This window comes from Tenacibaculum sp. 190524A02b (genome assembly GCF_964036645.1).
GTDB lineage: Bacteria > Bacteroidota > Bacteroidia > Flavobacteriales > Flavobacteriaceae > Polaribacter > Polaribacter vairaonense.
In genome coordinates this window covers 2,343,874-2,459,216 of the sequence record NZ_OZ038525.1, presented here as the reverse complement: position 1 = coordinate 2,459,216, position 115,343 = coordinate 2,343,874, and the positions used below count along the sequence as shown (strand labels likewise).

The window sequence follows — 115,343 nt, the reverse complement described above, 5'->3', positions numbered from 1 at the left end:
TGTGCTTTAAATGAGACTCTTGTTTAGTTAATTTACCTTTGGTTCCAGAAATAACCTCATTTTTCTGAGCTATTTTTGCTTTATACTCTTTAATTCTTTTCTCAGATAATTGAATTTCTAATTCTTGATATTCAATTTCTTTTGATAAAGAATCAAACTCACGGTTATTACGAACGTTTTTTTGTTGTTCAGTATATTTAGTTATTAAAGCTTTTGATTCAGTAATAGCTTGTTTTTTATTAGAAATATCTGTTTCTAAGTTACTAACATCAGAGGCTAGGTTAGAAAGTCTGGTGTTTAATCCGGCAACTTCATCTTCTAAATCGTTAACTTCTAGAGGTAATTCACCACGAACGTTTCTAATTTCATCAATTCGAGAATCGATTAACTGTAAGTCATACAGTGCTCTTAATTTCTCTTCTACCGTTACGTCTTTTTTTGCCATCTTTTAAATATAGTGTATTGGATTCGTACTTTCTTCGCTTAAAATAATTGCAAAAGTACTAAATTTTTTGCTAAGATAATCAACCAAAAGGTTTTTTGTAAATTGTTCACTCTCATAATGTCCAACATCAGCTAAAAGTATTTTACCTTCAGCTTTAAAAAACTCATGATACTTGAAATCAGCACTAATATAAGCGTCTGCATTAGATTTTATGGCATTATTAATAGCAAAACTTCCTGAGCCTCCTAGTACAGCTACTTTTTTTATAGGTTTATTTATAAATTCAGAATGCCTTACACAATCTGTTTTAAATATTTTCTTTACTAGTTTTAAAAAGCTTATTTCATCTAAAGAACTTTCTAATTCACCAATCATTCCCATTCCTACATTTTGATTAGCATTGTTTAGTGTTACTATTTCATAGGCAACTTCTTCATAAGGGTGTTCTTTTAATAAAGTAGCTACTATTTTACTTTCTAGGTAACCATCGAAAGTTATAGAAATACAAGTTTCTTCTTCAAACATTAAATCTCCTTTTTTCCCAATAGTTGGATTAGAATTCTCATTTCCTCTATAACTACCTTTTCCAACTATATTGAAAGAACAATTATCGTAATTACCAATATTTCCAGCACCAGCATCAAAAAGAACATTTCTCAATGTGTTAGCTTTTGACGTGGGAACATAAGTAGTTAGTTTTTTTATGATTCCTTTTTTAGGGATTAATGTCTTTAAGTTTTGCAGCCCTAAAATTTCACTCATTTTGGCTGAAACACCATTTTTTACATTATCTAAAGCAGTATGTGTAGCATAAATAGCAATATTGTTTTGAATAGCTTTCAAAACTACTCTTTCTACATAATTATTCCCATTAAGCTTTTTTAAACCGCTAAAAATAATTGGATGAAAGCTAATTATTAGATTGCAATTTTTTTCAATAGCTTCATATATCGTTTTTTCTAAGGTATCTAACGTTACTAAAACTCCAGTTACTTCGGTTGTATATTCACCTATTAACAAGCCTACATTATCAAAATCTTCAGCATAAGGAAGAGGAGCAAGCTTTTCTATGTAGTTTGTAATTTCTCGTATTTTCATGGTATACTTTATAAGAGTAAAATGAAGTATCAAAGTTAAGATTTTTAATTACTTTCGTTCTAATGAAATTTATTCGATTTTTACTATTCCCAATTGCCTTGGTGTATGACTTAGTAACAACAATTCGTAATTTGTTATATGATTACAATATTTTCAAGGAAAATAAATTTGAGATACCAATTATAGCTGTAGGAAACTTGAGTGTTGGAGGAACAGGTAAGTCTCCCCAAATTGAATATTTAATTCGTTTGTTAAAAAATGATTACAGAGTTGCTACACTAAGTAGAGGTTATAAACGAAAAACAGAAGGATTCTTACTAGTTAATAATAAACATTCTGTTGAAGATGTAGGAGACGAGCCTTTACAGTTTTATAAAAAATATGGTAAAGAAATTAAAGTAGCCGTTGATGCAAATAGAACAAATGGGATAAATAAGTTGTTAAGATTACCAGAAAAGCCTGAAGTAATTTTATTAGATGATGCATTTCAACATAGGAAAGTAAAAGCAGGTTTTTATATACTATTAACTAAGTTTGATGATTTATTTGTAGATGATTTTATATTACCAACAGGTAATTTAAGAGAAGGTAGGAGAGGTGCTAAAAGGGCAAATATGATAATTATAACAAAATGTCCTAATAATTTATCAGAAGATTTAAAACAAACTATAATAAAAAAAATAAAGCCACTAAAACACCAACAAGTATATTTTACAGGTATATTATATGAAGAAAACATAAATGGAAAAAAAGAAATACTAGTTGATAAATTAAAAAATAAAGAGTTACTATTAATAACAGGAATAGCCAATCCCAAACCATTATTGGATTTTTTAACTTTAAAAGAAATTAAGTTTAAACATTTGCCATTTCCAGACCATTATAATTTTACACAAGCTGACATTGAAAAAATTATAAAGAAATATGATGCTATTAAAGGAAATGAAAAAATCCTTTTAACTACAGAAAAAGATTTTGTTAGACTAGAAAATAAAATAGATAATTTATATTACCTAAGTATAGAAAGTGTTTTTTTAGAAAAACAAAATGAATTTAATAGTTTAATAAACAGTTATGTTAATAGATAAAGTTGTAAATTTGGTATTGTTTTTGATAACTATAAATAGTTGAAAATAGTCTGAAATGAAGAAAGTAATTCTAACTCTTGTTCTATTAATTAGTACTTCATTGGTAACTTCACAAGAAGTTGAAAATAGTTTAATTAATATAAATTGGGAATCAACTTACACTAATGCTTTAGCTAAAGCTGCAAAAGAAAATAAACCACTATTGATATACTTTACAGGTTCAGATTGGTGTGGGCCTTGTATTAGGTTAGATAAAGAGTTATTTCATACCTTAAAATTTAAGGAGTATGCAGATAAAAATTTAATTTTATATATGGCGAATTTTCCTAGAAATAAAGATTTGGTAACTAATGCAGCTAGAATAGAAAATGAAAAACTAAAAAATAAATATAAAAACTCTTTTCCTATGGTTTTAGTAATTGATAAAAATGAAAAAACATTAGGAGAGAAGAGAGGAACTTATTTGACTGATTATTATTATCCCTTTTTTGAAACAGTAGTGAATAAATATTATAAAAAAAATCCGAAGTATTAGCTTCGGATTTTTTATACAATATCATCTCCAAAAATAGCTTTAGCTTCTTGGGAAATTTGTTTTATATCTTGTTCATCTTTTTTAGGGCATATTAACAAAACATCCTCTTTTTCTACAATGATAAAATCGCTTAAACCTTGAATAATTACCTTTTTACCATTTTGGGTTCTAACCATATTCCCATTAGCATCTTTAAATATAGTTTGAGCTCCTACAATAGCATTTTGCTGCTCATTTTTATCAAGCTTATTATATAATGATCCCCAAGTGCCTAAATCATTCCACCCAAAATTAACGGGTAAAACATGTACATTGTTAGCACGCTCCATAATTCCAAAATCAATTGAAATGTTTTCACAAGCTTCATAATTCTTTAAAATAAAGTCATGTTCATTATCGGTATTATATTCTGTGCTATTCATTATAGTAAACATTTCAGGTAAGTGTTCTTTAAAAGCGTTTAAAACACTTTTAACAGACCAAATGAATATTCCAGCATTCCAAAGATAGTCACCGCTAGCTAAAAAAGTTTTAGCCTTTTCTAAATTAGGTTTTTCAGTAAAGTTTTTTACTTTTTTAATAGTTCCTTCTTCTTTATCAAATTGTATATATCCATAACCAGTATTAGGAAAATCGGGTTGAATACCTAATGTCATAAGAATGTCTTCCTTTTCACAAGCTTTGAAAGAAGTTTCAATACTATTTAAAAAATTAGTTTCATTTTCTATCCAATGATCAGATGGTGCTACTAACATGATTCCATCAGGATTTTGATTATAAATCTTTAAGGCAGCATACAAAATACATGGAGCGGTATTACGCATAGCTGGCTCTAATAGCAGCTGGTTTTTATTTAGTTTAGGTAACTGTTCTAAAACTAAGTTTTCGTAAAGTTCATTGGTAGCAATTAAAACATTACTTAAGGGAATAAGTTGATTAATTCTTTGAAAGGTTTTCTGAATTAATGACTCACCAGTTCCTAGCATATCATGGAATTGTTTTGGAAACTGCTTTGTGCTTACAGGCCAAAACCGAGACCCAACACCACCAGCCATAATTACAGCGTAATAATTAGTATTCATATTTTATGTTTTTAAGCTACTCAATAAGTAGTACTTCTGCATTTTGATTGAAAAGATACACGCGTTTGTTGTTTAGATTTAAGCATTCATAACGTGTTCTTCGTTTACTTCCTCTTTTATATAACGTATTTTTAAACTGAAAAATACTTCCGTTTGGGACTTCAAAGATAAAATTCTTTCCTGACTCAGCCATACCGCCTCGCAAAGCTAATGATAATTTTACATCAGTATCAGTACTAGCTTTAGGGTTTTTTAAATAATTAGCTAGAAAAGGTAATATTTCTAAAGGGTATATTTCGGGTTTTAAAAAAGGAAGCATTAAATGTTGAAAAACTGTTTTCCATTCTTTTCCATGGGGTTGAACTCTTCCAAATTTTTGATACGTAACATGGTGTGCTATTTCATGAACTAAAGTTAATAAAAACTGATATGGATTTAAATTGTTATTAACAGTAATAAGCATTTTTCCATTAGGTAATCTACGAAAATCACCATGTTTGGTTTGACGTTGTCCAACTACTTTTAAATTTATTTGATGTTGTTGAATTAAATATTCAGCAAGAGGGACAGCTTTTTCAGGAATGTATTTTTTTAATGACAAATTATTTTTTAGTTATGGGGTTGTGCTAGATACTTGTAAAACTTTTCCATTATAAAACTTATTACCTGTTAAAGAAAAGTTGAAAATATAATCAGCCATTTCTTTAGCTGAAGTAGGAGCAATATAACCAGGGAAAGCTTCTTCTAGCATTTCTGTTTGAACAGCACCAAGAGCTAAAACATTAAAAGAAATTCCAGCTTCTTTATATTCTTCAGCAAGTAATTCAGAAAGTGTAATAACAGCTCCTTTAGCAGAACTATAAGCTGCCAAACCAGGAAACTTTATACTTCCTTGGATACCTCCCATACTACTTATGGTTACAACATGGCTTCCTTTGGTCATAAAAGGAAGTATATTTTTAGTTAATTCCGCTACGGCAAAAACATTTACTTTATAGACCTCTTCAAAATCAGATTTAGTTAAACCTGAAAAAGGTTTGTTTATTAATTTACCAGCATTGTTGATTAGAATATCAACCTTAGGCCAATTGTTTTTGACAAAGGTAGAAGCTTTTTCTATGTCAGAATCAGAGGCTAAATCTACTGAAATAGCTGTAATATTAGGATGATTAATAGTAAGTAAAGATTCTGTATTTCTAGATAAAGCTAAAACTTGATGTCCTTCTTTTGCAAATTGTTGAGCCAATTCAAAACCAATACCTCTACTTGTTCCAGTTATTATAATATGTTTAGTCATTTTGTTCTGTAATATCTTCTTTGTGGATGTATTGATATAGTTCAATCCACATTTGTTTTAAACGTTTATTTTCTATTTTATGATTTTGTTGTTCGGCTATTTTTGTAGAATATTCAATTCTGTCTTTAAGTTCTGGATGACTACTAAAGTAAGTAGGAGTGTCAAAATTACTATGCTCTTTTAATAACTGAAATAGTTGAGGCATTCCATTAAGGTCTAAATGGTTATTCCGAATAGTTTCTATGCCGTATATATCAGCTTCTTTTTCCAATTCTCTAGAATATGACAGTTGAGAAAATAAATGAGCATTATCAGCAAGAATAGCAGTAACACTATTAACATCTCCAAAAAGGGTAGAAATAAATACAGTGCTTGCAATAGTTCTTGACAGGTTTTTTAAAGCATGCCTGTTTTCTATATGGGAAACTTCATGACCAATTAAAGCAGCTAATTGATGTTCAGTTTTTATTTTGTCTAATAATCCTGAATGAACTATAATTTTTCCACCGGAAATAGCATAAGCATTTAATTCTTCATTGTTTGATACATAGATTTTTATAGGAAAATTACTTTTTATTTCCAACTGATCAACAAAGTCTTGTAGCTTTTTTGTTTTTTTATCATTTATATCTAGGTCATTTGAGAGTAGATTAAAAACGTATTCACCAAAGCTGACAACATTTTGTTTACTCAAATTGGTTGTGAAGTTAACCGCAACAGCTGGTATAATATACATATGCATAGCTAAAGCAAATGAAAAAATAATAACAAGTATTACGGCTATAGATTTATGAATTGATTTATGTAAAAAAGTATCTAGTTTGCCATTTAAATTTGAACCTTCATTATTCCTAATATATTCTATAAAATTGAGGTCTTTACTTTCTACTTTTTGAAAAGGAAATGTTTTACCATATGTAAATGTGACAATATCTCCAGTATAAACTTCAGATCTCTTTATTTTTGAGATTTGCCACACAATTTGATTATAGTTTCCTAGTTCATCACTATAGCCAATTTCCCAAGTGTTTAATCTTATTGAGAGTGAAGCTTTATTAGATTTAGAGCTTTTGCCATCAAAAAAAACAACATTGTAGGACATTAAAGAAGGTCTAAGTCTAAAAAGTCTAAATAATCATCACCACTTGCGTCATCATAATCATCATAAGAAGCTTGTTGAATTGTATCAGTATCTAACCCTTCTTCAATTTCTAAAAAACTAAAAACAAACTTAAAGGTTCTAACGGCTACCCATGGTGTGGCAATACCAAAAGTAAAAATAATTAAAAGAAAATTAACTACCATTAACTCAAACACATCTCCAGGTTTCATGTTTAATTTAAAATTAACTTTCTTCCCATCTTGAGTTACCTCAGTATTATCAGCATAAAACTTCCATAGGTTTTTAATGTACCAAAAAGAATAAATCCCTAATGTAATGTATACCAATAAAACAAACTTTAAATTTATCCAAAAAAGAGTTTCACCTTTACCTTTAAAATCAAATGAAAGATTTCCAAATCGTAAATGACTAAGAATATATTTTCTAATTTCAACTTGAAACCAAGCTCCATAGATACCTAAAGTTAGTATAGTTAAAAGTGTACCGGTTATACATTTCCAGAATAATTCCATTCTATCTCCTAAATATTTAAAATGAATTCCTTTCCAAGAACTCCTTGAAGAACGGTAACGTGCAGCTCCATGTATAGCAAATGGGATTAAAATAATAAAAATTAAGTAGAAGAGTCCTAATACAGAAAACACAATTGTTTGATTATGCGATTGAACACCATATAATAGAAATGCATAAAGAATAAAAAAAATAGCGTAAACTTTGATAAAACCTTTAAAAACTTCCTTTCCTGTTCCATGAAAAGTGAATCTAGAGTCACCTAATTCAGTGGATTGATAGTGGTATTTTAGTAATTCTACTTTAGCCCAAGGATAGTATAGTCCTAAGGTAATTATTGTTAGAAAAATATTTTTAAAATAAATAAGAGCGAATTCTGATCCCTTACCCCAATATTTAAACTTTTTCTTTTCTGTATTAAGTCCTGATATTATTTCCATGCAAAAATTAAAGTTAATTTAGGCAGCAAAATTACTGATTTTATTTTAGAAGAAGTGAGTGGTTAAAGTAGTAAGAAATAAAGTTTTGTATATTACGTAAGTTTATGTTGTTTTTTTTGACTAACCATTAAACCATAGAAAGTTATGAGATATTTGTTTTTACTAGTTTTGATGATAAATCTTTCGTGTTCGAATGAAAAAGAAAGTGGGATTATCAATGATTTTAATAACGAAAATAATCAATGGTTAGTTGATGAGAGCTTGGTGAAAGAGGGAGCTCCATTTGAACTTATAGATTCACCTAAATTTAAGAAGCCTTCCGAATTTGATACTGTATCTGATAATGAATTGGTTTTAATGTTTAGTAATAAAGGAAAGATAAGAGTATTCCCTTATATATATTTAAATTATTCAGAAGTTGTTAATGATGAAATAGAAGGACTTAAATATGTTGCTAGTTATTGTCCGCAAACTAAAAGTGGCATTTGTTTTCAAAAAAACATTAATGGTAAGGAGTTTAATATGTTTGCCTCTGGTTATTTGTACAAAGATAATTTGGTGTTGACAAGTAAAGAAGATGATAAAACTTTTTGGTCGCAAATGTTGGTGTCAGGAATAAAGGGTAATGACTTAAGTTTAGGTATTAAGGATGTTTTTTCTATTGAAACTACATGGAAGACTGTAAAAAAATATTTTCCTGAAGCTGACGTTTATTATCATAATTTATTAAAAAAAGAAGCAAAACTTTATTCATATGAAAGTGTTTCTAATGCTGGTTCAAAAAAATATTTAGGTATTATTAGTGAAGGAATTGAAAGAAAAGTTGAGTTGTTTTCTTTTACTGATTTTAATAAAACTAAAATTAAAAAGACTAATGTAAATGGAAGAGAGGTTGTTGTTTATGGAGATATTGATAAGGAGGTCTTTTCTGTATTTTATATACCATCAGGTAGTAATTTGAAAGTGGTAAACAATTTCCCAATTATTTTGAGTGATGAAAGAGGTAATGAATGGAATATTTTTGGAGAAGCTATTACAGGATCTAACATAGGTAGTCGTTTAACTTCTCCAAGTTTTTATACTGCCGATTTATGGGCATGGAATTGTTTTTTTAAAGATGAAGTTACTCAGAATCCATAGGGAATAAAGAGTTAAAGTAATCAATCATTTTTAAAAAATCACTTTCCTTGCCGTAAGACAATTTATTCTTTTGGATATAAGAAAGTATGAGTTCTTTTTTGTCTGAAAACAAATTGTTTATACTAGATTTTTTGAGTTTAATTTTTTTTAAAGATTGTATATCATCTTTATATATATATAATTTAGTGACTTTTATATATTCAGCAGGTTTTACTTGTTGGTTAGTCATCTTATTGATAACTGCTTTTTTTAATTTTCCTGAATAATTTTTTAACAGGTTAATTTTTCCATGACAAACCTCTTCGTAAAATTTATCATTTATATCAATGAAAGATTTTTTACCTATAATTACTTTTTTTAAATTTTGATATATATATACACTATCATTTGATATTTTTGATAAAAATTTTTCTTCATCTAAATCAAAATTTAGGTTTTTAATGATATATCTTTTATCTGAATGTGATATTATTGTTGATGTATTATTCCAGTGGTCATAGAGATAAAAAGAACCTTTAACACCTTTAAAAACATCCATTTTATTATATGTTCTAACATTGGTGTTTTGGAGACTACCTCCAATCATTTGTGGATTAAAGAACATTGGCCTTTGGATTTCAGCTTTAGGGCTTTGACTAGCAAGTGTTAGTTTACCTCCTTGTGACTTAGCAGTAAGAGTGTAAATAAAAAATGTTAAATAAATTAGCTTTTTCATAATTAGAAGTTGTTAAGTTAATGTTTATAATTGTTTTTATTTTAGTTTATTATACTGCTTGAAAATTTTAACGATATCACTTTCCTTTTTAAAAGATAATCGATTTTCTTTAGTGTATTTTTTTATTGTATTCTTATGTGTTGACATTAATTTTAAGATAGAAGCTTTTTTAAGTTTCAGTTCTTTTAACTGATCGTTTTTATATAAATAAAAATATTCCTCAGTTTTAACAAATTCAGCAGCTTTAATTTGTTGATTTGTCATTTTGTTAAAAATAGGTTTTTTTAATTTTCCAGAGTGTTTTTTATAAAGGTTTAATTTTTTACCATTAACTAATTGTTCATAAAAACCGCTTTCTAGCTTGACAAAAAGAAAGTTATTCATTTTTACACTTTTTATGTTTTGAAAAACATAAACACTGTCTTTGGATAATTTAGCTATAAAAGTACCATCATTTAAGTTGTAGTTAAGGTTGGCAATTGTGAATTTTTTATTTGTTTCAGAAGTAATTGTAGATTTGTTATACCAATTTTTAAAGAGATATATAGAGCCTTTAATATTTTCATAGCCATTTAGGGAATTTGAATTAATTGTATTGTTTTGATAAGTGCCACCAATCATTTGGGGATTAAAATTCATATTCTCAACTTGTGCAAAAGTTGGTGCAGAAATTATGAGTGTTAATAGACATATAATAGTTAAAGCTTTCATTTGTGTAGTATTGTTTTGATAAATATAAAAAAAAACTACCTTTTATTGTAAAAGGTAGTTTAATATTATAAAATTGCTTACAATGTAGATTATTTATCCCACCATAATTTAGTAAATAAACCATCAGCTCCTTGTGTAGCAACTGCAGCATCATAATTAGCCTTATTTTGACTTGGTTCTGTAGAAGGGTAACCATGTCTTGTAGGTATTTGATTTGTACCATTCAAAGCATCAACAGCTGGAGTTAATACTGGGTAATCTAATCTTCTCCACTCAGCCCAAGCTTCATATGGTTGATAGAAAAGAGCTAACCATTTTTGTTCAGCTATTTGGTTCATTGCATTACCAGCATTATAAACTACATCAGTTTCAGCTAAATATGCAGTAGCATCAGCAGTTGTAACTCCCCATTGTTCCATAGATGCTTTAATACCATCTTCATAAAAAGTTTTAGCATCGCCAGAGATCCAACCAAGAGTAACAGCTTCTGCTTTGTTAAAAGCTATCTGAGCATATGTAAACATAGGTAGATTGGTTTCAGATTCTTTGATTAATGTATTATTCATAAAAGAAACCGCTGTATTAGGAACAGTACCAGCTCCAGCCCATCCATAACGTAAACCTACAAATGTACCAGTATCAGCAGCAGGCTGCCCGAATTTTGGTAAACGAGGATCATTTAAAGCTTGCATTCTGTTAACTAAAACATCACTTAAACATTCGTCCTCTCTACCTGCATCTACGTAATCATCTTGATATGGATTATCGAATTGATCATCTGCGATACAAGGAAACATAATGTTTTCACTTACAGAAGCAATAGCACCAGACATAGCTTCGTTAAATTTAGTTGCAGCATAATCACCTGAGTTAGGATATACTTTAGCTAAGCGAATAGCCATATTCATTTTAAAAGTATTAGCAAACTTCTTCCATTTGGCCATATCTCCTCCAAAGAAAATATCACCAGAAGGTCCTGCGCCTCCATCCATTTGAGCTAATGCTGCATCTACTTCTTTAAATAAATCTTTATAGATAAATTCTTGAGTGTCATACTTAGGATTAGGATTATCAATACCTCCTAAAGCTTCAGTATAAGGTAACATACCCCATCTATCGGTCATCCACTGATAATAATAAGCTTTTAAAATTCTAGCTACAGCTATTTGATTGGCATTAGAACCAAAAGAAATCATTTCTGCAGGTGTATCGGTGTTTGCATCAATAATTGTTTGTAGCCCTAAAATAGACTTGTTATATACATTTACATTACCTTGTTGCAAGGTACCACTTCCAACAATATTCCAACCAAAATTAATAGTCTGGTATCTAGATTCCTCAGTATATTGAGTTTGAGACAAGTGCTGTACATATAAGGAAGGGGTAGCTGTACCTGATAAACTTAATGCTCCAACTAATTTTGATTGAGCAGAAGTAAGTAACGAAGAAGGTACAGTAGTTGATGGGTTATTTAAGTTATCATCAGTGTTACCAAAATCATATGTATCACAACTATAGCCTAATGCTAATATAGAAGCAAGAGCTAAAGTTTTTATTACGTTTTTTTTCATTTTTTTCTAAATTTTGAATTAAAATTTAACTTTAATATTCATACCAAAAGTTCTGCTACTTGGTAACTGACCACCTTCAACCCATCTGTATCCTTCTCCAACTCCAGATCCTCCATTTGAATCTTCTATTTCAGAAGGGTCTATGCCATCTATTTCAGAATAAATTAACCATAAGTTATTTGCAAAGAAATTAACAGTAAGACTTTCTATAGGTGTGTTTTGGAATACTTTTTCTCCAAAAGTATAACCTAGTGATAATTGTCTTAATTTAACATAAGAAGCATCATGAATCCATCTTTCATGTAATGCAAATAAACTATTCCAGTATGTTTTTGCATTTACATAGTAAGAAACTGGGCTTCCAGAAGTAGAATCTACTCCTTCTACAAGTACACCTCCTGTATTGTTAGAAGTATTAGAAGTAGGTAAGTTAGTATAAGGATCGCCACTGCCATCAACAATAGTACCATCTGCAGCAACTAAAGCATCTCTTACAGGGTTTCCTATAGCATTGTCTCCTACAGTTCCAGCGCCTAAACCAGCGTAATGGTTGAACATATCGGTAACAGAGAAAAATTTCCCACCTTTTTGGAAGTCAATACTAAATGATAAGTTAATTCCTTTGTAGTTAAAAGAGTTTGTAAAACCACCAGTAAAATCGGGTAATAAGTTCCCTAAATATTGATTTTGATCGAATTGAATTTGACCAGAAGTGTTTAATAACATATTTCCGTTAGCATCTCTCTTAATTTTTCTACCATAGAAGGCTCCCCATTCATCACCAACTCTGGCTTCTAAAGATAAACCTCTCCATGAAGTAACTAATACATCTGTCTCAATTGCTTCGCCTGTTTTTGGGTTAACATATAATTCATCAACTGTTCTCTTTAGTGTAGAAAAGTTAATTCCTGTATCCCATCTAAAGTTCTCGTTTTTCACAGGTGTACCAGTTAAAGCTACTTCTATACCATTAGAAGAGAATTTACCAGAGTTAACAGTAGAGGAACCAAAGCCTGTAGCAGCTGATAAAGGAACATCTATAGGTAATCCTTCATCTTTTCTATCAAAGTAAGTGAAGTCAATCCCTAATCTATTTCCGAAAAACTTTAATTCAGTACCTATTTCAAGTTCTTTTCTTGTACCTCCTTTAATTAAAGGATTAGCTTGGTTAAGTGATGGCGATAAAGATACGGTTCCATTAAATGACCCCCCCTGTTGGAATACATTTTTAGTAGCATTAATCTCAGGGAAGTCTGGAGCTTCAGCATAACCTACACGTAATTTACCAAAACTTAAAGCATCCCATTCAATTACTTTATCAAATATGAAACTTAATGATCCTCCATAAGTTAATACTCTGTTATCTTCTGGGTTAGCAGAAGAGTTCCAGTCAGATCTAAGAGTTCCATCTAAAAATAACATATCATCATATCCAAATGAAGCAGTAGCAAATAAACCTCTGTTCTTTTGATTTTCTTCGAATCTAGTATAAACAGGTCTGTCTTTTGAGGTAGCAACACTGTAGATGCCAGGAATTGTTAATCCTCCACTCGATTCTCCGTCAAGATACCTTTCTTGGTCAGTTCTTAGTTCTGTACCAATAGAGGCAGTTACATCAAATTTATCTGTAATATCCTTATTGTAAGTTGCCATTGCAAAGAATTCTGTAGAAGAACGTGTCGTTTCTCTTTCTTCAAATTTAGTTTGATTTAAACCTCCAAAGGCAACTCTTTCATTTCTTTTGTAAACGTTAACAGTTCTTCTTGCTTCTGCATTTATGGTAATATTATCAGTTATTTTGTAGTTTAAACCGATATTTCCAAAAGTTGCATTCTTAAACTGTAAATTTAAGTTTTGATTAGTTACAAAATATGGAGAGTCCCAATATTGAGGAGTTAAATCTGAAGTACTTTTTATGTTCCAAGTGTAAAACTTCCCGTTTTGGAAATAATTATCTCTTAATCGGTTCATGTCTACTTGTCTCTGGAACCATTGGTTAAAGTTTGAAGCAACACCATTGTATCTACCTACAGGGTCATTAGTAGTTTCTCTATATTGGTAGTTAATATTAGTATAAATTTGTATCTTATCTGATAAGTCAAAGCTAGCACTTGTACTTATTTGAGTTAAATCTCTTTCTGAGTTAGGTACAATACCTTCAATGTTAACATTTCTTAAGATAGTTTTAATATTGTATCCATCACCTCCTTTGGTAAAGGTTAAACTCGTGTTAGTAGTGAAACCAGTTTCAAAAAAGTTTCTTACATTATCTGGATTGGCAGACCAAGGTCTTAATTCTCCATATTCAGCAGATCCTGGAATCCAACTGTCCCAATGTCTAACTAGTCTTCCATCTAACTTAGGTCCCCAAGATTCGTCAGCAGCATAATTGGGAATTAATTGACCATTTTCAGTTCTAAATGTTTGTGAATACCCTCCTCCATACTCATTTTGGTACTCTGGTAAGATATAAACATTGGACATTTGTAAAGATTGGTCTAAAATAAATTGAGCTTTACCTCCTTTAGCTCTTTTGGTTGTAATTACTACAACACCATTTTTACCAATAGGTCCATATAAAGCTGTAGCACCACTACCTTTTAAAACGTTTAATGTTTCGATGTCATCAACATTAATATCTCCTGAGTTGTCAATTTTAACACCGTCTACAACATATAATAAGTCACTTTCACCTCTTAAACGAATTAAAGCATTTCCAAAACCAGAACTAGGGGCACCCAATAATTGAACACCAGCTACTTTACCTGCAATAGAATTGTTTACATCAACTTCTCTTGTTTGAGCTAATTGCTCTCCTTTAACCTGTTGTTGAGCAAAACCTAAACTTTTAGCTTCTCTCTTAATACCTAAAGCGGTAACAACAACTTCATCTAAAACGTTATCGCCTTCCATCGTAACACTTATTGTGTTCGAAGTACCTACATTTCTCTCGGTAGTTTTCATTCCTACAAAACTAAAAACAAGCACGTCACCTGTTTTAGCTTTAATAGAATATTTTCCGTCAAAATCAGTTTCTGTTCCCTGTGAAGTCCCTTTCTTTAACACAGTCACTCCAGGTAAAGGCCCAGACTCGTCGGAAACAGTACCTGAAATTGTTTTTTCTTGCGCAAAAGTTATTTGCACAACAAACGCTAATAAAAGCGTTAAAATTCCATTAAACTTTGTTTTCATTGTGTAATTGTTTGAATTAATTGCTTCAAAAGTCTTAAATAAAACTTAAAAAAACAACTAATTTGTTAACTAATTATTAAATAATTGTATTAAGCCTTAGAGGTTTTTAACAAAATTTTTAATAGAAGTATCTGTATGTTAAAGTTTTAAAAATAGTTAAGTATTCTAATAGATAAAAAAGAGTTGTTAAAATTAAAATTTGTTAATTTTCTCTTTCCAATTGAATACTCTATGTTGATTAATGTGTTTTTAATCAATTGCTTGTATCCTAGTCCTATAGAGGTTTGTTGGTCGTTGTTGGAGATTCCATAGTCAATAAATCCATAGATAATGTTTGTAGGGGTTATTGAGTATAGGTAATCGATGTTTGCAAATGAATATTTTGAAGTAAATATACTTTGGTCTCTAAAGCCTCTAATAGAATTAGTTCCTCCAATTCTAAATAACTCGTTAATGAGCAGGTTTTTTGAGTTTAAATATGCAGATTCGTTTTTTAGATGTATATGATTTTTTTGTGAAAATGTTAATAAATAACTAATGTTTATGCTTGTTTTTAATTGGTTTGTAGTTAGTTTGTTAGAGGTGCGTTGGCCAAACTGTGAATGTGTTTTAAAGAAAAAAACATCAGGAGAGACAATTGGGGTTTGATTGTTAGGGGTTGAATATTCATAACCTAAACCAACAAAATAACTATTATAGGAATAAAGGTTGATATTTGTTTGGTTAGTTAAGGTGTTGTTTGATTCATTTTGAGTGTATGTTAAACAGATGTTTGAGTTTGTATTTAAGTTGTATTTAAATTGATTTTTAAATTTTGTGTTTAGAAAACTAGAGTCTTGTTTGAAGATTTCAAATGAAGTTTTTAGACTGATTGGGGAATTGAAAATATACGGTATATTGGTTGTTAAGGAAAAAGAGGTGTTTTGGTTTTGGGTTGAGTTCCAGTTTAACTTTAAGGTTTCGCCAGTGTTTAAAAGGTTTTGTAATTGTAGATTAATATAGCCATTAAACTGGATTTTTTTACTGTTTTCTTCAGAATTGAAATTTATGATACCATCAAAAAAATTCTTGTTCTTTTTTTTAAGGTACAAATATAATAGTGTAGAATCTTTACTGAATAAGATTTCTGGCTTTTTTAAAGAAGTGACAAAGTCCAGTTTATCTATTTTGTTTTTAAGTATACTGAGTTTGGGTTTAGATACTAAGGTGTTGTTGTCTAGTTTTAGATAGTGTTTTGTGTAAGATTTAGGGAAGTTTTTGTACCCTTTAATTATAATTCTATCTATAAAACGTTTTTTAGAGTCTGTGATTTTTAAATAAGCAAATAAACTATCTTTTTTTAGATTAATATTTTGGAGCTTTAATTCAGAAAAAGAATTTCCACTAGCGTCTAGTTTTTCGGTTTCAGATTTTAAAAAAGAGTTAAGTTGGTTAATTGGAAAGGTTGTTTTTTTATTATTGAGTGTATATATTGTTACGTGTTTTATTCTTTGATTAAGTTTAAAAGAGTAGGAGAAAACAGAATCTGTTTTTGTTAACTTATAGTCAGGGTAAAAAAAACCATTATGATTAAGTTGTTTTAAAACTATTTCTAATTCATTTTTTAGATTGTTTTCCGATGAATGCCTTTTTTTAAAGTTGATTTTTTTTAGAAAAATGTTTTCAATACTATCTTTAGATGTAATTCTTAGATTAAGATTCTGAGATAATGCGGTTTTTGAGATGATTGTAAAGTAAAAAAAGAAAAGTAATATTTTAATAAGTTCTCTCAAGGTGCGTGTTTTAGGGCTAAAGTACACTAATTATTAGTTTAGTGTAATGAAAATATTATGTTCTTTAAAAATAACTAGTTGATATTTGAATAATTAGAAAAATGTCGTACATTTGCGCACTCTTAAATAATTAAGAGTTTATTATAGTACAAACGAAAAATAGTAATTAATTAGTATGCCAACTATTCAACAATTAGTTCGTAAAGGAAGAGCCAAAATAACTAAGAAGAGTAAATCGGCTGCTTTAACGGGATGTCCTCAGAGACGTGGAGTTTGTACGCGTGTATACACAACAACACCAAAGAAACCTAATTCAGCAATGCGTAAAGTAGCGCGTGTTAGGTTAACAAATGGTAATGAGATTAACGCGTATATTCCAGGTGAGGGGCACAACCTACAAGAGCACTCGATAGTATTAGTTAGAGGTGGAAGGGTAAAAGATTTACCAGGTGTTAAATATCACATTGTTCGTGGTGCTTTAGATACTGCAGGTGTTGAGGGAAGAACTCAACGTAGATCTAAATACGGAGCAAAACGCCCAAAAGACAAAAAGTAAAAAATAATTAGTAACCTTTTTTAATGTAAAGACATGAGGAAAAGAAGAGCTAAAAAAAGAGTTTTGTTACCGGATCCAAGATTTAATGATCAATTAGTAACTCGTTTTGTGAATAACTTAATGTGGGACGGTAAAAAATCTGTAGCATTCAAAGTATTTTACGATGCAATTGATATCGTAAACGAAAAAAAGACTGACGAAGAAAAGTCGGCTTTAGAAATATGGAAAGACGGATTGTCAAATGTAATGCCGCACGTAGAAGTACGTTCTCGTCGTGTTGGTGGAGCAACTTTCCAAATCCCAATGCAAATTCGCCCAGACCGTAAGGTTTCTATGGCAATTAAGTGGATGATTTCGTATGCGCGTAAGCGTAACGAAAAAACAATGGCACAACGTTTAGCTTCTGAAATTTTAGCAGCTGCTAAAGAAGAAGGTGCTGCTGTTAAAAAGAGAGTAGATACTCACAAAATGGCTGAAGCAAACAAAGCATTCTCACACTTTAGATTTTAATAACCATGGGTAGAGATTTAAAATTTACAAGAAATATTGGTATTGCAGCGCATATTGATGCGGGTAAAACTACAACAACTGAGCGTATATTATACTATACAGGTGTAAGTCATAAAATTGGTGAGGTACATGATGGTGCCGCTACAATGGACTGGATGGAGCAAGAGCAAGAAAGAGGTATTACAATTACTTCTGCAGCTACCACTTGTGAGTGGAAGTTCCCAACAGAAAATGGACAGCCAACTAATGAAACTAAAGGATATCATTTTAATATTATTGATACTCCAGGTCACGTTGATTTTACTGTGGAGGTAAACCGTTCTTTAAGAGTTCTTGATGGTTTAGTATTCTTATTTAGTGCAGTTGATGGTGTTGAACCTCAATCTGAAACTAACTGGAGATTAGCTGATAACTATAAAGTACCTCGTATTGGTTTTGTAAATAAAATGGATCGTCAAGGGTCTAATTTTATGGCTGTATGTCAACAAGTAAAAGATATGTTAGGGTCTAATGCAGTACCAATTGTAATGAATATTGGTGATGAGGCAGATTTTAAAGGTATCGTTGATTTAGTGAAGAACCGTGCTATTGTATGGCATGATGAAACACAAGGGTCTACTTTTGATATTATCGATATCCCAGAAGATTTAAAAGAAGAAGCTGCTGAATTACGTGGTAAACTTATTGAAGAAGTTGCTGCTTATGATGAGAATCTTTTAGAGAAATTTATGGAAGATGAGAATTCTATTACAGAAGAAGAAGTACACGCTGCTCTTCGTGCTGCTGTAATGGATATGTCTATCATTCCTATGATTTGTGGTTCAGCTTTCAAAAATAAAGGAGTTCAGTTTTTATTAGATGCAGTATGTCGTTATTTACCTTCACCGGTTGATAAAGATGCTATTGTTGGTACTGACCCTAATACAGGAGACGAGGTTTCTCGTAAACCAGATGCAAAAGAGCCTTTCTCTGCATTAGCATTTAAAATTGCTACAGATCCTTTCGTAGGACGTTTAGCATTTTTCCGTGCGTATTCAGGACGTTTAGATGCAGGTTCTTATGTGTTAAATAATCGTTCAGGTAAAAAAGAGCGTATTTCACGTATCTATCAAATGCATTCTAATAAACAAAATGCTATAGAGTATATCGAAGCAGGTGATATTGGAGCGGCTGTAGGATTTAAATCTATCAAAACAGGTGATACTTTATCTGATGAGAAAAATCCAATTGTTTTAGAATCTATGGACTTCCCAGATCCAGTAATTGGTATTGCAGTGGAGCCAAAAACTAAAGCAGATGTAGATAAATTAGGTATTGCTTTAGGTAAGTTAGCTGAAGAGGATCCTACATTTACTGTAAGAACTGATGAAGCTTCAGGTCAAACAATTATTTCTGGAATGGGTGAGTTACACCTTGATATTATTGTAGATCGTTTAAAGCGTGAGTTCAAGGTTGAAGTAAATGAAGGTCAACCACAAGTAGAATACAAAGAAGCTATTACAGCTGCTGCAGAGCACAGAGAAGTTTACAAGAAGCAATCTGGTGGTCGTGGTAAGTTTGCTGATATTGTATTTACAATGGAGCCAGCGGACGAAGGTGTTCAAGGTTTACAATTTGAATCTGTGATTAAAGGAGGTAACGTACCTAAAGAATTTGTACCTTCTGTAGAAAAAGGATTCAAAGAAGCAATGAAAAATGGTCCTTTAGCTGGATACGAAATGGATTCAATGAAGATTACCTTAAGAGATGGATCTTTCCACCCGGTAGATTCTGATCAATTATCTTTCGAGTTAGCTGCAAAAATGGGTTATAAAGCTGCTGCAAAAGCTGCAAAAGCTAAAATAATGGAACCATTAATGAAGTTAGAAGTGTTAACTCCTGAGGAGAACATGGGAGATATTGTTGGGGATTTAAATAGAAGACGTGGTCAAGTTTCAGACATGAGTGATCGTGCAGGTTCTAAAGTTGTAAAAGCATTAGTGCCATTATCTGAAATGTTTGGTTATGTTACAGCTTTAAGAACAATGTCTTCTGGTAGAGCAACATCTACAATGGAGTTTTCTCACTATGCAGAAACACCATCAAATGTTTCAGAAGAAGTAATCGCTAACGCTAAAGGTTAATTAAGATGAGTCAAAAAATTAGAATAAAATTAAAATCTTACGATTACAATTTAGTAGACAAATCTGCTGAAAAAATCGTAAAGACAGTAAAAAGTACTGGAGCGGTTGTTAACGGACCAATTCCATTACCAACTCATAAAAAGATTTTTACAGTATTACGTTCACCACACGTAAACAAAAAATCAAGAGAGCAATTTCAATTATCAGCTTACAAGCGTTTATTAGACATTTATAGTTCTTCTTCAAAGACTATTGATGCTTTAATGAAACTTGAATTACCAAGCGGTGTTGAAGTAGAGATTAAAGTGTAAGTATTATCAAACACTATATAATTTAAAAGGCTTTTTTACTAATGTAAAAAAGCCTTTTTTATGTGTTTAATTTTTAATGAAAGTATAAGAATTTGATAGTATTTGTAGGTATAACACTAAGGAGGTGATTTTGCTTTTTTAACTAATAAAATAGATAAAGTGTAATAAATCAGATAAATAATCGATGTTGTTTTGGTTAAGTCTAATTTTTTTTATACTTTCGCAGTCCGAAAATCAAAGTAGTAAGTAATTATTTTACATTGATATAAGGAAAACATGTCCGGAGGGTTTCGCAAAGGAAAAACGGTAAAACACTAATAGTTAGGAGCTAAAACCGTGTTTTACGCTCTTTTTTTTGTAAGGTCTACAAGGAGAAAAACGAAACATTTGTTTCAAATAAATAATTATTAATTGACGCGCTGAGTTAAAAAACTTAATCGTCAGAAAACTAACAAATATGTCTGGGTTAATAGGAAGAAAAGTAGGAATGACCAGCTTATTCGATGAAAATGGAAAGAATATTCCATGTACAGTTATCGAAGCAGGTCCTTGCGTAGTTACCCAAGTCAGAACCGAAGAGGTTGATGGCTATAACGCTTTACAACTTGGTTTCGATGACAAAAAAGAAAAAAGCTCTAATAAAGCTTTAGATGGTCACTTTAAAAAAGCTGGTACATCTGCAAAGAAAAGAGTTGTTGAATTTCAAGGTTTTGATGAAGAGTATAAATTAGGAGATGCTCTTACTGTTGAAATTTTTACTGAAGGAGAATTCGTAGATGTTTCTGGGACTTCTAAAGGTAAAGGTTTTCAAGGGGTTGTTAAACGTCATGGATTTGCTGGAGTTGGACAAGCAACTCACGGTCAGCATAACCGTTTAAGAGCGCCAGGGTCTATTGGTGCAGCTTCTTATCCTGCAAGAGTATTCAAAGGAATGCGTATGGCAGGACGTATGGGAGGTGACAAAGTTAAAGTTCAAAATTTAAGAGTGTTAAAAGTAGTTCCAGAAAAGAATCTTTTAGTTGTTAAAGGAGCAGTTCCAGGGCATAAAAACTCTTATGTAACTATCGAGAAATAATGAAAGTAGCAGTATTAGATATTACAGGAAAAGATACTGGTAGAAAAGTTGAACTTTCTAGCGAAGTATTCGGTATTGAGCCAAATGATCATGCAATCTATTTAGATGTAAAGCAATATTTGGCTAATCAAAGACAAGGAACTCACAAAGCTAAAGAAAGAGCTGAAATAACTGGTAGTACAAGAAAGATTAAAAAGCAAAAAGGTACAGGTACTGCACGTGCTGGAAGTATCAAGTCTCCAGTTTTTAGAGGTGGTGGACGTATCTTCGGTCCAAGACCAAGAAGTTATTCTTTCAAATTAAACAAAAACTTAAAGCGCTTAGCTCGTAAGTCAGCTTTGAGTATTCAAGCAAAAGATAATAATTTAGTAGTTGTTGAAGATTTCAATTTTGAAGCTCCAAAAACTAAAGAATTTATTAATGTATTAAAAGCTTTAGAATTAGATACAAAGAAGTCATTATTTGTTTTAGGTAATGAAAGTAAAAATGTTTACTTATCTTCTCGTAACTTAAAAAAATCTAAAGTAGTAGGTGCTTCAGGAATAAACACATACAATGTGTTAAATGCAAATAAAATTGTAATAGCTGAAAGCTCTTTAGAAGGAATTGAATCTAATTTAAGTAAATAGGCTAGGAAATGAGTATTTTAATTAAACCTATTATTACGGAAAAAGCTACAAACGATAGCGAAGTATTTAATCGTTATGCATTTGTTGTAAATAAAAGAGCTAACAAATTAGAAATCAAAGGTGCTGTTGAAGCAGCTTATGGTGTAGCAGTTGACTCTGTAAGAACTATGAATCATCCAGCAGAAAGAAAAACTAAATACACTAAAAAAGGTTTAGTTTCTGGATTAACTAGTGGTTACAAGAAAGCAATTGTACAGTTAGCAGAAGGTGAAACAATTGATTTTTATAACAATCTTTAAGAAAAGACAGAATGTCAGTTAGAAAATTAAAACCAATAACACCAGGTCAGCGTTTTAGAGTTGTAAATGGGTTCGACACCATTACTACTGATAAGCCGGAGAAATCATTATTAGCTCCGAAAAAACGATCTGGAGGTCGAAACAATCAGGGAAGAATGACTACTCGTAACATAGGAGGAGGTCATAAGCAAAAATACCGTATTATTGATTTCAAAAGAAATAAAGAAGGTATCCCTGCAACAGTAAAAACTATTGAGTATGATCCAAATCGTACTGCATTTATTGCATTAGTAGTTTATGCTGATGGAGAAAAACGTTATGTAATTGCACAAAACGGATTAAAAGTAGGACAAAAAATCGTTTCAGGTAAAGAAGCTACTCCAGATGTTGGAAATGCTATGTACTTAAGCGATATTCCTTTAGGAACTACTATATCATGTATCGAATTACACCCAGGTCAAGGAGCAGTTATGGCTCGTTCAGCTGGATCTTTTGCGCAATTAATGGCAAGAGATGGTAAGTACGCTACTGTAAAATTACCTTCAGGTGAAACAAGGTTAATCTTATTAACTTGTAAAGCTACTGTAGGAGTTGTATCTAACTCAGATCACCAGTTATTAGTTTCAGGTAAAGCAGGTAGAAGTAGATGGTTAGGTAGAAGACCAAGAACTAACGCTGTAAGAATGAACCCAGTTGATCACCCAATGGGTGGTGGTGAAGGACGTTCTTCAGGAGGTCACCCAAGATCTAGAAACGGTATTCCAGCTAAAGGATTTAAGACTAGATCTAAAACAAAAGCTAGTAACAAGTATATTATAGAACGTAGAAAGAAATAATAAATCATGGCAAGATCATTAAAAAAAGGACCTTACGTTCACTATAAGTTAGAGAAAAAAGTGTTAGCTAACGTTGAATCTGGTAGTAAATCAGTTATCAAAACTTGGTCTAGAGCAAGTATGATTACTCCTGATTTCGTAGGTCAAACAATTGCTGTTCATAATGGACGTCAGTTTGTACCAGTTTACGTTACTGAAAACATGGTAGGTCATAAATTAGGAGAATTTTCACCAACACGTTCATTCCGTGGACACGCAGGTGCAAAAAATAAAGGTAAAAAATAGTAGGAAATTATGGGAAGTCGTAAACATAAAATGGCAACGCAGTTAAAGGAAGCTAGAAAGCAAAGAGCTTTCGCAAAGCTTACTAACTGTCCTACATCACCAAGAAAAATGCGCTTGGTAGCAGACTTAGTAAGAGGAGTAGAGGTTGAAAAAGCTTTACAAATCTTAAAATTCAGCCCAAAAGAAGCATCTCGTAACTTAGAAAAGTTATTATTATCAGCTATTGCTAACTGGCAAGCTAAAAACGAAGATGCAAGTATTGAAGACGCTGGGTTATTTGTAAAATCAATCTGTGTAGATAGCGCAGGGATGTTAAAAAGATTAAGACCAGCTCCACAAGGGCGTGCGCATAGAATTAGAAAACGTTCTAATCACGTAACTTTAGAGTTAGGAGCTAAAAATAACAGTAATTAATCAAAGTAGAAATGGGACAAAAAACAAATCCAATAGGAAATCGTTTAGGAATCATCAGAGGATGGGAATCTAACTGGTATGGTGGAAATGACTACGGAGATAAGATTGCTGAAGACGATAAGATAAGAAAGTATTTATATGCTAGATTATCTAAAGCAAGTGTTTCTCGTGTAATTATCGAGCGTACTTTAAAACTTGTAACCGTTACTATCACTACAGCACGTCCAGGTATCATTATTGGTAAAGGAGGTCAAGAGGTAGACAAGTTAAAAGAAGAGCTTAAAAAAATTACAGGTAAAGAAGTTCAAATTAATATTTTCGAAATTAAGCGTCCTGAATTAGATGCTAAATTAGTAGCTGCAAGTATTGCACGTCAAATCGAAAACAGAATTTCTTACAAGCGTGCTACTAAAATGGCTATTGCTGCTGCAATGAGAATGAATGCTGAAGGAATTAAGGTGCAATTATCTGGACGTTTAAACGGAGCAGAGATGGCGCGTTCTGAGCATTATAAAGAAGGTAGAATTCCTCTATCTACTTTTAGAGCAGACATCGATTATGCACTTGTTGAATCACATACTACATACGGTAGAATCGGTGTTAAAGTATGGATTATGAAAGGTGAGGTTTATGGTAAGCGTGAACTATCTCCATTAGTAGGATTATCTAAGCAAAAAGGTAATTCAAATAATAAAGGAGGAGGAAAACGTCAACCTCGCAGAAGAAAATAATTTTTAAAAGAAATTAGACATGTTACAGCCAAAAAGAGTAAAATTCCGTAGAGTTCAGAAGGGCAAGGGTAATATGAGTGGTAACTCTGGAAGAGGAACTCAGCTTTCAAACGGAATGTTTGGAATCAAATCTTTAGACCAGAACTTACTAACATCTCGCCAAATTGAAGCAGCTCGTATTGCGGCAACTCGTTATATGAAAAGAGAGGGGCAACTTTGGATTAAAATTTTCCCAGACAAGCCAATTACTAAAAAGCCTTTAGAGGTACGTATGGGTAAAGGTAAAGGAGCACCAGATCATTTCGTAGCAGTAGTAAAACCAGGTAGAATTTTGTTTGAAGTTGGTGGAGTGCCAATGGAAGTAGCAAAAGAAGCCTTACGTTTAGCAGCTCAAAAACTTCCAGTAAAAACGAAGTTTATAATAGCTAGAGATTTTGATTATAACGCTTAATTCTAATTAGATATGAAACAATCAGAAATTAAAGAATTATCAACAGCTGACTTACAGGAAAAGCTAGGGGCGTTGAAGAAAAATTATACGGATCTTAAGATGGCTCACGCCATAACTCCTTTGGAAAACCCATTAGAGTTACGTAGCTTAAGAAGAACTGTAGCTAGATTAGCTACAGAATTAACCAAAAGAGAATTACAATAATTCTAGTCAGTTTTAAAGATGGAAAAAAGAAATCTTAGAAAAGAGAGAATAGGTGTTGTATCTAGTAACAAGATGGAGAAATCTATTGTTGTTAGCGAGGTAAAGAAAGTAAAGCACCCAATGTACGGAAAATTCGTTGTAAAAACGAAAAAGTACGTTGCACATGACGAGAATAACGACTGCAACGAAGGCGATACTGTTAGAATAATGGAAACACGTCCATTAAGTAAGTCAAAGCGTTGGAGATTAGTAGAAATCCTAGAAAGAGCTAAATAATATGTTACAAACAGAATCAAGATTAAAAGTAGCAGACAACACTGGAGCTAAAGAGGTTTTAGTGATTAGAGTTTTAGGAGGAACAAAAAAGCGTTACGCTAGCGTTGGAGATAAAATCGTAGTAACGGTTAAGTCTGCAACTCCAAACGGAACTGTAAAGAAAGGTCAAGTATCTCGTGCAGTTGTTGTTCGTACTAAGAAAGAAGTTAGACGTAAAGACGGTTCATATATCAGATTTGATGACAATGCTTGTGTATTATTAAATCCATCAGAAGAGATGAGAGGTACACGTGTATTTGGTCCTGTGGCTCGTGAATTACGTGAGAAACAATTTATGAAAATAGTATCATTAGCACCTGAGGTGTTATAAAATCAGGTTTTAAAATGAAGAAATTTAAAATTAAATCGGGAGATACTGTTAAAGTAATAGCAGGAGATCACAAAGGATCTGAGGGTAAAGTTTTAAAAATCCTTAAAGATAAAGATAGAGTTCTAGTTGAAGGTGTTAATAAGGTAAAGAAACATACTAAGCCTTCAGCAACTAATCCACAAGGTGGAATCGTAGAGAAAGAGGCTCCATTACACATATCAAACGTAGCTTTAGTAGAAAATGGTGAAGCAGTAAGAGTTGGTTATAAAGTAGAAGGAGATAAGAAAGTTAGATTTTCAAAAAAATCAGATAAAGCAATATAACCATGAGTTACGTACCAAGATTAAAAGAAGAGTACAAGAGCAGAGTAATTAAAGCTCTTACTGAAGAATTCGGTTATGCAAACGTAATGCAAGTGCCTAAATTACAAAAAATAGTTGTAAGTAAAGGTGTAGGTGCTGCTATTGCTGATAAGAAGTTAATTGAATACGCTGTTGATGAGTTAACAACTATTACTGGTCAAAAAGCAATATCAACAATATCTAAAAAAGACGTTGCAAACTTCAAATTACGTAAAGGAATGCCAATTGGTGCTAAAGTTACGTTAAGAGGTGATAAGATGTATGAATTTTTAGATAGATTGATTACAGCTTCATTGCCACGTGTAAGAGATTTTAACGGAATTAAAGCGAATGGTTTTGATGGTAGAGGTAACTACAATTTAGGTATTACTGAACAAATCATCTACCCAGAAATTAATATTGACCAAGTGAAGAAAATTAGTGGTATGGATATTACTTTTGTAACATCTGCGAACACTGATAAAGAAGCTAAGTCATTATTAGGAGAATTAGGTTTACCATTTAAAAAGAATTAATAAGATGGCTAAAGAATCAATGAAAGCGCGTGAGCGCAAAAGAGCTAAAATGGTGGCGAAGTATGCAGAAAAGAGAAAAGCTTTAAAAGAAGCTGGAGACTATGAAGCATTACAAAAGTTACCTAAGAATGCTTCTCCAATCAGAATGCATAACCGTTGTAAATTAACAGGACGTCCTAAAGGATATATGCGTCAGTTTGGTATTTCACGTGTTACATTCCGTGAAATGGCTAACCAAGGATTAATCCCTGGTGTTAAGAAAGCAAGCTGGTAGTCAAATATTCCAGAATATAAAAAGTCCATACTTTTAAAAGTGTGGACTTTTTTATTGTTAAAAAATAAAATAAAGACTCACAAATTTTCTATAATAGCACATTTTTTAGAACTGATAATTTATGAATATGAAAAGGTATTTAAACAGTGAGTATCCATTTTACTACAAGCCTAAAATAGCATTTTTAATAGGGGGAATAATTCTCTTATTATCGACTTTGTTTAGTGTTTTATTTGAGCCGTTTGAAGTTAATTTTAAGGAGTTAAAGTTTAGTTATTTTACCATTTCTTTTATACACGCTTTATTGTCTTTCGTAATATTTATAACTGCAGCATTTATTTTAAATAGTTTTAGAAAAGAAAATCAGGTGTGGAAAGTAAAAAATGAATTTATTTTCCTCATAATGGTGTTAATTATAATAGGTGTATTTCAGTTTTTAATTAGGGATTTTATTTATGCCAAAAATGATAATTGGTCTTTTAGGTATTTATATGAAGAAATTAGAAATACTGTATTAGTAGGTAGCTTATTAATTTTTGTTATAACATCAATAAATATCCAAAGATTAATCAACTTTTATGAAAGTAGAGGTAAAAGAATAAAAACTATATCAGGAAGAAATAATGTTGATAAATATAGTTCTAGAATACATATAAAGACACAAGTTAAGTCCGATGATTTTAGTTTAGATATAAAGAACTTCATATTTGCTAAGTCAGATAAAAACTACATTGAATTTTATTTTAAAGATGAAACAATTCTTTTAAAAAGAATAACTATTAAAAGCTTAGAAAATCAATTAAGAGATTATAATTTTATTATTAAAACGCATAGGTCTTATTTAATAAACCTTAAATATATAACTACGATAAAAGGAAATGCGCAAGGTTATAAATTAATTGTAGAAAATTCCGATGTTATAGTACCTGTATCAAGAACAATGATTGAAAATTTTGAGAATAGATTGAGAGGTTTGTCATAATGTTTGTTATTGATAACATATTGAATGTCATTTGTCACAAATAGCTCTAAATCTTATTATAAGATAATCCAAGTTTTAGTTTTGTTGAAAATTTTAAATAGGAATTTAATAATGAAAACAAGACGTTACGATTTAGATTGGTTAAGGGTTATATCAGTTTTAGCTGTTTTTTTACATCATGTATTTATGCCATTTAATGGAGATGATTTTCATATAATGAATGATGAACATAGTAAACTGTTAGATGATATTATGGTGTATTTTGAACAGTTTAGATTACCAATATTATTTTTAATTTCTGGAGTTGGGACAGTTTTTGCTTTTTCTAAAAGAAGTTGGAAAAGTTTTATAAAAGAAAGGTGCAAAAGACTTTTAATCCCTCTTGTTTTTGGAGTAATCTTTATAGTGCCTTTTCAAGTTTATTATGAGAATATAGAGGACTTTCAATCATTCATTGAGTCTTATCCTTATCTAGTTTCTAAGTTAAAAGTAAACCATTTATGGTTTATAGAAAATTTGTTTTACACTTCTTTAACTTTTATACCATTCATACTTTTTCTTAGATCTTCTAAAAGTAAAGTCGTAAAAAAATATATAGAAAGATTTTCAAAACAAACAGGAGTTATATCTTGGTGTATTGTATTGGTTCTTATTCGAGTTATTAGTAAGGACTACTTTCCTAGCAATTCAAAAAGTTTTTTAAACCTTTCATCTACATTGTATTATAGTTTCTTTTTTACAGGAGGCATTATTATAGCAACAAACAATGTTTTATGGAAGTTGATAAAGATTAATAGAAAACGAAATTTGATGATAACATTATTTTTTAGTCTATTATTTTATTTTTATTACCTAATACCAGAAGAAAATATTGAACCATATTTAAACTTAAAAAATAGATGGCGACTATGGTATCTAGTTTGTGCATTGGTTAGTTGGTCAGTTATCACTACTGTTTTGGGGTATGCTCAACAATATTTAAATAAACCTAGTTATGTATTAGGAAAACTAAATGAAAGTGCATATCCATTTTATATACTACATCAAACAGTAATAATTGCTATAGGATACTATGTAATACAAATTAATTCAAGCATCTTTATAAAAGTAAATTTACTACTATTTAGTTCATTATTGGTTATCTTTTTAATTTATTATTTTATTATTTCTCGCTTGAACTTTTTTAGGTTTTTATTTGGAATGAGAACTAAGAGCTTCTAAATTAATGATATAATATAGTAGTTTATAGATGTTCATTTAAGTACACTAAAAAGTATGAAATGGTAAAACATTATAAGAGTTAAAAAAGACAATAAATTAAGACTCAAAATGATAATTACTAAAAACATTTGATTTTCGAAAAGTTTATGTATATTTGCACTCTGTTTTTTATAGGCTATTTTATATCTAAATTAAGAAATCAAGGCAGGAATTATGTTTTTGCTCTTGGTTTTTGGAGTATAATAGAACCGCAAAAAGCAAAAAGTGAATATTAACTGGTTTCAGGTTTAGTAATTATAATATAATTAATACTGAATTACTAAAAACCAAAACCGCAAATTAATTAATTATGTACACAGATCCAATCGCGGATTTTCTAACTCGAGTGAGAAATGCTATCGGTGCAGGTCACAGAGTAGTGGAAGTTCCAGCTTCAAAGCTGAAGAAGGAGATGACTAAAATTTTGTTCGATCAAGGGTACATTTTAAGTTATCAATTTAATGATGATTCTGTACAAGGAAGTATCAAGATAGCTTTAAAGTACGATAGAGAGACGAGAGAGTCAGTTATCAGAAAAATTCAAAGAGTTTCAACTCCAGGTTTACGTAAGTATGTGGGAGCTAAAGAAATGCCAAGAGTATTAAACGGTCTTGGAATTGCTATTGTTTCTACATCAAAAGGTGTGATGACTAACAAGAAAGCACGTCAAGAAAACGTAGGAGGCGAAGTATTATGTTACGTTTATTAAAAACAGTTTGTAGAAATGAGTAGAATAGGAAAAAATCCAATCGCATTGCCACAAGGTGTTGAAGTAAAAGTAAACGATAACGTGGTTACAGTTAAAGGAAAGTTAGGAGAGTTAACTCAAAAGTTAACTTCTGGAATTTCTTTGAAAATTGAGGATGGTACTTTAACATTAGAAAGACCATCAGATAGTAAAGAACACAGAGCTGCACATGGTTTATACCGTGCTTTAATCAATAATATGGTTGAAGGAGTAAGTAAAGGTTATACTAAAGAACTAGAATTAGTAGGTGTAGGTTATAGAGCATCTAACCAAGGTCAAAAATTAGATTTAGCTTTAGGTTTTTCTCATAACATTGTTTTAAATTTAGCTCCGGAAGTTAAGGTTGAGACTATATCTGAAAAAGGTAAAAATCCAATCGTTAAATTAACTTCACATGACAAGCAATTAGTTGGTCAAGTAGCAGCGAAGATTCGTTCATTCCGTAAGCCAGAGCCTTATAAAGGAAAAGGAATCAAGTTTGTAGGAGAAGTATTAAGAAGAAAAGCAGGTAAATCTGCATAATAGATAAGAAAATATTATTATGGCATTATCAAAGCTTGAAAGAAGACAACGTATTAAGTATAGAATTAGAAAGATTGTTACAGGAACATCTGAAAAACCTAGATTATCAGTTTTTAGAAGTAACAAAGAAATCTATGCTCAAATTATAGATGATGTTGCTGGAGTAACACTTGCATCAGCTTCATCAAGAGATAAAAATATTACATCTGGTTCTAAAGCAGAAGCTGCTACGGCTGTAGGAAAGGCTATCGCAGAAAAAGCTTCTAAGGCTGGCGTAGAAACTGTTGCTTTTGATCGTAATGGATATTTATATCACGGTAGAGTAAAAGTATTGGCAGATGCTGCAAGAGAAGCTGGTTTAAAATTTTAAGAAATTATATTATGTTAGGATATAAAAACGTAGAAAGAGTAAAACCAAGCGGATTAGAGCTTGTAGATAAATTAGTAGGAGTTCAACGTGTTACTAAAGTAACAAAAGGAGGTAGAGCATTTGGTTTCTCTGCAATTGTTGTTGTTGGTGATGGTAACGGTGTTGTTGGACACGGTTTAGGAAAATCTAAGGATGTTTCTTCTGCAATAGCAAAAGCAGTGGAAGATGCTAAGAAAAACTTAGTTCGTATTCCTATATTAGACGGAACATTACCTCATGAGCAAAAAGGTAAGTTTGGTGGTGCAAAAGTATTCATCAAACCAGCATCTCATGGTACAGGAGTTATAGCAGGTGGTGCAGTTCGTTCTGTATTAGAATCTGTAGGTATAAAAGACGTATTATCAAAGTCTCAAGGATCATCAAACCCTCACAATGTTGTAAAAGCTACTTTTGACGCTTTATTACAATTACGTAGTGCTGAAACAATAGCTAAGCAAAGAGGTATTTCTTTAGAGAAAGTATTTAACGGATAAATTTTAAGACGATGAGTAAAATTAGAGTTACACAAGTAAAAAGCCAAATAGGTCGACTTAAAAATCAAAAATTGACGTTAGAGGCTTTAGGATTACGTAAAGTGAATCAAACTGTAGAGCATAACGCTACTCCTGCAGTTTTAGGAATGGTTAATAAAGTTCAACACTTAGTTTCTGTAGAAGAAATTAAATAAGAAGATATATAAAATGAGTTTACATAACTTAAAACCAGCAGCAGGATCTACAAAAAGCGGTAAAAGAGTCGCTCGTGGAGAAGGTTCTGGTCATGGAGGTACCTCTACAAGAGGACACAAAGGAGCTAAATCTCGTTCAGGATATTCTCGTAAAATTGGTTTTGAAGGTGGACAAATGCCTCTTCAAAGACGTGTGCCTAAATTTGGTTTCACAAATATCAATAGAAAAGAATATGTTGGTGTAAATTTAGATAAATTACAAAGTTTAGTAGATAATGGTAGAATTACTGATACTGTGAATTTAGATGTATTAGTTGAAAACCGTTTAGCTCGTAAAAACGATTTAGTGAAAATATTAGGTCGTGGTGAGTTAAAAGCTAAATTAAATATTACTGTACATAAATTTACTGCTACAGCAAAAGCTGCTATTGAAGCTGCTGGAGGCGAGGCGGTAACCTTATAAGAAAACTGTAAATGATGAATTTTATAAATACTTTAAGAGACATTTTCAAAATTGAAGAGTTAAAAGAAAAAATACTTTTAACTATTGGTTTAATTGCTGTGTATCGTTTTATGGCAGCTGTTCCCTTACCAGGAATAGATCCTACACAATTAGCGGCATTAAAAGATCAAGCAGGAGGTGGTCTTTTAGGTTTATTAAACGCATTTACAGGAGGTGCATTTGCTAGAGCGTCAGTAATGGCACTTGGTATTATGCCTTACATTTCAGCATCTATTGTAGTTCAATTAATGGGAATAGCAGTTCCTTACTTACAAAAACTTCAAAAAGATGGTGAAAGTGGAAGAAAAAAGATTACACAAATTACAAGATGGTTAACCATCTTAATAACTTTAGTTCAAGGACCAACATATATCACAGCAATTAAAACTCAGTTCGGGTTACCTGATTCTGCGTTTTTAGTACCTGGTTTAACGTTTTGGGTATCATCAATGATATTATTAACAGCAGGAACAATTTTTGCTATGTGGTTAGGTGAAAGAATTACCGATAAAGGAGTTGGTAATGGAATTTCATTATTAATTACTGTTGGTATTATCGCAAACTTTCCAGTAGCATTTTTACAAGAAGTAGTTTCTAAAACTGAAAATGCTGGAGGTGGTGGAATCATGATGATTTTAATAGAATTAATAGTTTGGTTTGTAGTAATTTTATTAACAGTATTATTAGTTACAGCTGTTCGAAAAGTGGCCGTACAGTATGCAAGACGTACTGCAGTTACTAACATTAAAGATGTTGATGGAGCTAGACAGTATATCCCGCTTAAATTAAATGCAGCAGGAGTTATGCCTATTATATTTGCACAAGCAATTATGTTTTTACCAGTGGCATTAGGTCAAAAGTTTCCAGCTTTAAACAGTTTAGCTGATAATTTCGGTTTATGGTACAATGTTATATTTGCTATCTTAATTATTGTCTTCAGTTACTTTTATACGGCAATTACTATTCCTACAAATAAAATGGCAGAAGATTTAAAGAGAAGTAATGGTTTTGTTCCAGGTTATAAACCAGGTGAAGAAACTGCTGATTACTTAGATTCTGTGTTATCAAGAATAACTTTTCCAGGATCTTTATTCTTAGCAGCTTTATCGGTTTTACCAGCAATCATTGTGAAATTTGGAGTTACTCAAAATTGGGCAATGTTTTACGGAGGAACATCTTTAATCATTATGGTAGGAGTTGCAATTGATACAATTCAACAGATAAACTCATACTTATTAAATAGCCGTTATGACGGTTTAATGAAAACAGGTAATAGTAATAGAAAATCATTAAAGTAATATGGCTAAGCAACCAGCAATTCAACAAGATGGAACAATAACAGAAGCATTATCAAATGCAATGTTTCGTGTAGAGTTAGAAAATGGGCATATTGTTACGGCTCACATTTCAGGGAAAATGCGTATGCACTATATAAAATTATTACCTGGTGATAAGGTAAAGCTTGAAATGAGTCCTTATGATTTATCGAAGGCAAGAATTACTTACAGATATTAAAAAACAAAACTGATGAAAGTAAGAGCATCATTAAAGAAAAGAAGTGCCGACTGCAAAATTGTACGCAGAAAGGGCAGATTATATGTAATAAATAAAAAGAATCCTAGATTTAAACAAAGACAAGGGTAGTTATGGCTAGAATCGCAGGTATTGATATTCCAAAGAATAAAAGAGGAGTTATTGCTTTAACTTACATCTTTGGTATAGGAAGAAGCAGAGCTAAAGAAATCTTAGCAGAAGCAAAAATAGATGAGAGTATCAAAGTTCAAGATTGGACTGATGATCAAATTGCAGCAATTCGTGAGCAAGTTGGAACTTACACAATAGAGGGTGAGTTACGTTCTGAAGTTCAATTAAACATTAAGCGTTTAATGGACATCGGATGTCAAAGAGGTATTCGTCACAGACTTGGATTACCATTAAGAGGTCAAAGAACTAAGAATAACTCTCGTACAAGAAAAGGTAAGAGAAAAACTGTAGCTAACAAGAAAAAATAATCGTTAGATTATTTTTACTAATAGTAAAGAATCATGGCAAAGTCTAAAGTAACAAAGAAACGTAAAGTTGTAATTGAGTCAGTAGGTGAAGCACACGTTACTGCATCATTCAACAATATAATTATATCTTTAACAAACAAAAAAGGAGATGTTATCTCTTGGTCTTCAGCTGGTAAAATGGGCTTTAGAGGATCTAAGAAAAATACTCCTTATGCAGCTCAGTTAGCAGCAGAAGATTGTGCTTCTGTAGCAAAAGAAGCTGGATTACGTAAAGTTAAAGTATATGTAAAAGGACCAGGTAACGGTAGAGAATCTGCAATAAGATCTATTCATAATTCAGGTATAGAAGTAACAGAAATTATTGATGTTACTCCAATTCCTCATAATGGATGTCGTCCACCTAAAAGAAGAAGAGTATAAGCTGAACTAGTTTCAGTTTATACTTTTGTTTATCTATTATATAGGTAAACTTTAAAGTATAAATTTTAACCTAAGTAGGAAATAAGATTATCGAAGGAGTAAGCCTTAATTCATAATCCCTACTCAATTAATTAGAAATGGCAAGATATACAGGACCAAAAACTAAGATTGCTCGTAAGTTTGGTGAAGCAATCTTCGGAGATGATAAAAACTTCGAAAAAAGAAATTACCCTCCAGGACAACATGGAGTAGGTAAAAGAAGAGGAAAAAAATCTGAATATGCAATCCAGTTAATGGAAAAGCAAAAAGCTAAGTATACTTATGGTATTCTTGAGCGTCAATTCAGTAACTTATTTAAAAAGGCATCATCTTCTAAGGGAATTACTGGTGAGGTTTTATTACAATTATGTGAGTCTCGTTTAGATAATGTAGTTTACCGTTTAGGTGTTGCTAACTCTAGAAGAGCTGCGCGTCAATTAGTTTCTCACCGTCACATTACTGTTAATGGTGATATCGTTAATATCCCATCATACAGATTAAGAGCTGGAGATGTGGTTGCTGTAAGAGAAAAATCTAAATCTTTAGAAGCAATTGAAAATGCTTTAGCAGCTAATAGTAATGTATATGAGTGGTTAAGCTGGAATGCTGATCAAAAAGCTGGAACATTTGTAAAAGTACCAGAAAGATTACAAATACCAGAAAACATCAAAGAACAGTTAATCGTAGAATTATATTCTAAGTAATAAATTAACAACATATTGGTATGCAGCCAAAGGGTTTATTCGTATTTCTTCAAACCTATAGACCGCGCAACTGGATAACAATTAAAACGAAGAAAAATATATGGCAATTTTAAATTTTCAAAAACCAGATAAAGTAATAATGGTTGAATCTACTGATTTTACAGGTAGATTTGAGTTCAGACCTTTAGAGCCAGGTTTCGGTTTAACGGTAGGGAATGCTTTAAGAAGAGTATTATTATCTTCTTTAGAAGGTTTTGCAATTACATCATTAAGAGTAGATGGTGTAGATCATGAGTTTTCAACTATTGAAGGTGTTGTTGAAGATGTTACAGAAATCATTTTAAACTTAAAACAAGTTCGTTTTAAAAAGCAGATTGAAGAGTCTGATAGAGAAACAGTTTCTATAGCTGTATCTGGACAAGAGCAATTAACTGCAGGTGATTTACAAAAATTTATTTCAGGGTTTCAGGTTTTAAACCCAGATTTAGTTTTATGTAACATGGATAAGTCAGTTAGCTTCAATGCTGAAATCACAATAGAAAAAGGGAGAGGATTTGTCCCTGCTGAAGAAAATAAAAGAGCCGGAGCTCCATTAGGAACTATTTTTACTGATTCTATTTACACTCCTATTAAGAATGTAAAGTATGCAATAGAAAATTTCCGTGTAGAGCAAAAGACAGATTACGAAAAATTAGTTTTCGATATTGATACTGATGGATCAATAAATCCTAAGGACGCTTTAACAGAAGCTGCTAAAATATTAATTCACCATTTCATGTTATTCTCTGATGAGCGTATTACATTAGAAGCGGATGAGATTGCACAAACTGAAACATATGATGAAGAATCATTACATATGCGTCAGTTATTAAAGACTAAGTTAGTAGATATGGATTTATCTGTACGTGCATTAAACTGTTTAAAAGCAGCCGAAGTTGATACTTTAGGAGATTTAGTATCGTTTAACAAAAGTGATTTAATGAAGTTCAGAAACTTTGGTAAAAAATCATTAACAGAATTAGAAGAGTTAGTGATTAACAAAGGTTTAAATTTCGGAATGGATTTAAGCAAATACAAATTAGATAGAGATTAACCTTTCATATTTTGCTCCTCAATTAATGAGTTGAAGCAAGATGAAAGCTAAACCCAAATGTCATGAGACACGGAAAGAAATTTAATCATTTAGGAAGAAAGACTGCGCATAGAAAAGCAATGTTATCAAACATGGCTTGTTCATTAATTGAACATAAGCGCATTAATACTACAGAAGCTAAAGCTAAAGCTTTACGTAAGTTTGTTGAACCTTTAATTACAAAATCTAAGGATGATACAACTCACAATCGTCGTGTAGTATTCAGTTACTTACGTAACAAATTTGCTGTTACAGAATTATTTAAAGAAATTTCTGTAAAAGTAGGAGATAGACCAGGAGGTTATGTTCGTATAATAAAATTAGGAAATCGTCAAGGAGATAACGCTCCAATGGCTATGGTTGAATTAGTTGATTACAACGAGTTATACAATCCTAAAGGCAACAAAGCTAAGAAAACTACACGCCGTAGTCGTCGTGGAGGTAAGAAAGCGGCTGTTGCTGCTCCAGTTGAAACTCCAACTTCACAAGAAGAAGAATAAAAATGAAAATTTTTATCAATCATATAAAAGGGATGGGCATTTAATGTTTATCCCTTTTTTTATATATTTTTGCAACCGAAATACACAACACACACTAAATGAAATATCAGGCACGTAAAAAAGCATTAGTCTTATTAGCAGATGGAACTGTATTCTATGGTAAATCTATTGGAATAGAAGGTACTTCAACAGGTGAGATTTGTTTTAATACAGGAATGACAGGTTACCAAGAAGTTTTCACTGATCCATCTTATTTTGGACAGTTAATGGTAACAACTAATGCTCATATTGGAAACTATGGGGTTTCTGATGAAGAGGTTGAGTCAGATGGAATTAAAATCTCTGGATTAATATGTAGAAATTTTAGTTTTACACATTCAAGAGCTGGTTCTGATGGTAACCTAAAGGATTGGTTTGTAAAACATAATTTAGTAGCTATTTCTGATGTTGATACTAGAGCATTAGTATCATATATTAGGGATAATGGAGCTATGAATGCAATTATATCCACTGAAGTAGATAAAGTTGATGAATTAAAAAATAAGTTAGCTAATATTCCTAATATGAAAGGACTGGAATTAGCTTCTAAAGTATCAACAAAAGAGCCTTATTTTGTTGGAGATAAAAATGCTCCAATCAAAATTTCTGCATTAGATATTGGGATAAAGAAAAATATTTTGAGAAATTTAGCTAAAAGAGGAGCCTATATAAAGGTGTATCCTTATAATAGTAGTTTCAAAGAAATGAATGATTTCAATCCTGATGGTTACTTTATTTCTAATGGACCTGGTGATCCAGAACCTTTAGTTGATGCTCAAAATACCGCAAAAGAAATTATAGAGAAGAATTTACCATTATTTGGTATATGTTTAGGTCATCAGGTAATTGCATTGGCTAATGGAATTTCGACATATAAAATGCATAATGGACACCGTGGAATAAATCACCCTGTTAAAAACTTAATTACAGGAAAAGGAGAAATAACATCTCAAAATCATGGTTTTGCTATTAATAGAGAAGAAACTGAAGCACATCCAGATATAGAAATAACACATGTACATTTGAATGACAATACTGTAGCAGGTATTCGAATGAAAAATAAAAATGTTTTTTCTGTACAGTATCATCCAGAGGCAAGTCCTGGGCCTAATGATGCGGAATATTTATTCGATCAATTTATAGAAAATATTAGAAAACAGAAATAATAACTAAATTCCCGCTTTGCGGGAATTTATGTTTGATAACGTTTTCGCAAAATCACAATAAAATAAAAGAATAAAAGGGTAGTAATTTGTAAATTGGCTACCATAAAATACTAACAAATAAAACAACTATGAGTATTATAATCAACATTCACGCACGTCAAATTTTTGATTCTAGAGGTAACCCAACTGTAGAGGTAGATGTAACTACAGAGAATGGTTTTGTAGGTAGAGCAGCAGTACCTTCAGGAGCTTCAACAGGTGAGCATGAGGCTGTAGAGTTGCGTGATGGTGGAAATAAGTATATGGGGAAAGGTGTACTAAAAGCAGTTGAAAATGTGAATACACTTATTGCTCAAGAATTATTAGGAGTTTCAGTTTTTGAACAAAATATGATTGATAAAATCATGATTGATTTAGATGGAACACCTAATAAATCAAAGTTAGGAGCTAATGCAATTTTAGGAGTATCATTAGCAGCAGCAAAGGCAGCAGCTAACGAATTAGCTCTACCTTTATATCGTTATGTAGGAGGTGTTTCTGCTAATACTTTACCAGTTCCTATGATGAATATTATTAATGGAGGGTCACACTCAGATGCACCAATTGCATTTCAAGAGTTTATGGTAATGCCAGTAAAGGCAAATAGCTTTACAGAAGCTATGCAAATAGGTTCAGAGATTTTTCATAATCTAAAGAAAGTACTTCATGATAGAAACTTATCTACTGCTGTAGGGGATGAAGGTGGTTTTGCACCAACTTTAGAAGGGACCGAGGATGCTATTGAGACAATTGCTTTAGCTACTAAAAATGCAGGATATAAGTTTGGAGATGAAGTAATGATTGCTTTAGATTGTGCTTCAGCTGAGTTTTATGTTGATGGAAAATATGATTATACAAAGTTTGAAGGTGCTAAAGGTGAGGTTAGAACAAGTAAAGAACAAGCTGATTATTTAGCTGAGCTTTGTGAAAAATATCCAATTATATCTATTGAAGATGGGATGGATGAGAATGACTGGGATGGATGGAAGTATTTAACAGAAAAGGTTGGAGATAAAGTACAGTTAGTAGGTGATGATTTATTTGTAACTAATGTTGAACGTTTATCTAGAGGAATTGAAAATAATACTGCGAATTCAATTTTGATAAAAGTAAATCAAATAGGTACTTTAACAGAAACTATTGCGGCTGTAAATATGGCTCATAATGCAGGTTATACTTCTGTAATGAGTCACCGTTCTGGAGAAACAGAAGACAATACAATTGCAGATTTAGCAGTTGCTTTAAATACAGGGCAAATTAAAACAGGTTCGGCTTCAAGATCGGATCGTATGGCTAAATATAATCAATTATTACGTATTGAAGAAGAACTAGCTGATGTAGCTTTTTATCCAAAAGAAAAAGCTTTTAAAGTTAAGTAAATCAAAAGTATATGTGTAAATAATAAGCCTTGTGATATAAAGTTACAAGGCTTTTATTTTGAAGTATTAATAAATAAATAAAACTTATTTTTTTATATTCAAAATCGATGTATACCAACTTTTAAAATGTTATAAAAAATGGTATCTTCGCAACTAATTTCAATCATAAAAATTTTAAAATAAAAAATGTCAGATATAGCAAAATTACAAATTGGCGAAAACACTTATGAGTTCCCGTTAATTAAAGGGACAGAAAATGAAACTGCAATTGATATTAAAACCCTAAGAGGAGCTAGTGGTGGTATTATAACTGTTGATCCAGGGTATAAGAATACAGGTTCTTGCCAAAGTGCTATTACATTTTTAAATGGAGAGGAAGGAGTATTAAGATATAGAGGATATTCGATTGAAGAATTAGCAGAAAAAGCAGATTTTTTAGAAGTTGCTTATTTATTAATTTTTGGTGAATTACCAAATAAGGAACAACTGGATAAGTTTTACAGAGATATTTTAGATAACGCTATAGTTGACGATGATATTAAAAAGATTTTAGATGCATTTCCAAGAAATGCACACCCAATGGGAGTTTTATCATCTTTAACATCTGCATTGACTGCGTTTAATCCATCTTCTGTAAATGTAGATTCAGAAGAGGATATGTATAATGCCATAGTTAAAATTATGGGTAAATTTCCTGTGTTGGTGGCTTGGACTATGCGTAAAAAGCAAGGGCTACCTTTAAATTACGGATCTAAAAAATTAGGATGTGTTGAGAATGTTATGAAAATGATGTTTGAAAAACCTAATGAAGAATATGAAATCAATCCAATAGTATTAAATGCTTTAGATAAGTTATTAATCTTACATGCTGATCATGAGCAAAACTGTTCTACCTCTACAGTAAGAATTGTAGGGTCTTCTCATGCAGGTTTATTTGCATCTTTATCAGCAGGTATTTCAGCTTTATGGGGACCTTTACATGGTGGTGCTAATCAAGCAGTATTGGAAATGTTAGAAGCAATTAAAGCTGATGGAGGAGACACTAAGAAATACATGGCTAAAGCTAAGGATAAGAATGACCCTTTCCGTTTAATGGGATTCGGACACAGAGTTTATAAAAACTTTGATCCAAGAGCAAGGATCATTAAAAAGGCGGCTGATGAAGTATTAAATGATTTAGGGGTTAAAGATCCAATATTAGATATTGCTAAAGGACTAGAGCAAGAAGCACTTAATGATGAATACTTTGTGAAAAGAAAATTATATCCAAATGTAGATTTTTATTCAGGGATAATATACAGAGCTTTAGGAATTCCTGTTGAAATGTTTACAGTGATGTTTGCTTTAGGTCGTTTACCAGGTTGGATAGCACAGTGGAGAGAAATGAGATTACGTAAGGAACCTATTGGGCGTCCAAGACAAGTATATACTGGAGAAAACTACAGACCTTTTGTAGAGTTAGATAAAAGATAAAAACTAAAAAATGTCATTTAATTTATTAAATGACATTTTTTGTTGTACTTATATTTTTTAATATGAAAGAAATAAAGATTATAAAAAATAGATCAGATATTGGAGCAGGTACTAGAGGTTCTGATATGGGGATAGATGCTATAGAAATAGCAGCAATTAATAAGAAAAGTAGTTATTTCGAAGAGCATGAATTTGAAGATGTAATAACAGAAAACGAGTCTATTTACAATAAAGTAAATAATTCTTTTGCTAAAAGAATTGGTAATGTTTTTAATCAGTGTAAAAGATTATCAAATCATGTGAAAGTTAATTTACAAGAAGGTAAGTTTCCTATTGTTTTATCTGGAGATCACTCTTCTGCTTTGGGAACTATTAGTGGTGTTAAAGCAGCAAATTCAACCAAGAGAGTAGGAGTAATCTGGATAGATGCTCATGGTGACCTGCATTCACCTTATACTTCTCCTTCAGGTAATATTCATGGAATGCCTTTAGCTGCAGTAATAGCTGATGATAACCTAGATTGTCAGATTAACGATGTTGATAGAGAGACGGCAGAGTATTGGGATAGAATGAAAAATATTGGTGTTTTTGGACAAAAAGTTAATCCAGAGGATGTCGTGTTTTTTGGGGTAAGAGATACAGAAGAACCAGAAAACAAACAAATGGAAAAGCATGGTATTAAGAATTACCAAGTAGCAGAAGTTCGTTTTAGAGGTTTAGAAACTTGTATTGATGAAGCTCTTGATAAGCTTAGTGAGTGTGATGTGCTTTATGTTTCTTTTGATGTTGATGCTATGGATTGTGATATGATTTCGTATGGTACAGGTACTCCAGTTCCAAGAGGTTTTGATGACCAAGAAATTAAAGATATGATTAATAGATTACTAAGAAGTAAGAAAGTAGCTTGTGTTGAGTTTGTTGAAGTAAATCCTTTATTAGATTTTAAAGGAAATAAAATGGCTGAAACTGCTTTTGAAATTTTAGAAGATATTACAGAGACAATTAAAGAATTATCATAGTATTATTGTGTTGAAATACAAAAAATCTCGAAGCTAATATAGCCTCGAGATTTTTTCTTTTAAAGGGTAAGTGTTTCACCTTCTTTTGGAATTATGATTCGGTGTTTTATTTCGCTGTGTTGTGTGTTGATGTAAGATTGTAATTCTTTTTTTGTTAATCCACAGTGATTAATAGCGTCCATATGTATTGGGATTATTTTAGTTTTAGGGATTATTTTTGAAATATTTATAAGTTCTTCTTTAGTAAATGTCATATGCATTCCAGGAGTTAACACTGGATTTGGTTTTGAAAAAGTACAAGCTCCTGTGTTAGCTATTATATAGTGAGGAGTTGTATTTTCCAATATATTCTCTAATTTTTTATCTAAAATACTATCTCCGCTTATAAAAATTTTTTGTTTTTTAAATTCGATTAAGAAAGCCGATGATTCACCAAAAGGAGGTAGCCCTGTAGCCCCTTCATGATGTTGTACTTTGAAACGTTGCATTTTAATTCCTTGCCACTGTAAAGAGTTTTGGATAGAAGAAATATTTGTAAATCCTTTTTGTTGTAGTTTTTCTTTATCGTAGGGTTGGCAAAATATTTTCATATTTTTAGGAATTGTGTTTTCAGCTACACTATCAAAATGATCAGGGTGATAATGTGTTAAAAGAATAGCATCAGTATTTTTAAGTATTTTTTCTTTTGAGATAGGTAAATTATTAAGAGGGTTTCTTTTATTGTTAGAAAATGGAATAGGAGCTAGAACTCCTTTTTGGGCAAAAACAGGGTCAATTATTATCTTTTTTGTGCTAATTTCGAGTATTGATGTGGCTTGCCTAATATAATGTAGTTTTGTCTTTTGTTCATAGTTGTTATTTTTGAATTGCAGCAATGATGTATTGCATGATAAATTGAAAAATACTATGCATAGTAATAGAGTGGATGTTTTTTTCATTTTATAAATGTGTTTTCTAATATTATAAAGCGAATTTATTATGTGATTTCTTAAAAAACAATACGTTACGTTTTGGTGCGTAACGAACTATTAGGTTAGTTTTTTGTTTATAACTATTTTAAAGAGGAAAAAAAATGAAAAAAATAGTAGCATATTGCCCTTTGAGTAATGCCGTAAAAGTTTTTAGTGGAAAATGGAAGCTTTTTATTATTGTAAGACTCATTGATGGTCCATTAAGGTATGGACAGATTAAAGTAGATTGCGAAAATATTTCAGAAAAAATGTTAACTAATCAATTGAAAGAATTAGAGGAGGATGGTATTGTTAATAGAAAGGTTTATGCAGAAGTACCTCCCAAAGTAGTATATTCATTAACACCATTAGGGAAGGAACTATTAGAAGCTTTAGTTCCTTTGTATGATTGGGGAATTAAGAATTTAGATAATAAAGAGGTTCCTTTTATTTTGAATAATTAATTTTAATATAGTCTAGTGTAAGCCGTTTTTTAGATTGAGTAATTTAAAATCATCGGATTGGGTTTCTAAAAAGTGAATGGCTTGTAGACTCCTGATTCCTGATTTGCAGTAAACCACGATTGGTTTTTGTGTGTTTATTTCATTATAACGAGCTGGGAGTTCTCCTAATGGAATGTGTAAGCCACCAATATGTTGTTCTTCTCGTTCCCAATTTTCTCTTACGTCTAATAGTTGGTATTTGTCAATATTGTTTTGGAGTTCTTCTTGTGTAATTTCATTAGAAGTGGTTTTTATGCCACAAAAGAAATCGTAATCGTTATCTAATTCTGTAATATTTGCTTGTGCCGTTTTTTCAAATTTTAATAGCATTTGACGCATACTTAACGTATCGTACATTAATAGTTTATTTGCTAAAACTTCTCCAATTCCGCATATTATTTTAATGGTTTCATTGGCTTGTAAGCTTCCAATAATACCAGGTAATACGCCTAAAACACCAATTTCTGAACAGTTTGGTGATTCATCGGGCTTGGGAGGAGTAGGGTATAGGCATCTGTAGGTAGCACTGCCTTGGTAATTAAAAACACTTACTTGTCCTTCAAACTTAAATATAGCTCCGTAAACTAAAGGTTTGTTGGTAATAACTGCTGCATCATTGGTTAGGTATCTGGTAGCAAAGTTATCACTTCCGTCTACAATGATGTCATATAGATTGAATAAGGAAATAGCATTTTGATTGGTTAGTTTTTCTTTATAGACGTTAAAATGAACAAATGGATTTAACTTAGCTAGTCTATTGGCTGCTATTTTTGCTTTAGATTTACCAATGTCATCTATGGTGTATAAAATTTGTCTTTGTAAGTTACTTTGATCAATAACATCGTCATCAATAATTCCAATAGTGCCTACACCTGCTGCTGTTAAGTATTGTAAGATTGGGCAGCCTAATCCACCAGCTCCTATTACTAATACTTTTGCTTGTTTTAATTTCAATTGTCCTTCTTTTCCTATGGTGTCTAGGATAATATGACGGTTGTATTGTTTTTGTTCTTCTAGTGTTAGCATTATAGAAGTAATTAAATTTTATGTTGTTAATTTATTATTGTCTTTTTCAAACTATGTAACTAAACTTCAAAAGTTAGTATCTTTATTAACTTTTCTGTTCATTTTCTTTGCATGCCCAAAGAAAACGAACCAAAAGAAAGGGCACTTTTTCAATGTATTTTTTAGCATTTGCTAAAAACCGAATTTAACTCCTAAAATCTTTCCAAGGTTTCAAGATTTTTTAACGGAATTAAATTCTATACTGCGAAAAAGACTTGAAAAGCGCTGCTTTTAATCGCTTTTACTTACCTTATTTTATAAATGGTTATAATCTTTCTATGATTGTTGAACATGTTTTAACCATTGCTTACCGTCCTTTTTGTGTTGCTTAAGGTGCTTTTGTCATTGCTTACCGTCCTTTTTGTGTTGCTTAAGATGCTTTTGCTATTGCTTACCGTCCTTTTTGTGTTGCTTAAGGTGCTTTTGCTATTGCTTACCGTCCTTTTTGTGTTGCTTAAGGTGTTTTTGTCATTGCTTACCGTCTTTTTTGTGTTGCTTAAGGTGTTTTAGCAATTGCTTATCATCCTTTTTACGTTGCTTATGGTCTTTTTATTAATTAAAATGTTCCCAATCTTTCCAAACGACTTCTAAGCCTTGTTTTTTTAACATGGCTACAATTTCTTCTGTACTTCTTTCGTCTGAAATTTCAAATTGTTCTAATGATTGTGGTTCTACAGTGTAGCCTCCAGGGTTTGTTTTAGATTCTGCACTCATAGAAGTGGCTCCCAAATTAACAATATTATTTCTAAATACTTCACTTTCTCTGGTAGACATGGATAGTTCTACATCTTCATCTAATAGTCTGAATGCACAGATTAATTGCACAAGGTCAGCATCTGTCATTTCTACTTTAGGTTCTAATCCGCCAGAGTGTGGACGAAGTCTTGGAAAAGAAATGGAATATTTGGTTTTCCAATAGGTTTTTTGAAGATATCTTAGGTGTAAAGCGGTAAAAAAACTATCGGCTCTCCAGTCTTCTAAACCAAATAAAGCGCCTAGACCTATTTTGTGAATGCCTGCTCTACCAAGTCTGTCTGGTGTTTCCAATCGGTAATCAAAATTTGATTTCTTTCCTTTAGGATGGTGTTTTTTATATTCTTGTCTGTGGTAGGTTTCTTGATATACTAATACTGCATATAGTCCTTCTTCAATCAAGAGTTCGTATTCGTCTTGGTCTAATGGTTGTACTTCAATAGTAATGTTTGATACCTCAGATTTTATTAATTGAATGGCATTTTTTATATAATCGACTCCTACTGTTCGGTTGGCTTCTCCAGTGACTAATAGTATATGGTCGTATCCTTTTTGTTTTAGAAAGTTTACTTCTTTTAAGATTTCATCATCTGTAAGCGTTCTTCTTGGTATTTTGTTAGTTAGGCTAAAGCCACAGTATGTACATATGTTTTGGCACTCATTACTAAGGTACATTGGGGCGTACATTTGAATGGTGTTTCCAAATCGTTTTTTGGTTAACATACGACTCATTTGTGCCATTTGCTCTAAATAGGATTTTGCTGCTGGTGAAATGAGTGCTTTAAAATCTTCTAAGTTGCGTTTTTCCTTTGCTAAAGCTTGTTCTACGTCTGTACTGGTTTTGGTGAAAATACTGTGTAGGGTTTCATCCCAGTTGTAGGTGTTGAAGACTTGGGTGAAGGCTTTTGGCTTTTGGTTGTTAGCTGTTAGCCTTTGGCTTTTTGCCTTTGATTCTTGGCTTTTGGTTTCTTCTTTATTAGCTAACATAATTAATTCTTTAATTTTTTATATAATACATATAGCATTTTTCGAATAGCTATTATTTCTTTGTTTAATGTTATATGTTGTTGTTCTGATAAATAGTTATTAGCTTTTGAAAACTCTAATAAATACTCAACTTCTGCTGATGATCCGGATGCTATGTTTATAAATTGGGCAAATTCTTTTTCAGAATTTCTACTTGTTCCTTCTACAATGTTGGTAGGGATTGAAAGTGATGCTCTTCTTAACTGTGAAGTTATTCCGTACATTTCTTCTTTAGGAAAACTTTTTGTTTGGTTGTAAATTTCCAAAGCTAATTCATGTGATTTTTTCCAAACATCATATTTTTTATAGTCTCTCATTGCTATATTCTATATTAAAAATATGCTAATAGCTAAAGGCTAAAAGCCAACCTAATTATGATAAGAATGAGGTTAGTGGGCTACTGGCTTCGGCTTGTGTTTTAACTGGAGCAAGTTTTGCTTCATATGCCATTCTTCCTGCTTCTACTGCCATTTTAAATGCTTTTGCCATGGCTACTGGATTTTGTGAGACTGCGATTGCGGTGTTTACTAATACGGCATCTGCTCCTATTTCCATAGCGTGTGCTGCGTGTGATGGGGCTCCGATTCCTGCATCTACTATTACGGGAACATTGGATTGTTCTATAATGATTTCTAAAAATTCTAATGTTTTTAATCCTTTGTTACTGCCTATTGGGGCACCTAAAGGCATTACGCATTGTGTACCTACTTCTTCTAGTCGTTTGCATAATACTGGATCCGCATGGATATAAGGCATTACTATAAATCCTTTTTTTACCAGTTCTTCAGCAGCTTTTAAGGTTTCTATAGGATCGGGTAGTAGGTATCTTGGGTCTGGGTGAATTTCTAATTTTACCCAATTGGTTTCTAAAGCTTCTCTTGAGAGTTCAGCGGCAAAAACAGCTTCTTTAGCATTTCTAACTCCAGAGGTATTAGGTAATAGGTTAATTCTACTATGGTTTAAATGCGTAAGGATATCGTCTTCTTCATTCTGAACATCTACGCGTTTCAGTGCTACGGTTATCAATTCACTTTCGGAAGCTAATAGAGCTTCTTTCATTAGTGGTGAGGAACTGAATTTTCCTGTTCCTGTGAATAAACGTGAATTGAATGTTTTATCTGCTATGTTTAGTGGTGTGTGCATTGTTGTTGTGTTATTGGCATTGCCAAAGGGTATAATACCAATACCTTGAGCTTTGCCTTGTTGTTAAACTTATTTCCCTAGTTTGTATACTTGTTCATTAGTACTAGGTGCTTTTAAGAGTTGATGAAATGCTGTAATTACATTGAAGTTTTTGGTGATTTCTCCTGAAACAGCAATTCCATGAACTCCTGTTTGAATTATACTAGGAACATCTTTTAAGGTGATGCCTCCAATTGCTACAATAGGAATTTGTTGTTTTAATTCTTCAATGATTAATTTATATCCGTTTGTGCCTAATACAGGGCTTAAGTTTTTTTTCGTTTCAGTAAATTGGTAGGGACCTAAACCTATGTAATCTACTTTTTTATTGATTAGTATATTGCAGTCTTCCAAAGTGTTGGCTGTTCCTCCAATGGTGAATAGCTTACCAAGGTGTTTTCTAGCTTTTAAAGGACAGGTATCCGTTTTTCCTAAGTGTACTCCGTCTGCATTTATCTCTTTAGCAACTTGATAGTGGTCGTTTATAATTAATCGAGTTTGATAATGAGCTGTTATTTCTCTAGCTTCTTTAGCGGTTTCTAATAGTACTTTAGGAGCTACATCTTTTAATCTAAGTTGTACCCATTCTGCGCCAGCTGAACATGCTTTTTGTATGTTTTCTATATGGATACCTGGGGTTTCTCCTTGTGTTATGTAGTGTAGTTTACTTATCATTTTTTTATTTTAGTAGTTAAGGAGTTAGTAGGAGTTAAAATAGTTAAGTATTTAGTGTTTTTACTAGGAGTTAAGTAGTTAAGATTGTTCATGATGTTTTTATTAGTGATTATTTAGTTGTGTTATTAAGGATACTTCTGACATATGCGTTGAGCATTTTACTTACTTCCTCTATTAGTTTTTTCTCCTGAGTGATGTTGTCTACATAATTTAAGTCTTTTGATAGTATTAGAAAATAACGGCATTCTTCTAGTGATGCTTGTGATATGTTATAAAAGCGTAACTTTTCTTTATTGTTAATTCGCTTATAGCCTTCTGCTATGTTTGCTGTAATAGATATGGCTGCTCTTCTGAATTGTGAGGTTAGTCCATAAACTTCTTCTGTGGGGAAGTTTTTAGTGAGTTGGTATATTTTTAATACAAAAAGATGTCCTTTTTGCCAAACTAATAAGTCTTCAAATGTTGCTGTTTTTCCCATTTCTTTTATTTCATGACTTTATTGTTTGCATAGCTGTGTTCACCTAATAACGAATCGTTAGAGTTTAGAAATTGTTCTGTATAGCTTTTTACGTTTTTAAAAATATCTTCAAAACTAATTTCTTTGGCTATGTTGGCTGCTAATGCTGATGATAGTACACAACCGCTTCCGTGTTTTTCATGTACAGTACTGGCTATAGGTGGAATGTTTATTTTTACAATTTTGTTATGATAAACTTCATCCCAGCCTTTTTTATCTGTTCTATGTCCTCCTTTTAAATAAATATTGGTTCTCTCAGCAATAAAGTCTATTGTTTCCTCAATTGATTTTTTAGGAAAGAGGGCTTTTATTTCATCATAATTTGGGGTTAGGAAATAACAATTGTGCATTACTTTTTCAAAAACTTCTAAGTTATCTTTGGTATGAAAGTTAAAACCAGCACTTGCTTTTAAAATTGGGTCTATTATTATTTTAATAGTTGGATTTAGTGTTTTTAGTAATTGAGTAATTTCTAATAAGACTTCCCAAGATTGTATAATTCCTATTTTTACTACTGTTATTTCAAAGCGTTCAAAAAGTGTTTGGATTTGATGTAAGATAACTTTTGGATCTATCCATGTGCATTGTTTAAAATCAATGTCGTTTTGAACCGTAACAGCCGTACAAACTGCTAAACCATACAAACCATGTGCTTCAAATGTTTTAATATCTGAAGTCAACCCTGCTCCACTTGATGGGTCTATACCTGCTATGGTTAGTATGTGTTTCATTGTGTTTGTAATTTGTTACTAATTAATATACTTTTCAAATTGCTTTTTAATTTCCTTAAAACTTTCTATAGGATTTTCAGCATTCCAAATGCCTCCTAATACACCAATTCCGCTATAACCTAAAGCGAATACTTTAGGAATGCTTGTTGTGTTAACACCTCCCATACCGATTATTTTTTTATTGATTGTATTTACATCGAAGCCTTTTCCTTCATATCCCTTTTTAGAAATGGAAGAAAAAACAGGGCTTAATATATGATAATCAAAATCGGTTGTACAATTATTTAAAATTTCAGGATCATGAAAGGAACTGCTTACTGTATGGCTTTTGGCTTTTAGCTCTTGGCTTTTATTTTGAAAACTGTTTACGTACTCTTGTAGTTTACTACCTAAGTTTATTCTGGGCTGCTCTTGTAAATGAATGCCTTTCAAACCAAATTCTAAACATAATTCATGATGCTCATGAATCATGATGTTTTGATAGTACTTGGGATTTATTTTTTTTAACAGGTTTCTGTATCCTTCTATATCAAAAGTAGGTTTTCTTAAATGCAATATTTCTAAACCATTTTTAAATAGTTGATTTAAAAGTATAGCTTCATTTTTTATTTCTTGTTCTGATGTTAGTACGATTAACATGTATTCAGTTATCAGTAGTTCAGTTGACGGTTTGTCTCTTGTTTGTCACTAAATAGTGTTGACTGTTTTAATTATGAATTACGAATTTGTGTTATTCATAATGTAACTCGTTGCACATTCAAGAACTTTACAATAAAGAACACGTTAGTTCGAGTGCTTTTTGGGAAGAAAAAGTGTATCGAGAACTATTTACTTCTCGATACATTTTTAATTCCGTTATCACTTCATAAAAACATTCGAAGTGACAGCATTGTAGCTTAAGTACACAACGGGTTAAATTACTATAAATATACTTCTGAACCTTTGTCTTTAAATTCTTTTGATTTTTCTTCCATTCCTTTAGCAAACACTTCGTTTCCTTCAATTTTATTGGCTGCTGCAAAATCACGTACTTCTTGTGATATTTTCATTGAACAGAATTTTGGCCCACACATAGAGCAGAAGTGTGCAATTTTAGCCCCTTCAGCAGGTAAAGTTTCATCATGATATTCACGAGCTAATTCCGGGTCTAAACCTAAATTAAACTGATCTTCCCAACGGAATTCAAAACGAGCTTTACTTAAGGCGTCATCTCTATGTTGTGCTCCCGGATGTCCTTTTGCTAAATCAGCGGCATGTGCTGCTAATTTATAGGTAACTACTCCTGTACGTACATCGTCTTTATTAGGTAATCCTAAATGTTCTTTTGGAGTTACATAGCATAACATAGCACAACCAAACCAACCAATCATTGCCGCTCCAATTCCTGAAGTAATGTGGTCATAACCTGGTGCAATGTCTGTGGTTAAAGGTCCTAATGTATAGAAAGGAGCTTCGCCACAAGCCTCTAATTGTTTGTCCATATTGGCTTTAATCATATGCATTGGGACGTGTCCTGGACCTTCTATGAAACATTGTACTTCGTGTTTCCAAGCTATTTTAGTTAATTCTCCTAAAGTTTCTAGTTCTGCAAATTGTGCTTCATCATTAGCATCAGCAATAGAACCCGGACGTAAACCATCTCCTAAAGAGAAAGCAACATCATAGGCTTTCATAATTTCACAGATTTCTTCAAAGTGTGTGTATAAGAAGCTTTCTTTATGATGTGCTAAACACCATTTAGCCATGATAGATCCACCACGAGATACAATTCCTGTAATACGTTTTGCTGTCATAGGTACATAGGCTAAACGTACTCCTGCATGAATGGTAAAGTAATCTACACCTTGTTCTGCTTGTTCAATTAAGGTGTCTCTAAAAATTTCCCAAGTTAAATCTTCTGCAACGCCGTTTACTTTTTCTAAAGCTTGGTAAATAGGTACGGTTCCTACGGGTACTGGTGAGTTACGGACAATCCACTCACGTGTTTCATGAATGTTTTTACCTGTAGATAAATCCATGATATTATCTGCTCCCCAACGTGCTGCCCAAACTGCTTTTTCTACTTCTTCTTCAATAGATGAGGTAGTGGCAGAGTTACCAATATTGGCGTTAATTTTAACTAAGAAGTTTCTACCTAAAATCATAGGTTCTGCTTCTGGGTGATTTATATTTGAAGGAATTACAGCGCGACCCCTTGCTACTTCTTCACGAACAAATTCTGGAGTGATTTTTTCAGGAATGCTAGCTCCAAAATCCTGCCCTGGATGTTGTTTTGATAAACGGGTCATTTCATCAATACGTTGGTTTTCACGAATGGCAACGTATTCCATTTCAGGGGTAATAATTCCTTTTTTAGCGTAGTGTAATTGGGTTACATTTTCTCCTTTTTTAGCGCGTAATGGTTTTTTAAGGTGGTTAAAACGTAAGTGATCTAAACTAGCATCATTTAATCGTTCATTACAGTATTCAGAGGTAAATGCATCTAATTGCTCTACATTATCTCTGTCTAAAATCCACTGTTGACGTATTCTTTCAAGCCCATTATGAATATTGATTTCTTTGTTTGGGTCTGTATATGGTCCAGAAGTATCGTATACGGTAACAGGTTCGTTTGGCGTTCTTTTTTTGGTCATAGAATCCACTGTGTCACTCAGTTCTATTTCACGCATGGCTACTTTAATTTGAGGGTGGATTTTTCCTGAGACGTATATTTTTTTTGAGTTTGGAAATGGATTTCTAGTAATTCCGTCTTGCTTTGGCGCAGTGTCTTTTTTCTTCATTATTTAAGGCTGTTAGTTTGTTGTTTTATTTTGTTATTGTTTTTTTAGTTTTTCTGTTCTCGATATACTGTTCTTCAACAGCGCAAGCTATTTTTATTCCGTTATCACTTCATAAAAGCACTCGAACCGACTTATGAGAAAAACGTATTCGTATTGTTATCCTCCTTGGGTTGACTTGATAATTAAAACGGTATCGTTGTTTTGTAGTTGCTGTGAGCTCCAGTTGTCTTTTTTTACAACACTTCCGTTAACGGCAATGGCAATACCATTGGTTTTAACTTGTAGGTTATTAATCAATCCTTCTAGTGTTGTGGTATCTGAAAACTCTTTTTGTGTGTCGTTTACTTTTATGGTTATCATGTTAACATGTTTAAAGTAAACTAAAGAAGAATATACTTGTGTAGTTTTACACCATATTACTACTTGTGTATTTATGGCTTTATTACTTTTCCCTACGCTGGTGTTAACCATTTCAGGTTCAAAGGATATTTCTCAAACTAGTTACCTAGCTACTCCTAAAGTTTACGTTGCAAATATAATTTTTTATTTGAGGTGTGCAATAGAAATGGTTTTTTATTTGATTGTAAGCATGATAGTGAAGGGTTTAATTTTTAGATGACTTGCATCGGGGGAGTTCATTTGTATGGTGACAAAGATATTTTAAATTATATAGAACATCATAAAGTAAAATACTTAGGACATAAACAAATTGAATAATGTTATTAGTAGGTATAAATAATTAAAGACTAAGCTAAAGATATAAAACAAATACTTACTTTCGTATGTGTTTAAAATTACAAAAGTGAAACAAACTACCAATACTATACTAATGGTTCGTCCAGCTAGTTTTAGAATGAACGAGCAAACCGCTGTAAACAATTATTATCAACAAAATTTAGGAACTATGTTGCCTGCTAGCATCAATGCGAAAGCACAAGAAGAGTTTGATGTATTTGTTGGTAAACTAAGAGCAGCTGGCGTTGTTGTGGTAGTAGTTGAAGACACTAAAGAACCCGATACACCAGATGCATTATTTCCGAATAACTGGATTTCTTTTCATGAGAATGGTGATGTTGCTGTATATCCGATGTTTGCAGAAAACAGACGTTTGGAAAGGAGAGAGGATGTGTTAGAAATTTTAGAAGAAAAAGGATTTGTTATAGAAAATGTGGTTGATTACTCAGAAGCGGAAGAGGAGGAAGTCTATTTAGAAGGAACAGGAAGTATGATTTTAGATAGGGCAAATAGAAAAGCCTATTGTGCTTTGTCGCCAAGAGCAGATGAGGAATTGTTTATCGAGTTTTGTGAAGATTTTGAATATACGCCTGTTGTTTTTACAGCCAATCAAACGGTTGCTAATGCTAGAGAAGCTATTTACCATACCAATGTAATGATGTGTGTTGCTGAAACTTTTGCAGTGGTTTGTTTGGATGCTATTGATGATAAGAAAGAGAAAAAAAATCTTATAAAGCATTTAAAGTCTGACGGAAAGGAAGTTATCGCAATTACAGAAAATCAAGTGGTGCAATTTGCAGGGAATATGTTACAAGTGGTTGGTGAGCATGAAGAGCGTTATTTGGTGATGAGTGCTTCTGCTTATAATTCGCTAACAGTAAGTCAACTAAAAGCTATAGAAAAGCATTGTGAAATAATTCATAGTTCTTTAGAAACTATTGAAACCTGTGGAGGAGGAAGTGCACGTTGTATGATGGCTGAGGTGTTTTTACCTAAAAATTAGTGTTTTCTTCTATTTTTAAATTTACTGTAAAAAAGGTTTGAAAATGCTGTTTTTAATCGCTTATAAATGTTTTTATAATAGGCTTAGTAATACATTGTTGCTATGAAGAAAAGATTAATTATTCTTTCAGATTTATGGGGAAAGCAAAATGCAAATTGGGTAAAAAATTACAAAGAGCTATTAGCGGATACATGCGATATTATTTTTTATGATTCATGTGAGCTAGCAGAGATAAATACTAGTGTTTATGAAGAAGAAAAGTTGCATACACAATTTGTAAATGGAGGAATTGAACTTGCCGTTAAAAACTTATTGAAACTAGAAGAAAGGAAACCTATTTCCATTTTAGCTTTTAGTGTTGGTGGAGTTATTGCTTGGAAGTACGCTTTAATTAATAAAAATGTAAATTATTTATGTTGTATATCATCTACTAGATTACGATATGAGGTTGCCAAACCAACATGTTATATAGATTTACTTTACGGAACAAAAGATACTTTTATACCCAATGAAAAATGGTTTGTTTTACTAGGTGTTTCTGTAAAAATGATAGATGGGTTTCATGAGGTTTATAAGGAAGTGAAAGCGATTAATTTGATTGTAGAAAATCTAAGAAAATACTTAAGTTAATAAGTTAATTAAGATATTATTTTATCTATTTTTTGATAGCCTATATACTAAAATAAACTATTTGTAGTTTACTTATTCATAAACTCATAAAAATATGAAACGATTAACAATACTAGCGGCAGTAGCAATTTTAGCAACTTCATGTGTTTCAAAAAAGAAATACGTTGCTTTAGAACAGAAGTACAATGATACTAAAGGGACTTTGCAAAAGACAGCTTTTGAAAAAAAGGAATTGGAAGCTAAGTTTGCTAAGATAGAGAAGAGGGTAGAAAATTATAATGAGAAAATTAATTCTTTAAAAGATTTAAACTCTGATTTAAAGAAAGAGAATGATGTAAAATTAGATATGGTTGGAAATACAGTGATATCTAATTCAATGAAGCAAAAAATGCGTGAGACATTGGCAAATGTTGATCCAGCAGCGTTAGCGGAAGCTAAAACGTTAAAGGATTCTATGAATGTTGCTATTTCTCATAGATTAAAGCAATCGGTTGATGTTTCTGATTTGGAAAATTCTGATGATGTAAATGTAGATATCGATAAAACAGTAGTAATGATTTCTGTTTCAGATAAAATGTTATTTAATACAGCAAGTTATCGAGTAAATAGAAATGCGCATAAAATTCTTAAAAAGTTAGCAGATATTATCAAGTCTGAACCAAGTATGGATGTAATGATTGAAGGTCATACGGATTCTAGAACGATTAGTAATAATGTTATTCAAGATAACTGGGATTTAAGTGTTAAAAGAGCGACTTCTATTGTACGTATTTTAGAGAAGAAATATGGAGTAGAAGCAAGTAGATTAATAGCGTCAGGAAGAGGGTCTTCTATGCCATTAGTTGATAACACTACTAGAGAAAATAGAGCAAGAAACAGAAGAACTAGAATAGTTATTTTACCTAATTTAGATAAGTTCTTTGGTTTATTGGCTAAAGAAGAGAAAATTACCCCTTAAATATAATTAGTAGAGAATAAGTTAATTAGTAGTTAAAGCCCTATGCAATAATGCATAGGGCTTTTAATTTTTTAGCATTTTATGCAATGGAAGTGTTGGTTACTTTGTAATTTTTATAATACTGCATTAAAATAAATGAACAGATTACAGAAGAAGCCACTCCTTCTATAGCTAAAGCAAAAACAATTAACGGTAAACTTAAGTTTTGTCCCCAAAAGGACGAATTTTCAAGTACGGTAATTAATCCGCTATCAATAAAACCTACATAAGTGATGAGTCCTACAATGGTAAGTCCAACAGCTAATGCAGAGGTTCCAATTCCAATAGAAAAATTATTAATGTATAATGATTCTTGGTTTGCTGTAATGTTTGTTTTTATAGCTTTGTTAATACCCCAAAGCACAAAAACAAAATTTAACAAACGTAATTCTGAAACATTATCCAGTCCTAAAATCTTCATGAGGAAAAAGAATCCAACAATACCTCCAAAAATAAGAAGCGCATTGTTTAAGATAATTTTACTTTTAGACATAAGGTTTATTTTAAATTATTAACCACTTAAAAATACGAAATATTAAAAACATAATCAATTGATTTTTAGGTGGGTGATTTTTGTTAGTCTATGAAGTTAAATTAAATGCCTGTAAAAAGTAAACAGCTCCATATAACATGAAGCTGTTTGAATTATTAGAAAATAGTATTTTTTATGACAAGGCCTCTTTTAAAATAGTGATTGGGTGTTTGGCAATTCGTTTTGTTCCGTCATAAATTTGATGACGACAGCTTGTGCCTGCTGCTGCTATTTCAGTAGTAGTACTACAGTTTCGTATTTTAGAAAATAAGGTGTCTTCTCCTACTTGCATACTTACTTTATAGTGTTCTTTTTCGTAACCAAAAGACCCTGCCATACCACAACAACCAGTATTCATAATGGTTACTTTATAGTTTTTAGGAATGTTTAAAATACTAAAAGAGGCATGCGTACTTGATAAAGCTTTTTGGTGACAATGTCCGTGAATTTTTAACTCTTTAGCGTTAGAAGTAAATAGGTTGGTGTCAATATTGTTGTTTTTATGCTCTTTTGCTAAAAACTCTTCTATAGTAAATGTGTTTTTAGCTATAGATTGCGCATTTAATTTATCATCAGCTAATCGGATATACTCATCTCTAAAAGTTAGTATAGCAGATGGTTCAATACCAATTAAAGGTGTTTCTTCGGTAATTAAATTTTTAAAAGTAGCCACATTTTTATTGGCTATTTCCTTAGCTTCTTTTAAGAAACCTTTTGATATGTAACTACGCCCACTTTCTTCGTGTTTTACGTTTTTTACTTCATATCCTAACTTTTCTAATACAAACACAGTGTCTTTCCCTATTTCTGTGTCGTAAAAATTTGTGAATTCATCGTTAAATAAATACACAGCTTTAGCACTCTTTTTAGGTGAATGTTTTTTTAACCAAGCATCTAAAGGTTGTTTAGATAGTTTTGGAACAGTACGTTCTGTAGCTACTCCCATTATTTTTTTAGCAATGAGAGTGTTGGTAAAAAAGTTGGTAAGTATTGGAATTTTACTTCCTAGTTTATTGTATTTAGCGTTGTTGGCAAATAACTTACTTCTAAAAGAATACCCATTTGTTTCTTGGTATTGGTATAGAAATTCGGCTTTCATAGAAGCAATATCTACATTACTAGGACATTCACTAGCGCAGGCTTTACAGCTTAAACATAGGTCTAAAACTTTTTTTAACTCTTTAGAATCAAATTTGTTTTTAGCAGTATTGTTGGTAAGTACTTCTCTCAAAGTATTTGCTCTAGCTCTTGTGGTTTCTGTTTCGTTACGAGTAGCACGGTAGCTAGGACATAAAGTACCTCCAGCTTCAGGAGATTTTCTACAATCACCAGAGCCATTACATTTTTCAGCTAGTTTTAAAATTCCTTCACTATCAGAAAAATCTTGAATGGTTTTAATTTCAGGTTCTTTTCTATCAATTTCATAACGTAAATTTTTATCCATCGCAAAGGCATCTGTAATTTTACCTTTGTTAAAAACATTATTAGGGTCAAAAGCCTTTTTTATACGTCTTAATAGTTGGTAGTTATTATCACCAATCATTAAAGGAATAAATTCCGCACGTACAATCCCGTCACCATGTTCACCGCTAAAAGAGCCTTTGTATTTTTTTACAAGTTCAGCTGTTTCTGTGGTAATTTTTCTAAATAAAACAACATCTTCTTGTTTTTTAAGATTTAGGATAGGGCGTAAATGTAATTCTCCAGCACCAGCATGTGCATAATAAACCGCATCCTGATTGTATTTGGTCATTATTTGTGTGAATTCCTCTATGTATTCAGGTAAATCTTCTAGTGCCACAGCTGTATCTTCAATACAGGCTACTGCTTTTTTATCACCTACTATATTGCCTAATAAACCTAAACCGGCTTTACGTAAATAGTGAACTTTACCAATGTCTTCTCCATATACTTTTGGGTGATGGTACCCAAAATTGTTTTGTTTTAAATCTTTAATTAATTCATCAGCTAAAGCTTCTGCTTCCTCTATAGTTTCAGCACTTACTTCTAACATTAAAACAGCTTCAGGATCACCTTGTAAAAAAAATCGGTTTTTTACTTGTTCACGGTTATTTTTTGTACAATCTAAAATAACCTTATCCATCAACTCACAAGTGTATAAATTGTGCTTCATAGCTGTAACCGTAGCTTTAAGGCTTTCATTTACACTGGTGAAATGTGGACAAACCATAATGCTTTTGCTAGGAGGTAAGTCGTCTAACTGTATCGTTATAGCTGTTGAAAAGACTAAGGTTCCTTCACTACCTGATAAAAATTTTGCTGGATTAATTACGGTTTCCGTTCCGCCAAATAAATCAGCATGTAAAAACTCATCTACCGCATATCCAGTATTTCTTCTATGAATACTTTCTTTAGGAAATTCTTTTTTTATTTCTTGTTGTATGTTTTCTTGAGAAAGTTCATTGTAAATAGCTTTGTATATTTTTCCTTCTAAAGAGTCTTCTAATCGTTTTTGTTTAAATTCTTGAGAAGAAACTTCTTTAAAAGTAACCTCACTACCATCACTTAACAAACCTTCTATTGCTAAAACTTTATCTCTAGTTACTCCATACCTAATAGAGGTACTACCAGAAGAATTATTACCTACCATACCACCAATCATACAGCGATTTGAAGTTGAGGTATTAGGGCCAAAGAATAAACCATAGGGTTTTAAAAAACGATTCAAGTCATCTCTAATAATTCCTGGCTCAACAGTAATGGTTTTGTTAGCTTCGTCAAAAGCTAATAAGTTGGTAAAATGTTTAGAAACATCTACCACAATCCCATCACCAACACATTGTCCTGCGAGAGAAGTTCCAGCTGTTCGTGGAATTAAGGTGGTGTTGTTTTTAGCAGCAAAAGAAATAAGTTGCTGAATGTCTTCTTTGTTTTTAGGAAAAGCAACTGCTAAAGGTATTTTACGATATACAGAAGCATCTGTAGCATAAATGTTTTTGTGCAAGTCATCAAATAATAACTCTCCAGTTAGTTGTTGTGCTAAAGTTGTAAGTTGTTCTTTTTGTATCATTTGGTTAACCTTTAGGGTTAGAAGGTTGAATGTCTAGATAATAATAGGCATCTGTTTCTATAACTTCTGAAAACTCTTTTGTTATAGGTTTTTTAAAATAAGGAGTATTTAATACCATGCTATGGTATTCTCCATTTTCTCCGCAAATATCTATATTTAATTTTTTTAATTCCGTTATTGTTTCTTTATTTAGTTCTTTACCAACCCATTCTTTTGTGAAAAAAGGTTTTTTAACTAATGAAAAAATAACATGAAATTTATTTTTTATGAGTTGTTCTAATAAATAAGTTCTAGGCTTTTTCCATAGCGGATTGTAAACAAGCATCCCTGATTTTTCACTACATTTTTCTATCCAATGGTCATGATTTTCAATCTCATCAATATCACCAGTAATTAAGGCGTTGATTTGGTATTCTTTTTTTAAGAAAGCAATTTGATTTTCATAACTTTCTTGCATAGGTGGTTTAACAGTTAATAGTAGATGAGGTAAACCTATTGCTTTAACTTGTTCTTGTATTAATGATAAATTATGGGCTTTGAAACTAGCTTTTTCTGGGGCAAAAGTTACTAGATGTGTTATTATGTAATTGGCTTCTAAACCTTTTAAAAAAGCCAAAGCACAGTCTTTACCACCAGTCCATAAAATAGCAGCGTTATTTTTCATAATTAGTCAATTAAAACATTTCGTTTAAAACAAGTGTCAAAACAAATAAAAGTATCAGTTCCGGCTACTCCATTTATTAAATGAACTTTATCGTATAGTATTTTTTGTAAATGTTCATTGTCTCGGGCAAAAATTAAAATAAAAATAGCATAGTTACCAGAAACAAAATTACATTCAGTTATTTCATCAATCTTTTTTAATTCTTCCATCACACTTTTAGCAAACCTAGCTTCACGTAGTCTAATGCCCGTGTAGGATTTTGTTTTGTAACCTAGTTTTTTTTCATCAAGTACAAATTCGGCATTTTTTATCACGCCTTCATTACTTAGTTTTTTTATTCTTTGATGTATTAAAGAATTAGAAACATTAAGTTCTTCAGCTATTTGAGAATAGGCTTTTCTAGCGTCTAAACGTAGTTTTGACAATATTTGTTGGTCTATATAGTCAAATTGATTATCCATGAGGTAAATTTATAGTGAATGAAAATCAAATTTTTGTTTTTTGTTATTTTAAAAGTATATTTGATATAAAATACCTTTGTAAAGTGTAAAATTACTTATAAAAAGATGTTTTTGAAAGTAATATGATTTATTTTTACTGAAAATTTTAACCATGGATACAGCACAAATATTCGATAAGTTATGGAAAGAGTACACTGAGCGTACTCCTTCTGCCCAAAAGATTAAAGATTTATTTATAAATAAAGGAAATGAAGTATATAATGATCATGTTGCATTTAGAACCTTTGATGATGAGCGTGTAAATATAGAGGTGTTAGCTACTCCTTTTATAGAGGCTGGTTATGAAGAAAAAGGAGATTATGTTTTTGAAGCTAAAAAATTATATGCAAAGCATTTTGAGCATAAAACAGATAAAAATGCTCCTAGAGTGTTTATTAGTCAGTTAAAGACGAAGGAGTTTTCAGAAGATTTACAGGCAACTGTTAAACGATTGATGGATGGTTTATCTAAAGAAGATTTAGATGCTGCTACGTTAGTTTTTAAAGGACGTTTATGGGAGCAACCAAGTTTTGAGGTATATGAGAAGTTACAAAAAGAAAGTGAATATGCAGCTTGGTTATATGTAAATGGTTTTTGTTCTAACCACTTTACAGTAGATGTTAATAAATTAGATACATTTAACTCTTTACAAGAAGTAAATACATTTTTAAAAGATAATGGTTATAAAATGAATACTTCTGGGGGGGAAATTAAAGGAACTCCAGAGCAGTTTTTAGAGCAATCAAGTGTATTGGCTGATCGTATTCCTGTAGCATTTCAGGAAACTACTAAAGAAATTACTTCTTGTTATTATGAATTTGCTTTCCGTCATCCAATGAAAAGCGGTGAGTTATATTCTGGTTTTATTGCTGGTTCAGCAGATAAAATCTTTGAAAGTACGGATATGAAGTTGCAATAAAATAATTATTGTTTCACATCAAATATCAAATAGTTATATAGGAAAAAAGGTTGTTTTTTAACAACCTTTTTTATTTCTCATTCTTCTTCTATTGGAGGGAGGACTCCAGTATTTATGAGTTTTTTGAGTCTAACTATTGTTAATGTATGTAGTTATTGAATAAACTAAAAAAAGATGGTAGGCAAATAATTAGTAACTAGAAAATTTACCTATCCATCTCGGTCTATGAACTATCTGCTTATATTATTATTTTTTTTACGTTTAATATTTCTGCTAGCTCTGTTTTGAGCCTTTTGCAAACGAGCTCTTTCTTTAACGGTAACTTTACCATCTTTTTTAGCTCTTTTTTCCATTTTACGTACTTTAGCTTGTTGCTTAGCTAATTGTTTGGTTTCTTTTTTGGTTAATTCACCACTTTTTACGCCGTTAACTATTCGAGTTTTTTGCTTTTTTTGTCTTTTATCAACTCTAGGAGTATTTTGACTATATGCTAATCCACTAAAAGCAAAACTTACTGCTAAAAACAAAACTTTTACATTCATACTATTTCAATTTTAAGTTATCTATACACTTAGACCTTGGAAGTTGTAAAAAGTTTTAAAGAAGATTGTTTTTTTGAAAATATTCTTTTCAATTACTTGATACTTTAGGGGTAAGTTTTTGATTTTTAGTATTTTTTTTGTCCAGAGTGTTAAAAATATATTCCTACTAGATATTGGTGAGTTAATAAGGAAGATTCATAAAAAAACTCGTAAAAAAGGATTAGTTTATTACGAGTAAGTTTATGTTAGAAAAGGAATAATAAACAGAGTTACTATTGCTTTATGAATTTTTTAGTAATTTGTTTATTTGGGAGTTGTATTTTTAGGAAATACATGCCTGAAGATAAGTTAGATGTATTTATACTTTGATCATCTAAAGTTGCAGGAATGTTTTGCCCGTTACTATTATAAAGTTGAATTTCTTCTATATTTTCTGTTGTTTTTAAAGTAATCTTTTCAGTAGCTATTGTAGGGAATAGGGTTAACGGTTTTTGAGAAATAAATTCTTTAGTAGAAAGTGTACATCCACTATAATTAGTATTATTATCTTTTAACCACTTATTACTGTTTAAAGGGCAAAAACCATCGTCAACTTTTATTAAAGGGAAAGTGCCTGAATTATATCTTACATCGAAAACAATTCCAAAATAGCCACCAACTTTAGCGGAAAAATTAACATTATTTCCGTTTTTAATAGTTAAGAATATTAACCTGTTTTCTTTTAGATAGAGTTGAGATAACTTGGAGTTGCTTGATAAATCTAATGAGGTAAATTGATTACGATTAGCGTCTAGATATTCTAGTTGATTAAGTTCTTTTAAATTAATACGGTTTTCATTTAATAAATTGTCATTACATTTTAAGCGGCCTATCTGCAAAGGGAGCTTTAAGTTGGCTATTAAATTTATAGAACAATCTAAATATGATAGTCTAGGTAGCATAGAAACATCTAATTCAGTAAGAAGATTGTTGTTAATTTTTATAAACCTTAACTTTTTATTGTTACTAAGATTTACATTTTCTTTAGTTAGTAAGTTATTACTAACATTTAAAACTTGAAGTTTTACAAAAGCTTCAATGCCTTTTAGGGAAATTATTTTTTTATCTGGACATGAAATACCTCCACCATAACTTTGAGCTTCGGAAAGTTGTATTTCATTATCTCCATTTGAGTTTATTAGTGTATTGGATAATAAATAGTTTTTGAAATTAGTGTCAGGAATGCTTACTATTTCATTTGCTTTTAGGGTATTTATAGAAGTGGTTATAAAAAGGGATAGGATAAAGTAGATGTGCTTGTTCATTTAAATTTTTGGTTTAAATTTTATAAATGTGGGTTATTGTTTGATGAACTTTTTAATAATGTATTGGTTGTTTACTTTTATTTTTAAAAAATAAATTCCAGATGACAAATAACTTGTGTCAACTGTATTTTTATTTAGCTTTACAGATAGAGTTTGCCCGTTACTATTGTTGATTTCAATATTATGTATGGTTTCATTAGTGTTGATGTGTAATTTATCGGTAGTAATAGTAGGGTGTATTTCAATTCTATTTTTTAAGGTATACTCATATGAAGAAAGCGTACATTTTTCACTGTATTCAGTATAATTATCCTTAAGCCAACTTCCATCATTAGGAGGGCAGAAACTAGTATCTATGTTAATGGCTCTTGATTTATCAATATTGTTAAGAGAAGCATCAAAAACAACTCCATTATATTCATCTACAATGGTTGAAAAATTATGATTATTTCCATTAGCAATGTTTAAAGAAGTTAATCTATTTCCCTTTAAATATAGTTGTTTTAGTTTTTTGTTTTTTGATAGGTCTAATGTTATAAATCTATTGTAATTTGCGTCTAAATAAAGTAAGTTTTCAAGCTCTTGTATATTGTTAAAATAGGTATTTAAAAGATTGTTGTCACATTTAAGCCCTTCTAACTGTTGAGGTAATTTTAAACTTGTTAAGCTGTTTGAAGAACAATCTAAGTATTCCAATTTATCTAACATGGATACGTCTAATTGGGTTAATAGATTATTACTCAAATTTGTCAGTTGTAGTTTTTTGTTATCACTTAAATCAACGGTGTGATTAATTAAAAGGTTATCGTTAAAGTTTATGGCAATTATATTTTTAAAAGCTTCTATTCCTTTTAAGTTAGTAATGTTACATTTAATACATACTAACGCATTTCTATAATTTTGAGCTTCTGATATTTGTATTTCACTATCTTTATTTGTGTTTATGTTGTGGTTGTTGACTAAATAGTTTTTAAAGTTAGCATCTGGAATGTTTACATTTTGTGCTATACTAAAAGTTGTTATGGATAATAGGAGTAAAAAGTAGTAATAGTGTTTTTGCATTTTAAGTTTACTTTATAGGTTGTGAAATTTTAAGAGGAAAACAAACTTTTTAATAGCAAGGGCGATAGTCAAGGGGTTAATTTCCCTATTCCTTACATTGGGGTAGTTTATTAGTATTGAGTTACCAATACAAAGTATTTTATTGATTAATTGGTATAAGTGCTATTTTAACTAATAATCCGTTGTAGCCAACAGCGTAAAAAGTATGTATATCTAAAGAAGTAATATCATTCCATCCAGCAGTAACATATTCATGTGCAATTCTATGCCATGTTTTTCCTTGGTCTTTTGAGATTGAGATAAACTCTCCTTCAGATAAGTTGTTAGATTTATTCCTTCCTACAGTAATAATTGTGTTTTCTTCCATAGTTACGGCAGTCAATTTATTATCTGCTTTATAATCAATTTTCTGCCAAATTTTAGTGTCAGAGTTATAGCTATGCATAGCGCCTTTTTCAGTAGTTGCATTTGTGATACCATTATTTCCTACGGTTAAAAGGAAGTTGTTTTTAATGACTACATCCATAAATTTAGCAGATTCATTTAATTTAGCAACATCCCAAAAATCATTTTGTCTAATAGTTATTTTACCATTAGTCCAAGTACCACCCGAAAAGACTAAAGTGTTAGTAGGAGGGAAATAATGAATAGAAGTAAATGAATTGTTTTCTAGAACCTTGTTAAAATTAAGGTCAGGATTTGTATTCTCTTTTTCAAGGTCTAACCATGTTAGTCCATTGTTGGTAGTTTTTAAAATAAATCCTTTAGCTGTATTATTTTTTGATCCTACAATATAAGCTTCATTGTTTTTAGTAAACTTAATAGCATTCATGTAGTATCCTTTATTTTTAAAATCGGAATTAACTGACCATGTTGTACCACCGTTTATTGAAGATAGGATAGTGCCATTACCAGCAACGCAATAAATTTCATTTTTATTTTTTATAGAAATATCATTGATTAAAAGTTCATTGTTTTCATAAACTTTAATCCAAGTATTTCCACCATCTGTAGTTTTAAGGATCTCACTATTTTTGTCAGGATATACTTTACCAGCTACTATAAAACCATTCTTAGCGTCTATAAACTGAATACGATTCAGAGGTAGGTTGCTAGGAGTTTTAATAGGTGTTAATGTTACGTTATAGTTGTTTGAGTTATCATTGTTATTTGCAGGTGTATTATTGCTGTCAGAACAGTTGATTAGTATAATAGTAAAAAAGATTAGGGGTATATTTTGTAGTAGTTTCATGATTTAGGTATATGGTTTTGTATATAGTTGTTTTTTACCTATTATAGGTAGAGTGTATTGTAAAATGATAGGCGTAAAGAGCCTAATTTATTATTCATAATAAATTGGTTTTTGATTATTAGTAACCCAATATTTGAGCTAGATAAAGGAAGGGAGATAGTGATGCTAGTTTATAACAAAACTTACATTATAAAGGCAAATTTATTTGTAAAAAAAGAGGTGTAATTTTACAAATCAATCTAAAAATGGTAAAAATCAATCCAACTATTTTTCGTTAACAAATACAGAAGGAGATTTACCAGTATGTTTTTTAAAAAATCGAGTAAAATAAGAAGGGTCAGTAAAACCTAAAGTATAGCCAATTTCTTGAATACTAAGGTTAGATTGTTTTAAAAGCACTTTTGCTCCCATTATAAGACTTTCATTCATCCACATTTTAGTACTTTTTCCTGTAAACTGTTTTACTGTTTTATTTAGATGGTTAGGAGAAACTCCTAGCTTAGAAGCATAAAAAGTAATACTTTGTTCCTTAGTATTATAATCCATCAGTAGTTGTTTAAAGTCATTAACCAATTTGGTTTGTCTGTTTATAACATTTTTTTCGATAGGTTGATGTGGAAGTTGGTCGTTTATTTCATACAAAACACTTAATAAATAGGCTCGTATTTTTTTAGGTGAATAGTCATGTAAATAAGAATAATGCATTCTTTTTAAACTACTAGTCATGGTTGCAATAGCATCAGCATCTAATGTAATGGCATTTGATTCCATGAAATTATTTAATGGTAAAAAATCTTGCATGACTTTAGTTGTGAATTTTGACTGTATTAAAAAATCAATGTTAAAATGACAATAGAAGCCTTCTATATCATCTGAAAAGTAATCTACCGCAGCAATTTGATCTTGTAACCATATATGTGCTTGTCCTTTTTTTATGGTTACTTGATTTAAGTTACATTTTTTTTTCATCTCTCCTTTAGTAACAAGATATACTTGTGTAATTGAACGTCTATAAAATGGAACTGGTAATAGCATAAGGTTTTTAAATGCTTTAAAAGGTGCAATGAAAAAATTATCAGCATCTTCCCTAAATAAAAGATCGGGATTTTTAGTATTGGTAAAAAACTGAGACTTAAAATCAGAGGTTGAGAAATGCGGAACAGATTCCATAGTTTATCTTATCAAATTTGATTAGATAAAAATAAAATTAGCCTATGATTTTAACATGAAAAAAAATGTTAAAGTAATGTTAGAGTTAATATAGTATTGTTTTTTTTCTTTCTTAAAAGTGCTTAAAATTTTAAATAGTTAGTTAAATCAAGTCTATCATTGGTATATTTGCTTTTCTATCAAACTAATATCAAACATGAAAAAGGTACTACTTATACTTTTATTGATTTCTAAAATTACATTTTCACAGAACAAAGTTGACTTATCTTATTATTTACCTACCAGTGTAAGTTATAATAAAAGTATTCCAACTCCTAAATCTGTGATAGGACATGAAGTAGGTGAGTGGCATATTACACATGATAAGCTTGTGATGTATATGAAAGTGCTGGCAGAAAAATCTGATAGAATTACTTTAGAAGAACGAGGAAAAACATTTGAAGGAAGACCTTTGTTGTTGTTGAAAATAACAAGTCCTATAAATCATCAGAATATTGAAAGTATACGAAAAGAACATATTGAGGCGACCAATAATACATCAATAAATGTTTCAAATTTGCCAATTGTAGTGTATCAAGGTTTCTCTATTCATGGAAATGAAGCTAGTGGGTCTAATGCGGCATTGGCTTTAGCCTATTATTTAGCTGCTGCTGAAGGAAATGAAATAGAAGAGCTGTTGAGAAATACGGTTATTTTATTTGATTCTTGTTTAAACCCTGATGGACTTCAACGTTTTGCATATTGGGCAAATACTAATAAGGCTACTATTATTAATCCAGATCCTAATGATAGAGAATACCATGAAGTATGGCCAGGAGGAAGAACTAACCATTATTGGTTTGATATGAATAGAGATTGGTTACCTGTTCAGTTACCAGAAAGTCAAGCAAGAATAAAAACTTTTCACGAATGGCTACCTAATATTTTAACAGATCATCATGAAATGGGAACTAATTCTACTTTCTTTTTTCAACCAGGAATACCAACAAGGACAAATCAATTAACTCCAAAGTTAAATCAAGAGCTGACAAAAGAAATAGGAACGTATCATGCAAAAGCTTTTGATAAAATAGGTTCGTTATATTACTCAGAAGAAGATTATGATGACTTTTATTATGGAAAAGGTTCAACTTTTCCAGATATTAATGGAAGTATTGGAATTTTATTTGAGCAAGGGAGTTCAAGAGGACACGCGCAGGAAAGTGATAATGGAATTTTAACGTTTCCATTTACGATTAGAAATCAGTTTACGGCAGCATTATCTACATTAGAAGCTGCTCAGAAAATGCGTGTTAAAATTTTAAAATATCAACAAAACTTTTATTACGGATCAAGAAAAGAAGCTAAAAATGAAGTACTTGTTTTTGGTGATGAAAAAAATGCAGCTAAAACAAATCATTTAGCTACAGTTTTAAAAAGACATCAAATAAAAATACACGAATTAGCACAAGATGTAAAAAGAAATGGGAAAAAATTTAAAGTAGGTTATAGTTATGTAGTACCAATGAATCAGAAAAATAAACGATTAATTGAAGCAATTTTTGATGTAAGAAAAACATTTAAAGACAGCTTGTTTTATGATGTTTCTGCTTGGACATTTAATCATGCTTTTGGTGTTGATTTAATAAAAGAACAATCCCTTAAACTCTTAGGGAAAGAAGTGGTAACTATAGAAAAAAAGAAAGGGAGAGTCATAGAGAGAAGTGAAGTAGGTTATTTAATGGGATGGAATGAATATTATACTCCGAAGGCATTACATAAAATATTATCCAAAGGAATTAGAGCTAAGGTTGGGATGAAGGAATTTACCAATGGAGGAAAAACATATGATTATGGAACAATTTTTATTCCTACTCAAAATCAAAAATTATCTAGTGTTAACTTGTTTAAGTTTCTAGAACAAGTAGCTGAATCTTCTAATGTAAGAATAGCAGGTGTTTCTAGCGGTCTTAATAATGGAGCTGATTTAGGTAGTAGGAACTTTAAAATAATAAAGAATCCGAAAATAGCAATGTTGGTCGGAAATGGAATAACTAGTTATGATGCTGGTGAAATATGGCATTTATTAGATCAACGTTATCATACAAAGGTAACCAAGTTAGATACAAATTATTTATCTAAGATTGACTTGTCTAGATACACTACTATTATTATACCAAATAGTTCTAGTTTAAGTAGTACAACATTACAGAAGTTAAAAATTTGGGTAAGAAACGGAGGTATATTAATAGGGTATAGAAATGCAGTAAAGATGCTTGCTGAGAATGGTTTACTTAAGGTAGTGTTTAATAAGCCTGAATCGACTACAGTTAAAGATGTTTCTTTCGAAAGTAAAAAAATGTTATCTGGCGCTCAGGTAATTGGCGGTGCTATTTTTGAAGCTAAACTTGATCGTTCACATCCTATAAATTTTGGGTATAAAAATGATAAAATAGCTATGTTTAGAAATACAACCCTATTTATGAAAGCTGATAAAAAAAGTTTTAATAATCCAATTCAATATACAAATGCTCCTTTGTTAAGCGGTTATGTTTCAAAGGAAAACCTAAAAGCTTTAAAAAATACGGTACCTTTTAAAGTACAGAGGTATGGAACTGGAAAAATAATTGGATTTACTGATAATACCAATTTTAGGGCGTTTTGGTACGGAACCAATAAATTATTAATGAATGCGATTTTCTTTGGTGAACTGATGTAGCTTTTTTAAAATGAAAGAGGATTCAAGAGTGTATTGGAAAAAAATAATTCAAAAAGAAAAAAGAAACACTGTTATTAAAGTATTCATAGGGTTAAAAGCTATAATAGGTGGTGTTTTTGTCACGTACTTATTTTTTACAGGTTATTTTCAATTTGTAGGTTTGGAAACTTCAACTGTAAAGGGAAATGTAAAAAAGGCTACAATGTATCACTTAGGACATGGGTTATTTCAACAGCGAATAGCTGTCAGCTATTTTTTTGAAGGTAATGAATATTTAACTTATAAGTTGGTTTCAAATAGAGGTGGTGTAATTTCTCCTATTGACTCATCTTAATTTTAAGATGAAGGTTTTTGTAGAGTTTGCTATTAATAATCCAAAAGATGCTAAAGTGCATTTGAAAAGATAAAATGTAAAAGTGGTAAGTTAATACAGTAAAGAGAAGTGAGCTTTAAATTGTTGTGTAGCTCCATCTTTGTCTGTGAAGAATAAAACAAACCAATAATCATTTTTCGGAAGCTTTCTTCCATTATAAATTCCATTCCAACCTTTATCTTGTTTAGTGAGTATGCTTAAAGGCTTACCAAATCTATCAAATATTTGAATTCTAGGGTTTTTTAACTCATCGATGCCTATAATTTGCCATAGATCGTTATGACCATCTTCATTGGGGGTAAAAAAACGAGGATAATCTATAATTGTTATGCTATTATTAACTTCTCCACATCCATTTTCGTCTAAAACGTAAAAAATGTTTTGACCTGCAGGAACATTTTCAAAAATGTTACTTTTTTGATAAGCTCCATCATTTAATCTATATAAGTAGTTTCCTCTTCCAGATGTTTTTACTGTTACAACATGATTGTTAGCGAATAATTCAGAGTTTAAAATTAACTCTACCTTGTCAGGTTCTCCTGATGGGATAATCCTAGCTTCTTTGATAATTGAACAACCAGATGATATGGTTGTGACTTTAACCTTATAATCACCAGCTTGATTTATTTTTAAATTAGGAGAATTTATGCCTAAAGGTCTATTATTTAAAGACCATTCAAAGATGTGTTTTTTATTATCTAAATACGTATTTATTTCAGGAACATAAAAGTTTGTATCTGTTACTTTACATAAAAAATCATCTCTTATATTAAAATCAGCAGGAATATTAACTGTAATTTTAAAACGTTCTAGTTTATAACATTTAGAGTCGTTGTTGGTGATTTTAGCAAAAATATCATAGGACTGAATACCAGTAGTTATATAATTGTCTTTATCAAGGGGAATATTATTAATGGCATTATCACTTGAAGAATGATAAGTTACAGAATAATCAGTTTTAGGTAAAGTGCCTAATGTTATTTGGTCAAATAGTTTCAGCTGTATATTCGTTTTGTAATCAAAGTCTTCATCACAGAAAAATTGATCAGGGATTTTAGTTGTTGTATATGGGAATGTACCATTTAATACAATACGATCAGAAGGTGTTTTGGGACAAGAGTTAGAGGTGTAAGCCAAATAAAAATCAGATATAACCGCATTTTTTAAATCACCAATACTTATTTTGCCTTCATCATTAGGAGTATATTTAGCTGTTGGTATGTTTATTCCATCTATTTTATAGTTAACCAGGGTTTCTTCTCCAGGTACTAATCCCGAGATTATAATTTCACCATTATTCCCATCACAATTAGAAGGAGGTATAGAAGAAAAAACAGGATTTAAAGGTTTAATAGGTGGGCTTAATGTGTGAGTTGTTTTTAGGCTAGTAACACAACCGTTAAATGATATTTTAAAATCGGAATAGCTAGCTTCTCTTAGGTTTGTGAATTCAATATTTCCTATATTATCAGCAGTATAAGTGGCTTCTGGTATAAGTATACCATTTTCAGTATAACTTATATTATAACTTTCATTAGCTTCTAAGCCTGAAAAAAGTAAAGAACCATCACTTTTATTACATTCAGTTGGGTTTGAGGGTATTATATTTATAATTAAAGGTGTGAAAGTTTTGTCAATTTCTTTTAGAATATAATAGTAGACAAATGTTTTAGTTTCTTTTGGAGAAATATCACCTATATTAAAAGCTATTGACATTGCATAATCATCATACAAGCTAGCCCCAACCGTATTAGTTACAGATATACCATTCCATATGTCACTAGCATTTCTATTGCTAAAACCTCCAAAACTTACTTTAGCTCTAGGGTCATCAGAATAAAGACTTACATTAGAGCCATCTTGATCTTTTATACCCCCTACAGCTGGTTGATTAGAGGTAACTAAACTAATATTGTTTCCTACAGTTGACTGACTTATTATTTTAAGGTTGGTTTCATAGTTATCTGAAAGTGTTACATTGTTATCTGGGTCAACATTGTGCATAAAATAAACATTTTTTTTAACCACATCATCTGTATTAGTAATAGTGGTAATCATCTGTATGAAAAGGCCATTTTCAGTAACACTGTAAAATCGTTTTATACGTAATTTATCAACTTCTCCTGCCCATGATATTTGTGCGATGCTTTCAAAGCAATCTGACTCTATTTTTTCACTACTAATTACACCACCAGATATTTGATTAATACCAAATTCATTATTATTACTATAATTTTTACCATTTATTTCAACAGTAAAACCTTCTTCTGGTGCTCCAGGTGTAAAAAAGTCACCATCATAATCTACCTAGTTATCCTTTTGTGGATTAGCTATAAAACCAAATAAAAAATTTTCTTTTTCTCTATTGTTATGAAAAGTATCAGGTTTATTTCTTGTGTTACTTCCAAAAACTCCTTTTTTATTAATACCTATTTCAACATATTTACCTTTTGCCCATCCTTCATTTTCAATTAAATGTGCTTCAAGTTGTGAGTATAGATTGTATACTGTTGTAAAAAAAAAGAGAAAAGCTAATTTTAAGATTTTATTTTTCATAATATATTACTCTTCATAGTGATTTTCAGCAAAAGTAAACTTTTTTAAAAAATAAACAAGTTGAATTGTAATTTAAAAAGATGTGTAACAAAATTCTAATACAAGCGTCTTTATAGTATATTATAACCAAAAAAAGTACTATGAGTTTATTACGAGTATTATTAGCCATATTTTTTCCACCATTATCAGTAATAGGAAAAGGATGCGGTTCTATTGTTATTGTGTTTTTATTAACTCTTTGTGGATGGGTTCCAGGAGTTATTGGAGCTTTAGTTATTCTTAATAATCCTAATTAAAATAGTTTTTTTTGTAAGGATTTTAATGTTTTGTGACTTTTTATGTAGTAATGTGTCATAAAAATGTAATCAAGTTATAAAACAATAATTAAAATGAAAGCATTAAAAACCATAACAACAGTATCTTTTTTATTTACTATTATGCTATTTGCAGCGCCAACAATGTTTTCACAAGAGGTGATTGCAGGACATGGAATAGATCAAATATCTGAGTTGGATGTTGAAGATGAAAATTCACTTCATTTAAATATTACTAAAAAGGTAAAAAAGACTTCTTTAAAGAAGAAGAGGAAAGTTGTTAGAGAAAAGGTAGATGTAGAGCAAATAAAGAAAATGCTTGATAGAGGAAATAATTTAAGATTTAGAAAAAAACGAGATAACAATAAATGTTTTGTAGATAGAGATACAGACTGTAATAAAAACAAAAATAAAAACGCTCTATAGAGCGTTTTTATTTTACATGATTTCTAAATAAATTAGTTACTTAAGTACTTCGTCAACAACTTTTCCTGTAGTTCCATTGGGAAATTCAATTTCTAATAAATTAGCTATTGTAGGAGCAATATCAATAATATCATATTTCTTGTTAGAAGTACCTTGCTTTATTCCGTTTCCATAAAAAATCATAGGAATATGTGTGTCATACGAATATCCAGACCCATGAGTTGTTCCTTTTTTGGGGTAAATAATAGTTGAAGGGTTAGGGACTAATAACACATCACCAGAAAACTTTTGATTATACCCATTTTGTAGAGTGTTTAAAATCCCATTGGTAAATGTGGTTGTTTGTAGTGTTTTTGCTGTTACAGCCTTATATATTCCTTTGTAGTTGATAGCTTCACTAGCTATAGTTTGTGCAACCTCTTCATAATTTAATTTTAAACTTTTAATTTTCTCTTTATTTAAGAAAATTTGAAAGTTAGAAACATTTTCAATTAATTCTTCAGATTTAAAATACTCTTTAGTAATGTTATTCAAGTAATTTGTAAACTTAACAGGTTTAATATAGCCTGCTGGTATTTTAACAGATTGTAAATAAGCAGGCACTTGTGTAGCAGCATGATCGGCTGTTAAGAATATAGTGTAGTTACCTTGACCAACTTCGGTATCTAAAAAAGTAAAGAAATCAGCTAAGTCCTTATCTAAACGTAAATAAGTATCTTCAATTTCTTTAGAAGCTACTCCAAACTGATGTCCAACATAATCTGTAGAAGAATAACTAACCGCTAAGAAATCCGTGTATTCAGATTTTCCTAAGTTTTCACCAATAATGGCAGCTTTAGCAAAATCAGTAGTAAAAGAGTTTCCTGCAGGAATGGCTTTTAATATGTTATAATTTTTATTTTTACTTCTTAAAGAAGGAATATCATGAGGGAAAACAGGTTTTTCTTGTCCTTTAAAAGTAGCTTCAAACTCATTATCGTCAGCAATACTTTCAGTGTAGGTATTAATATCGTATAAAGTTTCCCATGGTTTATTAAGGTACTCATCCGCTTTTTTAGCATTGTTAAATTGAGTTACCCAACTAGGTAATTTATTCATATAGTAAGAAGAAGAAATCCACTGACCTTTAGAGCCACCATCAAACCAGTAAGCGGCATTTGCTGTATGCCCAGCAGGTAAAATAGCAGAACGATCTTTAATAGCAATTCCAATAGTTTTACCTTGCATATTTTGAGCCAAGTGCAGTTGATCTGTTATGGTAGTAGTTACCATTCTATACGGAGATTTTTTACCTCCTTCGCCATCATTACCAATAGTATTATATTTTTTATCATCAACACAGTAAATTGACTTTTTAGCATACTTGTCATACCAATGATTGCCAATGATACCATGATTAAAGGGAGTTGTACCTGTATAAATAGAAGTATGTCCTACAGCTGTATAAGTTGGAATGTAATTATAATGTGCATTCTCTAGAGAATATCCTTGGTTTAATAAACGTTTAAAACCATTTTTACTATATTTTTTAGCAAATCGTGTTAGGTAGTCGTACCTCATTTGGTCAACAACAATACCTACTACTAATTTAGTTTTTTTTATTGTAGTTTTTTGTTGAGGTTTACAAGCTGTTAGTAATATAATTACAATGCTTACAAATAGGAAGGTTTTTTTCATTTTAAATAGTGAATTATAAAATCACCAAAGGTAGTTAAAAAACAAAGCTTAATCATATAAATATGGTTATAGTTAATGTTTTTTATACATTAGCAGAAAGAAAAAATCTATTTTAATTGAAGAATTATATTGAGCATATAGGTAAGTACTTTATTATGCTAAAACAAGTTTTTACAAAACCTCAGCGCGCAAGGGTTTTTAGAGAGGCTTTGTTTAGAGAAATGGAAGAGTTAGGGCATAAATCAATAGGTATTATTGCATTTATCTCTTTTTTTATTGGAGGAGTAATAGCTCTACAAACGGCTTTGAATTTGGAAAGCCCGTTTATACCTAAAACGTTAATTGGATTTGCAGCTAAACGATCGGTAATACTAGAGTTTGCTCCTACTTTCTGTTCTATTATTTTAGCAGGAAAAGTAGGCTCTTACATAACCTCAAGTATTGGAACTATGAGGGTAACTGAGCAAATTGATGCTTTAGAAGTTATGGGAATTAATTCGTTAAATTATTTAGTATTACCTAAAATAATAGCGACCGTTTTATTTTATCCTTTTCTAATTGTTTTGGGAATGTTTTTAGGAATTTTTGGAGGATGGGTAGCAGGTATTCTTTCTGGATTGTTTTCAGGGCTTGATTTTATTACAGGAGTTCAAATGGATTTCAAACCATTTTTGATAACTTATGCATTAATAAAAACAGTTGTTTTTGCCTTTTTAATAGCAACAATACCTTCTTATCACGGATACTATGTAAAGGGAGGTTCTATTGCTGTAGGAAAAGCTAGTACACAGTCAGTGGTATGGACAATTGTGGTTATTGTAATTGCAAATTATTTCTTAACCCAAATGTTATTAACGTAAGATGATTGAAGTAAGAGGATTGCACAAAGGTTTTAGTGGAGTAGAAATATTAAAAGGAATAACTACTTCTTTTAACCCAGGAGAAACAAGTTTAATTATTGGACAAAGTGGTTCTGGAAAAACAGTATTTTTAAAATGCTTGATAGGATTACATATACCAGAACAAGGAACAATTTTATATGATGGTAGGATGAATACCGAGATGTCTATTGAAGATAAAAGATTATTTCGTCAGGAATTAGGAATGGTATTTCAAGGTAGTGCACTGTTTGATTCTCAAACAGTGGAAGAAAATGTAATGTTTCCTTTAAAAATGTTTACCAAGCAGTCAGATGATGAAATGCTAGATCGTGTAAACTTTGTTTTAAAAAGAGTAAACCTAGAAAATTCAAATAAAAAATTCCCGGCTGAATTATCAGGAGGAATGCAAAAGAGAGTTGCTATTGCTAGAGCTATAGTAATGAATCCAAAATATTTATTTTGTGATGAGCCTAATTCTGGTTTAGATCCTAAAACAGCTATTGTAATTGATAATTTAATTCAAGAAATTACGGATGAGTATAAAATAACTACAGTTATAAATACACATGATATGAATTCTGTGATGGAAATAGGGGAGAAAATAGTTTTTCTCCAAAATGGAAGAAAAGCATGGGAAGGAAGTAGTAAAGAAATTTTCAAAACAGATAATGAGGCTGTAGTTGATTTTGTATATTCTTCGAACTTGTTTAAAAAAGTTCGAAAAGCATATTTAAATGATGTTTAGATTAACTTTTTGTTAATTGAATGACTATGAGTAAGGTGCGTTTTTTTTGTGATATTTTTATAAAAAAAATTTGTGTAATCAATAAAACCTACTATATTTGCACCCGCAAACGCAGAAATGCAAAAAGCAAAAATGACCGGGTAGCTCAGTTGGTAGAGCATCTCCCTTTTAAGGAGAGGGTCCTGGGTTCGAGCCCCAGCCCGGTCACATACGTTTTTTAGAATAAAAAGCTCTTGGGGAGATTCCAGAGCGGCCAAATGGGACGGACTGTAACTCCGTTGTCTTTCGACTTCGCAGGTTCGAATCCTGCTCTCCCCACAAAAGCCTTAATCAAACTGATTAAGGCTTTTGTTTTATATAAAATTTGTTTGTGATAAAACACCTAGAAAAGATCTAGGTGTTTGGTTTTTAGTATAATGAATAAGGGTTGTACTAATCTATTATTTTCTTTTGCAAATAAAGTTTGTATAATCAATAAAAGCTGCTATATTTGCACCCGCAAACGCAGAAATGTTAAAGCAAAATGACCGGGTAGCTCAGTTGGTAGAGCATCTCCCTTTTAAGGAGAGGGTCCTGGGTTCGAGCCCCAGCCCGGTCACAAAAAAGCTTCTTGATTATCAAGAAGCTTTTTTAATTCTTGGGGAGATTCCAGAGCGGCCAAATGGGACGGACTGTAACTCCGTTGTCTTTCGACTTCGCAGGTTCGAATCCTGCTCTCCCCACAAAAGCCTTAATCAAACTGATTAAGGCTTTTGTTTTAAAAAGATTTTACTACTTAGATTTTGTTATTAAATAGATGCAGGGGCATATTAAAGAAGAGACGTTATTTTAATATTAACATGAAAGGTCTTTGTTTAATCTAAAAGAGCCTATCTTAAAAAGACAGACTCTTTTGTTTGTGATGTAATATTTTCTCTATTTTACAACAATACGTTTTGAGGTACTTGTGAAATCATTTTTCAATAAGACTAAATATACTCCAGAAGTTAACTTTTGGGTATTAATTCCCTCTTTTGTTAAATTTCCTGTGTCTAATGTTTGACCAAGCATATTGACAATAGTGTATGTTGTGTTTGGGGCTTTGTTGCTATATGAAAATATTTTTAAAGTTTCTCCTTTGGATACTGGATTTGGAGAAAGTTTTAAAGACGATAACATGTTTTCATCTTCACTTCCTATTACATCTATTCTTTCTCCAAAAGCTACCACTGATTTTGAAATACTGTTAGTGCATGATGTTTCATAAATTTTAACATTTGAAAATGTAGAGTTGTTTCCAGACCCACTATCGTTATCATTTATAAATACTAATCTGTCCATATTTCCGGTGTAAGAATCACCAACTGGAATTACATATGTTTTTGTTCCACTGGTATAATTATCGAAATTCGTAACACCATAGTTTTGGGTTCCATATACCTTAAAGTATCTACTAGATGTTAGGCTATTGTCGTTTTCAAAACCAATAGCGTGAATTTCACCCTCAGAAGTACTGCTAAACTCAAACTCTATTACTGTGTTTGATGTTACTGTGTAATTGTAATTAATAAACTTCCATGTGTTATTAGTTAATGTTAGTGCGTTTCCACTAGCTTCAATAGAAAAGTTACCTGAGCTATCTTGATTAGAAAAGGAGCTGATTGTATAATCATTGAAGTTTAAAGATGTGCAACCTGGTGGTGTAGTGTTTCCAGAAGTTATCTTGATATTGTCTATAGCAATATCGCTAGACCATCCATTACCAGTGACTCCTATAAACCTTAAACTAACGTCTCCGCCTATATATGCATTTAAACTAACAGAAATATTATTCCATTGATTTCCTTTGCTTCCTGATTCTGTCCATAAATTTGTCCAGTTACTTCCATTGGTAGAGGCTTGTAATGTTAGTGAACCTATATTGTTGCCATACATATGGTTACTAAATGTAATCGTAGCAGAAGATTCTCCAGAAAGATCAAAGCAAGGGCTTTCTAAAATAGCGGTAGCATTAGCACCTATTTCGCCAGAGCTATTGTTGCTTGAAGCTTCTAAAAACATATAGAAGCTACCATTTGTTGCAGAATTAGGGCCTGTGTTGTTAGAAGGCGTTCCATTAGAGTTTCTAACCCAGTTACCATCATCTCCAGTAGCTTGAGTCCATCCATCGTTTGATTCGAAGCTTTCGCTGTAGGGTAATGATTCACATGTGCTGCCTCCGCCATCTGTTGTTGTGAAATTTACCGAAGCACTAAAAGCTGAATTGTTACTTGGACATTGACTTCTAACTTGTACTTCATACTGTGTAGAGGCTAATAGTCCTGATATTGTTGTTGAAGTTCCAGAAACATTAGAGGTAGTCCATGATGATGTTCCTACTTGTCGATGTCTTACGTTGTAGGTAGCTCCAGCTACTGCGTTCCATGATATTGTGGCTCCGTTTGCAGAGATTCCAGAAGCAGAAATTCCAGTAGGAACAGTTGCATTACAGGTAACAGTTCCAGTAATGGTGAAATTAACATTAGATATATCAAAGAAAATATGATTACTTCCTTTTACCATAATTCTATTTTGACTTCCTACTTGGTTTGGAATTGTTACATCTTGTGATCCATCATTTGAAACACCGCTAGCTAGTGTAATAGGGTATGTATTACCGCCATCTGTAGATAATAGTATATCAACTGTAGCAGCATTAATTTGATTTCCTGTAGTGCCTGCTACATTCCAAGTTACTGTTTGTGTACTTCCAACTGCGTAGCTTACATTTGTGTTTGGAGAATTTACAACAAAAGGACCTGCGCTTGCATTTACAGTTACTTTCATATCATCACTATTATTAGTGCCACCGCCAGCTCTATTATCTCTAACGGTCAGTCTAAAGTTTAAATCTCTGCTTACATTAGGCACAGCTTCCCATTGCCATGAAGTAGCCCCAGTTTTTATAGTTTCTAACCTAGGGAAATACCTTGAGGTGTTTGTTGTTGGTAAGTATGATCTGAACGCAACACCTGAAGTTGCATTTACGCTTGGGTTTTTGGTTGCTGCGTCGTCTTCGTCAATTTGTTCCCAGCAATAGGATAATACATCAGAAGAATCAGGGTCAGTAGCAGTACCAGTTAAAACAAATGCTGTACCTCTAGGAATAGTATAGTTACTTCCAGCATTTACTGTAGGAATATTGTTGCCAGTTGTTGTATTGGTTTGGCAAGAAGTAGTTTTTACGTAATCAGTAATTTGTTGTATTGTTGCTGCATGAAAATAAGGATCACTATTTGATTGAACATCTGAGGCTCCTGTGATTCCTGCATATCCCATAATAGTTGATCCGCTTCCAGGTTCCATTTGTACATTGGTTCCTTCATTTCTACTAAAGGTCCATGTGTGGTTTCCTCCAAATTGATGGCCAATTTCATGAGCTACATAATCTACGTCAAACACTTCTCCTTCAGGTATAGTTGTAGAGCTAAATGCACTACCTTTTCTACCATTAACGCATACACAACCTATACATCCAGCGTTTCCATTGTTGCTAGCTTTATGAAATAAATGACCTATGTCATAATTTGATTCACCAATTCTATTTGTTAAGGTGGTTTGTAGTTGTGAATTTAAGCTATTTGAATATGGGTCTGTACTAGCGTTTGTGTAAATTAAAGTATCAGTATTTGGAATAACTACCATAGTAACATTAAAATCTGATTCATAAAGACCGTTAACTCTAGTCATAGTAGCGTTTATTGCAGCTAAAGCACCTGCAATTGTTCCTCCGTGATGAGTTGTGTATTCTCCGGTTGTAGAAACTGCAATACGATAGGTTCTCAAAATACCGTCATCTGCATTTTTCTTAACAGCTCCTAATTTTTTTGACTTGGTTTGTGTTTCAGGCTCTGTTGTACAATTTAGTCCTCCGATTCTTTTAGGTTTGTCTGATCTGCTAAAAACAGAATATGTTTGTTTTGTTTTTGAATAGGGTTCAATAAAAATAGTTGGTTTATCAATGCTTAAGCGCATGCTTTGCAGTCCATCAGGCGAAATACTGAAACGGATTCTATCACCAGCATTCTTAATATTTACACCAGCATAAGATTTGATGTTAGGGTATTTAGCAGCTAAATCAGGGTGTAGTACTGAGGCTTCAAAAACTCGATAGTTTTCAAAATCCCCTTTATCATTAGGAAATGAAATAATTAGGTTAGACTTTTTGTTTACGCTTCTTTTTGGAGCTGTGATTAAAGTGTTTCTTAATGCGTCAATGTTTAAATGATATACATTTTTTGTTGGTAAGTTTTTTTCAATTGCTGATTTACTTGCTGAATTTTTGGATGCAGTTTCTTTTTTCCAAAAATTACTGTTTTGAGAGAACAAAGCAGCACTAGCCATTAACATGACTAAAAATAGTTTGTTTTTCATTTTGAAGGGTTTTAAGTTTGTTTTAATTGATTCTGACGTAAATTTAAAAAATATTTAACATAATCGTATTTTTTTTGTTAAAATATTATTCCAGGTGTGCTTTGGAGTATGGTTTTATTAGTAAAAGTTATAAGAAATAAAACGATTGATGTTAATAATTATAATTACTCTAAATTGATTCTGTAAAAATTTTTAACAACAAAAAACACCTAGAGAGAACTCTAGGTGTTTTAAAATTAGAATTAAAACTAAATGATTTTTATGATACTATTTAACCGATTTAATAAAAGGTTTAAGGTATTCATTACGATCATTAAAAATTCTTAAATAATACATTCCTGATTGTAAATTTTCTACACTAATTGTATTAGTATACTCTTTTCTTACAATTATTCTACCATTTACATCAATAACTTCATACAGAGCATTCTTCAAGCTAGTTGGAGCTTTTACTTGTATAAAATTTGTAGTTGGGTTAGGGAAGATGCTAAACTTGATTTGATCCTCAACAATGCTATTCTTATTGTTGGTAGTCTTTTTATTTGGACGAGCTGCAGTTTGAACAATGTTAACTACATAGTCTTCCACTTCTCCATCAGCAAAAGATTCACATGGAGTTTGTGCATCTTTATATTTCATAGATACACGCATTTTAGTAGTGCCTAATAATGCTTCAACAGGAATTAAAACATCATTAGTCTTATTATCTCCGTTATTTGTAAAGTCAGTAACTACCTTTTCGTTTTCTTCAAAAATTTCATTTTGATTAAAATCAATCCATACAGCAAAATGTTCAGGATAGGTACTACCACTAAATCCAGCACTAACGGTTAATTTATTAGTAGTTCCAGAAACAACGGTAGCTACTTTATCAGTAAAGTCTGCATAACCTCCATTTTCTCCTGTGCTATTTGTCATATCACCAAAAGCAACATAATCTATCCACTCGTATTTAATTCTGTTGCCTTTAGAAGAACAATAAGTCTCATCTTTTAAAACAGTTAATATGAATTCGTTTTTAGTAGTGTTAGTACCATCTGTAGCTTCAATAACAATAGTATGAGTTCCAGCATTTATAGAAGCAGGTGTTCCTTGTAAAGTATAAGCACCGTTAGTTGTATTTAAGGTAAGCCATGATGGAGCTTGCTTTAAAGTTACATTTACTTTATCCTTACGGTTTTCATCAGTTACTTTAAATGTATAGGTATATGCTTCGTCAACTTTAGTAAGTTCACTCGCTTTGGTATTGAATTGAGGAGCTAAGTTGGTAGGGTATAAATCAACCATGATTGCATTGTTGTCAATCCAGTTGTATTTACCTCCATGTGTAATCATTTCTGTTAAGTAGAAATATCCATTGCTTCTACCTGCCCATCCCCAGTTGATATGGAAAAAGTCTCCTTGATCAGTTGAGTCGTAACCATCTAAAGCAAATAAGTGTCCAGCACCTCCTGCGTCTGGGTCTTTTAAGTTTTTACTTCTACCAGAATATAAAACAGGTCTTTTTAAATCTAATTGAGACTTGATTAAATCATACCAGTCTTGATCTGAATAATAGTATCTATACTTCATTGAAGCACCTTGGTTGTACTTGAAGTTTCTTTTAAGAGCAGACAATGCATCTCTAGTATAAGCGCCAGAACCTCCATTGGCAGAAGTACCATAGTTCATTCTAACAGCAACACCGGCATGGTATGATAATTTGGCGTTTTCATCATCAGCTCTTGTTTTAGACATGTTGTCCCAATCATAGTTTTGTTGAGCAAAATTTACACTTAAGTTTCCATATTTTCTATGGTTGTATGAAGTTTCAGAATTACCAGTAGTTGGAAACTCCCAATAACGCATTACTTGCGACATAGCTGTGGCAACGCAACCTACGATAGCTTGCCCATCTTCATCACTTGGACAAAACCTGTTAAACCCACTAGATTGAGTATAAAGAATATCATCCATAAAAGGAGCTACAATAGTTTCTCTTTTTTGATCTCTTTTTTTTGCTGGATTTAAAATTTTGTTCCAACCAATATTAGGAGCTTGTTTGTTGCTTGCCTTTTGCGCTTGTGCACTTTCATAAACAAAAGATTTATATGCATTTAATAAATCTTTTGTTGTTGGATTGTCTAAATTTTGATCAAATAATCCAGTGTCAGAGTATGCTAATATAGGCTTAGTAGAATCATCTGCTGAAACAATAACAAAACCACCATTGTTATAATTAATAACGTAATAAACTAAGGTTTCTTTGTATTGAATTTCATCAATAGAAACTACTTTTTTAGAAGCTGTTTTAGCGTTTTTTTGTTGAGCTTTGTTAATCCATTTTCCAGCAACAAGAAGAGCTTTCTTTTTGCCTATAGGATCAGCAAAAGTGTTGTTAAAGCATAGTAAAAATAACATGCTTAAAAGGGTAATTTTAGTTTTCATTTATTAATAATATTTAAAAATTGAGTTCCAAAATTAGTATTCGATTAAAGGCTTTGAAATACGTACAAACCCTATTTGTTATCTAGGGCTGTTGAGTAGTGTTGGTAAGGGATGCTGAGTAGTGGTGTTAAAATAGTATAATAAAAGAATATGTTTACTGAAAATTGACTAAGTTTTGTGTTAATTACTTGAGGTAATTGTAGTTTTTTTTTAACCAAATTTTATATCAATTTTTTTGTAAAAAGAGAGTTGTCAAAAATTTTTTTTAATACTTAAACTTTTTAGTACTAAAACTGGAGTTTGTATTATGATTGTTAGATGTGAATGGATTATATTTTTTTTGTTTAATTTTTCACGTAAAATCATAAACAAAATATGTATCTTTACCTAGCCAAATAATATATAAATGAAGCGATTTTTAGTTTTTACAGCATTTTTTCTAGTAATTGGTATTTATGCTCAGGACACAGGAATTATAAGAGGTAAGGTTATTGATAGTAAAACAAGAGAAACATTGCCCTACGTTAATGTTGTAGTTGTAGGAACTCAAAAAGGAGGTGATACTAATGACAATGGAGAGTTTGAGATAAAGGATAGCCCATTAGGGTATCAAAAGGTAAGGGCTTCTTTTGTAGGATACAAATCTGTAATTTCTGAAGATTACTTGGTAACAAAAGAAAAAGTGCCTTATGTGGTAATTGAGTTAACAGAAGATGCTACGCAATTAGCAGAAGTTGAAGTAAAAACTAAGTTGTTTAAAAAAACACTGGAAAGTCCACTTTCTTTACAATCTTTAGGAGTAGCAGAAATAGAAAGAAATCCAGGAGGGAATAGAGATGTGTTACGAGTAATACAATCCTTTCCAGGGGTTGCATCTAATCCAGGATTTAGAAATGATATCATTATTAGAGGAGGAGCAACTTCAGAAAATAAGTTTTATGTAGATGGAATTGAAGTGCCAGTTATCAATCATTTTCAAACACAAGGAGCTACCGGAGGACCAGTTGGGATTATGAATACTGACTTGATTAGAAAGGTAGACTTTTATTCAAGTGCCTTTCCTTCAAATAGAGGAAATACGTTAAGTTCTGTTATAGAGTTTACACAGAAAACAGGAAATCCAGATCGGTTAAATGCCAGAGCTAGTTTAGGAACTTCAGATGCTGGAATTACATTAGATGGTCCGTTAGGTAAGAATACAACTTTCATAGTATCTGCACGTCAGTCTTATTTACAGTTTTTGTTTAAACTAATTAAGTTACCATTTTTACCTACTTACAACGATTTTCAATTCAATATTAAAACAAAGTTGAGTGACAATAGTGAGTTAGCTATTATTGGGTTAGGAGCTATTGATGATTTTGAAATTAATAAAGAAGTTAATGATGGAGTAACAGAAGAAGAGACTTTAAAAAGAAATCAGGTTATATTAAATACTGTACCTGTAAATAGCCAATGGAATTATACAGTTGGGGTAAATTACAAGCGATTTGGAGAAAAAGCTACTCAACAATTTATATTTAGTAGAAATGAGTGGAAAAACAAAGCGGTTAAATATTTTTTGAATCAAGAAACACCTAATAATTTATTATTAGATTATTCATCAAAAGAAATAGAAAACAAGTTTCGCTTTGAAAATACAATCAAAAACAGAGCGTTTACTTTAAACCTAGGGTTTAATTTAGAACTAGCAAAGTATACAAATAATACCTTTCAAAAGGTGGTTAATACTACGAGTATTGCTGAGAAGAATTTCTCATCTTCGGTAAACTTTGTGAAGTATGGTCTATTTGGACAATTTTCTAAATTGTTTTTTAAAGATAGATTAGGGGTGTCGTTAGGTTTTAGGTTTGATGGAATAGATTATAATGATGATATGAAAAACATTTTAAATCAGTTTTCTCCAAGAGTTGCTACTACCTATAATTTTACAGATAAATGGTCTTGGAATTCTTCAATAGGTATATATAAGCAGCTCCCGTCATATACAGTAATGGGGTTTAGGAATACAGCTAATGAGCTGGTAAATAAGCAAGGATTAAAGTATATAGAGTCACAACACTTTGTATCTGGATTGGAGTTTAAGCCTAATGAAACAGCTAAAATTACAGTAGAAGGTTTTTATAAGAAATATAAAGATTATCCATTTTCAGTAAGAGATCAAATAAGTTTAGCAAATTTAGGAGCAGATTTTGGTGTCGTAGGAAATGAAGAAGTGATTTCTAATTCTACAGGTAGAGCCTATGGATTTGAGGTGTTAGCTCAGAAAAAATCATATAAAGGTTTGTATGGAATTGCCGCTTATACTTTTGTACGTAGTGAATTCAGTGACCGTACAGGTAATTTTATCCCTTCTAGTTGGGATAACCGTCATTTATTAACCATTACAGCAGGTAAAAAACTAGCTAAAAATTGGGAGGTAGGAACTAAGTTTAGATTGGTTGGAGGACGCCCTTATACGCCTTATAACTATAATGCCTCTTCCATAAAAGCAAATTATGATATAAGTAATGGAGGGATTTTGGATTTTGCTAGATTAAACGAAGCTCGTTTTGATACTTATACGCAATTAGATATTAGGGTAGATAAAACGTGGTACTTAAAGAAATACTCTATTAATTTATATATGGATGTGCAAAATGTATATGCAAGCTCATCTGATAGACAACCTTTTTTATTACCACAAGAAGATGGAAATGGTGTACGATTAACAGATCCTGATGATAGTTCCAGATATTTATTAGAGGAAGTACAAAGTACCTCAGGAAGAGCAATTCCTCGTATTGGAGTTATTGTAGATTTTTAATTGCAAAGGCGATGACCAAGAATTTAATTTTCCGATGTTTTACATCAAATAGTTTTTTAATATTTGACACTCGGTATCCTTAATATGCTTACATCAGGACAGTTTATTATTAAATGTCTATTAATTTAACTTTTTAAATAATATGTTAAAATTGCGTAATCCTATAGGGTACATGTGAGCAAAAACTGTAAATTGCCCAACAAAACAACTAAAAAGCACATAATAATGAAAAAAATACTAGTAGCAGCTGCTTTGTTGGTAGGAAGTGTAAGTGGAATATATGCGCAGAAATACCAATTTAAAACAGTTAAAGATATTGAAGATACAGAAGTTAAAAGTCAAGGAAGAACTGGTACTTGTTGGAGTTTTTCTACTACTTCATTTTTAGAATCGGAAATTATTAGATTAACAGGTAAAAACATCGATTTGTCTGAAATGTATTCAGTAAGAAATACGTATTCAGAAAAAGCTGCTAATTATTTGTACCGTCAGGGAAAAGCACAGTTTAGTGAGGGTGGTTTAGCACACGATGTAATTAATTCTGTTGCTAAAAACGGATTAGTTCCTGAGCAGGCATTTACAGGGTTAGATCTTGGGCAAACGAGTCATAATCATAGTGAATTAGTGGCTGTTTTAAAAAGTATGTTAGATACCTATATTAAAAACCCTGCAAAACAATTAAGTCCAAAATGGCGTAAAGCTGTAGAAAGTGTTTTAGATGTGTATTTAGGAGAAAATAAAAAAGAGTTTGTATTTGAAGGTAAGACATATACCCCAAAAAGTTTTGCTGAATTTGTAAAGATAGCCCCTGCAAATTATGTGACTATTAGTTCTTTTGAGCATGCCAAAAAATACGATAAGTTTATTTTAAATATTCCAGATAACTTTTCAAATGGTATGTTTTACAATGTATCTTTAGATGAAATGGTTAGTGTTACGGAAGAGGCTATTAAAAAGGGATATACTGTTGAGTTAGATTGTGATGTATCTGAAAAAACATTTTCATCAAAGGCAGGTGTAGCGGTAATTCCAGCGATTAGTTCAGAAAATAAGAAAGCGTTAAAAGAAATAGTAGAAGAGAAAAATATTACTCCATCTTATCGTCAGGCAGAATTTGAAAACTTTAATACTACAGATGATCACTTAATGCATATTGTTGGTATTGTTAAAGATCAAAAAGGGAATAAATACTTTAAAGTAAAAAATTCATGGGGAACTAAACAAGGAAATAAAGGATATGTATATATGTCTATACCTTACTTTAAATTAAAAACCATTTCTGTATTGGTACATAAAGATGCTATAGCAGGAAGTTTAAAAAATAAGTTAGCTATACAATAGTATTTTAATAAAATAGTATAATGCATACAAAACCCAGAGCGTTAAGTGTCTGGGTTTTGTGTTGTAATAAGAAAACATGAAGAGTAAATAGGATGGTGCATGAAGGATAACTGGGAAAATACCTCAAGGCTAATAAGGAAGACACACCAATGCTAAAGGGAAATACATCAAGAGTAATGAGAGTGACACCCCAATACTAAAGGGGATGAACTTTTAAGGTAAGGAAAGTAACAAGGGAATTTTGTATCTTTCCACAGTTAACAAAAAATCAAAATTAATGGAAGAAAAATTGAATAATGAAGAGGCTGTAGAGCAGTCAAAACAAGATGTACAGGAAAGAGCAATAGGTTTGTGGGAAAGTTCCAAGAAGTTTTTAGTTGAGCTTTTAGATTTTCGTCATGATACAGATCATCAAGCAACCATTGAGGCAATAAAAGGCGATATTGCTTTTAAAGGAACTACTACTTGGATTTTAATATGTTCTATATTCGTGGCATCCATTGGGTTAAACGCAAATTCTACAGCTGTAGTTATCGGAGCTATGTTAATATCCCCACTAATGGGACCAATTTTAGGAATAGGAATGTCTATTGCTATTAATGATATTGATACCTTAAGAAAATCAATGGTCAACCTAGTAACCATGATTGTATTGAGTTTAATAACTGCTTTTTTATTTTTCTTTTTATTCCCATTAAAAGAGGAGACTTCTGAGTTATTAGGGCGTGTTAAACCTGACATTAGAGATGTATTAATTGCTTTTTTTGGAGGATTAGCGTTAATAATTGCACGGACTAAAAAAGGAACGATTGCTTCAGTAATATTTGGAGTTGCTATTGCAACAGCTTTAATGCCTCCCTTGTGTACAGCAGGTTATGGGTTAGCTATAGGGAATTTAGATTATTTCTTAGGCGCAATGTATTTATTTATTATCAATACTATTTTTATAGCCTTAGCAACTTTTTTAGTTTTAAAATTATTAGGATTCACTATGATTCGTTATGTGAATTCTGTAAAGCGTAAAAGGATTGCTCGTATTGCTTCGTTTATAGCAATTTTAGTAATGGTACCAGCAGTTTTTACGTTTATTAATGTATACAAAGAAAGTGTAATTAATGCCAACTATAAAAAGTTTTTAAAAGAAGAAGTGTTAGCGAATAAAGATTTGTGGTTACAAAGAGAAAGTATTGATGTGAAAGAAGAAAAGATAAGTCTTTTTTTTAATGGGGATGTAACCGATGCAACTGAAACTTTTTTACGAAATGAACTAAAATCATACTCAAAAATAGATTCTTATAAGCTTATGATTAATGAAAATAAAGCAAGAAGTGTTGATAGAGTGGTAGATGCTTATGATAGAGCTATTGCTGATTTAGATAGAAAAGATAATGTAATAAAAGGATTACATAAGCAAATTGAAGATTTAGAATTAACAATTACTGGTTTAAATGCTAGAATTGAACAAGATGCCTTAAATAGAGATAAAAATAGTGTGCCTTTTAGTAAGATTATAAAAGAAGCTAAAATTCGTTATAATGATATAACTAGGATGAGTTTCTCTAAAACTTTAAGTTCCAAAGACTTTATTAAGATTGATACCATGCCAGAAATGTTAGTAATATGGAATAAAAAATTACAGGATACAGTAATGGTTAAAAAGGAAAAGGAATTAAAGACTTGGTTACAGAAGGAACTAAAGTTATCTAATTTGAAGTTAATTAGTAAAAAATAAACTATTAAAAGTGGGGAATGGTAATTACTAAATTATGTTTCCCCATTTTAAATATTACAAGTTTTCTTTTTTAGAGAAGAGAAAATAAATAAAAAAGTACTCTTTAAAAAAGGAAAGAAAAAATGTTAGGAAAATCCTGAACCAAAATTTGAACAGAGTACATTGTTATTGTGGTGTAAAATAACTCTGGTATAAAAAGAATAAAGAGAAAAAGTAAAAATAGTTAATTCATAAAACAGTTTAATTAAGTTAAAAAGAAAAGTAATAGAATGAAGAAAATTTTAAAAATTACAAAATGGCTATTTATTATCGCATTATCAATCATATTTTTATCTATTTTATACCTACGTTTCTCTAGGTTTTCTGATAAAATGATTTATCATATGAATGGGACTAAATATGATAAATTTGAATCTGATTTAAATTATGAAGAATTTTATATTGAGCCTGAGAATAACGTAAAGTTACATGGTGTACTTTTCAAACCAGATTCAATTGCTACTGTGGGTACTATTTTTCATTATTCTGGAAAAGGGATGCATTTAATGTCTTCCATTCAAAAATCGTATGAACCATTATTAAAAAAAGGATTTCAAGTTTTTTGTTTTGAGAGAAGGAACTTTGGGAAGTCAAATGGGAAAGCTACTAATTCTTTAACCTTAAAAAAAGACGCTTTGTTTATTTTTGATGAAATAATAAAGCATAAAGATGTAAAGGGTAAACCTGTTGTTATTTGGGGACAATCATTAGGAGGTGCTTTTGCTACTATGAATGCAAATGAGCGACAAGAAAAAATAAAAGGGTTACTATTAGAAGGAACTTTTAGTTCATTTCCTGATATAGGAAAAGTGTATGCAAGCGTACTTAATTTAGAGAATTTTAAATGGTTAGTACCAATGCTTATGAATAATGATTTTCCTGCTGAGGAAGAAATACAAAATTTAACAATACCAACGATAGTACTACATAGTAAATCAGATAAACAAGTGCCATATGAACTAGGTAGAAAACTCTTTGAAGCAGCGAACCCTAATAATACTACATTTTGGGATATTGAGAGCAAGCATATTATGGGAATCTATGATTATGAGGAGAAGTATGTAAAAGCATTTGTTAAGATGATAGAAAATTAATGCTATTTAAGTAACTTTAATAGTATGCAGCCCATACAAAAGTAGATATAAAGAATTATTTATTTAATAGATAAAGAGTTTGATTTTGTATTAAATTATTTTCAAACTCTAAAAAAGAAAACACGAATACTTTGTATAAGTAGGAGAAATAGTTAAGTAAAGAGTATTGGGTAATAAAAGATTGCTATTTAACCATGTAGAGTAAGTTAACAACATTTTTTTTAAGCAAGTTCTTAAGAACTTGCTTTTTTAGTTTTCTTTAATTTCATGTTAATGCAACTAAATTGCGTTTAAGGTGTTTTTTAAGTATGTTTGCGATAACAAAAACAAACAAAATGACTAATAAACTACCAGTAACGGTGCTTAGTGGATTTCTAGGCGCAGGTAAAACTACCCTATTAAATCACATTTTACATAACAAAGAAGGCTTAAAAGTAGCTGTAATTGTAAATGATATGAGTGAAGTAAATGTAGATGCTGAATTGGTGAAAAATGAAAATACGCTTTCTCGCACAGAAGAAAAGTTAGTTGAAATGAGTAATGGATGTATTTGTTGTACGCTTAGGGAAGACTTGATGGTAGAAGTAGAAAGATTAGCCAAAGAAAGTAGGTTTGATTATTTACTTATTGAAAGTACTGGGATAAGTGAACCTGTGCCAGTAGCTCAAACATTTTCTTTTATAGATGAGGATAATGGTATTGATTTATCACGTTTTAGTTATGTAGATACCATGGTAACGGTAGTGGATGCTTTTAATTTTTTTAAAGATTTTGGTAGCCCTGAAAGATTAATAGATAGAGACCTTACAGATATAGAAGGAGATTATAGAACGATTGTAAATTTACTTACAGATCAAATTGAGTTTGCTAATGTTATTCTTTTAAATAAAACAGATTTGATCACTAAGGAACATTTAGGTGTTTTGAAAGCTGCTATTCAAAAATTAAACCCTTCAGCAAAAATTATTGCATCTAGTTATGGTAAAATCAAACCAGAAGAAATTTTGAACACAAAACTTTTTAACTTTGAAGAAGCTGAACAAAGTGCTGGTTGGATTGAAGAATTAAACGCTGATGGACATACTCCAGAAACAGAAGAGTATGGAATATCTTCTTTTGTGTATAGAAGTAAAAAACCATTTGATCCTACACGTTTTTGGAGCTATATTCAGAACAAATTTCCTACTAATATTATAAGAAGTAAAGGATTGTTTTGGATTGGATCTAGACCAGAACAAGCTTTAGTTTGGGGGCAAGCAGGAGGTTCTTTAAAGGCTGATAGTGCTGGTGTTTGGTGGGCAAGTATGACGTTTGAAGAGCGCATACAATATATGGCGTTTGTAGAAAATCAAGAAGAAATTGAATCAGGATGGGATCATAAGTTTGGAGATCGAAAAAATGAAATCGTTTTTATTGGACAAAACATGGATGAAACCTTAATTAGATCACATTTAGATGCTTGTTTAATAACAGATGAAGAAGTACTGCTTGGGCATTGGAAAGAAGGATATGAAGATAATTGGCCTGTTCAAAGAGCTTAATAGTATTCAATAAAACTAAGACCTTTAAAACTATATAGAATGAAATATAATAGAAGAAAATTCATATCCTTTTTGGGTAAAGCAAGTATAGCAGCTACTGTACCTCCTTTTTTAATGAGGTGTGGAAATACTAGTTCACCAACAGTAAAAAAAGAACTCTCTAATCTAAAATTGAAAAGATTAAAAGAATTAGTATTGGAAAGCTTACCAGCTTCTGATAAGGATGATTTACTTTTAACTAAGGGGTTAAATTATCATACAATCATAAAATGGGGAGATACAATCAATACAAAAGATACTTTTGGGTTTAATAATGATTTTACCTGTTTTATCCCTTTTGATAAAAATAACCCTAAAGATGGTTTGCTATGGGTAAATCATGAATATGTAAATCCGCTTTATGTTTCAGATTTTAATTTTAGAGATTATAAAAATCCAGAAAAACACAGAACTATACAACAGGTTGATAAAGAAATGTACAATGTTGGAGGAAGTATTGTACGGATACAGGAAGTCAATGGAAAATGGAATATTGTAGAGAATGATCCATATAATAGAAGAATAACAGCAAAAACACCTATTAAGCTAAACTGGGATACACCAATTAAAGGAAAAACAACAGTTATAGGTACATTAAGTAATTGTTCAGGAGGTATTACACCATGGAATACATTTTTAACCTGTGAAGAAAATTACGATGGTTTCTACGGAGAAACAGAATATGATGACAACAATGTTTCAACTAGGAAACCAAGTAAACATTATGGTTGGGAAATTTTTTACGATTATCCACCAGAGCATTACGGTTGGGTGGTAGAAGTAAACCCTAAAGACGGAACCGCCCAAAAACATATTGCCCTAGGAAGGTTTGCACATGAATGTTGTACGTTATATGAGTTAGAAGACAAACGATTGGTAGCTTATACAGGAGATGATAAAAATGATGAACATTTATATAAATTTATTTCCTCTAAACCAGGTTCTTTAAAAGAAGGAACTCTCTATGTGGCAGATACTGTTAATGGTAAGTGGTTAGCTTTAGATTGGGAACAACAACCTAAATTGAAAGCGAAATTTAAAGACCAAACAGAAGTGTTAATTAGAGCAAGAGAAGCAGCAAAATTAGTAGGAGCTACTGAATTAAATCGACCTGAAGATATTGAAATTGATCCTGTTACTGGTCATGTATTGGTTTCATTAACAAATAATAAAGAGAAAGGAGATTTCCATGGTTCCATTTTAAAAGTTGAAGAAACAAATGGGAAGTTTGATGCCTTAACTTTTAAGGCTTCAACGTACATAGCAGGAGGAGAAGTTAATGGCTTCTCTTGTCCAGATAATTTAGCATTTGATTTAGCAGGAAATTTATGGATTACTTCAGATATGTCTGGAAGTGCAATGAATAAAGAAGAAGGACCTTATATGTCTTTTAAAAACAATAGCTTATTTGTAATTCCAAGATATGGTAAGGAAGCTGGTAAGGTAATTAGGGTAGCTTCTGCACCAGTAGATGCTGAACTTACAGGGCCTTGGTTTTCTCCAGATGGTGAAACCTTGTTTTTAAGTGTTCAACATCCTGGAGGACAAACAACAGATATTAAAAAGCCAACTAGTAAATGGCCTTTTGATAAAGATAATATCCCCAAATCTTCTGTGGTAGCTATTAAAGGTGATTTGATAGAAAAAATGAACTTATTACACAAAATTGAAGGGTGAAAGAAGAGCAAATGAAGTTACTTAATATTCTTTTAATACTGTTTTTTGGATGTATACAGATGTTAGGGCAATCCAAAATATATAATATTACTCAGATAGCTATTAAAAAAACATATAAAGAAACTAGCGGGCTTGCAAAATATAGGTATGATAGTTTATCGTATAAAGAGGCTAGGGTTCAAAATAAGTATATATATGAAAAGTTTAATTATAAGAGTGATGGTTTTGAGGTAGAAGGTTTCTTATGTCGCCCAAAAAGCCTTGGAAATAAAAAGATACCAGTAATTATTTATAATAGAGGAGGAACAGGAAATATTGGTAGGTTATCAGAAGAAGATTTGCCCGATTTTTATTGGTTTGCAAAAAATGGCTTTGCAGTATATGCGTCAAGTTATCGATTTGTAGGTAAACTAGGTAAATTAGATCAAGCAGGAGGAGAGGATGTAAATGATGTTGTAAACTTGTATAATGCTGTTAAAAATATTGAGTTTGTAGATCCGAATAATATTTTTATGATGGGGGTTTCTAGAGGAGGAATGATGACCTATCAAAGTTTAAAGAGAATAAATGTTAATGCAGCTGCCGTTATAGGAGGTGTAGCAGATCTTAATATATTATCTAAAAAAAGACCGATATTTATTACTGGATGGTCAGATTTAGAGGAAAAGTATAATTATAAAGGACTTGAAAATATTTTACCCAATTTTGCAGAGAATAAGGAGAAGTATTTAAACCAACGTTCAGCTACAAAATGGGCAAGCCAAATAAATTCACCTGTTTATATATTACATTCTAGACAAGATGGAAGAGTTTCTGTAATAGGTGCATTAGAGCTAGCAAAACAACTCCATAATTTTAAAAAGGAGTATAAAATGAAAATATATGATCGAAAAAGTCATTCATTGCCCTATTCTAAATTTGATGGCTTTGAAGAAATAATAGAATGGTTTAAAAATCATATTCAATAAATTTACTTGAAATAGTAAAAAGCAAGCTTGTAAAAGCTTGTTTTTTTGTTTAAAGAAAATAGGTGTAATAGAGGTTTTTTAACAAAAAAACAGTTTTTTTACAAGAAGTCAAAAAACTTAAATAAAAACATAGATAACAGTTGGTTAGTGTTGTAATAACATTTTGATTAGTTCGTTGAAATTAACTTAATAAGAACTTATAAATTTGAAATTAACCAAAATGAAAACACTAATTTTTAAACTGTCAATGGTGCTATTAGCGCTAACAATTACCTCTTGTTCCAATGAAGACTTAAGTTTAATGGAGCAAAAAGAACACTCAAAGCAACATAAAAAAGGAAAAAATGTACTTCGTTTTGTAACCTACAATATTCATGGGGGCAAAGGACCAAACAACGAAGGAGACCTTAAAAGTAATTTAGAAGCTTTTAAAAAGTTATTAAGCTCAGAAGAAGTGTTGTTTTTACAAGAAGTCCAACCGCATCAAGTAGAAACTGTAAAAGATATTTATGATGATTTTCCACATTCTTTTTACACTAAAATAGAAGCTGATAGTTACTGGGATTGGGGGACTTTTTCATTTAAAAAAAGAGAAAGCGGTCAAATTATTTTATCCAAAATACCATTTCAAATTAAGCATGAAAAACTAATTCAAAAAGACCCAGGAGGTGATCATTGGGAAAGAAAGGCGCAGGAAGTAACTCTAGAAATGAGTAACAAAAGAAAGTTGAAGTTTTTCCATTACCATAATACCTACAATTGGAATTTAGATGACTTTGCTTCTGAAAAAGAAGGTATGATAAAGTATAGAAATTATGTTGACGAAAGAATAAATGAAACTAGTTACAATTTAAGTAATAACTTAATTATGTTAGGAGATTTTAACTTATTTAAAGAAGATGTTACTGAAATTATTAATACAAAAGCACATGCATTTAATGGAAGAGATCATATAAATAGTATGATTCCTTTTCTTAAATCAGGTTCTTATAATACCTTTTCAAAAAAGTTATCAGATCATGATGCAGTTTGGGCTGAAATAGATTATTAAAATAGCCAAAAAAGAGGCGTATGAAAACACATTTTATAAGCGCCTCTTTTTGAATGTTAAGCTCTATCTATTCCTAATACACTTTTCTTATCTTAGTAGGGTAATCTATAATAATCTATAATAATGAAGAGTAAAGAAGTACTGATGATAGTTACCACTTTTTTATTATTGGGATGTAAGCAGGAACAACAACTTAATGGTAGAACAATTTTAAAAGAAGCCATATTAGTCCATGATGCCAATAATAATTGGAATACAACACAATTAAACTTGCATATACAAGAACCAAGAAAAGGGAATCCACATCGATATTCCATTTTAAATTTAGATAATAGTACAAAAGCATTTCGATTAAAAAGAAATAGAGATCAACACATTTCTGAGCATATTATTGAAAGTGGTGGGAATAGTTTTGTTTTATTAGATGGAAGCAAAAATATTGATAGTTTATTAATAGAAAAGTACAGATTAAACCCTTCTAGAAATATAGGGTATAAAAAGTTTTATCATTTGTTGTATGGTTTACCAATGACATTAAATAGTTGGGTTGAAAAAATAAATAATACTTCTGAAACTATTTTTAATGGAGAAGCATGTTATAAAATAGAGCTAGTACTAAAAGAAGCCATGTTTTCTAAACATTGGAATGTTTTTATTTCTAAAGAAGAAAAAGAAATAAAAGGAATAGAAATGATAGTGCCAGAGAAGCCAGATGGAGGAGAAAGAATTTATTTTGAAGGTAATATACTTGTAAATGGTATAAATATTCCAAGAGTAAGGCATTGGCATGAATTCAATTCGGATGCCTATTCTGGGTCAGATATAATTGTTAAAGAAATACTAATAAACTAAGGCAGTTAATTGATAACAGTTGTATGTTAGTACCATAGGCAATTCTACCTTTTTCTACAATGGTTGTTATAAGTCTAAAATATTTGATTTCCATACCTGACAAAGGTAATGGTTAGAGGTAATAAGAAAGTTGAGAAAATTTCAATGATACATTAGAAAAACTCAATTTCTAAATTAAAAAAGAAGCAGTACGCTAGTTAACTTTGGTAACTATAAATTATAAAGCAATGCAAAAACACCAAACAAATTCCAATTTAGACTTAATAGCTGCTGTACAAATATATTTTGACGCATTGTATTATTGCGATACTAAAAAATTGAATCAAGTATTTCATAAAAACGCCAGTCTTTTTGATGTTGATGAAGGAAAGGTTTTTATAGAGTCCATTGCTAGCTTTAGCAAAGATGTAGGAGGAAGGATATCACCAAAAAGTGTAGGGCAACAACCTGAAGCAGAAATATTAATGATTGATTGGTTATCTGAAGCCTGTGCAACTGTAAAAATAAGAATCAGAGCTCATAAAAATATATTTGTTGATCATCTTGGTTTTGTTAAAGGAGAAGAAGGTTGGCAAATAGTTTCTAAAATATGGCACTTAGAAAAAACAATAGAATAAGTTTTTTAGTTGTTTGTGTTGTAGTTTTTAATTATTAGTAGACATATTCAAAGTTTATATTTAAACATTCATAATTTAAAATTTGATAAACATATGGTAGCACAGAAATTTACAGGATTAACTTACTAAAATTAATAACCTATAGTTCTTGTACACGTTTTTTTTCTCGGAAACTTTTCGTGTACATCTACTGTACACGTTTTTTTTCTTGGAAACTTTTCGTGTACACCTACTGTACACGTTTTTTTTCTCAGAAATTTTTCGTGTACAAAATAGTTACCACTGTTTTATAGTAGTATAAGCTATCGTGAGTATTTAATATTTTCAACTAGATACTCCGAGTGTGTTAAAAGTAAAAACAGATTTGTAATCTGTAAAAGTTAAATTACTTTTACTTTAAAGTTTATTTTAGCCATCATGGAAGAACTTTTACATTATATACAAAAGATTAGCCGAATTGAAGCTGCTACATTTAGGGAATTGAAAAAATTAGTTCAACCACTTACATTAAATAAAAACGACTTTTTTGTAAAGGCTGGAGAATATGCACAACAAATTGGTTTTTTAAAAAAAGGTATTGTAAGAGCGTTCTTTCTAAATCAAGAAGGAAAAGAATACAATAAACAATTTTTTGTAGAACCTTCAATAATTGGAGCTTATACTTCTTTACTTACCCAACAACCTACACAAATAGCGCAACAGGCTCTAACGGATTGTGAAATTTTAGTAATCAATTATAGAGAGTTGGTAAAGTACTATGATAGGTTTCATGATTTAGAAAGATTAGGTAGAAAAATTGCAGAGAATTACTTTTTAGAAAAAGAGCAAAAAGAAATTGAAATGGCATTGCTTGAAGCCGATAAAAGATATCAAATTATGAGAGAAAGATTCCCTACCTTAGAATTAGCAATACCTCAATATCATATAGCATCTTATTTAGGAATATCAGCTACTCAATTAAGTAGAATCCGAAGAAAAATAAAAATATAGATGTTAAATAGTTAAAGTATTACTTTTTAAAATGCTAGATTAAATAGAATTAAAAAGACTTGTCTTTTTCTTTACACATATCCGTTTGTAAATAGATGGGTAGTGGTTAAATTTGTAGTCTAATAAAAACAATACTTGATAAAGCCTATATCAATGTATCTTTGTTGTTGATTTGTAGAGATTTGATAAAATATAGAAATGGATAAAACTAGAATTAAATTACCACTTTTACTGTTCTTATTAATAATTAGTGAGCTTTCAATTGGTCAGGTGGTTATAAATGAATTAGATTGTGATACACCAGGTGTAGATGATAAAGAATTTATAGAGCTAAAATCTGATATACCTAATTTTGATTTAGAAGGGTATGTTCTTGTTTTTTTTAACGGTTCAACAAGTGGTGCAGATAGTAGTTATTTTGCAATTGATTTGGACGGCCTTACTACAGATGTAAATGGACTTTTACTTATAGGAAGTGATAATGTTGCCCCTTTTCCGCAGCGTTTAATTTCTGCAAATGTCATTCAAAATGGGGCAGATGCAGTAGCAATTTACAAAGCAAATGACTTTGATTTTCCCGAAGGAACTTTAGCTACAACAACAAATTTGATTGATGCGTTAGTCTATGATACTAGTGATTCAGATGATACTGGATTAATGACGCTTTTGGGAGTAAGTGAGCAAATCAATGAAGGCTCTAGTAATAACACAAACTCTATTCAACGTTTTGTAGATATGGATAATAATGTTTCATATAAGGCTGCAACACCAACACCAAGAGCATTAAACGATGGAGGAGGTGTTGTAATCAATACATTAACTATGTCAACAGTTATGAAGCAATACACAGAAGGAGCAAGTTTTGATATTACCATTACTTCTGATGTAAATGTAACTACCGACCTTAATTTTGATATAATGCTCAATAATGGGACTTTTAATAATTCAGATTATACAGGTGTTACCTCGCTTACCATTCCGAATGGTCAAAATTCAATAACAACAACAATAACACTTATTGATGATTCAGATAATGAAGGTGATGAAGAATTACAAATTCGGTTTTTTAATTTGCCAGCTACAGTAATTCCTTACAATAATAATTTAATAGTAAGAGTTGTAGACAATGATTTTACAGTAGCAGGTTGGGGAACACCAATAAACCCAACGTTTGGTATTGTAAAGAGTACAGAACCTAGTGGATATTATGATAATTTGAATGGTTTGTCAGGTGATGAATTACGTAACGCATTGCAAAATATTATTGCTAATCCGAATATTGTACGAGCACAAACATATGCTGATGTTATTGATATTTTAAAAGAAGCTGATCAAAATCCTTTAAATAGTAATGAAGTTTGGCTAGTATATACAGAGAAAAGTAGGGCTAAGTTAGATTTGCAAATGGATTCAAATAATAATGGTAAGTGGAATAGAGAGCATACTTTTCCTAGATCTCGTGGAGGTTTTCATGACATTGATAAAGATGATATAGCAGACGGAATTGATAAGTTTTGGACAACTAAAGCAGATTCACTTCGCCATGGAAATTCTGATGCACATGCATTACGTGTGGCAGATGGGCCAGAAAACAGTTCCAGAGGAAACCAACATTATGGACAATATAACGGACCTACCGGTACTTTAGGTAGCTTTTATGGTGATGTAGCACGAAGCGTTTTGTTTATGGAAATTCGTTATAACGGATTGAAAGTAGTTAACGGTTTTCCTAGTACGGTTGGACAATTAGGAGATTTAGCAACCTTATTAAATTGGCATCGAAATGATCCTCCTGATGACTTTGAAATGAACAGAAATAATGTGGTATATAAATGGCAATTTAACCGAAATCCTTTTATTGATCATCCAGATTTGGTCGAATATATTTGGGGTACTCAAGCTGGAGATGAGTGGGGACAACCTTTAAGTATTGTTGAGGATAATTTACCTCAAATAAGCATATTTCCAAACCCAACCAGAAATAGTATTCAAATTTATGGACTTAAAGATGTTGCTAAAATAGAGGTGTTTTCTTTGGGAGGAAAGAAACTTTATAAAACAGTCAAGGCTAATGGTAAATTAAATTTAAATTTAGCTAGTGGAATTTATGTCATTAAAATTAAGTCGGAAAATAAATCAATAGTTAAAAAACTAGTGGTAAAATAAATTTCTGTTTTCTAAAACGATTAGTTTGTTTTTTTTAAAACTTAATAAAGAACATTTCAAGGAGTATTTAACAACTCCTGATTTTCTTTACATATGTAAATGTACAACAGTTGGATAGTGATGAAATTTGAGATAAACTCAAAATGATACGAAATGAAATCAATACCAATGTTTTTATGTATTTCTGTTTTTTCTATTTTTTTAGGGAGTCAAATCACGGAAGGTTGTTTGTTAGTTCCGTATTGGAAAACCTTATCTAAAACAGAGTTTTATAACTATTACACTGCTTTTGGTCCAATAATAGGACAATTTTATTCGGTTTTAACAATTATAGCAGTACTAATTCCTTTAAGTATGAGTATATATTGCTTTTTTAACAAATCTCAAGCTTTAAAATATGCGGTTATTTCAACTTTTTTTTCAGTTTTAGTAATCACACTTTTCTATGTTTACTTTAAAGAAACCAATCAACAATTCTACAAGGCAGTTTTTAATGCTGATCAATTAAAAAGCGTATTAAATACATGGGCAAATTGGCATTGGATTAGAGTAACTTTTGAGTTTTTATCATTAACCTTTTTAATGTTAACTTTTAATAGTTTGCATGGAGCAGAACGGTTAAAGAAATGTAATTGACAAGAGTTGTTAGATGATTTATTAGTTTTCATCAAAAAGTATTATTATAGCTACGTTAGTGTGTTACTAAAATCAGTAGCATAAATTGTAAAAAACACCAATAATTTGAAGAAATATGGATAACATAAGTAGTATTATAAAAAAGGCACAAGACGATTTATTTCCTCAATTGGAGGCAAAAATCCGTTCGGAGTTGGAAAAGAAAGATAAAGAATGGCTTATTGATCAGATTATTTATTTAACCTGTGAAAGGCATAGTCTTAATGAGCAAAAGCATAAACTAGAAAATATAAAAAATCGCATAGCTCGAATTCGTAAAAAAGGATATAATGACCAAACAATAGAAAATTTTATTAATGTTTATAAAACTATTAGCAGAACAGCGTTAGAAGAAACAGGGCTCCTTTTAAATGCACCACATATGGGATTAGCGACTATTGAGTCTTATCAAAGATCAAAAAAAGGAGAGGAGTTACTTGAAGAGGCAAGAGACATGCTTTACGTAGCTTTATATGGAGATGAAACAATAAATGTTAATTTGACTCGTACACAAGAAGAAATTGTAACAATGATGTTGCCTTTAAGTAAATCAGATTCGTTGTTTTTTTTAAAAGCAGTAACGGAAACAGCAACTTTTGGTACTTGGAATGATGTTGAAGGAGTTTCAAGTGATGACCATGCGAATAATGTTGGCTTACAAGTTGAGTTCAGTGATAATGAAGAAGGCGCTATTGGAGTAGCTATATTTATAGCACTGAACTTAATAAACCTTTTACATGTGAACGAAGAAATACTGTATGCTAGAATGGAAAAAGTAGAAAGAAGCTCGTTACAATCTTTATAATAAGTAAACAGACTCGGATTGAATTAAGTTGAATCCGAGTATATAGATTAAATAAGTAGTTTTATTTTAAAACCCATCACATATCATGATTCAACTTTTTAATCAGTTCTTCACGTTTGCTAATATGCAACTTCTCATAAATATTACGAGCATGTGTTTTTATGGTGTTAACAGATAAGTTTAATTCTTCAGCAATAATGGCATAACTTTTTCCTTTTGCTAAAAGTTTTACCACATCATTTTCCCTTGGTGTTAGCCCTTGTTGTTTTGGAACTTGAAAATAAGCGATTACTTTTCGAGCAATATTACCGCTCATAGGTGAACCTCCGTATTTTATTTGTTGTAAAGCATTAATTAATTCTTCAGGACTGGTATTTTTAGTAAGGTAGCCAATAGCACCTGCAGACAAAGCATCAAAAATATAATCAGAATCTTCATAAACAGAAATTACCACACTTTTAGCATTTGGATTTTGATGGTGAAACCTTCTTATTCCTTCAATACCGTTAATACCTGGTAGCTTAATGTCAATTAAAATAATATCCGGCTTTTTCTTTTTACAAAATATAAGAGCATCTTCACAATTGGTAAAAGCACCTAATACATTAAAATCTTCAGAAGTGTTTATAATTTCTTTAAACGAAAACAAAAGGCTTTCGTTATCTTCAATAATGACTACATTTTTCATTCTTACTTGTTAATTTTTCCCTTAAAATATACCCCAAAACCATTATGGTTTGTAAAGTTTAATTCACCGTTAATAAATTCAATTCTTTCTTTCATATTTCGTAAGCCGTTTTTTCTTCCTACGGTATTGATATCATATCCAATACCATTGTCTTCAAGTTTAATTTCTAAAATAGCATTCTTCAAGTTTACAGAAAATACTACTTCAGTAGCTTTACTATGTTTTAAAGTATTAGTCATAGCTTCTTTAAAAACTAAAACCAATTGTTTGTTCCAATAATGAGGTAAGGTTACTTCTAATTTAGAAACATTGTTACTACTTTTAAAGTTAATATTTGAAAATTCAAATAATTTTTCACCAAAGTCATTTAAATAGAGTTGTACCTCCTTTAACTCGTTGTTTTTATAGTCTAAAGACCAAACAAAATCACGCATGCCTGCATATAAAAAGTTTGCATCTTTATTAATTTGATGTAAACTAGGGTATAAATTACTTTCTTTGGTTGTTTTCTTTAAAGATAAGTTAGATAACATGGATATACTAGCTAATTTGTTTCCTAAATCATCATGGAAATCTTGCGCTATTTGGTGGCGGACATTTTTTAAATCTTCTTGTAACTTTTCTCTTTCCAGTAAAGTTTGTTGAAAAATTTTATTCTTTTTTCTAGACTTTAAGAGTTGGTTGTATATCAATAAAACTATAGTACCAGCTCCTAAAACAATAAGCAGTGTATAAAACCATAATTGTTGATGCCAAGGATATACAATTTTAAAATAATAAGGTTTGGTATAAATCCAGTTACTGAGTCCGTCTTTATATCTAAAAACAACTTGATAGTTATCTTGAGCAAGGTTTTTGAAACTTATTTTTTCATTTAATAAAGTAGCCCAAGTATCTTTATTTAATTGATATTGAATTTTTAATGTATTAGGATTTACAAAGTTGATAGGAGCTATTGTAAACTGAGTGTTTTGCTGTGAAACTTTTAAAGTGGTATTGGTTAAGTTATTAAAAGGGTACAAGTTATCATATTTAAATAACCCTTTGTTTCCTACAGCATATATATAATCGTTATGTTCAACTATTTTTTTTACAGAAGAAGATTCTTGACCTAAGTTTTTATCAACACTATAAAAAGTAGTTTTCTTTAAAACATTTAATCCTTTTTGTGTGGCAGTCCACAATACACCAAATTTATCTATAAAAAGATCATTAACATGGTTACTTAATAATCCATGATTAGTAGTGTAATGATTCTTCTTTAAAGAGTTTATTTTATAAACTCCTGAATTGGTGCCTACCCAATATGTTTGATTGTGAATAACCAAATCTGTGAACATATTGGCATTAATACCCATGGTTTCATTCCACTGTATTACTTCACCTGTAAGTACATTTAATCGGTAAATTCCTAATCTACCAAATAAGGCGTAGATGTATTCTTTGTCTTGTATAGCATTTAATAAATAAGAACCGTAAACATTATGAAATACACCTTTATTGATAATACGACCTTCTTTTTTTATGGTATACGAATAATCAGTTAAATAAATATTTACTCCTTTAAAAGAAAAGTTAAATGCTTTAAAATTTTTATTTCTTAAAACATAATTGTTCCATCGATCCTGATAACTTCCATTAATTTTATTAGGAACAATAACGTCGATTTCTTGATTTTTAAGAAGCTGAAATGTTTCTGTATGAAAAGGAATACGTTTAGAATTAATTAAAGTATCGTTTTGAATACTATAAATAATATTAGGAGCTATGGAAATAATTCCATTATCATGAAAAGCAATATCCCTTAAATCTGGATTTATAAAATAATTCTTTCCATAAAAGGCATTATTAGTGTGAAGTATTTGGTACACACCACTTCCATAAGTTGTAAGCCACAAATTAGCATCTTTATCAAAAAGGAAGTCAGAAATAGAACTTTTAATAGCTAGTTTTTGAGAAATATTGGTAAGAAAATTATTGTAAATGTTATAACAGTACAGTTCTCTTAATCCGTTAGCTTTATTAATAAATACAAAATATAATTGACTTTTAAATAGTTGCATTTGAATAATTTTCCCTTCTGGGAGCTGTAAGATTCTTTTTTCAAGAAACTTAGAACCGTCATAAAAGAAAAGATGGTTATAGGAAGCAGCTATAAAATAACCATTATCTTTAGTAAGTGAATGAACGTATTTATTGTTTAACTTTTTAAGGTTTATTTTTTTATAGCTGAAATTTTCAAAAGCATAAACACCTTTTAGTTGATCTTTAGTTGCAATGTTTAGCTCAGAGTGATGTAAATAAAGTGTGTCGTTAATAAAATTTTGATGCGTATCACGAAGAATCTTTTTAAAATCAACCTTAGATTTTACTAGTAAAGTATCATGATCATATCCAACATGTTTAACATTTATCTGATGCTTTTTAATATTGTAAAACACCTGTTTACTATTACCACTATCTCCGTAAACTAAAGAATCATTTAATTTATAAATTTTATTAATTTTTGAGTAGTCAGTAGCAGAGGATTCGTTTTTATAAATACTATCGTTTTTTAAAATATGAATACCTCTTCCCCAAGTAGCTATTAAAAATTGCTTATTAGGAACATCTTCTATGATATCAATTACGTAATTAGATTTTAAGCCTTTTTCACTACCATAAACAAGAAACGTTTTTCCGTTAAACTTAACCAAACCATCATCCGTACCAATCCAGATATACCCTTGTGAATCTTGTATTATTTGATAGGTTATATCATGTGGTAGTCCTTCTTCTGTAGTGTAATGCTTATATACATTGTTTTGTGCATATATAGTAAAAAAACAAGCGAACCATAAAAGAACAGATAGTTTAGGATAATATGTTAGGGGTACTTTAAACATTCAAATTAAATGTATTGCAAATATCTGTAAATATTAGGTTAAAAATATCACCCTTTTAGTGTGAAGTATAATTATTTAAGGTAAAATAATTTTGTGGCTTAATAAAAAGTAAAAAAATGAAACAAAAAATTACCCTAGCACTTTATTTATTAGCAAGCATTTTAGTTAATGCACAAACAGTAACTAAGCTAAAAAATATACCACATTCATCTTATGCTATAGCTACAGATGGTACCTATTTGTATGCGTCTTTTACATTTGCTAATGTTTTTAAACGTTACAAGTTAACTAATTTAAATGAACCTCCTATTTCCTATAACTATTCTACATCACAAAATGATATGAAAGTTTATAATGGCTATTTATATTTTGCCAGTTATACAGGGAATGTTATTGAAAGGAGGCCTTTAACAGAGTTAAATATATCGGAAAAAGTAATTGATTTAAGAAGGGCAGTTGGTTTTGAATTTGTAGGTAATTATCTGTATGCAGTTAGTGCTGAAAAAGGAATATTCCGTTACGATATGACTAATGAAAACCCACAAACTACAGAAACTCAAATAGTAGATGCAACTAGTATTGAGGACTTAAAAATTATAAATAATACATTATTTTACATAAAAGGAACTTCCTTGTATAAGAGAGCTTTAAATACTTCAATAGGAACAGATGTAGAAGAAGTAATTTCAAGTTTAATACAAGCACAGGATATCGTGCATAGAGGAAATTATTTATATATAGCTCAGTTTAGAAATGATGGAGATATAATCCGTTATGATATTATAAATAATACTTACGAAACGTTTGTTGCTTCTTCTGAATATAATTATTCTTTAGCAATGTTAATTCATAATGATAAATTGTATTTTTCAAGTATTAAAAACGCAATGCCTAATGAGGATGCATTTTATACAGTAGATTTAACACCAGATTCATATGCATATATTCCTGATAATAATTTTGAACAAGCTTTAATAGATTTAAATCACGATACAGGATCTGTTGATGGATTTGTACCTGTTAAGAATATTAGTGAGGTTACTACTTTAAATGTTAAAGATAAAAATATTAAATCAATAGAAGGAATTCAGTATTTTAAAAATTTAACAGAATTAAAAGCTATAAATAACAGTATAGCTCATATAAATTTAAGTGAGAATAAAAAGTTGATTAAGTTAGACTTATATAATAATAAGTTAACCGCTATAGATTTATCAAATAACTTATTACTTGAGGATGTAACAATATCTAAAAACTTATTAACGAATATTGATGTAAGATGGAATAAAGCAGTAAAGAATCTAATTTTAGATGATAATAAGTTAACATCAATTATAATGTCAAGAATTAGTTATGACAATCTTTTTCAGTTAGAATTATCCAATAATAACATCACTTCATTATACTTGAATGTAGCACCTAATTTACAACAGTTGTATGTGAGTAAAAACAAATTAACAACACTGGATGCAAGTAAGAATCCATTATTAGATGAGTTGTATATGGATAACATGTCAACCTTAACCTCAGTTAACTTAAAAAATGGAGGGAATGCAAATATGTCAGATTTATATGCACCTAATACACCAAATTTAAGTTGTATTCAAGTTGATGATGCAGTTTATAGTAAAACAAATTGGACACAAGTTGATGCAGCCAGCACTTTTAGTGAAAATTGTGTAACGGCTTCTATAAATGATGATATATTGACTGGTTTTTCTGTATATCCAAATCCATCAACTACTTACATCAATGTGAAAACAGAAAATTCAATAAAAGAATTATTAGTTTATGATATGTTAGGTAAAGAGGTTTTAAAAAGTAATACTCAAAAAATAGATATTACAAACTTAATAAAAGGTGTATATATTTTAAAAATAAAAACCGATTCTAATAAAGTAGGAATTCAACAGTTTATTAAGAAGTAATTAAAGATTTATGTATAAAATTCTAAAAAATCAATTGGTAATGATTAGTGTTATATAAGAAATAGGTTTTAATTAGTGAGAAAACCACCCGATTCGGGTGGTTTTTTGTGTTTTAGAATACAATAGGTTTGCAGCTTAATGAAAAATAAACATTTAAAAAATATAAATAATTAGAAAAAAAGTACCATGAAACAATATTTAATTATACTTATAATAGGTGTTGTCTGTAGTGTATCATACGGACAAAATGTAATAGACGGTAGTTTTATTCCAAGTGACATTAGAGCTGGTAAGTTAGAAGTTTTTAAACGTACTGATGGTGGTGTAAAAGTAACGTTAAGAAAAAGAGGAACTAGTAAAGCAACCATTTTTGTTTGTAAGCAACTGGATAAACAAGAAAATACTTATGAAGGAGAGATAGCGTATGAAAAGCGTTCTTTTGAGAGGAATGAGTCAATATTACATCTAAAATATAATGCTAGTGAAAATTTTATCGATTTATATATGCTTGACAACGATAGAATTGTAACTACGCACATACTATATGCAAGAGATAAAAAAACACTCAAAAGTAAAATGAAAAAGTTTAAACTACTAAGTAAGTTTAAACAAAATTTGGCAGCGTTAAGTGAGTCAAAAAAAGAATTTTCACCTATGGTAGGGAAGTTAATTCCATCTGATGAGCCTTCTAAATTAAGTAAAGGACGTGCAGGACAAGTTATTTTTTTCTCTGAAAAACCAGAAATAGGAAAGGAAGACCCTAATAAAATTAAAACTCATTTTAAAGTAGGAGAACCAGTTTGGGCTATAGCTTATTTACCAAAACCATATGGGGAAATGAGAGACTTATATCAAGAATATTATGACGAAAAAGAGAGAAAGAAACGCTATTTTGTAGGAATTGCTATGTTTAAAAATGATAGAGGTATGGTTGGTGAAGAAGGAAGGTTATTTTCTATGGCAGCGGTTAGAGAAATTAATAAAGACGATTTGAAGAACAATTATATCATTTTTCAGGTAATTCCTACATTAAATGAAAATAAAATGAATGATAATGGGGCTTCATGGGTTAGTGAGCGAATATCTAAATTATTAGATAATAAAGTACAAAAACTTAAAATAGGACTAAATACAAAAAGTTATGCTAAAAGAAAAGATTTAACAATATCAGGGGCTTTTACTCTTGATTTATCTCAAGGTACTGGAGATTTTGACAAAATAGCTAAAGGTATAAACAAGAAACAGTTTGATGCAAAAGAGCTTCCCAAAGCTAGAAAGAAAGATGCTAGTTTAGAGGCTAAGTTAAAAGAAGCAGTAAAAGATCATGCTTATGGAGATTCGTATTATGCTGATACAAATTGGAAAAATGTGATAATTACTTCAAAAGATTGGGATGTTTTGAAAACAAGACGATCAGATGAATTGTATTTTAGAATTGAAGGATTGTATTTGGATGGAGTAATAACATTTACAGGTAGAAATGGAGGAGATTGCGGTTACATGGAGTTTAGGTTTATAAAAAAATATATGGGAGGAGGAAGATATAGTAATACTGTTAAAGTTTATGGAGGAGGAGATTCAATTCATATTACACATGTCAATTGTGATAAAGTAAAATAAAGACATTGTAATATAATGAATAGCGCTTGTATGTTAACAGAAACTCAAAAAAGCACAATTAATAATATTATAATGAAATACAATCTTTCTAATTGGATGGAAGTTTGTGAGGTAGGCGTAAAAATGAACCGACTAACAAGTGATGTTAATACAAAAAATAGAAATAAAATTACTTTAATAGTAGTGGTATTGATAGTTCTTAAAATGTTAGCATCTAATAAAATTCCTGAATTTGTATTTTGGATGTTTGGAGGTATTGGAGTTTTATTTGTGGCGGTTAAATTTTATATGTTAAAAAGAGAATTAGTATTTGATTTGGTAAATGGAGTAGTAGAATTAAGTGTAATAGGAATAACATTAAAAAAACAAAAACTGAAAAGGTTTAAAGATTTTACTTCTGAAGGAGGTTTTATAATAAATGGCTTTGATTTAGGAGGGAATTTATACATGAAATTTACTGATGGGGAAAAAATTCAAGTAGCACAATTAAGAGACTTCAACGTTTTTAAAAGCATTCAGTATGCCATTATTGAATTTAAAGAATTGAGTTTTAAAATAACATAATGTTATCTACTTAAAAGTAAAAACCACCCGATTCGGGTGGTTTTTTGCGTTGTAGAATGCCATAAGTTTGTGCCTTAATTTAAAATAAGTTATTAACTATGAGTTTTTTAAGAAAGGATTTAATGTCGTTGTTTTTTTTGTCTTTATTTCTTTTAACTGCGTGTAGTGAAAATGAAGCTCCAGCAAATATAATAGAGGAGCCTAAAGTTTATGTAGTGTATTGGGAATATGATGAAACAACTTCAAATGGAATAGTGAAACTGTGGCAAGACGGTAGTGTCAGCAATATAAGTGATACATCAAAAGATGCTTGGGCTAATGATATTTTTATTACTGATAAAAATGATGTATACATAGGTGGGTACATATTTGGTAATTCTTTAACACCTACTTTATGGAAGAATGGTGTTGTAACAAGTCTAACAGAAGGTATTGAGAAAGGAACAGTCAATGATGTTTATGTGCATAATAATGATGTGTATTTAGCTGGAAATTCTGCAACGGTTACTTCACCAGATCGAGCTACTTTATGGAAAAATAAGAAACCAACAATATTATCTAATATACTTTCGAAAGCAACTAAAGTTATTGTTCATAATAATGATGTTTATGTAATAGGTTCTATTGGAGTAAGGCCAGTAGTTTGGAAAAATGGTGAAAAAACTTTTTTAACGGATGGAACGCATACAGCAAGTGTTGAAGATATTGCAGTCTATGATAACAATGTTTACATTTTAGGAAAAGAACATAATGGAACCAAACATGTAATTAAACTATGGAAAAATGGTGTAGCAACTAATATTACCGATGGGAATTTTTCAGCAACACCTTCAAGTATAGCAATTGAAAAAGGAGATATATATGTAGCAGGACAGGAAAAAAGTGCAGGATATATTCCTAAAGTATGGAAAAATGGAGTTGCAACTAACTTAACAGATGGTAAAAAATATGCATTTCCAAATGATCTTTTTGTTTTTGAGAATACAACTTATACAGCAGGCTCTATAAGCAATACTAAAAAAGAAGATGCTGTATTGTGGAAAAACACAACTATGATAAATATTACCAAAGAATCTAATGCAAGAGCTATGGCAGTTTTTGTAAAGTAAATTAATAGCATTTTAATAATTAAATTACAAAGCCTTGTCTTTTTATGACAAGGCTTTTTTTATATAAAAATCACCCTTTTAGTATGAAATAGAAAAGGTTAAGTTGAAATAATTTTGTAACAGAATAAAAGGAAAAACTAAATGTCTTAAAACATTTAGAAAATTAAAACTAAGTATATGGGTTTATTACAAACTATTAAAAACAAATTAGGTATTGGGGGAGTAAAAGCAAAGCTAACAATACCCGGTCAAGTATTACAAAGTGAAGGTGTTGTTTATGGGAGTGTAGAATTAACTTCTAAAAGCGATCAAGAAATAGTAGATATGCGTTTTGTGTTTATTGAAGAATTTACACAAGGAAGGGGAGATAATCAAACTACTAAGAACTTTGAGTTAGGAGAAACTACTAATGAAAACAGCTTTGTAATTAAAGTAGGTGAACGTAAAAGTTTTGACTTCGAACTACCATTTCAACTATTAAAGTCTAAAGCCGACAGTTTAAAAGAAAAAGGAGGAACAATGGGTAAAATAGGAAGTATGGCAAAGTTTGTTAAGAATGAAAAGTCCGCTTATTTTGTTAAGGTTGAGGTAGATGTAAAAAGTGCTGCATTAGATCCTTTTGATAAAAAAGAGATAAAAGTAGTAAGCTAGTTAAAAGAGGGTAGAGATAATAAATTAAAAGATCAAAAATGAAAGTAATAAAACAAATAATATACATATTTATACTAGTATTTGCACAACAGTTAGTTGCTCAAAACTTTCAAACTGGTTCTTATTATGCATCAGGTGATGTAGTTAGTGGTGTGGATATTCGTTTGCGAGATGATAATACAATAAAAGCTACTTTTAAAACAGCAAGAGGAAGCTATAACTATATTTTCAATCCTTTGTCTAAGCGTAAAGGAAGTTATGAATCAGTAAAAGACAACTTTGTATTAACTAGTAAAAAAGACGTATTAGTGCTTTTAGAACTAGATAAAAACAATGGGATTAATAACATAGCTGCCTTAGCTACTTCTAAAAAAGAATTACGAGAAGGAAAGAAAAAATTAGGAATAAAAAGCAATGTGTTTGCGAAGCTGAATAAAAAGAAACAAAATACAGTTAAGGAGTATTTTGTAAAGCGTCCAACATCAGAATTTCATAAACAAAATGTAGGGAAAATAGTATTCTTTTCTCAAAAACCAGTTGTAGGAAAAGAAGATAAGTCGTTAATTAAAAATACATTTAAAGTAGGAGAAGAAGTATGGGCAGTAGCCTATTTACCTTCTGCTTTTAATGCTAGTAAATATTTTAAAAGATTAACTAATTCATTTTACGATGCTTACGGAAAAACACATTATTGGATTACAATAGGGATGGATAAAAATGAAAAGGATAGACTACCTAAAGAAAATGAAATTGTAAATCAATGTACTGTAAAGTCATTATACAAAAAGGATTTAGAAAAAAATTATGTTGTATTCCAATTAGTGCCAGCTTCGGTAGAAACTTCAATAATGGATAAACAAGGAAGTGTGTTTTTATTAAAACGAATGGGAAGCAGATTACGTAATAAAAAACACCAAATTAGAGTAGCATTAACTGATGGTGAAATGAAACAAAAAGAAGAAGTGATTTCTGGATACTTTACATATGATGCTTCAGCGGGTGCAGAAAGTTTAGTAGCAATGTCTAAAAAACTAGCAAATAAAATATTGGAAGGAAAGCGTGTGCCAAACGCTGTACGTAAAGATAGAAGTATCGAAAGCCAGATGTTGATGCAGGTAAAAATGTGGGGAAGTAAAAACAATTGGTCAGATGTAGATTTTAAGCGTGCTATTATCACTTTAGATTGGACGGTTTTAAAAGATAGATACGGGAATATAGAAGGAAAGTATATAGAAGGAGATGTTTTGTACAAAAGTAAAGAAGGTTGTGGTTATAGAAACTTTGGTTTTATAAGAAAATACCTTGGAGGCGGACGTTACGATTCTTATTTAAAGCAGCATACTACAGGGGCAACAGCAGCATTAAGTTGTGATAAAGTAAAATAATTAAATCAAAGAAATTTTAAAGATGAAAAAAAGATTTTTAGGATTATTAATCCTTATGACAGTAGTAGTGGTTTCTTGTAAAGAAAGAAAATTGACTACTTTACAAATAAAAGATACAGATTTAACAATAACTGTTTATGAAGATGAAGCTGAACATAATAAAAACTGTTTTAAAATTTTTGAAGATAGTCATGAATTACAGTTAGGTAAAAAAGGTAAAAGAGTAAGAGTAATATACAGAGAGATAGAAAAGCAATATTATCCTGAGAATGTAGAGCTTTTAGCACAAGCGGTTACGATGCATGATGATATAAAAAAGTATACGCTAAAAAATGGTGCTTTTGGGGTTTCTTACCAAGCAAAACCTAATAAAAAAGGGAAGGTTAAAAAAGGGTATATTTTTTACTTTAAAAAGGATAACAAATATTATAAAATCTATAATAATGAAACTTTTAATTATAAAATGAAATATTTTGAACATATTAAAAATGTCATGGAAAGTATACAATAATTGTAATTAGGTATAGAAAAAAGGTTTCTGTAAAAACAGAAACCTTTTTTATGTTAAGGAGAATAGTTAGGTCTTTAATTTAACCAATAACATGGATTTCGTTAAAGTTTTTAGGAATCGTTATGGTATTGTCTTTAGTGTTAAATTCTACTGAATTTAAATTGACAATTACATTGTCAATTTCTACTTCTTTTATAGTAAATGGAAGTCCAATAAATTGAAATTTCATGGTTTCGTACTCGGTGATAAAAGTTCCGTCTTTATGTTGTTGTATAATAACCTCTTTTTCTTTACCTGTAAAAGATAAAGTTCGTAAACTATATCTTCCTTTGGTGTAATCGTATCCGTCTTGTGCGTCTTCATATACTTTAGAAACTTCTTTTTCTCCCAGTTTAAAATATACTTCAAGCTTAAGTTGCTCAATTTTCTTTTCACCTACGTATTGTTGAACGGGATATTTAGGAAGAATGGTACCTTCTTTTATAAACATCGGAATAATATCGATATCTGCATCTACCCATTTTTCCATTCCACCAGTTACATATTCTTGTGTCCAGTAATTGTACCAATGTCCTTGCGGAATATACATTCTTCGTCCTTTAGAATTAGGTTCTTGAACGGGGCAAACCAATATTTGATTTCCAAAAATAAACTCATCCGTTCTATAATGTGTTTGAATATCTAACTGATCGTATAAAACTAAAGATTTTAACATAGGGATCCCATAGGTGGCATATTCCCAAAACATGGTGTATAAATAAGGAAGTAATTGATAACGTAGTTCAACATATTTTCTAGTCACATCAATTACCTCTTCACCAAATGTCCAAGGTTCTTGACTACCATGATCTCCTGAAGAATGTGTTCTACAAAAGGGATGGAACACACCTAACTGAATCCATCTAGCATACAATTCACCAGTTGGATGCTCAGCAAAACCACCAATATCACTTCCTGTAAAAGACATGCCACTCATACTCATTCGTTGTGCTTGAATATTGGCAATCCATAAATGTTCCCAAGTGGCAATATTATCACCCGTCCAAGAAGAAGTATAACGTTGTGCTCCGGAATAAGCCGAGCGTGTAATGATAAAAGGTCTTTTAGGATAGGCGTATTTTTTGACACCTTCATAGGTAGCACGCGCCATTTGTGTTCCGTAAATATTATGTGCTTTTCTATGACTACAATAATTTCCATCGTAACTGTGGCGCACATCATTAGGAAAAGTTTTTCCCGGAACTTCCATAACGGCAGGTTCGTTCATGTCGTTCCAAATACCTTTAACGCCTATTTCATCAATAATTTCTTTAAACAATCCAGACCACCATGTTCGTACTTTAGGATTGGTAAAGTCGGGAAAAAAACATTCACCAGGCCATACTTTTCCACGCATATACGGGCCGTCAGCTCGTTTACAGAAAAAATCTTTTTCCATGGCTTCTTGATATACCCAATAATCATCATCAATTTTAATACCCGGGTCAATAATAGCTACTGTCTTAAAACCATCGGCAGCCAATTCGGCTACCATTCGTTTAGGGTTAGGGAAATATTCGTTGTTCCAAGTAAAACAACGGAACCCGTCCATATAATCAATATCTAAATAAATACCATCACAAGGAATTCGTAGTTCTCTAAACTTACCGGTAACTTCTTTTACTTTTGACTCTGGGTAGTAGCTCCATTTACACTGATGATAGCCTAAAGCCCAGAGTGGAGGCAATTCAGGTTTTCCAGTTAAATCTGTATAACGTGTAATTACATCTTGCATATCTGGGCCAAAAAAGAAATAATAATTCATCTCGCCACCGTGTGCCCAAAAACTAGTCACGTTTCTGCGTTCATGGCAAAAATCAAAAAAGGTTTTAAACGTATTGTCAAAAAAAATTCCGTAAGCTCTTTCTTCATGCATTCCAATATAAAAAGGCACGCTTTTGTATAAAGGATCTTGGTCTTTACCAAAAGCATATTGGTCGGTAGCCCAATTTTCAACACGTTTCCCTTTTAAGTTTAAATGCATGGGTTTGTCTCCCAAACCATAATAACATTCACCTTGAGGAGCAGCCTTACTCATTTTTACAATATTACCACCATATTCATAACTCTGTTCCCAATGAAAACCCCAATCGTCCCTACAAATGATATTTCCTTTCGTATCATATATTGTAGATTTTAAGTTCTCTTTATGAATTTGGATAATAATTTTTAACGTTATTATTTTATAACAAGTTACATGTTCTTCTACTTCTAGTTTAGTATACCCTCTAACACCATCTTCACTAATAGCATAAGAAAAATCTTTTTCAAAATTATTATCAGTGGCGTATCTAAATCGAATGACACTTCCTCGTAAAATGGTAACTTGAAGAATAACACCATTTTCGGTTTTAAAGTAGATCTTATCTACATCTTGAGAGAAAGAAGTTATTTTTCCTGGAAAAAGATTTCCTTTGTATTCTATTTCTGTATTAATAATCATAATACTTAATTTTTTTGGTTAGTATGCTGCTAAAATGTATCTGTATAGATAGTTTTAAGATTTGAACTAAGTGAGTTGTTTTAATTATTTTGAATTACGATTCTATTTTAAAAACTACAGTCGCTAAAGGCGGTAAAATTAT

The 115,343-nt window shown here is 31.0% G+C and carries 114 protein-coding genes, 4 tRNA genes and 1 riboswitch (2 of these 119 only partly in view); of the genes, 77 read left to right on the top strand and 41 right to left on the bottom strand.

From position 1 onward, the window contains the following. A protein-coding gene (locus ABNT65_RS10020) for a hypothetical protein (RefSeq protein ID WP_348704335.1) crosses the window boundary here: on the bottom strand, window positions 1-445 show its 5' portion. 332 nt of this gene lie to the left of the window's left edge; the window shows 445 of its 777 coding nt (coding positions 1-445); the start codon lies at window positions 443-445; its stop codon lies off the left edge, out of view. Between the two features lie 3 nt (window positions 446-448). After that, on the bottom strand, window positions 449-1,543 hold the full coding sequence (locus ABNT65_RS10015; protein WP_348747786.1) for a Nif3-like dinuclear metal center hexameric protein: 1,095 nt from the start codon (window positions 1,541-1,543) through the stop codon (window positions 449-451). A 62-nt stretch (window positions 1,544-1,605) separates the two neighbouring features. On the opposite strand from ABNT65_RS10015, the gene lpxK reads away from it, so the two are divergent. After that, complete coding sequence (gene lpxK, locus ABNT65_RS10010) at window positions 1,606-2,631, top strand: tetraacyldisaccharide 4'-kinase (RefSeq protein WP_348704337.1); 1,026 nt, start codon at window positions 1,606-1,608, stop codon at window positions 2,629-2,631. Window positions 2,632-2,686: 55 nt separating this feature from the next. Then, window positions 2,687-3,166, top strand: coding sequence for a thioredoxin family protein (locus tag ABNT65_RS10005; protein ID WP_348737965.1), 480 nt, complete (start codon window positions 2,687-2,689; stop codon window positions 3,164-3,166). 11 nt (window positions 3,167-3,177) lie between these two features. On the opposite strand, the gene ABNT65_RS10000 is transcribed toward ABNT65_RS10005, so the two are convergent. Genes ABNT65_RS10000 through ABNT65_RS09980 form a run of 5 tightly spaced genes read right to left on the bottom strand, consistent with a single transcriptional unit; the run spans window position 3,178 to window position 7,618 of the window. Beyond that, window positions 3,178-4,248, bottom strand: a complete 1,071-nt coding sequence (locus tag ABNT65_RS10000) for a mannose-1-phosphate guanylyltransferase (RefSeq protein ID WP_348737966.1) — start codon at window positions 4,246-4,248, stop codon at window positions 3,178-3,180. Between the two features lie 16 nt (window positions 4,249-4,264). Beyond that, the gene (locus ABNT65_RS09995; RefSeq protein WP_348747785.1) at window positions 4,265-4,849 is read right to left on the bottom strand and encodes a SprT-like domain-containing protein; all 585 of its coding nucleotides are present in this window, start codon (window positions 4,847-4,849) and stop codon (window positions 4,265-4,267) included. 12 nt (window positions 4,850-4,861) lie between these two features. Continuing rightward, window positions 4,862-5,545 (bottom strand): SDR family oxidoreductase, encoded by a 684-nt coding sequence (locus ABNT65_RS09990; RefSeq protein ID WP_348747784.1) that lies wholly within the window; start codon window positions 5,543-5,545, stop codon window positions 4,862-4,864. Then, complete coding sequence (locus ABNT65_RS09985; protein WP_348747783.1) at window positions 5,538-6,647, bottom strand: M48 family metallopeptidase; 1,110 nt, start codon at window positions 6,645-6,647, stop codon at window positions 5,538-5,540. The genes ABNT65_RS09990 and ABNT65_RS09985 overlap by 8 nt, the downstream gene beginning before the upstream one ends. After that, window positions 6,647-7,618, bottom strand: coding sequence for a YjgN family protein (locus tag ABNT65_RS09980; protein ID WP_348704343.1), 972 nt, complete (start codon window positions 7,616-7,618; stop codon window positions 6,647-6,649). Before ABNT65_RS09980 ends, ABNT65_RS09985 begins: the two co-directional genes overlap by 1 nt. A gap of 144 nt (window positions 7,619-7,762) precedes the next feature. Between ABNT65_RS09980 and ABNT65_RS09975 the strand changes: the two genes are divergently transcribed. Beyond that, the gene (locus tag ABNT65_RS09975) at window positions 7,763-8,758 is read left to right on the top strand and encodes a DUF3179 domain-containing (seleno)protein (protein ID WP_348747782.1); all 996 of its coding nucleotides are present in this window, start codon (window positions 7,763-7,765) and stop codon (window positions 8,756-8,758) included. Here ABNT65_RS09975 and ABNT65_RS09970 read toward each other — a convergent pair. The 5 genes from ABNT65_RS09970 to ABNT65_RS09950 form a co-directional block, all read right to left on the bottom strand. Further along, the gene (locus tag ABNT65_RS09970; protein ID WP_348747781.1) at window positions 8,742-9,473 is read right to left on the bottom strand and encodes a hypothetical protein; all 732 of its coding nucleotides are present in this window, start codon (window positions 9,471-9,473) and stop codon (window positions 8,742-8,744) included. The two genes, ABNT65_RS09975 and ABNT65_RS09970, sit on opposite strands and share 17 nt — an antisense overlap. A 36-nt stretch (window positions 9,474-9,509) precedes the next feature. Further along, entirely contained in the window at window positions 9,510-10,184 is a 675-nt protein-coding gene (locus ABNT65_RS09965; RefSeq protein ID WP_348747780.1) for a hypothetical protein, read from the bottom strand. Window positions 10,185-10,273: 89 nt separating this feature from the next. Continuing rightward, window positions 10,274-11,755 carry a SusD/RagB family nutrient-binding outer membrane lipoprotein gene (locus ABNT65_RS09960; RefSeq protein ID WP_348737974.1) on the bottom strand — a complete coding sequence of 494 codons (1,482 nt, stop codon included), beginning with the start codon at window positions 11,753-11,755 and terminating at the stop codon, window positions 10,274-10,276. 18 nt (window positions 11,756-11,773) lie between these two features. Then, window positions 11,774-14,947 (bottom strand): SusC/RagA family TonB-linked outer membrane protein, encoded by a 3,174-nt coding sequence (locus ABNT65_RS09955; protein WP_348737975.1) that lies wholly within the window; start codon window positions 14,945-14,947, stop codon window positions 11,774-11,776. A gap of 146 nt (window positions 14,948-15,093) precedes the next feature. Then, window positions 15,094-16,719 (bottom strand): BamA/TamA family outer membrane protein, encoded by a 1,626-nt coding sequence (locus tag ABNT65_RS09950; RefSeq protein WP_348747779.1) that lies wholly within the window; start codon window positions 16,717-16,719, stop codon window positions 15,094-15,096. Between the two features lie 175 nt (window positions 16,720-16,894). Between ABNT65_RS09950 and rpsL the strand changes: the two genes are divergently transcribed. The 38 genes from rpsL (at window position 16,895) to ABNT65_RS09760 (ending at window position 41,973) form a co-directional block, all read left to right on the top strand. After that, window positions 16,895-17,275, top strand: a complete 381-nt coding sequence (gene rpsL, locus ABNT65_RS09945; protein WP_348704347.1) for a 30S ribosomal protein S12 — start codon at window positions 16,895-16,897, stop codon at window positions 17,273-17,275. Between the two features lie 33 nt (window positions 17,276-17,308). After that, window positions 17,309-17,785, top strand: a complete 477-nt coding sequence (rpsG, locus tag ABNT65_RS09940) for a 30S ribosomal protein S7 (protein WP_348704348.1) — start codon at window positions 17,309-17,311, stop codon at window positions 17,783-17,785. Between the two features lie 5 nt (window positions 17,786-17,790). Next, on the top strand, window positions 17,791-19,908 hold the full coding sequence (fusA, locus tag ABNT65_RS09935; protein ID WP_348704349.1) for an elongation factor G: 2,118 nt from the start codon (window positions 17,791-17,793) through the stop codon (window positions 19,906-19,908). 5 nt (window positions 19,909-19,913) lie between these two features. After that, window positions 19,914-20,219 (top strand): 30S ribosomal protein S10, encoded by a 306-nt coding sequence (gene rpsJ / locus ABNT65_RS09930; protein ID WP_075342599.1) that lies wholly within the window; start codon window positions 19,914-19,916, stop codon window positions 20,217-20,219. 457 nt (window positions 20,220-20,676) lie between these two features. Then, a complete protein-coding gene (gene rplC / locus ABNT65_RS09925) occupies window positions 20,677-21,294 on the top strand; it encodes a 50S ribosomal protein L3 (RefSeq protein WP_348704350.1) in 618 nt (205 codons plus the stop codon). Then, window positions 21,294-21,923 carry a 50S ribosomal protein L4 gene (rplD, locus tag ABNT65_RS09920; RefSeq protein ID WP_348704351.1) on the top strand — a complete coding sequence of 210 codons (630 nt, stop codon included), beginning with the start codon at window positions 21,294-21,296 and terminating at the stop codon, window positions 21,921-21,923. The genes rplC and rplD overlap by 1 nt, the downstream gene beginning before the upstream one ends. Before the next feature lie 8 nt (window positions 21,924-21,931). Then, window positions 21,932-22,222, top strand: coding sequence for a 50S ribosomal protein L23 (gene rplW / locus ABNT65_RS09915; protein ID WP_348704352.1), 291 nt, complete (start codon window positions 21,932-21,934; stop codon window positions 22,220-22,222). Between the two features lie 11 nt (window positions 22,223-22,233). Next, the gene (rplB, locus tag ABNT65_RS09910) at window positions 22,234-23,058 is read left to right on the top strand and encodes a 50S ribosomal protein L2 (protein ID WP_348704353.1); all 825 of its coding nucleotides are present in this window, start codon (window positions 22,234-22,236) and stop codon (window positions 23,056-23,058) included. Between the two features lie 6 nt (window positions 23,059-23,064). After that, entirely contained in the window at window positions 23,065-23,343 is a 279-nt protein-coding gene (gene rpsS, locus ABNT65_RS09905; RefSeq protein ID WP_105004307.1) for a 30S ribosomal protein S19, read from the top strand. 9 nt (window positions 23,344-23,352) lie between these two features. Then, the gene (gene rplV / locus ABNT65_RS09900) at window positions 23,353-23,757 is read left to right on the top strand and encodes a 50S ribosomal protein L22 (RefSeq protein WP_348704354.1); all 405 of its coding nucleotides are present in this window, start codon (window positions 23,353-23,355) and stop codon (window positions 23,755-23,757) included. 11 nt (window positions 23,758-23,768) lie between these two features. Then, entirely contained in the window at window positions 23,769-24,488 is a 720-nt protein-coding gene (gene rpsC, locus ABNT65_RS09895) for a 30S ribosomal protein S3 (protein ID WP_348704355.1), read from the top strand. A gap of 19 nt (window positions 24,489-24,507) precedes the next feature. After that, entirely contained in the window at window positions 24,508-24,939 is a 432-nt protein-coding gene (gene rplP, locus ABNT65_RS09890; protein ID WP_075342607.1) for a 50S ribosomal protein L16, read from the top strand. A 12-nt stretch (window positions 24,940-24,951) separates the two neighbouring features. After that, window positions 24,952-25,143 (top strand): 50S ribosomal protein L29, encoded by a 192-nt coding sequence (gene rpmC, locus ABNT65_RS09885; protein ID WP_348704356.1) that lies wholly within the window; start codon window positions 24,952-24,954, stop codon window positions 25,141-25,143. An 18-nt stretch (window positions 25,144-25,161) separates the two neighbouring features. Continuing rightward, entirely contained in the window at window positions 25,162-25,419 is a 258-nt protein-coding gene (gene rpsQ, locus ABNT65_RS09880; protein ID WP_348704357.1) for a 30S ribosomal protein S17, read from the top strand. A 1-nt stretch (window position 25,420) separates the two neighbouring features. Beyond that, the gene (rplN, locus tag ABNT65_RS09875; RefSeq protein ID WP_028890735.1) at window positions 25,421-25,789 is read left to right on the top strand and encodes a 50S ribosomal protein L14; all 369 of its coding nucleotides are present in this window, start codon (window positions 25,421-25,423) and stop codon (window positions 25,787-25,789) included. Window positions 25,790-25,803: 14 nt separating this feature from the next. Next, the gene (gene rplX / locus ABNT65_RS09870) at window positions 25,804-26,112 is read left to right on the top strand and encodes a 50S ribosomal protein L24 (protein WP_348704358.1); all 309 of its coding nucleotides are present in this window, start codon (window positions 25,804-25,806) and stop codon (window positions 26,110-26,112) included. Window positions 26,113-26,114: 2 nt separating this feature from the next. Further along, window positions 26,115-26,666, top strand: coding sequence for a 50S ribosomal protein L5 (gene rplE / locus ABNT65_RS09865; RefSeq protein ID WP_348704359.1), 552 nt, complete (start codon window positions 26,115-26,117; stop codon window positions 26,664-26,666). A gap of 4 nt (window positions 26,667-26,670) precedes the next feature. Continuing rightward, the gene (gene rpsN, locus ABNT65_RS09860; protein ID WP_028890738.1) at window positions 26,671-26,940 is read left to right on the top strand and encodes a 30S ribosomal protein S14; all 270 of its coding nucleotides are present in this window, start codon (window positions 26,671-26,673) and stop codon (window positions 26,938-26,940) included. Window positions 26,941-27,067: 127 nt separating this feature from the next. Further along, a complete protein-coding gene (locus ABNT65_RS09855) occupies window positions 27,068-27,922 on the top strand; it encodes a LytTR family DNA-binding domain-containing protein (RefSeq protein WP_348747778.1) in 855 nt (284 codons plus the stop codon). A 111-nt stretch (window positions 27,923-28,033) separates the two neighbouring features. Continuing rightward, on the top strand, window positions 28,034-29,143 hold the full coding sequence (locus tag ABNT65_RS09850) for an acyltransferase (RefSeq protein ID WP_348747777.1): 1,110 nt from the start codon (window positions 28,034-28,036) through the stop codon (window positions 29,141-29,143). Window positions 29,144-29,492: 349 nt separating this feature from the next. Beyond that, window positions 29,493-29,891 carry a 30S ribosomal protein S8 gene (gene rpsH, locus ABNT65_RS09845; RefSeq protein ID WP_348704362.1) on the top strand — a complete coding sequence of 133 codons (399 nt, stop codon included), beginning with the start codon at window positions 29,493-29,495 and terminating at the stop codon, window positions 29,889-29,891. A 15-nt stretch (window positions 29,892-29,906) separates the two neighbouring features. After that, complete coding sequence (gene rplF, locus ABNT65_RS09840; protein WP_348704363.1) at window positions 29,907-30,452, top strand: 50S ribosomal protein L6; 546 nt, start codon at window positions 29,907-29,909, stop codon at window positions 30,450-30,452. A gap of 19 nt (window positions 30,453-30,471) precedes the next feature. Then, entirely contained in the window at window positions 30,472-30,822 is a 351-nt protein-coding gene (rplR, locus tag ABNT65_RS09835) for a 50S ribosomal protein L18 (RefSeq protein WP_348704364.1), read from the top strand. Window positions 30,823-30,833: 11 nt separating this feature from the next. Beyond that, on the top strand, window positions 30,834-31,355 hold the full coding sequence (gene rpsE / locus ABNT65_RS09830; RefSeq protein ID WP_412766857.1) for a 30S ribosomal protein S5: 522 nt from the start codon (window positions 30,834-30,836) through the stop codon (window positions 31,353-31,355). Between the two features lie 11 nt (window positions 31,356-31,366). After that, the gene (rpmD, locus tag ABNT65_RS09825) at window positions 31,367-31,549 is read left to right on the top strand and encodes a 50S ribosomal protein L30 (protein WP_348704365.1); all 183 of its coding nucleotides are present in this window, start codon (window positions 31,367-31,369) and stop codon (window positions 31,547-31,549) included. Between the two features lie 13 nt (window positions 31,550-31,562). Further along, window positions 31,563-32,012, top strand: coding sequence for a 50S ribosomal protein L15 (rplO, locus tag ABNT65_RS09820; protein WP_348747776.1), 450 nt, complete (start codon window positions 31,563-31,565; stop codon window positions 32,010-32,012). 14 nt (window positions 32,013-32,026) lie between these two features. Further along, window positions 32,027-33,349: a preprotein translocase subunit SecY gene (gene secY / locus ABNT65_RS09815; RefSeq protein ID WP_348704956.1), complete on the top strand. Its 1,323-nt coding sequence runs from the start codon at window positions 32,027-32,029 to the stop codon at window positions 33,347-33,349. A 1-nt stretch (window position 33,350) separates the two neighbouring features. Then, the gene (infA, locus tag ABNT65_RS09810; protein WP_024740627.1) at window positions 33,351-33,566 is read left to right on the top strand and encodes a translation initiation factor IF-1; all 216 of its coding nucleotides are present in this window, start codon (window positions 33,351-33,353) and stop codon (window positions 33,564-33,566) included. Between the two features lie 12 nt (window positions 33,567-33,578). Next, window positions 33,579-33,695 carry a type B 50S ribosomal protein L36 gene (gene ykgO / locus ABNT65_RS09805; protein ID WP_010181906.1) on the top strand — a complete coding sequence of 39 codons (117 nt, stop codon included), beginning with the start codon at window positions 33,579-33,581 and terminating at the stop codon, window positions 33,693-33,695. A 2-nt stretch (window positions 33,696-33,697) separates the two neighbouring features. Next, window positions 33,698-34,063 carry a 30S ribosomal protein S13 gene (gene rpsM / locus ABNT65_RS09800; RefSeq protein ID WP_348704367.1) on the top strand — a complete coding sequence of 122 codons (366 nt, stop codon included), beginning with the start codon at window positions 33,698-33,700 and terminating at the stop codon, window positions 34,061-34,063. A gap of 33 nt (window positions 34,064-34,096) precedes the next feature. Next, window positions 34,097-34,483 carry a 30S ribosomal protein S11 gene (gene rpsK, locus ABNT65_RS09795; protein ID WP_348704368.1) on the top strand — a complete coding sequence of 129 codons (387 nt, stop codon included), beginning with the start codon at window positions 34,097-34,099 and terminating at the stop codon, window positions 34,481-34,483. A 137-nt stretch (window positions 34,484-34,620) separates the two neighbouring features. Next, the gene (rpsD, locus tag ABNT65_RS09790) at window positions 34,621-35,226 is read left to right on the top strand and encodes a 30S ribosomal protein S4 (RefSeq protein ID WP_348704369.1); all 606 of its coding nucleotides are present in this window, start codon (window positions 34,621-34,623) and stop codon (window positions 35,224-35,226) included. A gap of 100 nt (window positions 35,227-35,326) precedes the next feature. After that, window positions 35,327-36,319: a DNA-directed RNA polymerase subunit alpha gene (locus tag ABNT65_RS09785; protein WP_348704370.1), complete on the top strand. Its 993-nt coding sequence runs from the start codon at window positions 35,327-35,329 to the stop codon at window positions 36,317-36,319. 62 nt (window positions 36,320-36,381) lie between these two features. Next, the gene (gene rplQ / locus ABNT65_RS09780; RefSeq protein ID WP_348704371.1) at window positions 36,382-36,858 is read left to right on the top strand and encodes a 50S ribosomal protein L17; all 477 of its coding nucleotides are present in this window, start codon (window positions 36,382-36,384) and stop codon (window positions 36,856-36,858) included. A 98-nt stretch (window positions 36,859-36,956) separates the two neighbouring features. Beyond that, window positions 36,957-38,063 (top strand): glutamine-hydrolyzing carbamoyl-phosphate synthase small subunit, encoded by a 1,107-nt coding sequence (gene carA, locus ABNT65_RS09775; RefSeq protein ID WP_348704373.1) that lies wholly within the window; start codon window positions 36,957-36,959, stop codon window positions 38,061-38,063. Between the two features lie 128 nt (window positions 38,064-38,191). Then, window positions 38,192-39,481, top strand: coding sequence for a phosphopyruvate hydratase (gene eno / locus ABNT65_RS09770; RefSeq protein WP_348704374.1), 1,290 nt, complete (start codon window positions 38,192-38,194; stop codon window positions 39,479-39,481). 186 nt (window positions 39,482-39,667) lie between these two features. Next, a complete protein-coding gene (locus ABNT65_RS09765) occupies window positions 39,668-40,954 on the top strand; it encodes a citrate synthase (protein WP_348704375.1) in 1,287 nt (428 codons plus the stop codon). 62 nt (window positions 40,955-41,016) lie between these two features. Then, window positions 41,017-41,973: an arginase gene (locus ABNT65_RS09760; protein ID WP_348704376.1), complete on the top strand. Its 957-nt coding sequence runs from the start codon at window positions 41,017-41,019 to the stop codon at window positions 41,971-41,973. Window positions 41,974-42,032: 59 nt separating this feature from the next. On the opposite strand, the gene ABNT65_RS09755 is transcribed toward ABNT65_RS09760, so the two are convergent. After that, window positions 42,033-42,911: an MBL fold metallo-hydrolase gene (locus tag ABNT65_RS09755; protein WP_348747775.1), complete on the bottom strand. Its 879-nt coding sequence runs from the start codon at window positions 42,909-42,911 to the stop codon at window positions 42,033-42,035. A 134-nt stretch (window positions 42,912-43,045) separates the two neighbouring features. Between ABNT65_RS09755 and ABNT65_RS09750 the strand changes: the two genes are divergently transcribed. Beyond that, window positions 43,046-43,387: a helix-turn-helix domain-containing protein gene (locus tag ABNT65_RS09750; protein WP_348704378.1), complete on the top strand. Its 342-nt coding sequence runs from the start codon at window positions 43,046-43,048 to the stop codon at window positions 43,385-43,387. Window positions 43,388-43,399: 12 nt separating this feature from the next. Here the strand turns inward: ABNT65_RS09750 and moeB are convergent, their stop codons facing one another. The 10 genes from moeB to thiS form a co-directional block, all read right to left on the bottom strand. Continuing rightward, window positions 43,400-44,455 (bottom strand): molybdopterin-synthase adenylyltransferase MoeB, encoded by a 1,056-nt coding sequence (gene moeB, locus ABNT65_RS09745; protein WP_348704959.1) that lies wholly within the window; start codon window positions 44,453-44,455, stop codon window positions 43,400-43,402. Window positions 44,456-45,043: 588 nt separating this feature from the next. Beyond that, the gene (thiH, locus tag ABNT65_RS09740) at window positions 45,044-46,231 is read right to left on the bottom strand and encodes a 2-iminoacetate synthase ThiH (RefSeq protein WP_348747774.1); all 1,188 of its coding nucleotides are present in this window, start codon (window positions 46,229-46,231) and stop codon (window positions 45,044-45,046) included. Window positions 46,232-46,233: 2 nt separating this feature from the next. Further along, window positions 46,234-46,587, bottom strand: coding sequence for a four helix bundle protein (locus tag ABNT65_RS09735; protein WP_348737985.1), 354 nt, complete (start codon window positions 46,585-46,587; stop codon window positions 46,234-46,236). A gap of 55 nt (window positions 46,588-46,642) precedes the next feature. Beyond that, entirely contained in the window at window positions 46,643-47,413 is a 771-nt protein-coding gene (locus ABNT65_RS09730; protein ID WP_348737986.1) for a thiazole synthase, read from the bottom strand. A 69-nt stretch (window positions 47,414-47,482) separates the two neighbouring features. Continuing rightward, window positions 47,483-48,127 carry a thiamine phosphate synthase gene (thiE, locus tag ABNT65_RS09725; RefSeq protein ID WP_348747773.1) on the bottom strand — a complete coding sequence of 215 codons (645 nt, stop codon included), beginning with the start codon at window positions 48,125-48,127 and terminating at the stop codon, window positions 47,483-47,485. 109 nt (window positions 48,128-48,236) lie between these two features. Next, window positions 48,237-48,605 carry a four helix bundle protein gene (locus tag ABNT65_RS09720; protein WP_348747772.1) on the bottom strand — a complete coding sequence of 123 codons (369 nt, stop codon included), beginning with the start codon at window positions 48,603-48,605 and terminating at the stop codon, window positions 48,237-48,239. A 5-nt stretch (window positions 48,606-48,610) separates the two neighbouring features. Next, window positions 48,611-49,375 (bottom strand): hydroxymethylpyrimidine/phosphomethylpyrimidine kinase, encoded by a 765-nt coding sequence (locus ABNT65_RS09715; RefSeq protein ID WP_348747771.1) that lies wholly within the window; start codon window positions 49,373-49,375, stop codon window positions 48,611-48,613. Window positions 49,376-49,393: 18 nt separating this feature from the next. Next, complete coding sequence (locus ABNT65_RS09710; protein ID WP_348747770.1) at window positions 49,394-50,014, bottom strand: thiamine phosphate synthase; 621 nt, start codon at window positions 50,012-50,014, stop codon at window positions 49,394-49,396. Window positions 50,015-50,295: 281 nt separating this feature from the next. Beyond that, window positions 50,296-52,155, bottom strand: a complete 1,860-nt coding sequence (thiC, locus tag ABNT65_RS09705) for a phosphomethylpyrimidine synthase ThiC (RefSeq protein WP_348704386.1) — start codon at window positions 52,153-52,155, stop codon at window positions 50,296-50,298. A 156-nt stretch (window positions 52,156-52,311) separates the two neighbouring features. Then, window positions 52,312-52,515, bottom strand: a complete 204-nt coding sequence (thiS, locus tag ABNT65_RS09700; protein WP_348704387.1) for a sulfur carrier protein ThiS — start codon at window positions 52,513-52,515, stop codon at window positions 52,312-52,314. Between the two features lie 72 nt (window positions 52,516-52,587). Beyond that, window positions 52,588-52,682, bottom strand: a riboswitch (TPP riboswitch). Window positions 52,683-52,957: 275 nt separating this feature from the next. Between thiS and ctlX the strand changes: the two genes are divergently transcribed. The 3 genes from ctlX to ABNT65_RS09685 all read left to right on the top strand — a co-directional run bounded on the left by ctlX (window position 52,958) and on the right by ABNT65_RS09685 (window position 55,481). Then, a complete protein-coding gene (ctlX, locus tag ABNT65_RS09695; protein ID WP_348704388.1) occupies window positions 52,958-53,893 on the top strand; it encodes a citrulline utilization hydrolase CtlX in 936 nt (311 codons plus the stop codon). Between the two features lie 102 nt (window positions 53,894-53,995). After that, window positions 53,996-54,523, top strand: coding sequence for an alpha/beta hydrolase (locus ABNT65_RS09690; RefSeq protein ID WP_348704389.1), 528 nt, complete (start codon window positions 53,996-53,998; stop codon window positions 54,521-54,523). 94 nt (window positions 54,524-54,617) lie between these two features. Next, the gene (locus ABNT65_RS09685; protein WP_348704390.1) at window positions 54,618-55,481 is read left to right on the top strand and encodes a flagellar motor protein MotB; all 864 of its coding nucleotides are present in this window, start codon (window positions 54,618-54,620) and stop codon (window positions 55,479-55,481) included. Between the two features lie 79 nt (window positions 55,482-55,560). Here the strand turns inward: ABNT65_RS09685 and ABNT65_RS09680 are convergent, their stop codons facing one another. From ABNT65_RS09680 to ABNT65_RS09665, 4 genes are all read right to left on the bottom strand, one after another. Continuing rightward, window positions 55,561-56,013, bottom strand: a complete 453-nt coding sequence (locus ABNT65_RS09680; RefSeq protein WP_348704391.1) for a hypothetical protein — start codon at window positions 56,011-56,013, stop codon at window positions 55,561-55,563. Window positions 56,014-56,185: 172 nt separating this feature from the next. Then, window positions 56,186-59,083, bottom strand: a complete 2,898-nt coding sequence (locus ABNT65_RS09675; protein ID WP_348704392.1) for an FAD-binding and (Fe-S)-binding domain-containing protein — start codon at window positions 59,081-59,083, stop codon at window positions 56,186-56,188. Between the two features lie 4 nt (window positions 59,084-59,087). Next, entirely contained in the window at window positions 59,088-59,747 is a 660-nt protein-coding gene (locus ABNT65_RS09670; RefSeq protein ID WP_348747769.1) for a diphthine--ammonia ligase, read from the bottom strand. 2 nt (window positions 59,748-59,749) lie between these two features. After that, on the bottom strand, window positions 59,750-60,208 hold the full coding sequence (locus ABNT65_RS09665; protein ID WP_348704394.1) for an Lrp/AsnC ligand binding domain-containing protein: 459 nt from the start codon (window positions 60,206-60,208) through the stop codon (window positions 59,750-59,752). A gap of 151 nt (window positions 60,209-60,359) precedes the next feature. Between ABNT65_RS09665 and ABNT65_RS09660 the strand changes: the two genes are divergently transcribed. Beyond that, on the top strand, window positions 60,360-61,166 hold the full coding sequence (locus ABNT65_RS09660) for a DUF1338 domain-containing protein (protein WP_348747768.1): 807 nt from the start codon (window positions 60,360-60,362) through the stop codon (window positions 61,164-61,166). A 230-nt stretch (window positions 61,167-61,396) separates the two neighbouring features. Here the strand turns inward: ABNT65_RS09660 and ABNT65_RS09655 are convergent, their stop codons facing one another. The 5 genes from ABNT65_RS09655 to ABNT65_RS09635 form a co-directional block, all read right to left on the bottom strand. Further along, on the bottom strand, window positions 61,397-61,708 hold the full coding sequence (locus ABNT65_RS09655) for a hypothetical protein (RefSeq protein WP_348704396.1): 312 nt from the start codon (window positions 61,706-61,708) through the stop codon (window positions 61,397-61,399). Window positions 61,709-61,980: 272 nt separating this feature from the next. Then, window positions 61,981-63,012: a T9SS type A sorting domain-containing protein gene (locus ABNT65_RS09650; protein ID WP_348704397.1), complete on the bottom strand. Its 1,032-nt coding sequence runs from the start codon at window positions 63,010-63,012 to the stop codon at window positions 61,981-61,983. A gap of 33 nt (window positions 63,013-63,045) precedes the next feature. After that, window positions 63,046-64,074 carry a T9SS type A sorting domain-containing protein gene (locus ABNT65_RS09645; protein WP_348704398.1) on the bottom strand — a complete coding sequence of 343 codons (1,029 nt, stop codon included), beginning with the start codon at window positions 64,072-64,074 and terminating at the stop codon, window positions 63,046-63,048. Window positions 64,075-64,213: 139 nt separating this feature from the next. Beyond that, a complete protein-coding gene (locus ABNT65_RS09640; protein ID WP_348704399.1) occupies window positions 64,214-65,326 on the bottom strand; it encodes a WD40/YVTN/BNR-like repeat-containing protein in 1,113 nt (370 codons plus the stop codon). Between the two features lie 264 nt (window positions 65,327-65,590). Beyond that, a complete protein-coding gene (locus ABNT65_RS09635; protein ID WP_348704400.1) occupies window positions 65,591-66,496 on the bottom strand; it encodes a helix-turn-helix domain-containing protein in 906 nt (301 codons plus the stop codon). A 196-nt stretch (window positions 66,497-66,692) separates the two neighbouring features. Between ABNT65_RS09635 and ABNT65_RS09630 the strand changes: the two genes are divergently transcribed. Together ABNT65_RS09630 and ABNT65_RS09625 are read left to right on the top strand one after the other, a co-directional pair. Beyond that, window positions 66,693-69,194, top strand: a complete 2,502-nt coding sequence (locus ABNT65_RS09630; RefSeq protein WP_348704401.1) for a M14 family metallopeptidase — start codon at window positions 66,693-66,695, stop codon at window positions 69,192-69,194. 10 nt (window positions 69,195-69,204) lie between these two features. Continuing rightward, complete coding sequence (locus ABNT65_RS09625; RefSeq protein ID WP_348704402.1) at window positions 69,205-69,528, top strand: hypothetical protein; 324 nt, start codon at window positions 69,205-69,207, stop codon at window positions 69,526-69,528. A 90-nt stretch (window positions 69,529-69,618) separates the two neighbouring features. Here ABNT65_RS09625 and ABNT65_RS09620 read toward each other — a convergent pair whose 3' ends face one another. Both ABNT65_RS09620 and ABNT65_RS09615 read right to left on the bottom strand, forming a co-directional pair. Next, window positions 69,619-71,625 carry a T9SS type B sorting domain-containing protein gene (locus ABNT65_RS09620; protein ID WP_348747767.1) on the bottom strand — a complete coding sequence of 669 codons (2,007 nt, stop codon included), beginning with the start codon at window positions 71,623-71,625 and terminating at the stop codon, window positions 69,619-69,621. 249 nt (window positions 71,626-71,874) lie between these two features. Next, the gene (locus tag ABNT65_RS09615) at window positions 71,875-72,123 is read right to left on the bottom strand and encodes a hypothetical protein (RefSeq protein ID WP_348747766.1); all 249 of its coding nucleotides are present in this window, start codon (window positions 72,121-72,123) and stop codon (window positions 71,875-71,877) included. A 140-nt stretch (window positions 72,124-72,263) separates the two neighbouring features. Between ABNT65_RS09615 and ABNT65_RS09610 the strand changes: the two genes are divergently transcribed. Further along, the gene (locus ABNT65_RS09610) at window positions 72,264-72,419 is read left to right on the top strand and encodes a YqaE/Pmp3 family membrane protein (protein ID WP_348704404.1); all 156 of its coding nucleotides are present in this window, start codon (window positions 72,264-72,266) and stop codon (window positions 72,417-72,419) included. A 93-nt stretch (window positions 72,420-72,512) separates the two neighbouring features. Then, the gene (locus ABNT65_RS09605; RefSeq protein WP_348747765.1) at window positions 72,513-72,863 is read left to right on the top strand and encodes a hypothetical protein; all 351 of its coding nucleotides are present in this window, start codon (window positions 72,513-72,515) and stop codon (window positions 72,861-72,863) included. A 36-nt stretch (window positions 72,864-72,899) separates the two neighbouring features. Here ABNT65_RS09605 and pafA read toward each other — a convergent pair whose 3' ends face one another. Then, window positions 72,900-74,540, bottom strand: coding sequence for an alkaline phosphatase PafA (gene pafA / locus ABNT65_RS09600; RefSeq protein ID WP_348738005.1), 1,641 nt, complete (start codon window positions 74,538-74,540; stop codon window positions 72,900-72,902). Between the two features lie 155 nt (window positions 74,541-74,695). On the opposite strand from pafA, the gene ABNT65_RS09595 reads away from it, so the two are divergent. The 6 genes from ABNT65_RS09595 (at window position 74,696) to ABNT65_RS09570 (ending at window position 76,888) form a co-directional block, all read left to right on the top strand. Beyond that, window positions 74,696-75,400: an ABC transporter permease gene (locus ABNT65_RS09595; RefSeq protein WP_348704962.1), complete on the top strand. Its 705-nt coding sequence runs from the start codon at window positions 74,696-74,698 to the stop codon at window positions 75,398-75,400. 1 nt (window position 75,401) lies between these two features. Then, window positions 75,402-76,166: an ABC transporter ATP-binding protein gene (locus ABNT65_RS09590; RefSeq protein WP_348704407.1), complete on the top strand. Its 765-nt coding sequence runs from the start codon at window positions 75,402-75,404 to the stop codon at window positions 76,164-76,166. A 134-nt stretch (window positions 76,167-76,300) separates the two neighbouring features. After that, window positions 76,301-76,373 (top strand) — tRNA-Lys (locus ABNT65_RS09585). Between the two features lie 28 nt (window positions 76,374-76,401). Beyond that, window positions 76,402-76,484, top strand: a tRNA-Tyr gene (locus ABNT65_RS09580). A gap of 207 nt (window positions 76,485-76,691) precedes the next feature. Then, a tRNA-Lys gene (locus ABNT65_RS09575) sits at window positions 76,692-76,764 on the top strand. 41 nt (window positions 76,765-76,805) lie between these two features. Further along, window positions 76,806-76,888: transfer RNA gene (locus ABNT65_RS09570), tRNA-Tyr, on the top strand. A gap of 193 nt (window positions 76,889-77,081) precedes the next feature. Here the strand turns inward: ABNT65_RS09570 and ABNT65_RS09565 are convergent. Further along, window positions 77,082-80,558 (bottom strand): reprolysin-like metallopeptidase, encoded by a 3,477-nt coding sequence (locus tag ABNT65_RS09565; protein WP_348747764.1) that lies wholly within the window; start codon window positions 80,556-80,558, stop codon window positions 77,082-77,084. 267 nt (window positions 80,559-80,825) lie between these two features. After that, window positions 80,826-82,985 (bottom strand): C10 family peptidase, encoded by a 2,160-nt coding sequence (locus tag ABNT65_RS09560; protein WP_348747763.1) that lies wholly within the window; start codon window positions 82,983-82,985, stop codon window positions 80,826-80,828. 406 nt (window positions 82,986-83,391) lie between these two features. On the opposite strand from ABNT65_RS09560, the gene ABNT65_RS09555 reads away from it, so the two are divergent. The 14 genes from ABNT65_RS09555 to ABNT65_RS09490 all read left to right on the top strand — a co-directional run bounded on the left by ABNT65_RS09555 (window position 83,392) and on the right by ABNT65_RS09490 (window position 101,378). Then, window positions 83,392-85,791, top strand: coding sequence for a TonB-dependent receptor (locus ABNT65_RS09555; protein ID WP_348738009.1), 2,400 nt, complete (start codon window positions 83,392-83,394; stop codon window positions 85,789-85,791). 225 nt (window positions 85,792-86,016) lie between these two features. After that, a complete protein-coding gene (locus ABNT65_RS09550) occupies window positions 86,017-87,132 on the top strand; it encodes a C1 family peptidase (RefSeq protein ID WP_348747762.1) in 1,116 nt (371 codons plus the stop codon). Between the two features lie 277 nt (window positions 87,133-87,409). Continuing rightward, window positions 87,410-88,864 carry a DUF389 domain-containing protein gene (locus ABNT65_RS09545; protein ID WP_348747761.1) on the top strand — a complete coding sequence of 485 codons (1,455 nt, stop codon included), beginning with the start codon at window positions 87,410-87,412 and terminating at the stop codon, window positions 88,862-88,864. 269 nt (window positions 88,865-89,133) lie between these two features. Further along, window positions 89,134-89,997, top strand: a complete 864-nt coding sequence (locus tag ABNT65_RS09540; protein WP_348747760.1) for an alpha/beta hydrolase — start codon at window positions 89,134-89,136, stop codon at window positions 89,995-89,997. Window positions 89,998-90,332: 335 nt separating this feature from the next. Next, window positions 90,333-91,538, top strand: coding sequence for a GTP-binding protein (locus ABNT65_RS09535; protein WP_348747759.1), 1,206 nt, complete (start codon window positions 90,333-90,335; stop codon window positions 91,536-91,538). A gap of 39 nt (window positions 91,539-91,577) precedes the next feature. Further along, window positions 91,578-93,254, top strand: a complete 1,677-nt coding sequence (locus ABNT65_RS09530; RefSeq protein ID WP_348747758.1) for a PhoX family protein — start codon at window positions 91,578-91,580, stop codon at window positions 93,252-93,254. An 11-nt stretch (window positions 93,255-93,265) separates the two neighbouring features. After that, window positions 93,266-94,222, top strand: a complete 957-nt coding sequence (locus tag ABNT65_RS09525; protein WP_348747757.1) for an alpha/beta hydrolase family protein — start codon at window positions 93,266-93,268, stop codon at window positions 94,220-94,222. 220 nt (window positions 94,223-94,442) lie between these two features. Next, window positions 94,443-95,273 carry an endonuclease/exonuclease/phosphatase family protein gene (locus tag ABNT65_RS09520; RefSeq protein ID WP_348747756.1) on the top strand — a complete coding sequence of 277 codons (831 nt, stop codon included), beginning with the start codon at window positions 94,443-94,445 and terminating at the stop codon, window positions 95,271-95,273. A gap of 123 nt (window positions 95,274-95,396) precedes the next feature. Next, window positions 95,397-96,125 carry a DUF6503 family protein gene (locus tag ABNT65_RS09515; protein WP_348747755.1) on the top strand — a complete coding sequence of 243 codons (729 nt, stop codon included), beginning with the start codon at window positions 95,397-95,399 and terminating at the stop codon, window positions 96,123-96,125. A 227-nt stretch (window positions 96,126-96,352) separates the two neighbouring features. Continuing rightward, entirely contained in the window at window positions 96,353-96,742 is a 390-nt protein-coding gene (locus ABNT65_RS09510; RefSeq protein ID WP_348747754.1) for a nuclear transport factor 2 family protein, read from the top strand. A 417-nt stretch (window positions 96,743-97,159) separates the two neighbouring features. Continuing rightward, the gene (locus ABNT65_RS09505; protein WP_348747753.1) at window positions 97,160-97,732 is read left to right on the top strand and encodes a Crp/Fnr family transcriptional regulator; all 573 of its coding nucleotides are present in this window, start codon (window positions 97,160-97,162) and stop codon (window positions 97,730-97,732) included. 198 nt (window positions 97,733-97,930) lie between these two features. Further along, on the top strand, window positions 97,931-99,898 hold the full coding sequence (locus ABNT65_RS09500; protein WP_348747752.1) for an endonuclease: 1,968 nt from the start codon (window positions 97,931-97,933) through the stop codon (window positions 99,896-99,898). A 153-nt stretch (window positions 99,899-100,051) separates the two neighbouring features. Further along, window positions 100,052-100,534 (top strand): hypothetical protein, encoded by a 483-nt coding sequence (locus ABNT65_RS09495; RefSeq protein WP_348747751.1) that lies wholly within the window; start codon window positions 100,052-100,054, stop codon window positions 100,532-100,534. 115 nt (window positions 100,535-100,649) lie between these two features. Then, a complete protein-coding gene (locus ABNT65_RS09490; protein WP_348747750.1) occupies window positions 100,650-101,378 on the top strand; it encodes a hypothetical protein in 729 nt (242 codons plus the stop codon). Window positions 101,379-101,454: 76 nt separating this feature from the next. On the opposite strand, the gene ABNT65_RS09485 is transcribed toward ABNT65_RS09490, so the two are convergent. Beyond that, window positions 101,455-102,066: a response regulator transcription factor gene (locus ABNT65_RS09485; RefSeq protein ID WP_348704424.1), complete on the bottom strand. Its 612-nt coding sequence runs from the start codon at window positions 102,064-102,066 to the stop codon at window positions 101,455-101,457. Window positions 102,067-102,068: 2 nt separating this feature from the next. Then, window positions 102,069-104,951: a two-component regulator propeller domain-containing protein gene (locus tag ABNT65_RS09480; RefSeq protein WP_348747749.1), complete on the bottom strand. Its 2,883-nt coding sequence runs from the start codon at window positions 104,949-104,951 to the stop codon at window positions 102,069-102,071. 116 nt (window positions 104,952-105,067) lie between these two features. On the opposite strand from ABNT65_RS09480, the gene ABNT65_RS09475 reads away from it, so the two are divergent. The 7 genes from ABNT65_RS09475 to ABNT65_RS09445 all read left to right on the top strand — a co-directional run bounded on the left by ABNT65_RS09475 (window position 105,068) and on the right by ABNT65_RS09445 (window position 112,719). Further along, window positions 105,068-106,879, top strand: coding sequence for a leucine-rich repeat domain-containing protein (locus tag ABNT65_RS09475; protein WP_348747748.1), 1,812 nt, complete (start codon window positions 105,068-105,070; stop codon window positions 106,877-106,879). 186 nt (window positions 106,880-107,065) lie between these two features. Further along, window positions 107,066-108,499: a hypothetical protein gene (locus ABNT65_RS09470; RefSeq protein WP_348747747.1), complete on the top strand. Its 1,434-nt coding sequence runs from the start codon at window positions 107,066-107,068 to the stop codon at window positions 108,497-108,499. Window positions 108,500-108,571: 72 nt separating this feature from the next. Further along, window positions 108,572-109,063: a hypothetical protein gene (locus ABNT65_RS09465; RefSeq protein ID WP_348747746.1), complete on the top strand. Its 492-nt coding sequence runs from the start codon at window positions 108,572-108,574 to the stop codon at window positions 109,061-109,063. A gap of 98 nt (window positions 109,064-109,161) precedes the next feature. Continuing rightward, complete coding sequence (locus ABNT65_RS09460; RefSeq protein WP_348747745.1) at window positions 109,162-110,172, top strand: hypothetical protein; 1,011 nt, start codon at window positions 109,162-109,164, stop codon at window positions 110,170-110,172. A 177-nt stretch (window positions 110,173-110,349) separates the two neighbouring features. Beyond that, window positions 110,350-110,823: a sporulation protein gene (locus tag ABNT65_RS09455; RefSeq protein WP_348738028.1), complete on the top strand. Its 474-nt coding sequence runs from the start codon at window positions 110,350-110,352 to the stop codon at window positions 110,821-110,823. A gap of 38 nt (window positions 110,824-110,861) precedes the next feature. Next, window positions 110,862-112,208, top strand: a complete 1,347-nt coding sequence (locus tag ABNT65_RS09450) for a hypothetical protein (RefSeq protein WP_348747744.1) — start codon at window positions 110,862-110,864, stop codon at window positions 112,206-112,208. 22 nt (window positions 112,209-112,230) lie between these two features. Then, entirely contained in the window at window positions 112,231-112,719 is a 489-nt protein-coding gene (locus tag ABNT65_RS09445) for a hypothetical protein (protein ID WP_348747743.1), read from the top strand. A gap of 79 nt (window positions 112,720-112,798) precedes the next feature. On the opposite strand, the gene ABNT65_RS09440 is transcribed toward ABNT65_RS09445, so the two are convergent. Together ABNT65_RS09440 and glgB are read right to left on the bottom strand one after the other, a co-directional pair. Next, a complete protein-coding gene (locus ABNT65_RS09440) occupies window positions 112,799-115,201 on the bottom strand; it encodes a glycoside hydrolase family 31 protein (protein WP_348747742.1) in 2,403 nt (800 codons plus the stop codon). 94 nt (window positions 115,202-115,295) lie between these two features. Then, on the bottom strand, window positions 115,296-115,343 hold the 3' end of the coding sequence (glgB, locus tag ABNT65_RS09435; protein WP_348747741.1) for a 1,4-alpha-glucan branching protein GlgB. 1,866 nt of this gene lie beyond the right edge of the window; 48 of the gene's 1,914 nt are visible here — the last part of the coding sequence; its start codon lies off the right edge, out of view; the stop codon is at window positions 115,296-115,298.

Coding starts and splice junctions, on each gene's coding strand:
- ABNT65_RS10015 (WP_348747786.1), bottom strand. CDS start 1,543: ATGAAAATACGAGAAATTACAAACTACATAGAAAAGCTTGCTCCTCTT.
- lpxK (WP_348704337.1), top strand. CDS start 1,606: ATGAAATTTATTCGATTTTTACTATTCCCAATTGCCTTGGTGTATGAC.
- ABNT65_RS10005 (WP_348737965.1), top strand. CDS start 2,687: ATGAAGAAAGTAATTCTAACTCTTGTTCTATTAATTAGTACTTCATTG.
- ABNT65_RS10000 (WP_348737966.1), bottom strand. CDS start 4,248: ATGAATACTAATTATTACGCTGTAATTATGGCTGGTGGTGTTGGGTCT.
- ABNT65_RS09990 (WP_348747784.1), bottom strand. CDS start 5,545: ATGACTAAACATATTATAATAACTGGAACAAGTAGAGGTATTGGTTTT.
- ABNT65_RS09985 (WP_348747783.1), bottom strand. CDS start 6,647: ATGTCCTACAATGTTGTTTTTTTTGATGGCAAAAGCTCTAAATCTAAT.
- ABNT65_RS09980 (WP_348704343.1), bottom strand. CDS start 7,618: ATGGAAATAATATCAGGACTTAATACAGAAAAGAAAAAGTTTAAATAT.
- ABNT65_RS09975 (WP_348747782.1), top strand. CDS start 7,763: ATGAGATATTTGTTTTTACTAGTTTTGATGATAAATCTTTCGTGTTCG.
- ABNT65_RS09970 (WP_348747781.1), bottom strand. CDS start 9,473: ATGAAAAAGCTAATTTATTTAACATTTTTTATTTACACTCTTACTGCT.
- ABNT65_RS09965 (WP_348747780.1), bottom strand. CDS start 10,184: ATGAAAGCTTTAACTATTATATGTCTATTAACACTCATAATTTCTGCA.
- ABNT65_RS09960 (WP_348737974.1), bottom strand. CDS start 11,755: ATGAAAAAAAACGTAATAAAAACTTTAGCTCTTGCTTCTATATTAGCA.
- ABNT65_RS09955 (WP_348737975.1), bottom strand. CDS start 14,947: ATGAAAACAAAGTTTAATGGAATTTTAACGCTTTTATTAGCGTTTGTT.
- rpsL (WP_348704347.1), top strand. CDS start 16,895: ATGCCAACTATTCAACAATTAGTTCGTAAAGGAAGAGCCAAAATAACT.
- rpsG (WP_348704348.1), top strand. CDS start 17,309: ATGAGGAAAAGAAGAGCTAAAAAAAGAGTTTTGTTACCGGATCCAAGA.
- fusA (WP_348704349.1), top strand. CDS start 17,791: ATGGGTAGAGATTTAAAATTTACAAGAAATATTGGTATTGCAGCGCAT.
- rpsJ (WP_075342599.1), top strand. CDS start 19,914: ATGAGTCAAAAAATTAGAATAAAATTAAAATCTTACGATTACAATTTA.
- rplC (WP_348704350.1), top strand. CDS start 20,677: ATGTCTGGGTTAATAGGAAGAAAAGTAGGAATGACCAGCTTATTCGAT.
- rplD (WP_348704351.1), top strand. CDS start 21,294: ATGAAAGTAGCAGTATTAGATATTACAGGAAAAGATACTGGTAGAAAA.
- rplW (WP_348704352.1), top strand. CDS start 21,932: ATGAGTATTTTAATTAAACCTATTATTACGGAAAAAGCTACAAACGAT.
- rplB (WP_348704353.1), top strand. CDS start 22,234: ATGTCAGTTAGAAAATTAAAACCAATAACACCAGGTCAGCGTTTTAGA.
- rpsS (WP_105004307.1), top strand. CDS start 23,065: ATGGCAAGATCATTAAAAAAAGGACCTTACGTTCACTATAAGTTAGAG.
- rplV (WP_348704354.1), top strand. CDS start 23,353: ATGGGAAGTCGTAAACATAAAATGGCAACGCAGTTAAAGGAAGCTAGA.
- rpsC (WP_348704355.1), top strand. CDS start 23,769: ATGGGACAAAAAACAAATCCAATAGGAAATCGTTTAGGAATCATCAGA.
- rplP (WP_075342607.1), top strand. CDS start 24,508: ATGTTACAGCCAAAAAGAGTAAAATTCCGTAGAGTTCAGAAGGGCAAG.
- rpmC (WP_348704356.1), top strand. CDS start 24,952: ATGAAACAATCAGAAATTAAAGAATTATCAACAGCTGACTTACAGGAA.
- rpsQ (WP_348704357.1), top strand. CDS start 25,162: ATGGAAAAAAGAAATCTTAGAAAAGAGAGAATAGGTGTTGTATCTAGT.
- rplN (WP_028890735.1), top strand. CDS start 25,421: ATGTTACAAACAGAATCAAGATTAAAAGTAGCAGACAACACTGGAGCT.
- rplX (WP_348704358.1), top strand. CDS start 25,804: ATGAAGAAATTTAAAATTAAATCGGGAGATACTGTTAAAGTAATAGCA.
- rplE (WP_348704359.1), top strand. CDS start 26,115: ATGAGTTACGTACCAAGATTAAAAGAAGAGTACAAGAGCAGAGTAATT.
- rpsN (WP_028890738.1), top strand. CDS start 26,671: ATGGCTAAAGAATCAATGAAAGCGCGTGAGCGCAAAAGAGCTAAAATG.
- ABNT65_RS09855 (WP_348747778.1), top strand. CDS start 27,068: ATGAAAAGGTATTTAAACAGTGAGTATCCATTTTACTACAAGCCTAAA.
- ABNT65_RS09850 (WP_348747777.1), top strand. CDS start 28,034: ATGAAAACAAGACGTTACGATTTAGATTGGTTAAGGGTTATATCAGTT.
- rpsH (WP_348704362.1), top strand. CDS start 29,493: ATGTACACAGATCCAATCGCGGATTTTCTAACTCGAGTGAGAAATGCT.
- rplF (WP_348704363.1), top strand. CDS start 29,907: ATGAGTAGAATAGGAAAAAATCCAATCGCATTGCCACAAGGTGTTGAA.
- rplR (WP_348704364.1), top strand. CDS start 30,472: ATGGCATTATCAAAGCTTGAAAGAAGACAACGTATTAAGTATAGAATT.
- rpsE (WP_412766857.1), top strand. CDS start 30,834: ATGTTAGGATATAAAAACGTAGAAAGAGTAAAACCAAGCGGATTAGAG.
- rpmD (WP_348704365.1), top strand. CDS start 31,367: ATGAGTAAAATTAGAGTTACACAAGTAAAAAGCCAAATAGGTCGACTT.
- rplO (WP_348747776.1), top strand. CDS start 31,563: ATGAGTTTACATAACTTAAAACCAGCAGCAGGATCTACAAAAAGCGGT.
- secY (WP_348704956.1), top strand. CDS start 32,027: ATGAATTTTATAAATACTTTAAGAGACATTTTCAAAATTGAAGAGTTA.
- infA (WP_024740627.1), top strand. CDS start 33,351: ATGGCTAAGCAACCAGCAATTCAACAAGATGGAACAATAACAGAAGCA.
- ykgO (WP_010181906.1), top strand. CDS start 33,579: ATGAAAGTAAGAGCATCATTAAAGAAAAGAAGTGCCGACTGCAAAATT.
- rpsM (WP_348704367.1), top strand. CDS start 33,698: ATGGCTAGAATCGCAGGTATTGATATTCCAAAGAATAAAAGAGGAGTT.
- rpsK (WP_348704368.1), top strand. CDS start 34,097: ATGGCAAAGTCTAAAGTAACAAAGAAACGTAAAGTTGTAATTGAGTCA.
- rpsD (WP_348704369.1), top strand. CDS start 34,621: ATGGCAAGATATACAGGACCAAAAACTAAGATTGCTCGTAAGTTTGGT.
- ABNT65_RS09785 (WP_348704370.1), top strand. CDS start 35,327: ATGGCAATTTTAAATTTTCAAAAACCAGATAAAGTAATAATGGTTGAA.
- rplQ (WP_348704371.1), top strand. CDS start 36,382: ATGAGACACGGAAAGAAATTTAATCATTTAGGAAGAAAGACTGCGCAT.
- carA (WP_348704373.1), top strand. CDS start 36,957: ATGAAATATCAGGCACGTAAAAAAGCATTAGTCTTATTAGCAGATGGA.
- eno (WP_348704374.1), top strand. CDS start 38,192: ATGAGTATTATAATCAACATTCACGCACGTCAAATTTTTGATTCTAGA.
- ABNT65_RS09765 (WP_348704375.1), top strand. CDS start 39,668: ATGTCAGATATAGCAAAATTACAAATTGGCGAAAACACTTATGAGTTC.
- ABNT65_RS09760 (WP_348704376.1), top strand. CDS start 41,017: ATGAAAGAAATAAAGATTATAAAAAATAGATCAGATATTGGAGCAGGT.
- ABNT65_RS09755 (WP_348747775.1), bottom strand. CDS start 42,911: ATGAAAAAAACATCCACTCTATTACTATGCATAGTATTTTTCAATTTA.
- ABNT65_RS09750 (WP_348704378.1), top strand. CDS start 43,046: ATGAAAAAAATAGTAGCATATTGCCCTTTGAGTAATGCCGTAAAAGTT.
- thiH (WP_348747774.1), bottom strand. CDS start 46,231: ATGTTAGCTAATAAAGAAGAAACCAAAAGCCAAGAATCAAAGGCAAAA.
- ABNT65_RS09735 (WP_348737985.1), bottom strand. CDS start 46,587: ATGAGAGACTATAAAAAATATGATGTTTGGAAAAAATCACATGAATTA.
- ABNT65_RS09730 (WP_348737986.1), bottom strand. CDS start 47,413: ATGCACACACCACTAAACATAGCAGATAAAACATTCAATTCACGTTTA.
- thiE (WP_348747773.1), bottom strand. CDS start 48,127: ATGATAAGTAAACTACACTACATAACACAAGGAGAAACCCCAGGTATC.
- ABNT65_RS09720 (WP_348747772.1), bottom strand. CDS start 48,605: ATGGGAAAAACAGCAACATTTGAAGACTTATTAGTTTGGCAAAAAGGA.
- ABNT65_RS09715 (WP_348747771.1), bottom strand. CDS start 49,375: ATGAAACACATACTAACCATAGCAGGTATAGACCCATCAAGTGGAGCA.
- ABNT65_RS09710 (WP_348747770.1), bottom strand. CDS start 50,014: ATGTTAATCGTACTAACATCAGAACAAGAAATAAAAAATGAAGCTATA.
- thiC (WP_348704386.1), bottom strand. CDS start 52,155: ATGAAGAAAAAAGACACTGCGCCAAAGCAAGACGGAATTACTAGAAAT.
- thiS (WP_348704387.1), bottom strand. CDS start 52,515: ATGATAACCATAAAAGTAAACGACACACAAAAAGAGTTTTCAGATACC.
- ABNT65_RS09690 (WP_348704389.1), top strand. CDS start 53,996: ATGAAGAAAAGATTAATTATTCTTTCAGATTTATGGGGAAAGCAAAAT.
- ABNT65_RS09685 (WP_348704390.1), top strand. CDS start 54,618: ATGAAACGATTAACAATACTAGCGGCAGTAGCAATTTTAGCAACTTCA.
- ABNT65_RS09680 (WP_348704391.1), bottom strand. CDS start 56,013: ATGTCTAAAAGTAAAATTATCTTAAACAATGCGCTTCTTATTTTTGGA.
- ABNT65_RS09675 (WP_348704392.1), bottom strand. CDS start 59,083: ATGATACAAAAAGAACAACTTACAACTTTAGCACAACAACTAACTGGA.
- ABNT65_RS09670 (WP_348747769.1), bottom strand. CDS start 59,747: ATGAAAAATAACGCTGCTATTTTATGGACTGGTGGTAAAGACTGTGCT.
- ABNT65_RS09665 (WP_348704394.1), bottom strand. CDS start 60,208: ATGGATAATCAATTTGACTATATAGACCAACAAATATTGTCAAAACTA.
- ABNT65_RS09660 (WP_348747768.1), top strand. CDS start 60,360: ATGGATACAGCACAAATATTCGATAAGTTATGGAAAGAGTACACTGAG.
- ABNT65_RS09655 (WP_348704396.1), bottom strand. CDS start 61,708: ATGAATGTAAAAGTTTTGTTTTTAGCAGTAAGTTTTGCTTTTAGTGGA.
- ABNT65_RS09650 (WP_348704397.1), bottom strand. CDS start 63,012: ATGAACAAGCACATCTACTTTATCCTATCCCTTTTTATAACCACTTCT.
- ABNT65_RS09645 (WP_348704398.1), bottom strand. CDS start 64,074: ATGCAAAAACACTATTACTACTTTTTACTCCTATTATCCATAACAACT.
- ABNT65_RS09640 (WP_348704399.1), bottom strand. CDS start 65,326: ATGAAACTACTACAAAATATACCCCTAATCTTTTTTACTATTATACTA.
- ABNT65_RS09635 (WP_348704400.1), bottom strand. CDS start 66,496: ATGGAATCTGTTCCGCATTTCTCAACCTCTGATTTTAAGTCTCAGTTT.
- ABNT65_RS09630 (WP_348704401.1), top strand. CDS start 66,693: ATGAAAAAGGTACTACTTATACTTTTATTGATTTCTAAAATTACATTT.
- ABNT65_RS09625 (WP_348704402.1), top strand. CDS start 69,205: ATGAAAGAGGATTCAAGAGTGTATTGGAAAAAAATAATTCAAAAAGAA.
- ABNT65_RS09620 (WP_348747767.1), bottom strand. CDS start 71,625: ATGATTACCACTATTACTAATACAGATGATGTGGTTAAAAAAAATGTT.
- ABNT65_RS09615 (WP_348747766.1), bottom strand. CDS start 72,123: ATGAAAAATAAAATCTTAAAATTAGCTTTTCTCTTTTTTTTTACAACA.
- ABNT65_RS09610 (WP_348704404.1), top strand. CDS start 72,264: ATGAGTTTATTACGAGTATTATTAGCCATATTTTTTCCACCATTATCA.
- ABNT65_RS09605 (WP_348747765.1), top strand. CDS start 72,513: ATGAAAGCATTAAAAACCATAACAACAGTATCTTTTTTATTTACTATT.
- pafA (WP_348738005.1), bottom strand. CDS start 74,540: ATGAAAAAAACCTTCCTATTTGTAAGCATTGTAATTATATTACTAACA.
- ABNT65_RS09595 (WP_348704962.1), top strand. CDS start 74,696: ATGCTAAAACAAGTTTTTACAAAACCTCAGCGCGCAAGGGTTTTTAGA.
- ABNT65_RS09590 (WP_348704407.1), top strand. CDS start 75,402: ATGATTGAAGTAAGAGGATTGCACAAAGGTTTTAGTGGAGTAGAAATA.
- ABNT65_RS09565 (WP_348747764.1), bottom strand. CDS start 80,558: ATGAAAAACAAACTATTTTTAGTCATGTTAATGGCTAGTGCTGCTTTG.
- ABNT65_RS09560 (WP_348747763.1), bottom strand. CDS start 82,985: ATGAAAACTAAAATTACCCTTTTAAGCATGTTATTTTTACTATGCTTT.
- ABNT65_RS09555 (WP_348738009.1), top strand. CDS start 83,392: ATGAAGCGATTTTTAGTTTTTACAGCATTTTTTCTAGTAATTGGTATT.
- ABNT65_RS09550 (WP_348747762.1), top strand. CDS start 86,017: ATGAAAAAAATACTAGTAGCAGCTGCTTTGTTGGTAGGAAGTGTAAGT.
- ABNT65_RS09545 (WP_348747761.1), top strand. CDS start 87,410: ATGGAAGAAAAATTGAATAATGAAGAGGCTGTAGAGCAGTCAAAACAA.
- ABNT65_RS09540 (WP_348747760.1), top strand. CDS start 89,134: ATGAAGAAAATTTTAAAAATTACAAAATGGCTATTTATTATCGCATTA.
- ABNT65_RS09535 (WP_348747759.1), top strand. CDS start 90,333: ATGACTAATAAACTACCAGTAACGGTGCTTAGTGGATTTCTAGGCGCA.
- ABNT65_RS09530 (WP_348747758.1), top strand. CDS start 91,578: ATGAAATATAATAGAAGAAAATTCATATCCTTTTTGGGTAAAGCAAGT.
- ABNT65_RS09525 (WP_348747757.1), top strand. CDS start 93,266: ATGAAGTTACTTAATATTCTTTTAATACTGTTTTTTGGATGTATACAG.
- ABNT65_RS09520 (WP_348747756.1), top strand. CDS start 94,443: ATGAAAACACTAATTTTTAAACTGTCAATGGTGCTATTAGCGCTAACA.
- ABNT65_RS09515 (WP_348747755.1), top strand. CDS start 95,397: ATGAAGAGTAAAGAAGTACTGATGATAGTTACCACTTTTTTATTATTG.
- ABNT65_RS09510 (WP_348747754.1), top strand. CDS start 96,353: ATGCAAAAACACCAAACAAATTCCAATTTAGACTTAATAGCTGCTGTA.
- ABNT65_RS09505 (WP_348747753.1), top strand. CDS start 97,160: ATGGAAGAACTTTTACATTATATACAAAAGATTAGCCGAATTGAAGCT.
- ABNT65_RS09500 (WP_348747752.1), top strand. CDS start 97,931: ATGGATAAAACTAGAATTAAATTACCACTTTTACTGTTCTTATTAATA.
- ABNT65_RS09495 (WP_348747751.1), top strand. CDS start 100,052: ATGAAATCAATACCAATGTTTTTATGTATTTCTGTTTTTTCTATTTTT.
- ABNT65_RS09490 (WP_348747750.1), top strand. CDS start 100,650: ATGGATAACATAAGTAGTATTATAAAAAAGGCACAAGACGATTTATTT.
- ABNT65_RS09485 (WP_348704424.1), bottom strand. CDS start 102,066: ATGAAAAATGTAGTCATTATTGAAGATAACGAAAGCCTTTTGTTTTCG.
- ABNT65_RS09480 (WP_348747749.1), bottom strand. CDS start 104,951: ATGTTTAAAGTACCCCTAACATATTATCCTAAACTATCTGTTCTTTTA.
- ABNT65_RS09475 (WP_348747748.1), top strand. CDS start 105,068: ATGAAACAAAAAATTACCCTAGCACTTTATTTATTAGCAAGCATTTTA.
- ABNT65_RS09470 (WP_348747747.1), top strand. CDS start 107,066: ATGAAACAATATTTAATTATACTTATAATAGGTGTTGTCTGTAGTGTA.
- ABNT65_RS09465 (WP_348747746.1), top strand. CDS start 108,572: ATGAAATACAATCTTTCTAATTGGATGGAAGTTTGTGAGGTAGGCGTA.
- ABNT65_RS09460 (WP_348747745.1), top strand. CDS start 109,162: ATGAGTTTTTTAAGAAAGGATTTAATGTCGTTGTTTTTTTTGTCTTTA.
- ABNT65_RS09455 (WP_348738028.1), top strand. CDS start 110,350: ATGGGTTTATTACAAACTATTAAAAACAAATTAGGTATTGGGGGAGTA.
- ABNT65_RS09450 (WP_348747744.1), top strand. CDS start 110,862: ATGAAAGTAATAAAACAAATAATATACATATTTATACTAGTATTTGCA.
- ABNT65_RS09445 (WP_348747743.1), top strand. CDS start 112,231: ATGAAAAAAAGATTTTTAGGATTATTAATCCTTATGACAGTAGTAGTG.
- ABNT65_RS09440 (WP_348747742.1), bottom strand. CDS start 115,201: ATGATTATTAATACAGAAATAGAATACAAAGGAAATCTTTTTCCAGGA.